We start from the raw sequence: 115,343 nt of genomic DNA on the forward strand, positions 1-115,343 counted from the left end.
ATCAGGATCAGTTTGGCACCTGGATTTCTGCCTTTTCACCTATTGTGGACTCTAAAGGAAATATTATTGCCATATTATGTATCGATATTGATGCTGCTGTGCTGAAATCGATTCAAAGAGATTTAGCCCTTTATTTATCAGGCTTATTTTTAATCATTATCTTTTTAGTATATTTTGTTTTGAAACGGGGTCTTAAAAAAGTATTAGAGCCAATTAATGATATTATTTCAGGTTTTAAAGAAGTCAGCAGCGGTAACTTTAACGTAAAGTTAAAGCCTTCTAATCAAGCAGATTTAGGCATTCTTTCAGAGAGATTTAACTTTATGACCACCCGGCTGGCTATCCTTTTTGAAAGACTGTCTGCCACTTCCGAGCAATTTGGGACAGTGCCAAGGAATACTCCCTCTTCACATCGCTTTGAAGAAGCAATAGGGGAAATGGAGCATATCATGGAAAGGACAAAGATTCTTAAAGAGCTGCAAAGAGCTGAAAAGATGAACGCAATTGGCCAGCTTGCTGCTTCGGTGGCACATGAAATCAGAAACCCAATGACGGTAGTAAAAGGATTTCTACAAATTTTTTTGGCTAAGGAAGAAATGACCGAAGAAGAAAAAATGTACATAAAGCTTATGATTGATGAGATGGATAGGGCGGAAACAATCATAAATGATTATTTATCCCTTGCCAAACCTGATATAGAACAAGTAGAGGCAATTAATGCCGGAGAACTTGCTGCCGGTGTAATTGATCTAATGAACTCTTATGCCATGATGTCAAAAAATATATCTGTTGCTTCCGAGATATCTGAAGGTATATGGATACAAGGGAATGCCAGTGAGTTAAAGCAGGTTTTGATCAATATTTATAAAAACGGCATTGAAGCCATGAAAAATGGGGGCTGTTTGTCACTTTCGGTATCCACTGAAGGTATATATGGTGTTTTTGAAATTTCTGATACCGGGATTGGTATGACAAGAGAAGAAATGGATAGATTGGGAACCGCTTTTTATTCTTTGAAAGAAAAGGGAACTGGGATGGGCCTGCTGGTATGCTACCAAATTGTCGACCGGATGAAGGGACGTATTGAGGTTAATAGTGAAAAAGGAAAAGGAACGGTATTCCGGATATTCATTCCGCTGGCAATTGATTAGATTTATAGAGCTTTATCCTGTAATTGAAAATATTTGCCATTCTTGTTTATCCCCCGAATAAAATGAATTATGGGGGTGTAGGGTTGAAGAAAAAAATGTCCTTTTATTCAGTGACTTTGGAATAGATGATTTTGTTGCGGTGATCTTTGCCTTTTTCTCAGAAGAAATCAATATCGTGGGGATTGTTGCTGATTATGGAAATGTATCAAGGGAAGATGCCATCCGAAATGCTGCATACCTGCAAGAAGTAACTGGACACAAGGAAATTCCTGTATTCAGCGGAGCTGTTTTGCCATTAACCGGGGAAGTTCCGGTGTATTATCCTGACGTCCACGGTATAGAGGGACTCGGCCCGATTGTGCCGAATCTGGAGAATTCCAATGACATATTTGAAAATTTTGATGATTTCAAAGACCTGATCCAGAAGTATGAAAATGATATAATTATAGTAAATGTAGGCAGGCTTTCATCACTGGCTGCGGCATTTATTCTTTACCCTGGACTCATGAGTAAAGTCAGTGACTTTTACATAATGGGAGGGGCATTTAATGTTCCTGGCAATGTGACTCCGGTAGCTGAAGCAAATTTTTATGGTGATCCATATGCGGCCAATGTCGTGTTTGCGAATGCACCGAAGAAAATTCATATTCTTCCTTTGGATGTAACGATGTCTGCAATCATTACACCAGCTGTTGTCGACGCCCTTGATGCTTATTATCAGTCTGTACAAAATAAAGTAGGCTTGCTTATTAAGCCTATGGTTGATTATTATTTTCATTTTTATAAAGGAACCTCCCCTGGCATAAGCGGCAGTCCCCTGCACGATTTGTTAACCTTTTGGGCAATGCTAGAAGAAGCTGAAATTCAATATATGGAAGTCCCGGTAAAAATAATTGTCAACAGAGGGGAGGCGTTCGGCCAGAGCATTGGAGATTTTAGGAATGCACCTCCTGAAGATAAGATGAAATACCGGATTCATCGGATTGCTGTACAATTTAATTATTCAAGTTTTATCAGGAAATTTTATGAGATAATGACCAATCATAAAACGAAAACACCCTAAAAGGAAAAATGTGTTTATGCGGATGCTTCCGGCTTATCCCGCTATTTCTTAAAAAAGAGGCAAAAGCTTCTATTCACAAGTTTGTCACAAGTACTTCTTTCTTCTTTCAAGAATATTTGCTAAAATTAGCATCGTAACTAATTAAAGCAGGTGAATGTATGAGAAAAAGAGTTTTTGCCATTATCGTTTCAGTTTTTATGCTTTTAGTCCTTTCAGCATGTGGACAGAGTGGCATAAAGGATGCGTTAAACTGGGAACTTGCAGATTTTAAGTATACAAATCAGGACAATCAGGAAATTGGTTTAAAGGATCTTGAAGGCAAGGTATGGGTTGCGGACTTTATTTTTACTAACTGTGAAGATGTATGTATGCCAATGACAGCTAATATGAAGAAGCTTCAGGATTTGGCTAAGAAGGAAGGCATTAAAAATATCGAATTTGTTTCTTTCAGTGTTGACCCCAAGGTTGATACACCGGAGGTATTAAAGGAATTTGCATCAACATACAATGCAGATTTCACCAATTGGCATTTTCTGACCGGCTATTCCCAGGAAGAAATTGAAAAGTATGCTATGGAATATTTCAAAGCCATTGTGAAAAAGCCGCAAACAGGCGATCAGGTTATCCATGGAACTGATTTTTACCTTGTTGACCAGAACGGCAATGTAATGAAATATTATACCGGTCTTAATGAAATTCCATTAGATGAAATAATGAATGATATTAAAGCCTTGCAATAGACCTTGGAAAAGGTCTATTTTTCTTTTCAGATAAGCCCGGGAACCTTCCGGGCAAAAGCTAATTCTTTTTAATAGTAAAGTACATGTTATAATATGATTGAATTATATAGGCAGGTGATAGTATGATAAAAAAATTCACCTTCATCTTTTTGATCATGCTTCTTCTCGCCTCCTGCAGTTCCTCAAACAACAGCGAAATCATTCATTCTGAAAAAGAATCTAAACTTGCACTTAAAGAGGAGATTCCCTTCGACTTTTTTCCAAGAAATATTACTGTTGCTGCAGTAGGGGACTCTTTAACCCAGGGGTTGGAGACAGTACTGAACGCGGAGGCTACGTGCCATATCTTGAAATGTCACTGGAAAAAGACAAAAGTGTGCAAGACGCTGTTTTTTATAATTTTGGAGTAAGAGGCAATCGTTCCGATCAATTATTGAAAAAGCTAGGGACTGAAGAAGTAAAAGATGTTGTGAAGAGTGCAGACGCGGTCATCATAACCATTGGCGGAAATGATGTGATGAAAGTAGTCCGCGAGAATTTTTCAAACCTAAAGCTGAGAGCTTTTGTTAAGGAAAAGAAAAAATATGAGCAGAATCTGATTGATGTTTTAGATGCGATTAAAGAGGTAAACCCTAATAGTAAAATCATTTTAATAGGATTATATAATCCCTTCTTAAAATGGTTTTCCGAAATAACGGAAATAAATGATATTCTTGAAGATTGGAATGTCACAAGCCAGACAATATTAAAAAAGTATCCGGGAACCTATTTTGTTGAAATAGATGATATTTTCGAAAATACCGATGATAATCTTTTATATACAGACTATTTTCACCCAAATGACAAAGGATATGAATTAATAGCTGACCGAGTTCATCAAATCCTCACAGAAGAAGTTCTGAAAGAAATTCCGTATAAAAGGAAAGCAGAAGGAAATGGAGAGAAGATTATTGAAAGATAGCAAATGGAAAAAGCTGTTTTTTGCGCTGCTGGTCATTAATGCACTCATCTTAATTGTGCTGTTTATTTTTATCAGCATGCCGGCAGATGATGAAGGCTATACAGCGATCACCGAGAATAGTGATAATTATGTTCCTTTTAACATAAAAGCCAATAAAGAAGACTTGAATAGAGTCATTAACCACTATCTTGAAAAAGAAGGACTGACAGGGGCAATAGATTATAAAGTTCTCTTGAATGATGAAGTTGATTTATATGGCACAATCCCTTTTTTCAGCCAGGATTTGCAAATGAAATTATCATTTGAACCAGAAGCCTTGGAGAATGGGGATGTTGTCCTCCAGCAAAAGTCCATATCTGTAGGGCAGCTGAATCTTCCTGTATCACATGTCCTAAAGCTGGTAAAAGACCGCTACAAGGTTCCAGAAGGGGTCACAATCCAGCCGCAGAAAGAACGAATTTATGTGTCGCTGCAGGAGATGAAGCTGAAAAGTGATGTGAAAGTAAAAGTGGATGAATTTAATTTAAAGCAGGATGATATTCGTTTTACCCTTCTTGTGCCGGTTAAATGAGAAAAGGGAATCCTTTCGCAAAGGATTCCTTTTTCTGTTAATGGGTATTTGAACCCATTAGTCTGGAATCAGAATTGCTTCAAGCACAGGCTCATTGGCAACAGAACCTACAGCCAATAGGGTGTAAGCCTGGTCTGCTTGAAATTGCATCCGAGGAATTGCCAGGGCTACATTGGGGGTGCCTGAAATCCTTGCTTCCAAGTCGACAGTCATTGGAGTTAAGGCCAGATATTTGCTTGCCTGCCTGAAAGCGATATTGGGAAAAACGACATCCCGGTTTTTTACGGCGATATCAACCGCAGGAGCATCAGCTGAAAGATGGGCAAATCTGACTTTTGTTTCTCCAGCAGGCACTTCATGGTGGTCTTCTAAAATAACAAGCTTTAATTTCGATGCAATTCCTGCGGCAGCAATTGTATAAGCCTTACCTGCGGCAGCAATGATTTTTCTGCTTAGAAGCGTGGACACCATATTGCCTGCTCGATATATGTCTATCTGATGCTTGCCGGCTGGCAGGGAAGCATAGCCGCTTGCTTCTTTATAGTGGAAGTCCTTCAAAATACGCGTACCGTCTACATAAATATCAACCTGACCGGCATCAGGTGAACCATGAAAGATCCGTACTTTTGCCTGCTGTCCCTCAGAAGGCTGCTGGTTTTGTGTCCGCATTATTTGAAAAGCCTGATTCAGGCAATGTAAATGTTTATAGTAATAAGCAATATGCTGTGCAGGATCAATATATTTAAAATACTGCGAAAGAAGATCATACTTAGCTGCTCTTTGGAAGTACCATTGCCGATTTCTCTCTGAAGCCATGCTTCTCCCTCCTAAATCTGCTCCAATAACATATGCTTCTGACTGGATGAATGCCACATGGGGAAAATGAAGTAGAGAAAAAAATAGGCTTTACTTCTGGTGCAATATTCCATATAATATAAACAAATAAACGAAAGCGGGTGATGTGCTATGAAAAGAGAAATTTATGCAAATACGTTCATTGTAAAAAATTCAGGCACAGCCCAAATGGAGATCGTTTAATCGAGCGGAACAGTTAGTTTTCCACTGCTTATTGAACCTTGCATTATTAAACCATGGGCTGATTGCCTATGGTTTTTTGTATGTAAATTAAATTTCTATAAGCATGGAGGAACAAACATTGACAATCAATAAATTTGGATTTAATAACTTTTTTAAAGAGGCTTTTTCAGTGTATGAAGATAAAGATTATCAAATTGGCCGTGTTGCACTAGAGCATAAAAGAATGTATCGCGTTTGGACAGATAACTCTGAAATGCTTTGCGAAGTATCAGGGAAGTTTTCTTTCAGTGCATCTTCAAGGGAAGATTATCCTGCTGTCGGTGACTGGGTTGTCATCAAAGAAAGGGCAGGAGAACAGCGAGGGACGATTCATGCTGTCCTTCCAAGAAAAAGCAAATTTTCACGGAAAACTGCAGGGATGAATACTGAAGAGCAAATTGTAGCAGCCAATGTAGACACTATTTTCCTTGTTAATTCTCTTAACGAGGATCTTAATTTAAGGAGATTGGAACGTTATTTGCTTTTATCATGGGAAAGCGGGGCAAATCCTGTTATAGTTCTTACCAAGGCTGATCTTTGTGAAAATCTGGAGGATCAGCTTGCTGATGTGGATAGTGTCGCCATGGGTGTTCCTGTTATCTCAATCAGCGTCATTGAAGAGAAGGGAATAGACCAGCTTAAGCCTTTTTTAGAGCCAGGAAAAACAATCGCCTTACTCGGCTCTTCAGGCGTAGGGAAATCCACTCTTACAAATTACCTTCTTGGCGAGGATAAGCAAAAAGTCCAGGATATTAGGATTAGTGATGATAAAGGAAAGCATACAACTACCCATCGGGAGCTCATCCTGCTGCCTGACGGTGCCATATTAATTGATACTCCAGGAATGAGAGAGCTTCAGCTGTGGGAAAGTGAAAATGGGCTTTCTGAAAGCTTCACAGATATTGAGCAAGCCGCTGAAAACTGCAGGTTCAGGGACTGTACACATGAAAATGAGCCAGGCTGTGCTGTGCATAGGTTGATAGAGGATGGAGACATATCAGGGGAACGTCTTAACAGCTATAAAAAGCTTCTCAAGGAACTCGCTTATCTGGACAGAAAGCAGGATAAGAGAGCCCAATCTGAAGAACGCAAACGCTGGAAAAAGTGAGTGCCGGAGCAAAGAACAAAAGAATGTGAAAATTCATAAACCTCAGAAACCTCTTCGCTAAAGAGGTTTCTTTTGCATATAAGGAATCTTTTCATTAATCTTATGTATATAGCTTTAAATTATCATTCTAAGGGAAAAAGTAAAAGATAGAAAAGTGCCGGAAAGAGGTGGAGTAAATGACAGAGAAACTATTTGAAAAGGCAACATTTGCAGGAGGCTGCTTTTGGTGTATGGTAAAACCTTTTGATGAACAGCCTGGAATTAAAGAAGTAATATCCGGATATACCGGAGGGAATGTAAAAAATCCTACTTACCAGCAAGTCTGTTCAGAAACGACTGGTCATTACGAAGCAGTTCAAATTACATTTGATCCTGTGGTTTTCCCATATGAAAAGCTTCTTGAACTATATTGGCAGCAGATTGACCCAACAGATGCAGGCGGGCAGTTCTATGATCGCGGCCAATCATATCAGACAGCGATTTTCTATCATAATGAAAAACAAAAGCAATCAGCAGTAGAATCCAAACAAAAGCTTGAAGAAACCGGACCATTTACGAAACCGATAGTTACCAGGATTCTGCCTGCTTCAGACTTTTATCCTGCAGAAGACTATCATCAGCATTATTACAAAAAAATCCGGATAGATACAGTTCCTATCAATCCGGCTCTGGAAGAAAGGCATTTATTAATAAGCATTGGGGTGAAAGATAATGGCAAAAAATAGAGAAGATTTAAAGCAGAAACTTGATCCAATGCAATATGAAGTCACTCAGAATAATGGCACGGAGCCGCCATTCCGCAATGAATATTGGAATGAATTTAAAGAGGGAATCTATGTCGATATTGTTTCCGGCAAGCCTCTCTTCAGCTCAAAAGACAAGTATGACGCAGGATGTGGCTGGCCAAGCTTCACAAAGCCCATACAGGATGAAGAAATTGTGGAAAAAGAAGATCGCAGCCACTTTATGGTTAGAACGGAAGTGAGAAGCAAATCAGCCGATTCTCATCTTGGTCATGTTTTTGATGATGGGCCGGGACCTGAGGGCCTCCGTTATTGCATTAATTCTGCTGCACTAAGGTTTATTCCTAAGGAAAAACTGGAGGAAGAAGGCTATAAAGAATTTCTGCAATTATTTAATGATGCAAACTAAGAAATGGAAGGTGTTTTTATGTTTAAGAAATTATTTGGCAAAAAGGAAGCAGTTAAAGCAATTGAGGTTAAGGCTGCTTTGACAGGCACGGCAGTTAATCTGGAAGACGTGCCTGATCCTGTATTTGCAGAAAGAATGATGGGGGACGGTATTGCAATCGAACCTGCAGAAGGGGTGGTTGTTTCCCCGGTAAATGGAGAAGTAGTTCAAGTGTTTCCTACCAAGCATGCAATTGGCATTCGTGCTGAGAATGGTGCAGAGATTTTAATTCATATAGGCCTTGAAACGGTTTCGATGAAAGGGGAAGGGTTTGAGACCCATATTTCCGAAGGATCAAAGGTCAGTGAAGGGGATAAGCTTGTCACTTTTGATTTAGCTCTAGTTAAAGAAAAGGCAAAGAGCACTATCACTCCGATCATTGTCACTAATGGCGACCAGGTCGCTTCTCTTGAGAAGAGTGTGGAGGGACCTGTGGCTAGAGGGACATCTACGATTATGACTGTTACTGCAAAATAATTAGAAAAAGCCGCCTAATTTTTAGGCGGCTTTTTCTGATTATTTCTTAAAAACTCCGGTCCTTTTCCGGAACTCCCTTCGAGGTCATTCCTCCAGATAGAATAAATTTCATTGCATTTTCCGGCTTAACATCTATGATCTCGATTTGATCCTTTGGTATTAAGAATGTGAAGCCGGCTACCTGGAAAGTCTGCGGAACATAGACAGCCGCATATTCCTTCAGCGGGTCATAAAATTCTTCCAATTCTTCTGAAGTAATAAACCCGAGACTCTTCATTTCGGTCCCAGGGATTGTAACCAATGCTACTTTTGAGAAAGATTTCTTTTCACCCAAGAAGGAATGGACAGTATCTTTAATGACTGTGTAAATCGTTTTAACAAGAGGAATTCTTTCCAGCATTCGATCCACAAGTTTAATAATGGAACCTGTAAGGAAATTGGTGGAAAGCCATCCTAATAAAGTAATCAGGATAAGTGTAGCTATTAGTCCGATTCCAGGGATATAATCATCTTTTAAATAAGGCTTTAAGAGATTCCCCAAAATGCTGTCTAAAAACAAAAAGGTTTTTACCACAACAAATATTGCTAAAATAATGGGCACAATTGTTAGAATCCCATTGATAAAATTCTTTAATAAACTTTTCATGAATTTCTCCTCAATCGAACGAAAAACCTTCCTATTCTGATCTGCTCAGGATGGAAGAAATTTGAATAACAGCATCGTTCGTGCTGTTGTTTACTGATTTTTCATCCGATACAATAAATTTCACATGGTGCGTTCCGTGATCAAGGCCGCTAATGATATACTGGTATCGCTCTTTAGTTAATGGCCACCAAGCGGATAAAGATGTGATATATGCATCATCTATAAAAACATCCATCTTTCCGCCTTTTTCACTTCGAATCATATTGACGCCTAGGAAGGGGCCGCTAAATTGATATTCAAGACTGTCACCCGCCTTGCTGCTCTCCCAAATGCCGTCTTTGTGAATAAATGAACCCGATATGTCCGTTACATGAGGAATCGATGCTATTTCAATATCCGCATTTTCATGAATGGGGGCAGAAAGTTCAGCAATTTCTGCATGACTGCCGGCTAATTCTCTTATTTTCTTTATTAGTGTATCTGCATATATTTTGTAGCCCTCATCATTTGGATGGACCATATCCTTTGTCAGTTCCTGAGCAGGCAATCCGGATTGTCCGAACGGCTTTCTCATATCCACATTTTTTGCGCCATAGTGATTAGAAATAACAGAAATGGCCTGGACAAATGCTTCATTATCAAGCGGATTTTCTGTAATGGTTATGATCTCGGTATCAGGGTAGAGCTGTTTGGTTTTCCGGATAAGCCCTTCGTAGAAATATGAAAATTGCTTTTCATCCATATATTTGCGGTCATTCTCCCCAAACACGATAAAAGTTAAATCAATTTTCCCTAAATGTTCGGATTGCTGAAGCTTATATAAGCCTTCAAAGGCAGTGGCACCGCTTTGGACTATAGAATGCCTTCTGGCTTTGATTTCAAATTCACTATGAAGATGCCGCTCAAGCCTTGTAAACCATGCAGATGATTTGGAGGTCGCACCTGACCCCCTGCCAATGCTATCCCCGATAATGAGGTAATTGATATTCTCTTTTGATGATAACTTTTGATACACGTTAGTTGGATTTGCCCCTTCAACTTTAGATAGGCTATCAAACAAATGATACAAACCATATATAAAAGTGATGATAAAAAAATATATGCCGATCTTCCTTTTCTTCATTGGTTTGAATCCCCGCTTCTTTTCTGAATCCTTAATGTTATCGTACCCTAATAATGGCTATGGGGGAAGATTTAAAATGGAGTTCAGCGTTTTTTTATAAAAATGGGCAAATGCACATGCGGGTCAAGTTCTCCGCACATACATTAATATTGAAAATGCCCAAGAAATCTTGTTGAGGAGTGATTATTAATGTATAAAGGTGCAGTTGCTGGTGCTGGCTACGACCAATGTTTTCCAGGATATGGATATCCTGTAGCGGGTGCTCAATATGGAGGATGCGGATATGGCGGTTTCGCATTGATCGTCGTATTGTTCATTCTATTGATCATTATCGGAGCATGCTGCTGTGGAAATTGGTAATATAAAATGAATCTTGTGGAGGCTGCTCTTTAGGAGCAGCCTTCAGTTTGTTAAGGGGCCAGCAATTGCGGTTTATTCGCGGAATTTTACATAAACTTTTGTAAAACCGAACAATATTGATTAATTTTATTAAATAGTTCGTAAAAAGATTGACCATTTATTCAGTGTTTGATATAGTTACCTAGGGTTGATGAAATTAACGAATAATGCGTCTGGGGGAATAGGACGATGAATGCAAATTATGATGTTATTGTTGTCGGTGCTGGACCGGCTGGAATATTTACTTGTTATGAACTAACACTAAAAATGCCTGAAGCAAATATTTTATTAATTGATAAAGGTCATGATATTTATCGGAGGAATTGTCCGATTTTACAGAAAAAGATTGAGAAATGCCCGCCGGCCGCGGAAGAAAAGAGTATGCAGGGTGTTTGCCGGCATGTTCAATCACCAATGGTTTTGGCGGAGCAGGGGCTTATTCAGATGGGAAATTCAATATTACAAGTGAATTCGGCGGCTGGATGACAGATTATCTCCCTGATTCCCAGGTTGTTGAATTGATCAAATATGTAGATGAAATTAATTTGAAACACGGTGCAACTGAAAGCATCACAGATCCAATGACGGCTGAAGTGAGAGATATTGAGCGCCGCGGTTATGCAGCGGGACTGAAACTTCTTCGTGCACAGGTTAGGCATTTAGGTACGGAGCAGAACCTTGAAATACTAAAAAGCATTTATGAATATTTGCGTGAAAAAATTGATATGTCTTATAAGACAGAGGTTGAAGATCTTATAACCGAAAAAACGCCTGATGGCCATCGCATTATGGGGGTTAAGCTTAAGTCCGGAAATGAAGTTCATGCTGATAAGGTGGTTGTAGCACCCGGGAGAGATGGATCTGTTTGGCTGGCAAACCTCCTGAAGTCCCGCCGCTTAAAGATGATCAATAATCAAGTCGACATTGGTGTCCGGGTCGAAACTTCCAATATTGTCATGGAAGAGATTAATAAACATCTTTACGAAGGAAAGTTCACATTTAATACATCTGTCGGTACAAGAGTTCGGACATTCTGCAGCAATCCTTCTGGCCATGTCGTAGTGGAAAACCACTCCGGAATCATGCTGGCGAATGGCCATGCTTATAAAGACCCTAAACTGGGAAGCCCGAATACAAACTTTGCTCTGCTTGTATCCCATACATTCTCAGAACCGTTTGATAAGCCAAATGAGTATGCACACGAAATCTCAAGGCTTGCCAACAGCCTTTCAAACGGCGGAATCATTGTTCAAAAGTATGGAGATATATTAAAAGGAAGAAGATCAACTGAGAAGAGGATTAAAGAAGGTTTCCTGGAGCCAACCTTAAAAGAGGCGGTACCTGGCGACCTAGGCCTTGTGCTTCCATATAATACAATGAAAAGCCTGATTGAAATGACTGAGGCTTTAAACCATGTATCTCCTGGTCTTGCATCAGAACATACACTTTTTTATGGCGTAGAGGCAAAATTCTACTCTGCGCGCCCAAGACTTAATAACCGTTTCGAAACGGAAATTAGCGGCCTTTATGTCGGCGGGGACGGTGCAGGCATCACTAGAGGTCTCGCACAAGCGGGAGCTTGCGGAGTCTGGATTGCAAGGGATATCGTAGAAAAGAAAAGCAATGCACCAAGAAGGGAAGCTGCAATAGTATAAAAGCAGAAAGGCCAAGCTGAAAAGCTGGCCTTTTTTCAATATGTAAAAACAGTCATTTCTTAACGAGATTGTATCTGATAAAATGTAAAAAAATAAACAAGGCTCAAAGGAGCAAAGGAGAGGACATAATGCTTGCAGAGCGTTTAAAGCCAGGAGATGAAATCCGGGTCATTGCACCGGCAAGAAGCATGGCCATCATAAAAGGCGAACAATTGCGAATTGCCCAGGAACGGCTGAATCAGCTTGGATTCACAATAACATACGGCAAAAATGCAGAATTGCATGATGAGTTTTTCAGTACTTCTATTGAAGAGAGAATTGAAGATTTGCATGATGCTTTTACTGATCCTAATGTAAAGGGGATCCTCACAGTGATTGGCGGCTATAACGCCAACCAGCTTTTGAATTACATAGACTTCGAGATAATAAAAAACAATCCGAAAATACTTTGCGGATTTAGTGATATCACGGCACTGCAGGGAGCAATTTATAAAAAAACAGGATTGATCACCTATTCAGGCCCGCATTTTTCAAGCTTCGGTGTGAAACATGGGTTTGAGTACACTCTTGATTCTTTTATTAATGCAGTAACCAATGACGCTCCCTATGAAATCCTCGCTTCGTCAGATTGGAGTGATGATCCATGGTATCTTGATCAGGAAGACAGGCATTTCATCAAAAATAATGGGTATACGGTAATCCAGGAAGGGGATGCAGAAGGGAGATTAATTGGAGGAAATTTATGCACACTTAATTTGCTGCAGGGGACAGAATTCATGCCATCATTAAAGGATTCAATCTTATTTATTGAAGATGATGAGGAATCACATGCTCTTACATTTGATCGGGATCTTCAATCACTCCTGCACCTGCCTGATGCTCAAGGCATCAAAGGAATCCTGATTGGCAGATTTCAGAAGAATTCCCAGGTTACCGAAGAGGCACTGAGAAAGATTATTGAGTCAAAAAAAGAGCTTCACGGCATTCCTGTGATAGCTGATGTGAATTTTGGCCATGTACAGCCTTATGCCACTATCCCGATTGGAGGAAGGGCAGCAATAAAAGCAAAAGGTTTTGAAAGTGAAATTTGGATTGAACAGAGATAATTAATCCCCGGATCATATGCCGGGGTATTTTTATGCAAAGAAAAAAATACAACCATTTCCTGTAGTAAATCTCTGTAAATGTTTGTATTATATTTCTATCATACCCAAATGAGGTGCACAATGGAAATTCTGGAAAATCTAAAAGGCCTGGCAGAAGACAGGCAGTTTTTAAAGGCGCTGAATGTTCTGGCTAATGAGTTGGAAGATATGAAAAAATCAAAATTCTCAATTATTAAGAATAAATTAGCAAAAATATCTTCAGTTGAAGATTTTAAGCTGCTCATTCGATTATTTGACCGTGGAGTGATGTACCAATATAGCGGGTTTCTTGCCCGCTATGCACACAGGCGTTTTAAAACACTTCAAACCGCCATTTGGTATTGCGATGAGTTAATTGACAGTGGAAGGTCACTGGAAGCAAATTATATTATAACGGAATATTTGAAAAAGATGCCGCATGAAGCAGAAACTGAGCTGAGGATAAGTGCTTTATTTACAGAAGTACATAGCCTTCTTGAGTTAAAAAGAACAAAAGAAGCAGTGAAAAAGCTCGTTGAAATGGAGGCGATCAGCGAAAAGCCAATCTGGGATAAACTTGGATTTTATTATCTGCAGATAGGAGACCGTGCAAAGGCAGAATCTCATTTAACTGCTGGCCTGAGAGATGAAGAACGGGGACTTGCTTGTTATCTTTTGTTATCAGATCTATACGCATCAAATGGAGGAGGGGGAAAGTCTCTTCAAACGATTAAAGAAGGCATGGAAGTCCACCCGCAGGCGCCTGCATTAAAATTGGAGCTTATTCGCAGATACAGAGATTTCGGCTTGCATGAGGACATGCTAGCAGAAATGAGTGAGCTCGATCGACTTGTTCCTTTTCACAGCTATGAGTGCTATTTTGAACATCTTAGAGCTCTTTCCTACTATCAAAAAGATGAACTTGAAAAATTACATCACTTTATCTCTCAGAAGAAAATGAAGGACGGTCCTTTCTCAGGAGATAAGGGGTTTTCTGAAACAGGTGATGCAGTAAAGCTCTCAATCAATCCAATTGTACAGAAAAGCAATTACTGTGTGCCTGCCAGCTTTGAAATGCTCTTTTCTTATTTTGGTAAAAAGGAAACTCAGGATGATATTGCTGAACATATTTTTGATGTGACTGGTTCAAAGCTGTCTGCATCTGCGGAATACCTTGAAAAAAAGGTTTCGCATACCGTTTCTTTACGGGTGAAAAGGAGCGTTATAAGGCATTATTGCAGCAGGGGATACCCATCATCCTTAGTGTGGACTTTGAGGCATCTTCACATGTGCAGGTTATGATTGGGATTGATGAACGATTTGGCTTTTATTTGGTACAAGATCCAAACTTTCTTGATACAATGTATGTTCCTTATGGGGAGTTCCAAAAGCTTGCTGTAAATACTAACTTTTTGTCGATTGCGGCAGTGCCAATAGAGAGAGAGGCGGAGCTTGAATTCCTGCCTATGGATGATCACCTGTATTATAAAAAACTTCACTCCCTTTCGGAAATGGTTGAAGAAGACATAATGAAAAGTGAACCTGCTATGGCAGACTTTTTATCTTCTTCAATGAATGAGCCTTATACGCTCATATATACATTAAAATTTTTTTCCGGGGATAAACATAAAGAATTCATTATTAAATGTTCCGAAAAGCTGCTGGCCATTTTTCCTGAGTCAGACTTTTTTAAGCTGTATGCAGCTCAGGCATATATACGTTTAAACGAAATCGATCGAGCGGAAAAGACTTTATCACTTGTCAATAGAAAAACCTTTAGCCCATTATACCAATATTTGAGTGGAAGGATCCAGATGTATAAGGACCAATACTATTCTGCGATTGGCTATTTCAGAAAATCCCTTCAGCTTGACCCAGACCAATACTATATTTGGAGTTATATTGCGCTGTGCTTCCTCTATAATTCTGAGACGGAAAATGCGAAAGAAATGTCAGACATTGCACTAAATATAAATGAGCAAGACCGCTTTATTAGAGTAAATCATGCCATAATTCTTACGGATCAGGAAAAGTACAATGAAGCACGCTCGATATTCAGCCAGCTTCTTCGTGAAGATCATGGTGATGCGCATGTATGGTATGAGAGAGCGAAGCTTGACCAGGCAGAAGGAAAAATCCGCAAAGCAGAAAGAGGCTACATAATTTCAGCCAGCCTTGATGCTGAAATTTCTTATCCATATCTGGCTCTTGCCGACTGCTATGAATATTTGTTTGAAGATAAAATGCGTGCTGAAGAGATTTTACTGAAAGGAGCGGGGGTATCAGGAAGTCCGCAGATTTTAATTCGCTTGGGTGATCTTTACAAAGATCATGAGGAATATGAAAAAGCAGAGAGTATTTACTTCTCCTGTATTGAAGAAAATCCTAATGAGGTTTTTGCCTATCTGGGTTATGCATTTGCTATCTCTGAAATGAAGAGGCCAGATGAAGCAGCAGAATTTATAAGACAACATGAAGAACGTTTCAGTGAGGATAGCGAATTTTTAATAAATGGGGGCAAACTGGTTACAGACTTTGCACAAGACCTGAAGGATTCCCACCTGCTGGAGGCAGGAATGTCTCTAATTGAAAGGGGATTTAACTACGTTGATCAAAATCTGAATGAAGCCCTGGAGCTATATGTAAATATAGCAGAAGAGTCGCCTTATGTGAATCGTGCAATCGCTTTTCTGGAAGCAAAGGCTGATGAAGACTCTCAAACTGACTATCTATGCTATACGGGCACTTTATATGAAAGTGCTGAGCGATATGCTGAAGCAATTAGCCTTTATAAAAGAGCCATCGGGGAAAATGAAACAGCTTTTCCATACTACAGGCTGGGGGAAACGTATTTTAGACTTGAAAAGTTTGAACCGGCGATTAAAGCATTTAGAAAATGTCTTGATCTTAATCCTGAAACAGAGGGGGCATATAGCCGCATTGCACAAATCTATGGGATTTTAGGAAATGAACTGAAGGAAGCAGAGTATATGCTGAAGCTGATTGATAAGGCTCCTCTAAGAGTTAATATTGAATATTTATCAAGCTTACTATCCATGGAAGAGCTTCGGGGGTTATTGAAAAATTAATTCGTATGCAGGGTGAAGTTCTGGAAACATGGAGATTGGATAGCCTTGCTTATGCTTATGGAGCTGCAGGTGACAGAATCAAGGAAGAGGAATGTCTTTTGCAGGCCCTGAATCTGGATTCTCAATTAGCTGAAATAAAACATCACTATTCAAAATTGCTTATAGAGAATAAGAAATATAAAGAGGCTAGGAAGCTTCTGGAGGAACTTATTAAAGAATATTGGGATGATGAAGACATATATGAAACTTTAATTGTGCTATTTGTCGAAACCAATAAAATTTTACACCTTCCGGCATTCCTCGGGAAAATTAGAACTGAAAAAACGGAAAAAAGCCAGGTATTCTTAAAGGCAGCTGATGCATTGGCCCAGCATGCAAGCGGTGTGGATTGGGAAGCTGATCAAAATTCCTCCTTCATTGGAAGGTTTGTTCAAAAGATGAGAGAGAAGACAAAGCAGATCACTTTGTTTGGAGTGATTATCGACTTATATGAATCCTCAATCAGACATAATCCGTTTAATAAAAATGCACCAATCGGTCTTGCGGGATTCTATGAATCTGTAAATCTTGAGGAGGATGCCAAAAAGGTTCTGAAATCTTCTCTTGAAAAAGGTTGGGATTTTATTACAGCCTATCAGCTTGTACAGATCCATATGGCGGGCGGGAATGATCCCATTGAGGAAGCGGCAGAGATGAACACAGCAATAAAACTGCTGGATGCCTGCCTAAAAGAAAAGCCGAACGATACACATCTCATGCTCTTAAAGGCAGTTGCATTTACACACAGGATGCGATTCACCCAGGCAGAAACAATCTTAAGAAAGGTGTTAACAGAAAATCCGTATGAAAAAGAAGCCCATTTTAGATACGGACAATTATTAAATAAAAGAAAACGGTATGAAGAAGCAATAGAGATTATGGAAGAAGGATTAAAGTTTCATACCGATGATACTTCCTTATATATTGAACTGGCTATTTCTTTTCATAAAATAAAGGATGTTGAAAAATCACTAAAACTAATGGAGGAAGCGCTTGAAATTGATCCTGATCTTTTGATAGCGAGATATAATAAAGCTTGCTATCTATCAATCTTAAATAAATTGAAAGAAGCTGAAGAAGAACTTGAGTATGTCTTTCATCATGATGAAGAAGGATATTTTCAAGAACTTGCAGAGGAAGACATTGATCTGATGAACCTGAAAAAAGCATTATTTAACCAAAAAAACAGCCGATTACACCGGCTGTTTTTTTAATTCCTGCAAATGGTTCATTTTAAAGATATGAATATTCTTTAAGAAAGATTTTGGAAGTCATTTCATATATTTTAATATATTGGCCCAGAAGATAGCGTCACACTTTACAATTCTGCTTCAACTTTAGAGCCCAAGACGCTTTTTTCCACGAATAACAATGGAGGGGTTTCTGAAATGGATCAATCAAACCTAATTAAGCCAATGCTTCATGCACATTATCCAGTTATTGATTATGGCATAGGCGTCTATTTATATGATACTGACGGAAAGGAATATTTGGATGCATCGTCTGGCGCGATAACGGCAAATATTGGCCATGGTGTTGAGGAAATCATTGAGGCAATGCATGAACAGGCTAAGAAAGTCTCTTTTGTGTATCGTTCGCAATTTACCAGCGGGGCAGCTGAAAAGCTGGCTCTTAAAATCGCGGAAGCGGCAATTGGCGACTTAAATTGGAGCTTTTTTGTGAACAGCGGCTCTGAGGCCACTGAAACAGCTATGAAAATTGCGATTCAATACTGGCAGGAAAAAGGCATTCAGACAAAAACAAAGGTGCTTTCAAGGTGGATGAGCTATCATGGCATAACTCTGGGTGCTTTATCAATGTCAGGTCATACGGGCAGAAGGGCGCGTTTCATACCGCTGCTTGAAGATTTTCCTGTCATTCATCCGCCATATTGCTATAGGTGTCCATACAAGCTGGAAGCGCCTGAATGCGGATATCTGTGTGCCCATGAACTTGAAACCGTCATTAAACGGATAGGGCAAGAGAATATTGCTGCATTTATCGCAGAGCCAGTCATTGGGGCTGCAGGGGGTGCTATAACCCCTCCAAAAGATTACTACAGGATAATAAAAGAAATTTGTGACCGGCATGACATTTTATTTATTGCTGATGAGGTTATGACCGGTTTTGGCAGAACGGGCACAATGCTTGCCTGCGAGCAATGGAATGTAAAACCTGATATTGTCGCACTTGGTAAAGGAATGGGGGCCGGGTATGCTCCGATTGCGGCTGCCCTTGTAAGCGATGAAATTATGAAGCCTATTTTGGCAGGGTCAAAGAGCATTATGAGCGGCCATACCTTAAGTGCCAATCCTCAGTCCTGCGCAGTTTCTCTCGCAGTGCTTGAGTATATTGAAAAAAACAACATCATCCCTGAAGTGGATAGCAAAGGTGTGTATTTGAAAAATAAGCTGACAAAACTGCAATCCAAATTTTCTTTTATTGGTGATGTAAGAGGAAAAGGACTAATGATCGGACTTGAATTTGTAAAAGATCATCTGTCCAGAGAGCCGTTTTCGAGAAGGTTTAATCTGACACAGAGATTAATACAGGAAGCGCAGGAACAGGGACTGCTTATTTACCCGGCGGGGGCAGGCAAAACCGGCATCGATGGAGATGCTGTATTGATTGCACCGCCGCTTACCATTACCAAAAGGGAAATTGATGATCTGGTGAAAAGGTTTGAAGGGACTTTGCAGATTTTCACAGAAAAACACTTGATCTTTGCTGAGGAAGAGGCTGAATAAATATGGAGAACACTTATAACAAAATCATTGAAATTGATGAGGCAATGAAGCATTTTCGGGATGGCATGATCATTATGTTTGGCGGATTTGGAGGAATTGGCACCCCTCCTGCCCTTATTGACGGAATTTTGGATAATGGATTCAAAGATTTAACGCTTATTGGCAATGATTCAGGGTTTCCCCATATTGGCATCGGGAAAGTGGTAAGCCAGGGAAGGGCGAAAAAAATGATTGCCTCCCATATCGGATCAAATCCCGTTGCTGGCCAATTAATGACAGATGGGAAAATGGAAGTGGAGTTTTCGCCACAGGGAATATTGGCAGAAAGAATCCGTGCAGGGGAGTCGGCATCCCTGCCATTCTTTCCGATATTGGACTTGATAATGACATTGTAACAAGCAATAAACAAACATGTAATTTGAGTGGAAAAAAATATCTTGTTGAAACGGCTCTAACAGCTGAAATATCCATTGTCTTTGCAAAAAAAGCGGATCCTTACGGAAACTTAATTTATGACAAAAGTGCGAGAAACACAAACCCGCTTGTTGCTATGGCGGGAGATATGACCATTGCAGAAGTGGAGGAAATTGTCCCCCTTGGCAGCCTGGATCCTGATGAAATTATAACACCAGGGGTTTTTGTGGATTATATTGTCCCTTCGAAAGGAGTGAATTGGAAATGGGCATGGGAGTAGAAATCAGAGATCGCATTGCAAAACGTGCGGCTGAAGAAATAAAGAACGGGATGATTGTAAACCTTGGCATTGGAATTCCTTCGCTTGTTCCCAATCATTTGCCAGCTGGGACAAATGTGATGTTTCATGCTGAAAATGGCATTACAGGTATGGGGCCAAGTCCGGAGAAAGGGAAGGAAGATGAAAATCTCTGTAATGCTGGCGGATTTCCGGTTTCCGTTGTAAAAGGTGCTTCGTATTGTGACAGTACTATTGCCTTTGGGATGATACGCAGAGGAAGAGTTGATATGACGATCCTTGGCTCCCTGCAGGTGAGTGAAAGGGGAGATCTGGCCAATTGGATTGTCCCTGGTAAAAAAGTTCCTGGCATGGGCGGGGCAATGGAACTTGCCCAAAAAGCCAGAAAAGTAATTGTCCTTATGAACCAGACAGATAAGTATGGAAATTCAAAAATTGTGAACGAGTGCAGTCTGCCTCTTACATCTGCCCGCTGTGTAGACATGATTATTACGGAGATGGCTGTCTTTCAAATAACAAATCATGGTCTGACACTGACAGAATTGTTTGCACCGCACTCGATTCATGCAGTAAGGGCGAAAACCGGCTGCGGCTTTACCATTGCTGGGAATGTGAGAGTGATTAATTGATAGATAGTATCCTATGTTTGGCTGTGGTCTCAGAAAAGGAGTGGGAATATGAATGCTCATGCAAAGATTAAACAGTGGCTGGAAGAAAATAGGCAAAGGGGAACAAGACTTCTTCAGCAGCTTGTCCAGGAAGGAAGCATCCGTGGGAAAGAAAGCAGTGCACAGGCTGTCATCATTGAAAAATGCCGCAAACTTGGACTAACCCTGGATATTTGGGAGATTGGCAAGGAGCAATTGACCAAACATCCTGCTTTTTGTTCGGATAGAAAGGATTTTTCCGGAAATCCCAATGTAGTGGCTGTTTTGAAAGGAACAGGCGGAGGAAGGTCCCTTATCCTCAATGGCCATATTGATGTTGTTCCAGAGGGAGACCGAAATGATTGGGATCATGACCCATTTAGCGGCAGAATCGAAGATGGAAAACTATATGGCCGGGGTTCGACGGATATGAAAGGGGGAACAGTCTCACTCCTGCTTGCAATGGAAGCCATCATAACGCTTGGAATTAAGCTTAAAGGTGATGTGATATTCCAAAGTGTCATAGAAGAAGAAAGCGGAGGGGCGGGTACTCTGGCTGCTGTCCTCCGGGGATATACAGCCGACGGGGCAATCATTCCCGAACCGACAAATATGAAGCTCTTCCCAAAACAGCAGGGTTCGATGTGGTTTCGGATAACGGTAAAAGGGCGTTCTGCTCATGGAGGAACCAGATATGAAGGCATCAATGCAATCGAAAAAGCCATGACAGTTATGACAAAGCTTCAGGAACTTGAAAAATTAAGAAACATTAGAATTGAGGATCCGCTATATTCCAAGATTCCTATACCAATCCCTATAAATATCGGAAAAATAAATAGCGGAGAATGGCCTTCTTCAGTGCCGGATATTGCCATCATAGAGGGAAGGATGGGGGTGGCGCCAGATGAGGAAATGAAATCTGCGGAAAAAGAGCTGGAACAGTGCCTGAAGGAAGCAGCACAAAATGATGCGTGGCTTAAAAAAATCCTCCTCAAGTTGAATGGTTCGGCGGACGCTGGCTGCCTGGTGATTTGGAACAGGATCACCCTCTAATGACCGTAATATCGGAGTCTTTTGAAGAAGTAAAAGGCATGCAGCCGGCAGTTGAAGCATCACCCTGGGGCACGGATGGAGGCATATTATCCAAAGTGGGGAATACACCTGTTGTTGTCTTTGGCCCCGGTGTAACTGAAGCGGCCCATGATGTTAACGAGTATATCTCCTTGCAGGAAGTTTTTGAAGCTGCTGAAATCATTGCTCTGGCCATGATGGAATGGTGCGGCACTAATCAGTGAGAGGGGAAATGATGATGGGATCAATAAAAATAAGAACGGAGATACCGGGGCCGAGAGCGAAGGAATTATTGGCTAAAAAAGAGCAGAATGTGCCAAAGGGGCCGTTTAACACGATTCAGACATTTGCTGATAAGGGAAATGGAGTACTTCTGACAGATATAGACGGAAATACTTTTCTTGATTTTGCCGGGGCAATCGGCACATTAAATGTTGGCCATTGCCCGCCAAGGGTAGTGGAAGCCCTGCATGCCCAAATTGACCAATATCTTCATCCGTGCTTCCATGTCATGATGTATGAGCCTTATATTAAACTGGCAGAAAAGCTCAACAGCATTACACCTGGAAACCACAGCAAAAAAACATTCTTTTTAAGCACCGGCGCAGAGGCAGTGGAAAATGCCGTAAAGATAGCAAGGAAATATACCGGCCGAAAAGGGATCATATCATTTGAGCGGGGGTTTCATGGCCGGACCTATATGTCCATGAGTTTAACAAGTAAGGTTAAACCATATAAATATGAATTCGGGCCATTTGCGCCTGAAACATATAAATGGCCTTACCCTTATTATTACCGCAGCGAAGGTCTGAAGGAAAAAGAACATGATCTTGCCTTACTTAAAAGATTCGAAACTTTTTTCTCAGCGAGGTGCCTCCTGAAGAAATTGCTGCTGTCATTATGGAGCCTGTACAGGGTGAGGGCGGTTTTGTTATGCCGTCTTCCCGTTTTGTAAAAGGTGTAAAACAGCTTTGTGAAAAACATGGAATCCTCTTTATCGCTGATGAGGTTCAGACGGGATTTGGCAGGACTGGCAAAATGTTTGCTATGGAGCATTATGATGTTGTGCCGGATTTAATTACGATGTCAAAATCAATCGGTGCCGGATTGCCTATCAGTGCTGTAACTGGAAGGGCTGACATAATGGATTCACCGAATATCGGTGAAATTGGCGGAACTTATGGAGGCAGTCCGCTCGGGTGTACAGCCGCATTAGAAGTGATTCGAACAATTGAGGAAGAAGGATTATTAGGAAGGGCAAATGAAATCGGAAGCCTTTTTACTGAAAAATTTTCAGATCTTCCTTTAAAATATAAGCAAGTGGGTGAAGTTCGTTCTTTAGGGGCAATGTGTGCCATTGAATTTGTTAAAGATCAGGATACAAAGGAACCGAATAAGGAAATCGTTCAGGAGATCCTGTCAAAAGCGCACAAGCGCGGTCTCATTATTATGAGTGCTGGCCTCTATGGCAATATTATTCGCCTGCTTTCTCCGCTTATTACAACCGATGAACAGCTCAATGAAGGTTTAACCGTACTGGAAGAAGTAATAGGTGAATGCTGCACATAAGGAGGAATACAATGAAACAACATTTATGGATCGGCGGAAAGTTCAAGGAAACAGAGAACTACAAAGCATTGAAAAGCCCCTATAGCGGGGAAGGTATTGCAGAAGTTGCCATGGCTTCTCCTACCGATGTGAAGTCAGCGATTGATGCGGCAGATCATGCCAGAAAAATAATGGCTGAAATGCCTGCTCATAAAAGGGCAGAAATACTGGAAAATGCAGTTGCCATTATGAAGGAAGAAAAAGAAGAGTGCTCAATGATCATTGCGCGTGAAGCATCTAAACCTCTAAAGGCTGCAAGAGGAGAAGTGGACCGCACCATCATGACATATACCTTCGCTGCCCAGGAAGCGCGCAAGCTTTATGGAGAGACAATCCCAATGGATGCTGCTCCTGGAGGCGAAGGCAGGGTTGCCTATACAGTAAAGGAGCCGCTTGGAATTATCGGCGCCATCACTCCATTCAATTTTCCTATGAACCTTGTTGCCCATAAAGTGGGTCCTGCAATTGCTGCCGGAAACACGGTTGTATTAAAGCCTGCATCCCAAACGCCAATGTCGGCATATAAAATAGCTGATATTTTTCACAGAGCCGGACTTCCTGATGGAGCTCTGAATGTAATTACAGGGAGCGGCGGAACGGTAGGGGATGTGCTTGTTGCAGACGACCGCATATCGATGATTACTTTTACAGGGAGCCCTGCAGTAGGAAAGCAGATTCGGGAAAATGCAGGCTTAAAGAGAGTAACACTTGAATTGGGTTCCAATTCGGCAGTTGTAGTGGATGAGAATGCAGACGTGGAGAAAATTGTTCCGCGAATTGCAGCTGGGGCATTTGCCTTCCAGGGGCAGGTATGTATTTCCGTTCAGCGCATTTATGTCCATGAATCCCTGTACCAGACATTTGCCGAACGCTTTGTTGAGGAAGCCAAAAAGCTAAAAATCGGCGATCCGCTTAATGAAGAAACAGATATTTCTGCAATGATCTCCAAAAGCGACACCGACCGCGCGCAAAGCTGGATCGAGAGTGCCGTTAAGAGCGGAGCAGAACTTGCTCTTGGCGGAAAGGCAGCAGATAATACCCTGTATCCAACCGTCCTGCTGAACGTTGATAAATCAGAAAAAATTTCTTGTGAGGAAGCATTTGCACCTGTTGTCCATATTAATTCATTCAGCAGCTTTGAAGAGGCGCTTGCGCTTGTGAATGATTCAGATTATGGCCTGCAGGCTGGTGTTTTCACCAATGATGTGAATAAAGCCTTCAAAGCAGCAAGGGAGCTTCATGTCGGCGGTGTGATGGTTAACGATTTCCCAACCTTCCGCGTAGACCATATGCCATATGGTGGTGTAAAAATGAGCGGAATGGGACGTGAAGGCATAAAATATGCTGTTGAAGAAATGACAGAGATGAAGCTGATCAGCTTTAAAATTGACTAAGATGAAGGACAGGAACAGTAAGACCTCCACTTCGAGGATCTGGAAAAATCGTTGAGGGATAAGTGGGGGTCAAACTGCCCGTGAAGGCCCGAAAGAGAAACAAAGGAAATGCCACCTCCTGTGGCAACGTCTTTGTGACCCACTTCCTGTGGGCCTCAACTAGCAATCAGTGGCGAAAATTGAAGTTCACTATATTTGGCCGGTATTTTAATCGGCTTGGCCGGTAAAAGCGCTGATTCGGCCGAAAAAAGGCGGAATTGGCCCGTATATCCTTCATCATCTATAATGCCTGGCCGTTTGGCCGGGCAGTTTTTTAATAGAAGGGGTCTGAGCAATGAATAAAAAAGCTTCTGTAAAAACAATAAAAAAGAAAACGTTCTTGCCGAATTATACCTTGATCCATTCAATAAACGCTTAAGAGTAGACGATTATGCAGGGAAATTGGAAGATGCTGTCCATGAAGCAGAGAAAACGGCAAAAGAACACCAGTGTGAGAAATTAATTTTTAGAGGAAGAGTGGAAAATTATACGGAACTGCTTGCTATGGGTTTTCAGTGCGAAGCTGTTATTGACGGATATTTCCGGGGATCTGATCAATACTTTTTCTGCAAATATTTCTCGGACGAAAGAAGAATCAATCCACATTGGATTTCAGAAGACAGCATTATTACAAATGTAGCTGCCCTTTCAAGAAACCCGGATGTCATCATGCCTCCATCCGAATATCAGCTTATGAAAATATCAGAGCAAAATGCTGAAAAACTTGCTGCACTTTATCGGGAAGTATTTCAAATTTATCCAACACCTCTCCATGATCCCTCATATATTAAAAAGACAATCCAGGAAGGTACCATCTATTACGCATTTCAGTATAATGATGACCTTGTCAGTGCAGCTTCAGCGGAGGTCAATCTTTTTTATAAAAACGCAGAACTGACAGATTGTGCAACACTTCCGTCCCACCGTAAACATGGTTTAATGAAAATACTCCTTGAAAAATTGGAAAAAGATTTAAAATCGCAGGGTGTATTCTGTGCCTACTCCATTGCCAGAGCGCTGTCGTTCGGAATGAATGCCGTTCTGCATCAGCTGGGGTATTCCTATCGGGGCCGGCTTCTTAACAACTGTTATATTTTCGATAAACTTGAAAATATGAATGTCTGGGTAAAGAATTTGGCTGCTGAAGATTCCTGGAGCCATAAAAAATAGTGCCAGTTTTTCGGCACCATCCTGACAAATTTTCGGCACCCTTTCATATACATAAATATGGGAGGGGATTTTGATGACTGAAACTCAAAGCATTTCAAAAGAAGTTCTGGCAGCCATACTAAAGGGCATTGATGAAGGAATTCATGTTGTGGATTTGGATGGAAATACCATTTTTTATAATGAAATTGCTGCAAGGCACGATGGCCTGGAGGTTTCTGAGGTTATCGGAAGACCTGTTCTGAAAGTTTTTCCTTCATTGGATAAAGAGACAAGCACCTTACTAAAAGTAATGAAAACAAAAAAACCGATCTATAATCAGACGCAATCCTATGTTAACCTTCATGGCGCGCAAATAGAAACCATTAATACAACTCTCCCTATTACTGTAGATGGCAAAGTAGCAGGAGCTGTTGAGATTGCTAAGGACTATTCCAGATTAAAGCTTCTATCAGAAAGCCTTCTGGATTTGCGAAAAAAATAAAACAGCCTGTCAAAAAAAAGACTCCTGTTCAGAATGTACAGTACACACTGGATAGTCTTCTTACTGTAAATCAGGAAATGCAAAAAATTAAGAAGGAAGCAGCCAAACTGGCAAAGTCTGATTCCTCCATTCTGGTGTTTGGCGAAAGCGGGTGCGGAAAGGAGCTTTTTGTTCAGGGACTCCACCATGCTTCCTCAAGAGCAGCCGGGCCATTTATTGCCCAGAACTGTGCAGCTATACCTGAATCCTTGCTTGAAAGCATTCTATTCGGAACGGCTAAAGGAAGCTATACAGGAGCTGTAGACAGACCAGGGCTATTTGAATTAGCCGATGGGGGAACACTCTTCCTTGATGAAATACATGCCATGCCAATTGAGCTCCAGGCAAAACTTCTTAGAGTGCTGGAGGATGGGATTGTCAGAAGAGTGGGAAGCCCGAAGAGCACCCATGTAGATGTAAGAGTGATTGCAGCCATGAATATCCATCCAGTGGAAGCACTGGAGAGAAATCAAATCAGAACAGACTTATTTTACCGCTTAAATGTTCTTACTTTCGGGCTCCTTCCTCTAAGGGATAGGAAAGAAGATATTGAATTTCTTGCACATCATTTTATGAGGGGATTTAATCAGGTTTTAGACAAAAACCTTTCAGGAGTCGGGGAGGATGTGCTTGCCTTTTTCAGACAATATCATTGGCCCGGGAATGTCAGGGAATTAAAGCATACAATCGAATACATGATGAATGTCTGTGAAGATCATTTTCTTAAAGCAGAGGATTTGCCTGTGATAATGAAACAGCAGCTGCAAAAGGATGAACAGGCTGTTTCACTAAAGGTTCAGCCATTAAAGGCGAGCATGGAAGAACAGGAAAAAGCATTAATTAAAAAAGCCCTTCTAGAGACCAATGGAAATATAAAAAGAGCCGCAAAGCTATTGGAGGTTCCGCGGCAAACGCTGCAATATAAACTGGCAAAGTATAATATTGATATAAATAACGGGAGTCTTGTCTGCAGCAATTATGAAAGTGCCGAATAATCGGCATTTTTTTGTTTCAAAGTCACCAGTTTAATAAAAATATCCCCTCAGCTGCTAACAATCGCCACTCAGTCAGGGTTTTCATATGATAATACGAAAGCTTCAGAATTGGCATGATTCTTGCAGTATATATTTTTAAAGAAATCCATATAGGGGGAATTTAAATGAAGAACTTTTTATATAAACCGGATCGGTACTGGAAAGATATTGAGCTGTGGAAGGATGTCACAGAAGAACAATGGAATGATTGGCTTTGGCAGCTGACAAATACGATTCGCACTGTTGATGATCTGAAGAAAGTCATCAATCTCACTCCGGATGAGGAAGAAGGAGTAAGGATCTCGACCAAGACGATTCCGCTGAACATTACACCTTATTATGCTTCACTAATGAATCCGGATGATCCGCGATGCCCGATCAGAATGCAATCGGTACCAATTTCAAAAGAAATATATAAAACAAAATATGATCTTGAAGATCCTTTGCATGAAGATGAAGATTCACCTGTCCCTGGCCTGACGCACCGTTATCCTGATCGTGTCTTATTTCTGGTGACAAATCAATGCTCCATGTATTGCCGCTATTGTACACGCAGGAGATTTTCCGGTCAAATTGGCATGGGAGTGCCGAAAAAACAGCTTGATGCAGCGATCAGCTATATCAGGAGTGCCCCTCAGGTTAGGGATGTTCTCATATCTGGCGGGGATGGACTTTTGATCAATGATAATATCCTTGAGTACATTTTGAAGAATTTGAGGGAAATCGATCATGTTGAAATCATCAGAATCGGCACGCGGGCACCAGTTGTTTTTCCGCAGCGGATTACCGAAAATTTATGCAATATCCTGAAAAAGTATCATCCGGTATGGCTGAATACACATTTTAATACTTCCATTGAAATTACCGAAGATTCTAAGAGAGCGTGTGAGATGCTGGCAAATGCCGGTGTTCCAGTAGGCAACCAATCCGTGATTTTGGCTGGTATAAACGATAGCGTTCCAATAATGAAAAAATTAATGCATGATCTTGTTAAAATCCGGGTCCGGCCTTATTACATCTATCAATGTGACTTATCTGAAGGCATTGGCCATTTCCGTGCACCAGTTTCAAAGGGGCTTGAGATCATTGAAGGATTAAGAGGACATACTTCCGGTTATGCGGTTCCAACATTTGTTGTAGACGCCCCTGGCGGAGGCGGAAAAATCTCCTTGCAGCCAAATTACCTGATCTCACAAAGTGCCGATAAAGTGGTCCTTCGTAATTTTGAAGGAGTTATAACCACTTATCCGGAGCCGGAAAACTATGTTCCGGGCCGTGCTGAAGGGTATTTTAAAGAAGTTTACCCGGAAATGGATGAAAAACGGTCCAATATCGGAATAGCAGCGCTGATGAATGATCAGCAGTTTAATCTTGTACCTGAAGGGCTCGCAAGACTTGACCGCCGCGAAAAATATGAAAGCGATCCGTCCCACAGTTCATTGAAGGATAAGCGTGACAAACGCGATGAACTAAAGGAAAAGAAATTCAATGCCCAGCAGACGAAACAGAAACCAGCGGCTGAAACGAATGCAGAGACCGCATCGGCAAAGGAATAGGAGGTTCATAATGCAAAGTAAATGTGCATGGTGTGAAAGCCAGAATATAAATGAAAGCAGGGAAACCGTTTATTGGGAGCTGCCTGATGGAACAAGGGCCATCCAAATTAATGAGACACCTTCCATTTCCTGCAGGGATTGTGAAATGGTTTACCAGTCAGAAGATCTCGTTAAGGAGATTGAGGACCAACTATTTTTGATTGATGTGAAAAAGATTGGAAAAGAGATTAGTTTCGAAAAGCTGATGGAGCAGCCAAGGCTGCTGAAGCGAAATTATTTCGATTTCTCTTCCTATGATAAGTAAGTGATAAGGGCAGCCCGTAAAGCTATGCGGGCTGCTTTTTCTATGTAATAGTAGACGAACTGAGCACAATTCGATTATAGTAGAAAATAAATTAATGAACGACAGAATAAAGGGGAAGGCGTTATTATGTCCAAAACTTTCTATCACTTTTTAATGAAATACAGACACCCTGTACCAAAGGACGACATCAGCCGTTTTGCAAATGAGGCATATGAGGATCACAGCTTTCCGAAAACAGCCTATGAGTATGATGAGGTCAGCTCTTACCTCGAATTGAATGGAAGTTATCCTGAGAGCATGTCTGTATTTGATGAAGTCTGGCAATTGTATATACTTTCTGAAAGCTAAATGAACACTTTGAAACACTCCGGCACAGGAGTGTTTTTTTATTTGGCTGTTTTCGTAAAGGTTGTTGCTTTTGGGCAGGTAACTAATTTATGAGTTGATTGGAGCGGAAGGCACTTGATCCTCGAAAATGCTGACGCATTTCCTTCGTGCTGTGCCCATCCGAGGAAGCTTATTCAATGTCCTGCGGGAGGAGAGGGAAGTGTGAGACCCCGCAGGCGAAGCCGAGGAGGCTCGCATTCCTCCCCGCGGAAAGCAAGTGCCTGGAAATCAACGGGCAGTATTCAAAAATAAAAATCATCAATCATTGAAAAAGAGCCATTTTTTTTGAGAATGGCTTTTGATTGATTGTGATGAACGTACGGACGATTTTCATAAAAAGTGCATATACTATTGTATTCAATACTCACGACTCAGTCATTGAGAGGATGGAGGAAATGAGCAAAAAGAAGAAACCAAAGTACAAAATCGGTGATACAGTCGTGATCACTATTTATGGTACAGTCGGAAAAGTAACAGATGTGAAATGGCTAGATGATATGTACGTCTATGAAGTCAATAAAAGTGAAGGTCTATATATGGAATCCAGCCTTCAAATGCTTTCTGAGTATGAAGGTGAGATTATGGAAAAGGAGCATATTGACATCGAATATAAATACTTTTTTGGTGACCTTGTCCAAGTCAAGGGGTATGGTTCGGATCTCTTCAAAATAGTAGGCTTCAGGACGGAAATTTGGAGATACAAAGAAGATGCATGGGAAGATGTTATTTATGAGCTTTCGAGAATTAATGACGGGGAATGGCTGGAGGCTGGAGAGGAAGAGCTGACACTCGTTGCGGATGCTGAAAGTGCAGATGCTTTTATTCAGAAGCTGGGACTCCTTTATATGATCAACAAAAAAGAAAAGCTGCCTGAATTAAAGGATTCTGCTCATTCATTCCGAAAGGCAGAAAAGGAATTGCTTGAAGGCATTAAAGAAAGAAAAGTGCTTATTGATGGTTTGCTTGATATATATAATGATTATCGTATACTTTATGAAATGTTTCAGGATGATGAGTATAAGCATATCATGCGGGTTATACTCAGAAAACTGAAGCATATTGCCAATAATGATGATAAGAGCACTGTGTAAAGCAGCTCAGGGGTCTCAGCTCTTCTTAGAGCCATGTGATTAGGAGATACAGTAAAAATGGTATGCAAAACCATATGACCAGCTTATACCAGACATTTAATAGATTGCTATAAAAATTGATAATGGAGCTTTCTTCACGATTGACATCTTCTTTAATGATTAGGGCCAGTCTGGATATACTTGACATGTCGCTGCCTCCTCAATTTCTGAATAAAATGGATCGTTGTTAGATGCTTATCCTATATGTATGTCCTAATTGAAGAAAAATGCACTTTAAGACAAAATAAAGAATATGACTTTTCTGAAAGTTGTTTTGCATGAATCCAGGTAGTGCTTCATACATTTTGTACAAAGGGGGCGTTGCTGTGAAGGAAATAGAGGTCGTAATAGATACGGAAGAAATTGCTGAGTTTTTCTTTCATGAGCTGGCAAAAAGAGGTTATGTGCCTACTGAAGGAGAATTGGATGAGCTTGCAGATATCACATTTGAATACCTGCTGCAAAAGTGCATCATTGATGAAGAAATTGAAGATGATTAATATAGAAAAATGACGAGGAAAGGTGCTCGTCATTTTTTTGCGGAGCAGCAGGAACACCATGCGCATACATATTCTGAAAATTCGAATTGCAAGCATACATCATTTTTCAAGAAAACGCTGAGAAATATAAAGCGATTTCCGCAAATATAAAAAATTTATGGCAGCACATTTGAAAAATGAAACTTTTCTTGTTATAAGCTCGTATATCTAAATGAAGCTAGTGCTTTGTGTTATTTATAAATAAAGACCGCCGGAAATGTTTAAAAAGTTGGCCGGATGGAAGGTAAACCTTCTATTGGAAAGGAAAAAATAAAAAAAGAACTAGGGAGAGAAGCATATGTCATTTTTTAATAAAGTCCTGGCAAGTGTTGGAATTGGATCGGCAAAAGTCGATACGAAACTTGAGAAGGATTCAGCAGCTCCAGGAGAAGCTCTCAGAGGCGTTGTTGAGATTACAGGGGAAGCACCGAACAGAAAATCGATGATATTTATCTTTCATTGAATACTACTTACATTAAAGAATCAGATGATAAAAAATATACAGTCTCAGGTTTGATTGACCGTTTCAGGCTCGCTCACTCCTTCACCCTGGCGGCGAATGAACGAAAGGAAATTCCATTTACCTTTAATCTTCCAACTGACACACCTTTGTCTTTTGGGAAGACAAAAATTTGGGTGGCGACAGGACTGGATATAAAAAACGCGGTGGATCCTGCTGATAAGGATTATATTCGAGTCGTGGCAAACCCGCTAATGGATTCTGTATTGAACGCTGTATCGAGTATGGGATTCCGTTTGCGGGAAGCAGAATGCGAACAGGCTCCGCATCGCCTCCGCAGCAGGCTGCCGTTTATCCAAGAGTTTGAATTTGTTCCAGTCTCCGGTCCTTACAGAGGAAAGCTGGATGAACTGGAAGTTGTATTTTTTCCACAGGCAAATGGAGAGACTGAGATCATGATTCAAGTAGACCGCAAAGCGAGAGGGTTGGGAGGATTCCTGGCAGAGGCACTGGAAATGGATGAAACCTTTGTCCGTTTCACTGTTACAAATGCAGATATTCCTTATATGCAGCAAAAGCTTCAGTCTGTCATTGCAAAATATGCTTAAAATTTATGCTGACGAAAACGATGGGTGACGCCCATCGTTTTTACATGCTCAGACTCAGACTGCAGCATGGGACTGCATATAGCTATGCAAGAAGTGTTTTGAAAAAATCCTGACCTTTTAAAAAGGGGTTATTAACACGTAAATGATTGAGTCGGGAATTCTCTTCTCATCATCGGAAATAATTCCGTGAACACCAAGCCGCTGCATGTCTGCAAACTGGTATTGTTTGCTAATGGTCCACGAGTATATCTCATAACCGAATAACTCAGCTTGATTAATGAAGGACTTGGAAAGTAAGAGATGATGAACAGATAAGAAAGAGGCAAATTCGCGGTAGGATGCCAAATGAAACAAATCCAGGTGCTTGCTCAGCAGCAGGCCTGCAGGAATTTCGGGAGCAAGCTGGTGAAACTTTTTTATCTCATTAATATGGAAAGATTGGACCTTAATCTCATTGTCAGGTTTAAAAGAATGTAACATATTTGCCAGAATTTCTGTCATGCCAGGCTGATTTTCAGGTGATTTCATTTCAATTATGATTCCTGTTTTTCCGCTGACTTCTTTTAAAACTTCATTTAATAAAGGGATCCTTTCCCCGGCATACGCAGGAGAAAACCAGGATCCTGCATCCAGCTTTTTTATTTCCTTAACCGTCAAATCCTCAATCAGCCCCTCTCCGTCGGTAGTGCGCATAACATTAGCGTCATGAATTACGACAAGCTGTTTATCCTTGCTCAGCCTCACATCTAATTCGATATAGTCAAAGCCCAGTTCAATAGCTTTTTCAAAGGATGCCAGCGTATTTTCCGGTGCAAGAGCGGATGCACCTCTGTGTGCGATAGACTGAAAAGGCATGAGTGGCTGAAAAAAATAAGAAATAGTCATTAGTAACAATCCGATGAGGATTGAATATAAAACAGGCTTTTTAGATACCCGCAATTCTTCACCCCCTTAAAAGACTTTTATACATAATATGCAGATTAAACACTTTTGAAAGCGTTTTCTCTGTGAAAAAAACCTTAAATCGACAAAAGTAGTATTTTTTTGATGGAGGAAACGACAAGAAAAATGGCTAATTAAACAGTAATACAAAATTGTTTTTAGAAATTTGGCGGGCAAGTAAAAAAATGTCATTAAAAATGCTTATGAAGACCTTATTTGTCAAAACAGCTGAATTTGTCTGATAGGTAAATCAGACAAAAAAGCGGATGCATAGAATGTGAGGGGGATGCAAATGCTGAAGGAACTAACAAGAATCAAAAGAAAAGAATATGATGTGACAATCTTTCAAACACCGAAATTTAGGGACAAAAAAGGCTTTCAGCAAGTATATCGCCTAAATGTCGAAGCTTTAACCCATGTGGAATGTCTTGATTCAGTTTTTAGGAAGTTTAATGTGCTTGACAGGATTCCCGGGGATTTTGATGGCCGATTTATTTCCACAGGGGATATACTCTATATTGATGAAGGCAGAAGAGGGCAATTTTATTATCAGCTAAAGCCGGGCGGCTGGGAAGAAGTTAATCGAATACATATACGCTAAAGAACAAAAGCGGAAGTGCCTTGATCAGATGAACTCTAACTAAAACCGCCACTTCCTGTGGCGCACACCCTGTGCAGGTCCGACAGGCATAAGTCGAATCACCCAAAGCTACTTTGGTCGGAGCGATGTATCGCTGCCGAAGCATTCCTTGGCCCGATTTCTGGAGTAATTTGGCTTATGACCCGAGGTGCTGGGCGGTGGAGCTGATGCAGATATCTTTTTCTAAAAGTTATTCACATCGTTATTTTTTATAAATTCCCTTAACAATGAAATAGCAGGAGGGCACTATAGCTCTCCTGCTTATTTTATTAAATATTTTATTCCGTAATGTTTGATCCTGGACTATTTTTGCGTTTATTGGCAGTGTATTCCTTGCCGTGGGCTTCTTGCTCTGCAATAATGGCTTCAGCAGGAATATGATTATTTTTCTTTGGAGAATTTATACGGTTGCGGTGCTTTTTTCCCATCCTAATCCCTCCGATTATCGATTGCTTTTTGTTTTGACTGTTTTGGATGTATGGGGCTCGGTATTAGCCCTCGAAGATGGATTTGTCTCGTTGGCATGCTGTACGGCCTGCCTGAGTTTTTTGCTCATTCCTTTTTGCGGCATGATTACAACCTCCTTTGGAAAAGCTAAAAATAGCTTTCCCGTACAGTGAAAAAACATGCCTTATGTAATTTGTTTCTAAGTGATGGCACATATGGTATAGTTTGACTTGGAAGCATTTACAGTGGCTTCAGAATTAATTTGGAGGTTTTGATTATGAGCATACATATCGGTGCTAAAGAAAACGAAATTGCGGAAACGGTCCTGCTCCCTGGAGACCCTCTGCGTGCAAAATATATTGCAGAAACATTTTTGGAAAATGCAGAATGCTACAATGAAGTCCGCAACATGTTTGGCTATACAGGAACGTATAAAGGGAAACGCATATCAGTTCAGGGCACAGGCATGGGAGTGCCATCCATTTCCATTTATATTAATGAACTTATGCAGAGCTACAATGTTCAAAACTTAATTAGAGTAGGCACATGCGGTGCAATTCAAAAAGATGTGAAAGTTAGGGATGTAATCCTGGCAATGAGCTCTTCTACAGATTCCCAAATGAACAGGCTTACATTTGGAGGGGTAGACTTTGCGCCGACAGCTAACTTCGACCTTCTGAAAAAAGCCTATGATGCAGGTGTTGAAAAAGGATTAAACCTCAAAGTCGGAAATGTATTCACAGCAGATATGTTCTATAATGATAATGCTGAACACGAAAAATGGGCACAATATCAGATTTTGGCGATTGAGATGGAAACGGCTGCGCTTTATACACTTGCAGCGAAGTTTGGCCGTAAGGCGCTTTCTGTCTTAACAGTCAGCGATCATATCCTTACAGGTGAGGAAACAACTTCTGAAGAAAGACAAACCACCTTCAATGAAATGATTGAAGTTGCACTTGAGGCGGCTGTTAAAGAATAAAGGAAATGGAAACTGGTTCATTGTGAGCCAGTTTTATTTTTTTTGAGTTTAAATAAAAAAATCTGCCAAAAGCAATTTGTGCCGTTTGTCCTGTTTTTCACACAATTATGGACTAGTTGACTTGTAGTGTTAAAATAGTAATGTTGCAAAGAAAAAGAAAAGCAGCAGCGCCTAGCCCGAGGGGCAGGGTGCTTGCGCTAGACAAAAAAGTCAGGTGAAAATGAATGAAGAAAATCATAATTATGGCAGGGACCCTTAGCCTCCTGCTCTCCGGCTGCAGCAAGCTCGATCCTTATATGGAGAAGGTTCAGCCGCTTATTGAAAAAATTCCATTTCTGGGAGGAGAAAAAAGTCTTGAGGAACCTCCTCTAGAAGATGAATCCTCAAAAGAAGAAGAAAACAGTGCTGAGGAAGCAGGCAATGAAGGCAAAGAAGAAATTCAAAATGATCCTCTTTCATTGGAAGCGGCATATTTTAATGATGTTAAAGTTGTCGATGGAAGAAATATAATTCAGAATCCTGAAAATGTGATGGCCCTCGTGAATAAACAGTTCAGTCTTCCGGATGGCTATGAACCTTCCAAGTTAATGATTCCTGATGTCGCATTTTCTTATGGGAAATTAGATTTGGAAAAAAGCTATTTGCGGCAGGACGCTGCCCAGGCTTTGGAAAAGCTATTTACCGGAGCGCTAAATGAAGGTGTTGAATTGTTTGCAGTTTCCGGATACCGTTCATTTACCAGGCAATCACAGGTTTTTGAAGCAGAGGTAAGCAAAGTAGGAAAAGAAAAAGCAGTTCAGGCAGTTGCCATTCCGGGCAGCAGTGAACATCAGACAGGCCTTTCAATGGATATCTCAAGCAGAAGTGCAAATCTTGAACTTTCAGAAGAATTCGGGGAAACCAGGGAAGGAAAGTGGCTTGCTGAAAATGCACATCGCTACGGATTTATCCTCCGCTACCCTAAAGGAAAAGAAGGCATCACAGGTTATAAATATGAGCCTTGGCATTTCCGCTATGTTGGGACTGAAGCAGCAACAGTCATTTACGAAAAGAAATGGACTTTGGAAGAATACTTCGATATTGTTAAAAAGATCTAAGAGGCCACAAAGGCCTCTTTTATTTTCCTTTTTGCTTGGGGCTGCTTTTCCCTGATTGAAAATAAAATATAACTGCTAAAATGAAGGGAACAGCGGGAAGTGCAGACAGGATGCGGAGAGCGTTTTCTGCCCCAGTTAAATAATAGCCTAAGGGCAGAAGTAGAAAAAAGCTTGATAGAGCAAGTTTCCATGACTGATTCATGATTCCTGCAATAAGGCAGATCAATGAAACTGCGAAACTTAACCATAATACTGCGATTATCATTATAATTCACTCCTTAAAAAAGTGATGGGAGGCTCGAGGGAAGGCTGGTGTATAGGATTAGGCGGATGCTTGTGGATTTTTAAAATGAGACTATATAATAAAATATGGTCTATGCCGGCTAAACATTAATCTTTTATTTTTCTCGATGTTTATATTGAGGGGAAGTATGAATCCTGTGTTGGCATACATCAAGCCGCCGACTGTTGACTCGATGTTTATTAACACCCTTAAATGAGGTAATAATAAACTAAGGTTTTACAGGTGAAAAGGAGGTTCATACATTGGAAAAAGTTTCACTTAAAGTTGCGGGCATGACCTGCAGCCACTGTGAAGAGGCGGTCAAAAATGCCCTTCTCTCCATTGATGGTGTGGCAAGCGTCGCCATTGCCTTTCACGACGAACATGCAGAAATCGAGTATGACCCGAAAAAAGCTGATAAGGAAAACTTAATAAAAGCGATAGAAGATCAAGGCTATGGGGTAGCCTAACATAAGAAGGAGCGCTTTAGCATTTTTCGCTGGCGCTCTTTCAATTTTTACACATATGCATTTTTCTTTGTTATTTTTTCGATAAAAATGTTATTCTAATCATTAAGGATTCTACATAGTTATTTTACGGTAATGAAAGTGGTGAAGAGTTTGCAAAATGAAGATCTAAACAAAGAAACTTCCGAAACACCCGATAATAACCATTCAGGTTTTATCCGCATGAAAAAGTTTCATTTTGTAATGCTGCTGTTTTTTATTGTTTTCCTTTCAGCTGGAATTACTACCTTTGCACTGGCTTTTGGAGATGAAAAAGCAGTAGATGTTGGAACTGGCGATAGAAGGGAATTTGATAAGTTTTATACAGCTTATGATACCCTTAAAACAAACTACTTCCAGGAAGTTGACCAGGATAACCTTATAAATGGCGCTATTAACGGTATGCTTGAAGCGCTGGATGATCCATACTCAGACTATATGAATGAGGAAGAAGCCAAAAGCTTCCATCAGAGTATTTCATCCTCATTTGAAGGAATCGGAGCTGAAATCCAGGAACAGGAAGGCTACATTGTAATTGTTTCACCATTAAAAGGTTCACCTGCTGAAAAAGCCGGGCTTAAACCGAATGACAAGGTCCTGTCCGTTGATGGAAAAAGTCTTCAGGGGATGAGTTCGACTGAGGCCGTTATGCTGATCAGAGGTGAAAAGGGCACTAAGGTAGAACTTTCAGTTCAGCGCCCTGGTTCAGATGAGCCTATGAATATTTCCATTACTCGTGATACTATTCCCCTTGAAACCGTCTATGGGGAAATGCTTGAAGATGGTATTGCAAAAGTGCAGATTACTACTTTCTCGGAAAATACTTCTAAAGAGCTGGTGGAAACTCTGAATGATCTGCAGAAGCAGGGCATGAAAGGGTTAATTCTTGATCTTCGCCAGAATCCTGGGGGTCTTTTGGATCAGGCGGTGGAAATTTCCAGCCTGTTTGTCCCGGATGGCGAGATTTTATTCCAAATTGAAGACCGCAATGGAAACAGGGAAGAAGTTAAATCAACGAAAGAGGAAAACCCGAATATTCCTTTAGTAGTTGTAATTGATAAAGGAAGCGCAAGTGCATCAGAAATTTTGGCCGCCGCAGTACACGAGTCTGCAGATGTGCCGCTTGTCGGTGAAAAGTCGTTTGGAAAGGGCACAGTCCAGCGTGCACAGGACTTCTCCGATGGATCAAACATGAAATTCACTACTGAAAAATGGCTCACACCGGATGGGAATTGGATTCATAAAAGGGAATAACACCGGATCACAAAGTGGCCTTGCCGGATTATGCTACACTGCCATTTATTAATCCTGACACTGAATTAAAGCTTTCTGTTTCTTCAGCTCAGGTTAAAGCAGGACAGCAAATGCTAAAAGCACTTGGATATGATCCTGGAAGAGAAGACGGTTTCTTTGATGAAAAAACAGAACAGGCTGTCAAAGAATTTCAGGCCGCCGAAAAGCTTGAGCAAAATGGAGTATTATCAGGGCAGTCTACCCTTAGACTGATGGAAAAACTCCGTGAAAAAATTGATCAAAATGATACGCAAATTCAAAAAGCAGCCGAAGTGCTGAAAGAACAAATAGAATCTTAAGGCAAAAGCTCTCCATTTTTGGAGAGCTTTTTTCTGTTGATACATGTATTCCTGTTATAGAAAATGGGTATATAAAGCATTCATCTTTCCCACAATGATAGTAAACTTTACTATAAGCAGTGCAGGGGTGATTCGCTTGAAGAATATAATAATTGTCTTTTTATTGGCTGCAGCCATCCTGTCCGGCTGTACTTCCTATCAGCAAAAAGAAGATCCAAATGAGGTAAGGCAGGATTCTGGAGCTGATGGGGTTGAAAAGGAAGGTAAAAAGCCATCCGCTATTGGAAATGAAACGAAAAACTTTTTGCTCATTGGTGTTGACAGCAGGGGAGAAGAGGATTCACGTTCAGATGCTATTCTTCTGGCCAGTTATATACCTTCTGGAGAATCGATTAAATTGGTCTCTTTAATGAGGGACAGCTATGTAAAAATTCCTGATTATGAATATATGTACAGCAAACTGAATCATGCTTATTATATAGGCGGCAAGGACTTATTAAAGGATACAATAGAGCAAAACTTCGGAGTCCAAATCGATCATACAGCAATTATCGATTTTAAGGGATTTACAAAAATGCTTGATGCCATTGCTCCGGATGGAATTGAAGTGGAAGTCAGTTCTGCAATGATTGACGATATGGGATTGGAATTGGATCCTGGCAAGCAAAAACTTAAGGGGAGCGACCTATTATCGTATGTCAGATTTCGCCATGATGGACAAAGTGATTTTGGGAGAGTGGACAGGCAGCAGGAGATTTTGATAGAGCTTAAAGATGAAGTGATGAATCAATTCTCTTCACCTGCCGGTTTGGCAAGATTTCCGGAAGTGATCAGCCAGGCATTGAAATACGTTGAAACTGACTTAAAGATTGAGGAAGCAATAGCCTTAGGTGTTTCATTTTTAATGGATCCTGTTACTGATATTGAAACACTGAGGGTGCCGATTACAGACAGTTTTGAAAATAAAACCTATGAGCATGCCGGATCGGTTCTCCAGCTGGATTTTGAAGAAAACTCAGAAGCACTGAAGCAGTTTCTGAAGGCTGAAAAAGAATAGTTCCGAAAAAAGAGCCGAAGAGCTCTAAAAAAGTAAATGAGGAGCCAGTGGGGCTCCTCATTTACTTTTTCTGCAGACCGCAATCCCAAAAGGGTAGTGTTTGCCTTCTCTTTTCGGTTCAATAAGAACACTTCTCTGATAATAAAATTCCGTCTCTCCGTATGCCTTAAACAGATCAGTGAATTCATTTTCAGTCAGCTGATGATAATGGAATGGCTCTCTTGTTGGTTTTCCCCTTCCAGCGCCGAATGGAGTGGATAAAATGAGAGTCCCTCCAGGCTTTAGCATTTTATAAAGGCTGTTAAGAAATATTTCTTCTGATTCCAGGTGTTCAAGCGTTTCAAAGCTCGTTATCACATCAAAGAATCCCAATTGATCTGGGAGGATTTCATCTTCTGCATTGGCCTGTACATATTGCACAAGAGGATGATAATGGTGCTGCCTGGCATATTTCAGTGTATCTCCATCAACGTCTACTGCGATTATTTCATTGATTTCTTTTTCTTGGCTTTTGCCATGATTTTTGAGCCGTACCCCGTTCCGCAGGCAATATCGAGGACTCTTCCTCTTGCATAATAAAGGGCAAAATAGTAACGCGCCAAATGTTCCAGAAGCATTCCGTTTGTAATCGGCATTTCCTCCGGTATGATTCTTTCCCCGGTATTTTCGAGCATATTAACTCCACCATCCTTATTAGAGATTATAGCAAATATGACTTAAGGTTTGTATGGACTGAGAAAATCATATACAATGTGTCATTAGACAGGATAGCTATAAAGAGGTGATCCTTTGAAGCAGATAGTGGAACTTAATGAGCAGACCCGTAATCAAATATCAGCTATAGAACAAAAATGCGAAAAGCTTGCAGAAAAACTTCTTAATAACTATAAAACAGACTTTCAAACCGGCGGGGAAAATCTGGTAGTAGACCTGATCAGAACCATTAAAGGCCGCAGTGCTTCAGAAAATGATGTATTTAAAGTTGACTATGAGTCCATTTTGGAATTGGGAATTGAAACGGAAGATGATTTTTATCCAAATGCATATATTCCCATCTGGAAATGCAAACAGGAAATGTTTCATTCCGTTGGTTACTTAACAAATCTGGATATTGATTCAATAGAGAAGAAAATGATGATTATGATTGAAGAAATGCTTGCAGACCGTGAAGAAGGGGAAAAATATGAATAAAACAGAAATATATATATTATCAGGCTTTCTTGGGAGCGGGAAGACTACACTTCTTAAGCAGCTGCTCCAGGAGGAAAAAAGCAAGGCAGGAAAGTGGCAGTCATGATGAACGAGCTTGGAAAAGTATCAATTGACTCGGACGTGGTCGATGAGGATGTACCATTAAAGGAGCTGCTTGATGGATGCATATGCTGTACAATCTCAGATAAGCTGGAAGCTCAGCTTCAGGAATTATTGATGGTTGATAAGCCGGAAGCGATCTATATTGAAACAACAGGCGCAGCTCATCCCATTGAAGTTCTGGATAGTATCCTTTCCCCCTCTTTGCAGATCGAATGCTGGTAAAAGGGATTCTTTCAGTTGTTGATGGTCCAAGATGGCTTAGTCGAAAGCTGTTAAGCCCTCAGATTCAGCAGCTATTAATTGAGCAGGTGAGGCATGCGGATTTAATTATTTTAAATAAAGCAGATGACCTTACTGAAGCGGAACAGGCCAGGCTTACAATGGAGGTACAGGGTCTAAACAGCCAGGCTTTCAGCATCTTAACATCGTACTCAAAGATTGCTGTGAAGCAGGTAAGAGGTATGACTTCCGGGAAAAAGAGCCCGGCTTCCAGTTCACATGTTTTTTCTGATCTAAGCTTGAGCACTTTTGTTTATCAGTTTCAAAAACCTGTTAACCAGACTGAATTTGAGGAGTTTCTAAGAGGCCTCCCTGATACTGTTTACAGAATAAAAGGATATTTGAAACTGCATTCATCACAGTATCCGTTGCTGTTTCAGTATTCTTATGGAATGCCGCTGTATATGCAGGAAAACATGAATTTGCCCTTGAATATGGTTTTTATAGGAGAAAATCTTGACTGGGGAGAAATGGAGAAAAGATTAAAAACCCTTGAAGGTATTCATTAAAGAAAAGAAAAATCGCACTCAACTTGTGCGATTTTTTTATTCCTTCATATGAATGAAAAAAACCTGTTTTTGGGAAACTCAATATATAATGCTGAACCGAAAAAACATAAAAAATGAGTGGAACTTATGAAAACAATACACGCAATCGTTATCTTCATTGTTCTTTTTGCTGCAGGAGCCACACACACTACTGCAGCGGAAGAGGGGATAAGCTGGAAAATTGAGATGATCCCTTGGGAAAAAGTGAATGGGATCTTGCCTAAATACAGTAAATTTACTGTTCTGGATGTTGAAACAGGCAAGAAGTTTAAAGTTCAAAGACGAGCCGGCAGCCATCATGCAGATGTACAGCCATTAGACGCAGAAGAAACAAAAATAATGAAAAGCATTTATGGAGGAAAATGGAGCTGGAAGAGGCGAGCAATCATTATTATTAATGGAAATCAGTGGATTGCCGCTTCCATGCATGGAATGCCCCATGGAGGCGGTGCACTGAAAAACAACTTTCCCGGCCACTTCTGTATTCATTTTTATGGCAGTACCACCCACCGTACCAATTACATGGATTTATCGCACAAGCTGATGATATTAAAAGCAGCAGGAAAACTTGATGGATATCTCTATAAAGCAAATCCATATGAAGTAATCAGTGCATTCATGGCTGGATTAAAACAGCAGGATTCCAAGATCGTACAGCCCATTTCCCTGCAGCCTTTGCCATGGAATAAAATCCTGCCCATCATAGAAAATGTAAGGCTGAGTGCGATGCCTGTGCTTCCTGCTGAGGATTTGACAGGCGAGCTGAGCCTGGAAGTGCCGGTGGAAGTTGACTGGTTTATAAAGAACCGCGGCAGAATGCATTTTAGAGGCAGCATCTATCTTGTGCGCTATTCACAAGCCGACGCATGGAAAGTGGACAATAAAAGATTCTTTAAGGAAAATAAGTTAGTGAACGAATAAAAGCTTGAGAATAAAATCTCAAGCTTTTATTCGTTTTCAGCAATACTACTGTTTTTCGCCAAATTTGATGAATGTGCGTTCGTCTTCCACTAGTCCGCAAGCAGCACACTGCACTCTCTTATCAGGGCCTTTATAAGGCATATGAAAAGGGGACAGCTGTTCACTGCTGTACTCTTCCAATACATTCCCTGTCTGTGGATCCATTTTAATGGATTGAGGCACCTGCTGAATAATATTGAATCGGCTTCTGTTGGTTTTACAGTTTGGGCACCGATAAGGTGAATTCATTAATCATTCTCCTTTCTGGCATATTAGCTATATTTTTTGCATTTATAAAATTATTTATGTAAAAATACATTTAGGGATATATAATGGTTCCTGTTTTGGAAGGGATGTGGCAGTAATGAGTCCAGACTATGAAAAGCTTCTGAATGAATACCGGAAGCTTTGGAATAACCGGAAACTCGAAGAGGATCATAATGCTGAAATGATATTGAAGGAAGCAATCTCCAGGGAGCTAAAGGATGAAAATTCCCATCCTAGAGTCCGTAAGACTATCTATGAAAAATTCTACCTTGCGGTTAAGAGAATTACACAGTCAGACTTGGATGAAACATCAAAAAACGCACTTATCCAAATGCATATCAATGAATGTGAATGTTTGAAATAGGAAGGGTTAAGCTTCCTATTTTTTTTGAATTCAGCAGGTATTCTTTAGGTTTCAAGATCCTTTCACATTTATCTCACAATATTAAGGTAAGATGAAGGTAAGATAGTCATAAGGAGAAATGGTATGTCAAAAAATAAATATTGGTTTTTCTTATTATTGATAATAGCAGCCTTTCTTACTTCCTGCTCAGAAAAGAGACAGCCTGCAATTCCAGAAGATATAACTTTTGCTGCTACAGTCAATATCAAGGATATGACCATATCTTATGTAGACTTGGCTAAGAAGGAGATGGCGGCAGAGTGGATTATGGAGAAACCTTATACAGGGGCTTTGATTCTCCCGGACAATGACTCCATACTTCTTTATGGAAAACAGCTGGAGACGGCTGATCAATATTCCTTAAAGGAAGGAAAACTGATTGATAGCTGGGAGACAGGAGAAGGAATTGTCAACGGCATCCTGCTTGATACTAATGAAATAGCTTTTGCAGATCAAAACTTGAACAAAATAAGGTTCTTTAATTTAAATGGAGAGGAGGAAAAACAGGTCGAGACAGAAAGAGATCCGCTTACCCTCCTTGAATCCTCTGCAGAGAAAAAGCTATTTGTCCTAAGCTTCAACCATGAGAAATTGGGAATTATCGATCTTGAGTCAAAAGCAAAAAGCGGGGAATTTACAATTCATCCTTCAGCAGCCGGTGCCTGGCTTAATGAGAAAAGCGGTGAAATCTGGATTGGCGGACATGGAGAAGGTGTTGAGATTGAACAGAATATCCATGTGTATAATACCGAAACAGGGGAGTTAAAAAAGAGGATTAAGGCTGCTTCGATGCCGATTAATTTTCTTGGACAAGAAAATCATGTATATGTCTTAAGCCATGGATCAAATATGTTATATAAAATTAATGAATCAGGGAAGAAACTGCCTCTGTATCGGTTGCAGCAAATCCCTTTGAAATGGCTTTTGCAAAAGATATACTTTTGGTCGCCGGTTATGACAGCAATGATTTACATATACTAGAGCCAAAAAATTTAAAAACGCTTAAAAATATTAAGGTTGGAGAGGGCCCTTTTAAAATAGTCATTAGGGAGAGTGTGAAATGACATGCTGAATATCCTGATTATAGATGATGAAGCAGATATGAGGCATTTGATTGAAATGTACCTGGGGAATTCAGGATTTACATGCTTTTCAGCAGAAAGCGGCTTTGAAGCATATGGCATACTTGAAAATAATGTGATGGACTTAGTTATTCTAGATATTATGATGCCGGGTGAAGATGGATTTGAAGTATGTTCTCGAATCAGGGGAAAATCAAATGTACCAATTATATTTCTCTCTGCCAAGGGAGAGGAATGGGATAAAGTGAAAGCCCTGCAGTTAGGAGGGGATGACTATATTGTCAAACCCTTCAGTCCTGGAGAACTTATTGCCAGAATGAATGCAGTTCTCCGAAGAACGGGCGGATTAAAAAGTGACATGGATTCTATTCAAATTGGAAAAATCACAATTGACAAAAAAGCAAGGAAGGTCACGGTTGCGGGGATACAGGTCACGCTTACTCTTAAAGAATATGAATTGCTTCTATTTTTTATCGAACATAAAAACCAGGCATTAAGCAGGGAACAGCTGCTTGAATATATATGGGGCATTGATTATACAGGAAGTTTAAGAACCGTGGATACTCATATAAAAACGCTGAGAATGAAGCTGGGGGTTGGTGACTATATCCAAACAGTCTGGGGAGTAGGCTATAAATTCGAGGTGCCAAGTGAATGAAATTCCTGACCAATAGCCTGGCGAAAAAAATGTGGCTGACCGTGACTGCGGCGATTATCATTACGATCTTATATTCCTACTTTCTATCTTATTTATTTTATGAAAAAATTTATGTGGAAAATGTAAGGGAATCTCTGCTTACTGAAGGGAGGAGCCTTTCTTCAGAATACATGGGGGGCCTTTGACAGAGGATCTCAGGGAAAAAATCGATTGGTATAATTCAAAATCAGAAACAGAGGTTTTTATTGTCAGTAATCCTAGAGAGCTTAGTGCCTGTCTGCCTTTTGAAATTGACTATCAGACACTAATTGGTGAAGAAGAACGTGAAGAGCTGCTAAAAGGCAGCGCAGTTGAAAAAATGGGATATGAAAAAAGGTTTGACCGAAAGATTATGGGTGTCATTATTCCGCTTCTCGATGATAATCGGCTGCAGGGCATAATATATTTATATGTTCCCCTGGCAAAAATTTCAGAGATTACCCAGGATTTTGCGTATCTTTGGTTTGCTGCCGCGATGATTTTTACAGTTATCAGCATCATTTTAGGTACCATGCTGGTTAAAAAACTGACAAAGCCCCTATTGGATATGAAGGATGCAGCTGACCATGTTTCAAAGGGGTACTATGATATTCATTTAAACATTGATTCGAAGGACGAAATTGGCCAGCTGGCAAATGCATTTAATCATATGTCCTCATCTATACAGAAAGAAGACGAAAAGAAAAAGGATTTTCTGGCAAACGTATCGCATGAATTAAGAACTCCCATCAGCTATGTAAAAGGCTACAGTGAAGCACTCATTTCCGAGATGGCAGAATCTGAGGAGGACAGGCAAAAATATTTGCAGCTGATACTTAGAGAGTCAAAAAGGATGGAACGTTTGGTGGGAGACCTGCTTGATTTATCTAAACTTGAATCAGATGAATACAAACTCGAAAAAATGCCGCTGCCTTTGGGACAGCTTATAGAGGATGCTATTGAAAAATACAAGCCTATCCTCCGTGAAAAAATTTGGATTTACAATACCGCCTGGATCCTGAAGTAATCATCAACGGGGATGAAGGCAGGATTGAGCAGATCATCCAAAATATTATGGATAATTCAATTCGGTATACAGCAGAAGGCAGAATCAGCATCCGTTTATCTCAAGAGAAAGATAAATGCGTGATTCAAATAGAGGATACAGGGATTGGGATTTCTGAAGAACATTTAAGCAAAATTAAACAAAGGTTTTATAGAGTGAATAAAGGCAGAACGAGATCAGATGGCGGTACAGGTCTTGGTCTTGCGATTGCAGAAAAGCTAGTTAAGCTCCATCAAGGTGAGCTGACTGTTTTAAGTGAATTAAATAAAGGTACGACGGTTAGAATCGTGCTGCCGCTGTTCGAAATAAGGTAAGATTAAGGAGATTTATGATGAAGAAGCTACTAAATATTTGGCTCCCGGTAATGTTCATGGTAAGCCTGACAGCCTGCAGCAATCACAATGCAGCTGAGGAAGAACCGCAATTCCTGGAAGTCGAATTATCGATTAATCCTGAAAAAGCAAAAGCAAATGAGCCGGTAGTTTTTGAAGCAAAAGTTACATATGGGGAAGAAGAGGTCACGGATGCAGATGAAGTAAAGTTTGAAATCTGGAGAGCAAATGCGGAAGAACACGAAAAAATTCTTGTTGAACATGCTGAAAACGGGATTTATCGCCTCGACAAAACATTCGAAGAAGAAGGAACCTACTATATATATTCACACGTAACGGCACGAAGGATGCATAATATGCCTAAAAAAGAATTTGTGATCGGCCAGCCTAGTGAACCTGAAAAAGAATCAGCCAGCCCGGAAATAGAAAATATGGAAGAGAATGATGATAGCGGCCATTAAAAAGCAGCGATGGCTGCTTTTTGTTTTGGATCCGGTAATTCTCCAAAAACTTTTCCTTTAGGGGCATAAATACCCAAATTCGGGTACATATACCTATAACATTTGTTACAATGGTGTAATAAAAGTAAAGAATATTGTCAGCCTAAAAACCTGTCAATAGTGATGTTTTAGTATATAAATGGTATTTGTTCAGAGCGGCTTCCACTAAAGAGAAAAAATCCAATCATTCAATTACCCATTTATGAATAACCCTAAACCTATTAATATAAGGATTTATGAAAAGGTGCAGCCCTGATTTTACTAGTTTAAAAGTCTCTTAGGTGTCCTGAAATCAGGGAGTTGTAAAATCTGTCCAAAAATATTACGAAAAACCCTGTGATATGATGATTGTGCAAGTCACACAGCACCATACAACAAAGAAAACAAACACAGGGAGGATTTAAATACATGAATAAGAAAGTTATTTACTCAGTAGCAGCGGCAGCAGCATTACTAGTATCAGCACCAGGAGCTAACCAAGCGGACGCAGCTTCAAATTGTCCTACTCCTGAACAAGCTAAAAAAATGGTAGTTTCTCAATCTGGTAACCTAAGCCAGGAACAGATCAATAGCATTCTTCAAAAATACCTTAAAAACTACAATATTAATTGGGGAAATGTTCAAGTAAATAAACAGGAAGCTCAAAAGCCGGCAGCTCCAGCAGCGCAGCCTGCAAAAGCACAAGAAACAGCAAAAGCTCCAGCAGCGCAGCCTGCAAAAGCACAGGAAACAGCAAAGGCTCCTGCACAGCAGCAAGCACCTGCTGAGCAGACAAAAGAAGCGGCACCTGCAACTTCTGAAGTAAGTGCTTATGAGAAAAAAGTACTTGAATTAACTAACCAGGAACGTGCAAAAGCAGGAGTGCCTGCGCTTAAATTGGATGTAGAATTAAGCAAAGTTGCTCGTGAAAAATCACGTGATATGCAGTCTAAAGGATATTTTGACCATAACAGCCCAACTTACGGTTCACCATTTGATATGATGAAGCAATTCGGCATCTCATACACTACAGCAGGCGAAAACATTGCTATGGGCCAACAGTCTCCTGAAGAAGTTGTACAAGCTTGGATGAATAGTGAAGGCCACCGTAAAAACATCATGAATGCAAACTTCACGCATCTTGGTGTAGGCCATGTTGCTGACGGTAACTACTGGACTCAAATGTTCATTGGCAAATAATATGTGATCGAGTGAAAGGCAGCCTCTTTAGGCTGCCTTTTTTTGTTGCACTGTCACCTGAATACTGTCGTTTACGTTATGAGTAGTATTTACTTGGACTCTATGTATGTATTCAAGCCTTCAAAGGAACATTAGTAAAAGACACTAAAATCAGAAGCAACAGGTGATTTGAATGGATATTAGAAAAGGAACAAAAGAAGATTTGAAAAAAATTATGGACATCGTCCAGCAGACTGTTAGCATTATGGAATCCGAGGGAAATGACCAATGGAACCGGACTTATCCCCAGGATCAGGACTTTTTAGCTGATATTGAAGCAGGCAATTTGTACACGGCCATCTTTGATGGAAAAGTTGCAGGTTCCATTACTGTCGATCAAACTCAGGCTAAGGAATATAAAAATGCCTCGTGGAGAAAAGATGAGCCGTGTTTTGTATTTCACCGTCTGGCAGTAGATCCAGAGATCAGAGGTGAGGGAATTGCGAGCAAGTTAATTTTATTTGCTGAAGAACATGCAGTCAGTAAAGGGATACCGTATATGAGAACCGATACATACTCGCTGAATACAAAGGCTCAAAGATTATTTGAAAAAAACGGATATGTCATTGCAGGTACAATCTTCATGGATCGGGTCAACCCTTTTTATTGTTATGATAAACTGCTTGATTAAAGCGTTTCTTCACCCTTTACAAAAATGGGTATTGCTTCTTCCTCTTGGATTAAGATGGGGAGAGAAATGGAAAGTATCCCATGTTCGAATGACGTTTCTATTGAATATTTATCAACAGGCATGGGGAGGGTAAGCACTTTTTCAAAGGATCTGCTATGTCTTTCTTTCAGAAAATAGCGCAAGTGCTGATGAAATGAAGAACATTTTCCTTTAATAATTAGTTCATTTCCTACGAGAGATACTTTAATGTCATTTTTGCAAACTCCGGGGAGCTCTGCTTCAATTTTGATATCCCCATTGCACTCATACATGTCACATCGCGGATAAATATCCTGATTAGATAGGAAACGATTGATTTTATCCTGCTCCAGTCCTGAAAAGGAATGTTTTTTATTGTGACTGGAATTCTCAGGCGATAAGGTGTCCCAAAAATCCTGGTTCTGATATTGAGCGGACATTTTTATTAAATCTTTCCATTTTTTCAGTTCCATAAAGATGCCCCCTTTATAATATTTCCGTTACATCAATTTCAGAAAATTGCATATCGACGTTTTTAGGTATTTTTATCTCCATATACCCCTCTTTGCAGCTTGCTGATGATCCTTTTTTCTGACAATAGCAGGGAGGGTTAGGATATGCTTATCGTCTTTCTCAGGAATATGTTCAATAATCATTTGGTTGGATGTGTGGTAAAGTTTCATTTCTTTTAACCAGTCCTCGTTTTTAATAGGGAATCTCACAAAAACATAATCATGTGTTTCAAAGACGGATGCATTCAGCGGTGCAGAATATGGCTGGTGATTAGTTCCAGGGGCTGCTGTATTAAAACCTTTCATAAAATCTGGTGTTCCGCTCATTTCCTGCATATTTTGAGGAAACATTTGCCCCATGATATTTCGAACATATTTATCAATATCCTCCGGTTTCATTTGATGGGGAGGATTTTTCATATCTTTATTAAATGGAAAAAAGTTCCATGGAAACATCCTTCTCATCCTTTCCATGCTAAACTGCCGGCAAGGCTAATGATTCTTCACTATGTCATATATTCTATGCGGAAAAATGCCTATCCGTTAATAATGGATCAATAAGATTTGCACAGCCCCTGCAGCCAAGGTGAAAAAAATTTCTTATTATTTGCATTAATACACTGTAATTACTAGTATATTGGTATTGATGTATATAAAATTTATTAAATACTGAGGGGTAATTTTGTGAGAAATAAAGCAGCTTTAATAACGGGAGGAGCAACAGGGATCGGGAAAAGAACGGCGTATGTGCTTGCCGCAAAAGGCATCGATCTGGTGATCAATTACCGTAGCAGTCAAAAGGAAGCTGTCTCATTATGCCGGGAACTGACCAAAAAATATGGAACTAAAAATATTGCTTTGCAGGGAGATATTTCAATACCGGCAGAATGTGTAAAGATGTCAGAATCTGCTTTAAATGATTTCCCAGTCATCGATATAGTCATTCATAATGCAGGCCCTTACGTGCATGAAAGAAAAGAGATGATGGAATATACCTTCGAACAATGGAATTATCTGATTAATGGTAATTTAAATGCGGTATTTTATTTATCCAAGCTGTTTATCCCGAAAATGCGTGAAGCTGGATGGGGAAGGATTATTACGATTGGCTTTGATCGTGTAGAGTCAGCTTCCGGCTGGATATACCGTTCCGCTTTTGCGGCTGCGAAAACGGGTGCTGCGTCTTTGACGAAATCCATCGCACTTGAAGAGGCCGGGAATGGAATTACCGCAAATATGGTTTGTCCGGGAGATATCGTCGGTGAATGGAAGGAAAAAAATTGAAGAAGCCGCAGAGGTTCAGGAAAATGCCTCACCAGTCGGAAGACCGGGAACAGGTGAGGATATTGCCCGAGTAATTAGCTTTCTGACCGATGAAAAATCCGATTTTATTACAGGCAGCATTATCCCGGTTACAGGGGGCAAAGATGTCCTTGGAAAAATTTATCAGGAATAAACTTATAAAAAAGGCAGAAGAACGGAATTCTTCTGCCTTTTTTAAACTTTCATGGATGCTGGGTATTTTTTGTTCTGAAGATAAATCAGCCTGCCTGTTAAAGTAATGGCGCCAGCTGCAAGTCCTGTAATTAAGCCTATCCAATAACCATATGCCCCCCAGTTTGAATGATTGGCTAGATAATAGCCAAAGGGCAGTCCGATAATCCAATAAGAAATAAGTGACATAATAAAGGTGACGTTTACGTCCTTATACCCCCTTAACGCTCCCTGGACAGGTGCCTGAATGGCATCTGAAAGCTGAAAGAACATGGCATAGATTAAAAAATTGGCCGTTAATTTTAATACATCGCTGTCTTTTGTATAAATAGATGCAACTTCTCTTGGAAAAGCCAAAAGGATGGCTGCACAAATTAATGCCATAATTACGGCAATGCCTACCCCGATCCAGCTGTACTCTTTAGCATCCTTAAATCGTGAAGCCCCTGCTTCAAATCCTACCACTATTGTTAATGCCATTGAGATGCTGAGCGGTATCATATAAAGAAGTGATGCAAAATTGAGGGCAATCTGATGAGCGGCGATAACGGCTGTTTCGAATGTGCTCATTAATAATGTAACTGCTGAGAAAATGCTTGTTTCGAAAAAAATCGATAAGCCAATTGGGATGCCGATCATAAGAATTTCTTTCCATTTGCCGATTGAAACAGCATGCAAATTCCTGAAAACTCCATAATTCGAGAATGGGGAATTTTTATGAATAATAAAAAATGAAATAAGCATGATCAGCCAGTAAGTAATAGAAGAAGCATAACCTGCACCTGCTCCTCCGAGTTCCGGAAATCCCCATTTGCCATATATAAGCATATAGTTAAACACAGCATTGATCGGCAGTGAAAGAAGTGTAATAATCATACTCACCCTAGTCTTGCCAAGAGCGTCAATAAACGACCTTAATACATTGTAGACAAAAAGGGGAATCAATCCTGTGCTTAAGGCTGCAAGGTAGTTGAAAGCTGTGTCATGGACCCTGTTTTCGAGATTCATTCCACTTAAGATTGGATTTAAGGAGAGTGCTCCTCCGGCAAATACAAGGACGGCCATAATGACGGATAGATAAACACCCTGAATGACAGAAAAGGCAACTTCCTCACTCTGTTTCTTTGCTCCCACCAAGTGGGACACGATCGGTGTAACAGCAAGGAGTATGCCGCTTAGACCGGTGAACACTGGAACCCAAAGTGAGGATCCAATCGCTACACCTGCCAGGTCCTGAGAATTATAGCGGCCGGTCATTAAGGTATCAATAAATGTCATGGAGTACATCGCCAGCTGGGTTACTAGTATTGGAACTAAAATCACCAGCAGCTGATGCAGCTTTTGTTTTTTGCTGTATGTCTGATTCATGATTCTTTCCTCTTTCTTTAAAGTGACTAGAGAATTATATCATACTAAACAGAGGACGGTGCAAAGCAGGCCTTTATTCTGGGAAAAACAGCTATCGTAATCTGAACAAATCGATTAAAAGAAGTGTTTCAATTATGTGAACTTTTGAATAACGAGAATAAAAATCCTTCCAACGGCGAGTATAAATATTAAAAGCAGCCATTTCCAAAACTCGACTTGAAGGAGGCAGAATGATGAGCTTCAATATAAATAGGATTAATCCAAATCAGACTCAAGTTTCATTCGTGGACGGGCGTTTTGAGACACTTACAAATGAAGAGCTGGAAGAATTGCTGACCCAGTACGGAATAAGAGAAAAAACAGATGAACCGGAATCCAATATTATCAATTGAAAGAATAATAAAAAGCACTTGCCTGTATGCAAGTGCTTTCTTCCGCTTTTCAATTAAGCCTCCAGTAATTGGGACGATTCTTGGACTGCTGCTCCATGACGCATTACATGAAGAGTATATAGATCTTTTGGGATCTCATATAAATTGTAAATATCTTCATTGGCATTCAGCTGATCATAAACAGACTTTCTCGTTTCATTTGCAAGAATGACATAAGGAAGCTTTTCTGCAGCTTTTTGCGAGCGGATATTTTCCTTGCGGATCCGCATAAAGATTGTTTCAATGCCGGTTTCAAAAAGAGTTCCTCAAAGAAAGCATCTTTTGCTAATTTGTTATAGCCTTTGCCATGGTAGGGCTTGCCGAGCCATGTGCCTAGGAAGCCGGCATTGTCCTGGATGTCATACAAATTGATTGTCCCAATCGGAGTGCCCCATTCATCAAGAATTGTGCGTGAAATCAATTCACCGCGTTCTTCTGCTTCGATTGTCTGCTTTGTAATAAACATAAACTCATCATAACAATTGGCTTTTTGGCGAACAAAAGGGAAGACATCAGGGTGCGTCATTAAATCGAATAAAGCATGGCACTCGTGAAGATCACGTTTCTTGAGCATAGGATATCCCTCCAATTGAGGGCAGTCCTACTCCATGCCAAATAGAGCCATCGGTCCACCCTCGAAATTTTTTATTATGCTGCTAAAAAATTTCGGGGTGGGAATCGAACCCACTAGAACCAGAAAACTGGTGGCGCACCATTTGCCTTCCCTATTACTATCGTTTCCGATATTAGATTGTCTGTCATAAAGAAGCAAAATTTTCACTTCACTTTAGGTATAATACTAAAAAAAATCAAAAAGGAAATAGGTTTTTTGATTATTTTTTTTGCGATTTTATGTCAAATTACACCAGCGATATTCGACACGTTTTCACGATTCCCTGTACACAAAATTTCCGCCTATCATTGTCCATTTCGGCTTGGAAAGAAAGTGAAATGGGTGATGGTTCCACAAAACTAAATCGGCATCTTTTCCTTCCTCGATGCTCCCTAGCCGGTTATCGATCCTGAGGTTTTTTGCCGGCAGAATGGTGATTCCTTCTAAGGCCTTTTGTTCGGAAAGGCCTTCCCGGACTGCAATAGCTGCACACATATTTAAATACTGTACAGGTGTGTAGGGATGATCTGTAGTGATGGAAACTTCAACACCATGCTCTGTCAGCTGCTGATACGTTTTCCAGGTTTTGTTTTTCAGCTCCACTTTAGACCTTCTTGTTAAAGTGGGCCCGACTGATACCTTTAAATTCAGCCCTTCCAATTCGTCCGCAATTAAATGGCCTTCTGTACAATGTTCGATCCGAAGATCCAGATTGAATTCTTCTGCAAAGCGGATAGCAGAAATAATATCATCTGCCCTATGCGCGTGGATTCTGACGGGAATTTCTCTTTTAAGTGCTTTTACAAGCGGTGCGAACCTTAAAGAGTCAGGGTTATCGCACTGTAAGGCCTCATAAAAGGCTTCCCTCAGCATGCCCATTATCCCCATTCTTGTAATGGAATCCTTGTTCCCATGGCTGTGAATCCGTTTTGGATTCTCTCCAAGGGCAATCTTAAGTCCGGCTGTTTCCTGGATAATCATTTTGCTGATATTTTTTCCTGCAGTCTTAATAACAGAAGTAGTTCCCCCAATTACATTGGCGCTGCCCGGCATGATATGGGCAGTTGTGATGCCATATTTCACAGCATCCGCAAAAGCCGGATCAAGAGGATATACTCCATCCATCGCTCGAATGTGCGGGCTTAGCGGTTCAATTGTTTCGTTGGCATCATTGCCTGCCCATCCCGTGCCTTCATCATACAGGCCCAAATGAGTATGAACATCTATGAAGCCCGGAAGCAAGTGGTGTCTATGGCAGTCAATAATTTTTACATTTGAATCAGACTTTAGGTTCTTGCCTGTCTTTAATATCTTTCCGTTTTCTACTAAGACATCCCCATGAAAAGCAGGGGAAGCAACAGGGTAAATGAATGCGTTTTTTAATAAAATTTTCATCACATGGTCTCGTCCTTTGATCCTGTAGTATTTGCTTTATTTTACAAAAATGAAAAGAAAGGGTGAACATTTTCTGATTGAACAAATAAAAAAGTGTAAAATAATCAATTCTACACTTTTGAGTAATAAGCTGATTTAGGTTATGTTAACTTTTTCGCGTTTTGTAAAAAATAGAATACCCCCGAACCCAACGCGATGACTATGATAGGCAATATAAATGGTTTTGCGTATTCTTTAATGTCTCTCCAATGGTCACCAAGTTCCATTCCCAATAATAAAAAGAGAACCGTCCATGGCACCATGGCTGCTATTGTATATACTGTAAAGACCGATAATGGCATTTTGGCAATTCCGGCAGGGATGGATATGGCATGCCGTATGACAGGAATAAATCTGGCCGTAAAGATCACTCCAGTTCCATACTTTTCAAACCATTTCTCTGAAGCATCCAAATGTTTTTTTTGAATCAGTAAATATTTTCCATACTTATCAAGAACAGGCCTTCCTCCATACGCGCCAAGCCAGTAAAGAAACAGCTGAGCTAATGTTCCGCCTGCAATCCCCGCAAGCAGGGCACCTGTAAAATGGATGTCTCCGGTGCTGACTAAAAAGCCGCCATAGCTCAGGACAATTTCGCTTGGTATCACCTCAACCATTAATCCAAGTGCAATGCCGGCATAACCCAGCTGGGAAAGTATTTCAAAAATGCTGGCAATAATTTCTTCCATTCTGATACCTCCCCATTAGAAATTTAAAAATCCCGGTCATTTGCAGGAGTATAATGGTGAACCCTAATATCCAAACGTATACAGCAAATATCTTCAAGGATTTTCGTTTTAGAAAATTAATCATCCAAACGACTGCTGCATAGCCAAAGAGTGCTGAAGACAAAGTTGCCATCAACATACTTCCAAGGGTTATGGCTTCTGTGTGACCGGACATCAATTCCCCAAATTGCATAACAATGCCGCCTGCGATGGCAGGAATGGATAGCAGAAATGAAAAATAAGCCGCTGTTTCCCTGTCGAGCTTTCTAAAGAGGCCTGCTGCAATGGTTAATCCGGATCTGGAGACTGCCGGAAAGATGGCGGCTGCCTGAAAGGTGCCGATAAACAGGGCATCTCCATATGTGATGCTGTCCATCTTTTTGGCACCTTTCTTAACACCGTCAGCAATCCAGAGTATGAACCCCGTAAATAGAAATTCCCAGCCGATTGTAACCCCGGATTTTGAAATTGAATCAAACATGTCACTCAGCAGCAGCCCAACGATTACGGCTGGAATCGTACCGACAATCAGAAGGATAGATAGCTTGCCGAATGGCTTCTTTACGATTTGAAGCAATTCATTTTTGTATACGACAAGGACTGCCAGTAAAGTTCCTATATGCAGCATTGTATCAAGGAAGAGGCCTGCCTCATCAAGCCCAAATAGATGTCTCCCCAAATATAAATGTCCTGTACTGGATATAGGCAGGAACTCTGTGAGCCCCTGTATGATTCCCAGAATGAAAGCCTCCAGCTTTGACATCATCTATATATCACCTTCCTAAGCAGGTAAAAAATTTGGCAAAGTCATGACGCAATGCCTGTCTTTAACATTTGTATTCAAGTTGTCCTAATCAAGAACTTGAAATTAAGGTTTTACGGATTTTATGGATGGGTGCAAAAATTAAAAAATACATGAAACCTTTTAAAATGAATAACGTAAATAATATAGAAGAAATCATAATATAGATTGAGGATTATTAGGAGGAAACAGAATGAATGATTATAAAATGCCTTCCAATGATGAAAGGCTTTTAGCAGCAGCCATCTATGTAACCAGTTTTTTTACAACTTTTATCGGACCGCTGATCATTTGGCTCTTAAAAAAGAATGACTCGGAGTTTGTAGATTATCATGGCAAGGAATATTTAAATTTTTTAATTTCCTATACGATTTACAGCGTCATCAGCGTAGTGCTTATGATCATCTTAATTGGGGTGATTACTATTTGGATCGTGGGAATTCTTGCTTTCGTCTTCACAATAGTAGCTGCTGTCAAAGCGTATGAAGGCAAGGAGTACAGAATACCTTTAGTTTTCAGGATTTTAAAGTAATTAAACAGAGTCCAGGGCCGTTGCCACTGGGCTTTTTTTAATGGATAATTAATTCTGCAGAGCTTTTAGTTATACAGTACACGGGGTGATGTAATGAATAGACTCGATAACAAACAAAGGATGCTCAAGCTTATGGAGATTCTAAGAGAGCAAACTGATGAAGAAAATGAATATACACTGGACGATATAACTGAATGCTTTAAAAAGGAATATGGACCTGATGTGAAATTAAACAAAAACTCACTGAGGGACGATATTGAGCATCTGATTGAAGCGAAATTCGATATTACCATCAACCAGGAAAAAGAGGGGATGCCGAAGTTCTACAGCCATCAATACCGTCTATTCGAGCTTTATGAATTGCGTATGCTGATTGATGCTGTTGCTTCTGCACGCTTTATTACGAAAGATGAGACGAAACAGCTGATCCGGAAAATTAAGAAGCTGACAAGCCTTCATCATGCCAAAAAGCTGCATAATGAAATTTTGATCGATTCCTCTGTAAAAAGTGAAAGCAAACTGGTTCGGCTGGCTATCAATGATTTGCATGAAGCCATTTCCGAGCGGAGAATCGTCACATTTCAATATGGAAGATATAATCTTAACAAGTAATTTGTTTTAAGCCACAATGGAGGGCAATACAGGGTCAAGCCGCTGGCGCTCACCTGGGTAAATGATTTTTATTATTTAATAGCCTATTACTTTGCTAAAGAAGAAATCCGCCATTATCGGATCGACCGTCTGCGCAATGTGAATATAACGGAAGAACAGTTTGCATATGAACCCTTTGATGTATCCAGGTATGTGAGCTCAACCTTTCATATGTATGCCGGCTCTGAAGAGTGGATAAAAATCCGGTTCCATAACGATCTGATCAACGTGATAATTGATAAATTCGGGCGGGATGCAGACATAAGAAAGCTTGATGAAAACTATTTCGTTTTAACAGCAAAAGCCATTGTGAGTGATGGTCTTGTCAAATGGCTCCTCAACTGGGGTAACCAGGCGAAGGTACTCTCGCCGTCCTCACTCATTGATCAAGTAACAAACGAAATCCGCAATATGATGTCTGTTTATGAAAAAGAAACGGATTAACCCTTCTTTATCTATTAAACTTTGAAGCGCTCCAGGATTGGGGCGTTTTTTTTGTTTAAAAACAATTGAATTACCAGTGAACGTTTTAGGAACTTGCACGTCATATGAATGACATAACAAATAAGGGAGGACAACATAATGGAATTTTTAGAAAGCATTAACTGGGCAATTCTTGCACCTATAGTCATCATTCAGCTTATATTAATCGCCATTGCCATTATTGATCTGGTAAAAATAGAAAAAGCAAATGGGCCTAAATGGGTATGGGCTCTTATTATTTTATTTATAAACCTGCTGGGGCCAATTATTTACTTTATTTTTGGAAGGAGAAGCTGATAATGCCAGTTGTAAACATAATAAACCTAAAAAAGCGGTTCCAGGACCAGGAAGTAATAAAAGGTCTGGACTTCCAATTATCTGAAAGAAAATGTATTGCCCTTCTGGGAGCAAATGGGGCAGGAAAAACAACTACATTAAAAATGCTTGCCGGCCTGGTGAAGCCAGATTCAGGTTCGATCGTGTTTGAAGGGTCAGAAAAAGCGGATTTCCGAAGATTAATAGGCTATCTTCCTCAATTTCCTGTTTTTTATGAATGGATGACAGGCAACGAGTTTCTCGAATATGCTGGCCAGCTTGCAGGTCTTTCTAAATCAGAAGCCAAAGACAGAGCAAAAGAACTTCTTGAACTTACCGGTATAGCTGAAGCTAAGAATCGGCGGATTGGAAAATATTCAGGAGGCATGAAGCAGCGGCTTGGCATTGCACAGGCTATAATCCATCGTCCGAAGCTCGTCATGCTTGATGAGCCGGTTTCTGCACTCGACCCATTTGGACGCAGAGAAGTGCTGGAGCTGATGGATAAGCTGAAAAAAGAATCAGCTATCCTATTTTCAACTCATATACTAAATGATGCAGAAGAGATTTGTGATGAAATTTTATTTCTCCATAATGGTGAACTAGTTGAATCAGGGACATTAGCAGGCCTGAGAACTAAACATCAGCAGGCAAAAATTGACTTGGCTTTTAAAGAGAATACACTGCAATATGCAGAAGAATTATCTCTGCTTCAGCCTGTTTCTTCAATGAAATTGGATGGAGAGTATGCGAGCTTTTTGGTAGAGGATATAGAATATGCTAGAGAACTATTCTTAACTGAGATTATGAAACGGAACCTGCCGCTGGTTAAGTTTGAAATCAGCAGAACCAGGCTGGAGGATGTCTTCATGAAGGTGGTGCAAAAATGAATCAATGGATGACTTTATTTAAAAAGGAAATGCTTGAAATGTCCAGAAATTTCAAATGGATATGGGTGCCGCTTACTTTTATTATGATAGCTGTAAAAGAGCCGCTGACATTATATTATATGCCTCAGATTATTGATTCTCTTGGCGGGCTGCCGGAAGGAGCAGTCATCGAGCTTCCTGTCCCATCTGCAGGTGAAGCGCTTGCTGCAAGTCTTAGCCAATTCAATACGTTTGGTGTGCTTATTATTGTATTAATTACAATGGGGACTATTGCTGGAGAAAGGAAAAGCGGTGTGGCGGGGCTTATACTGGTAAAACCTGTTTCTTATGCCTGGTTTGTAACGGCGAAGTGGGCTAGCTCTATGATTCTCATTTGGTTTTCATATTTTTTGAGTTATTTCCTCTCCTGGTACTATGTAGGCGTATTGTTTGAATTTATTTCTTTTGCGGATTTTCTCCAGTCCTTCTTTGTTAACGGTATCTGGCTTACTCTTATAGTAACTGTAGTAATACTGTTCAATACGTTTATGAAATCGCCTGGAGCAGTCGGATTTATCTCTATTGGCATCATTGTCATATTAAGCCTATTGAGCAGTTCACTCCCTCATTTGCTGGAATGGAGTCCGGCGCTGCTGTCTGCTTATTCGAATGCTTTTATCATGGGCAGTAATCCCCCGGATGAATTGCTGCCGAGCATCATTGTTTCTGTAGTCATGATCACGCTTTCCCTGCTTGCATCAATTGCTATCTTTAAAAGAAGGGAACTTGCCTGAATTCATGGCATGGTCTATCTTTGTGGGCATATATGTATATGGGAGGTTAATATTTTGGTAGTATAGCTTTAAAAGACTGAAAGGAAGATGAGCGGTGATCAGTGAAGCGGGTCTGGTACTTGAAGGCGGAGGGATGCGAGGAGTATACACAGCGGGGGTTCTCGAATATTTTCTTGAACAGGACCTCTGCTTTCCTTATGTCATTGGGGTTTCTGCAGGGGCTTGCAATGCAGCTTCTTACTTATCCAAGCAAAGGGGCAGGAATAGAATTGTGAATGTGGATTATGTTACAGATCCCCGATATATCTCATGGCGGAATTACTTTAAATCCCGCCAGTTTTTCGGGATGGATTTTATTTTTGATGAAATACCGAATAAGCTTGTCCCATATCACTATGATGAGTTTTATAAAAATGAGTCTGAATTTGTTATTGGAACAACTGATTGCCATACAGGTAAACCGGTGTATTACGGTAAAAAAGATTATGGCAAAGATATGCTTAAGGTTTTAAAAGCATCCAGTTCCTTGCCTTTTATTGCTCCGGAGGTAGAATTTAATAGCCGGGTCCTCCTCGATGGCGGAATCAGCGACCCTATACCAATCAAAAAAGCCCAGCAGGATGGATTGAAAAAATATAGTAATCTTGACAAGAAACAGGGGATATACCAAAAAGCCATCTAAATTTACTTTTATGGTCAAAAGAAAATATCCGCATTACACTGGGCTTCAGAAAGCATTGACGGAACGCTGCCGGACCTATAATGAGACCCTCTGCTATGTAGAACAGGAAGAGAAGAATGGGACAGTTCTTGTCATCCAGCCTCAGGAGCCATTAACAGTGGGCCGGATGGAGCGGAATCCTCAAAAACTGGAAAAGTTATATCTGCAAGGATATGAAGATGCAAGAAAATCCATTGAAAGAATCAATCAATTTTAGCCAAACCGTATCTAATAAGATGCGGTTTTTTCTTAAGGAAATAGTCTTATCTTTTCGACAGGGCTGACAGGGAGCAAGCAAAGTTTTTGATTGAGAATCAAGCAAATAGACCCGGGAAAACTTAAAATATGTAAAGAAGTAATGGGTTTTAAGTAGTGTTTTTTGCGAAATGACGGAGAGGCATGTCGACATACAAAGATTGTTGATATCTTTATTTCGAATATAATGAAAATTAGAAAATATAAGGGGGTCTCAATAAAAAATGAATATCAAGAAGGGTATCGTAACGGGTACATTAAGTTTGGCATTATGTGCCTCAGCTGTTTTTGCGGGTTCTGTCAGCACTGGACAAGCCCAAACGGTTGAAAAGAGTTACTTAGTCGTTTTTAAAGATGAAGGAAAGCTTCCTGCAGGCTATACAGACCTATTGAGAAAATTTGGAGGACAAATAGAGAATAAGCTCGAAAAATTAGGAGCTGTTGAGGTTTCATCAGCAAATCCTAATTTTCTTAATGAAATCAGGAAATCTTCCTTGGTATTGTCTGCTGGCGCTGAAAATGTTATTTATCCCGAAGCTCCTGCAGTAGATGCAGATCTTCCATTAGATAATGCTGATTTATATAACAGTCTGCAGTGGGATATCAAACAAGTAACAAATAATGGTGCATCATGGAATCTTCCAGGAGGAACTGGAAAGACAGCTGACGGTAAAGATATCGTTGTTGGTGTAATTGACACAGGGATTGACTATACTCATCCAGATTTAAAAGAAAATTATGCATACGGTAAATCCTTTGTTCCAGGCTACCCGGATCCAATGGATGAAAACAGCCATGGAACCCATGTTGCAGGATCCATTGCAGCGAAAGGAAGAACCATGGGTGTCGGACCTGACTTGAAGGTAGCAGCATACCGTGTATTTGGCCCTGATGGCGGTGCAGCGACTTCCCATATCGCCGAAGCCTTAATAACAGCTGCGGACGACAATGTGGATGTTGTCAACATGTCTCTTGGCGGGTATGACTGGTTCCAGAATCCCGAGTATACAACGAAGGAAACCGTAGCGGACGTGCAGATGTTTAACAGAGCCATCAAATATGCGATTCAAAAAGGTGTTACTGTAGTTGGTTCTGCAGGCAATAACGCTGTTGATTTAAAGAGCCCGGGACAGCTGTCAGGTTCTGATAACGGTGCAACACACAGAAGCCCAAGCAGTCAATTGATGATTCGTGTATCTGCTGGAGGAGCTTTAAAGAATCTTGCTTTCTATTCCAATTACGGTGTCGGCAAAATTGATGTCATGGCGCCTGGCGGAGACTTGGGACCAAACTATGATCCAAATACTGGAGCTGGCAGAGACAATTCTTATTTGGCATTAGCAACAATCCCTGGCGGCGGATATGGGTATAAAGGCGGTACTTCTATGGCCGCTCCGAAAGTTGCGGCCCTGGCTGGTGTTATTATCGCAAAACATGGGAAAGACCAAATCTCTCCTGCACAAGTAAAGCAGATCATTCAATCTTCATCAGAAGATATCTTCAAGCCTGGATACGACGAACAATCTGGCCATGGGCTAATTAATGCGGTTAATGCTTTAAAGTAATTCCATCAAACGAGCTGGCGGAAAGTTTCCGTCAGCTTTTTTATTGAAGGAAAATCAGCGAATAAAGATGGTAACGAATAACTCAAACAGACTATTTGCAGATGCGGCAATATGTACCCTCCAAAAATCCTCCCAAAAATTCATTTTTTTGGAACTATTTAATAGAATATAGAGAAATACATATAGCGGGGGAGACATACTGATGAATATCCAGCAATATTACCGGAAAACAGCTGACATCTCAATAAATGCGAGCCTGGCCGCACTTGTACCTCCATTTTTCTTTCTATTGATTTTCATAAAAGAATCTCAACGGACGAATTTAATCCTTTTTCTAATCCCTTTCATCATATATAGTTTTCTGTGCCATCAAATTCACTTGCTGAATAAGCAAAGGGCGGCCGAGATAGTGGAGAGAAATTCCAATAATAGCAGACAAGCCCTTCTCTCATTGTTATGCCAGTCAAATTTGATGATCGCTTTTATGCCGGCTCCTTCCCTTAGAATGGTGCTTTTTGATCCGGAAGGAAGGCAGGTTGGTGAAATCAGGGATATGAAAATGTGGAAGTTTAGATGGTTCTTGCCTTATTTTTTGGACCGTCTTTTTCCAAGAAGGCTGGGTATCTATGATTATAACAATAATCTGGAGGCATCAATCCTAATCGATAGAAACGGCGTTGATATTTCGTTTGTGAAAGACTCCTGCAAAGAAACAATCATAAATAAAAAAGATGGATCCAAACTGGTATATGAGAATGGCTGTGATCGATATTCCATTCCTAAAACCTTTTTCCATACGGATTTTCAAGTTCTTGATGAGAAATCAAATAGGATAGCGCGCCTTCGCAAAGGATGGATGCCGCTAGAATGGGGGCAGCAGTTCAGGGATCCCAATACACCTGTACTTTCTTTTGAGGAGGGTCTGACAGCAAAAGAAAAGCTTAGAATATATGCCATTCTTGCGACGCTTTTTCTTTACCGCAATCACTAAAACAGAGTGCACATTTATAGATTCTATATTCCCCATATAGTATGATAAGTTCAGTTTAAATATAGGGATATCAGTATAGAGGTGTTGGAATGAAAAAGTTTCTATTCGCAGCCGCAGTTATTGTCGTTTTGCTGTTTATTGTTGACAAAACAATTCTCAAGGAAAAAGGGGTAGTAGAGCAAGCCGGACAAATGCAGAAATACGATAAAATGGAAGACCCTGAAGATTTGCCTGTTGGTTTGGAGAAAGGAAACCTTGCTCCTGATTTTGAACTGACAGATATGGAAGGAAACCCAGTAAAACTCTCCGATTATAGAGGCAAGGCAGTTTTGTTAAATTTCTGGGCAAGCTGGTGTCCTCCTTGCCGTGCAGAAATGCCGCATATGGAGAAGCTGTATAATAAGTATAAAGATGAAAATTTCGATATTCTTGCAGTCAATCTTACAAACACTGAAAAAAATAGCGGTGACGCAGAGAAATTCGTAAAAGAGCTGGGGCTGACTTTTACAATTCCTATGGATGTAAAAGGCGAGGCAGGTTCTGACTATAATATAATGGCCTATCCTACAAGCTATTTTATTGATTCCGATGGTGTTATTAGAGAGAAAGTTTTGGGAGCTTTAAATGAAGAGTATATGGAGAAGGAAATCAAAAAGCTTCCATAAATAAAACCGGAGAGCCATTGTCAGCTCTCCGGTTTTATTTCTGTAATCATATTCTGGTGCAGACGATTAACGATTACTCTTTTTCGGTATAGCATAATGCCTGCTTCGGCAATATCATTTACGGCTGAGCGATTTATGAAAGCCCCAAACAGCAGTCCGGCTATCGGGATCATTTGAAAAAGTTTTTTCCAGCCAATTTGGTCCCTGTAAGAAAACACAACTTCTCTCCACCCCTGAAGCTCGGAAACGACTTCCCTTTTTGCTCCTGCTTCTTTAGAACCAAACATGGAAAGCTGCTGCAGAATGGCTTTTTTCCTACAATGTCACTGGAAACAAATTGCAGAATTTTTACGATGAACATTCTTTCATTCTTATCAGCTGGATCAAAGCCATAGCAAATCGCGATATCCTGAAGGGTTTTTAGCTGAATGCCAAGTAGAAGAGGGATATCAATCGTCAGGGTGAAAATCCCTCCAACCCCAGTACTGGCACCTTGCAATGCAGCGGTTCTTTTACGGTTTGAGCTTAGCTTTCCAGCGGCTTCATCCATCTTTGATATGGGCAGGCTTTCTACATCCTCTAAGGTATGAATATTTTGTTCAGGATAATAGTTCTTTAACGCCGAAGCTGAACTTAAATATCTTCCTCCTGATTGAATATATGTGCCAAGCTCATCAAGAATCACTCCAACCTTTTTTTGTATGAACTCCGGTGTGAATCTATCAATTAACTTAAAAGGGAGTCTTCCCAGCTTCTCCCAAAACCATAAATCACCTTGGTCTTTTTCCCATTCTTCACATTTTTTTAGTTCATTTATAAGAAGTTCCCTCGGTTCAATCATATTTAAATTCCTCTCCTTCTTCTATAATTACCTATACGTCAGTTTAAAGCAAAAGTTTCAATTCTTTATAAACAATTCTCTTTGTATATTCCGACTATTCATGGTAAGATTCTTATAATAGAATAGGATTTCCTTCGGGGCAGGGTGAAATTCCCAACCGGCGGTGATGAGGGTACGCCCTCTTAGTCCGTGACCCGGTTTTATTAGCAGAGATGCAGGAACATGCGCTTTTCTAATGATTGTCTAGCTCCAGCGCCTACCCCCTCGAGGTCACAAGCCAATCCTCCCAAAAAGGCAAAAGACGCCTTTTCTGCGAGGCTCGTCTTGTGCTTGTCGGGGGTGAACAAGGCGCTTGCGCTTTTCTAATGAAAACGGTGGATTTGGTGAAACTCCAAAGCCGACAGTGAAAGTCTGGATGGGAGAAGGAATGATTATAGTGCTGCGTTCAAAAAAATCTTTTTTAAACGCTTATTTCGTCATGTGATTTTGCCCCGTTTCACCTTGCTGGTGTACGGGGTTTTGCCGTTTCAAACTTAATTTGGAGAAACTGTAAGGGAAGGAGGAACCAGATAATTTGAACCATCAGGAATATATGAAGTTAGCCATCAGCCTGGCAGCGGCCACTAAAGGCCAAACCAGTCCTAACCCGCAGGTGGGTGCGGTTGTTGTTAAAAATGGTGAAATTCTGGGGATGGGTGCTCACCTGAAAGCAGGAACTCCCCATGCTGAAGTCCATGCGATTGCTGCAGCTGGCGATAAGGCTAAAGGTGCTGATATTTATGTCACGCTTGAGCCATGCAGCCATTTTGGCAGGACTCCGCCATGCGCAGACTTAATAATTAATTCAGGAATTAATAGGGTTTTTATTGCTTCTGCCGATCCGAATCCTTTAGTTTCCGGCAAAGGAATTGAAAGAATGCAGGATGCCGGGATTGAAGTGGTGACCGGCTTATTGAAGGAGGAAGCAGATGCCCTAAACGAACCATTTTTCCATTTTATAAAAACAAAGACACCATATGTAACCATTAAAGCAGCTTCATCGTTTGATGGAAAAACAGCTGCAAAAACCGGTGACAGCAAATGGATTACTTCTCCAGAATCCAGGCAGGATGTGCATCGGCTACGGCATGAACATGACGCAATACTTACAGGTGTAAATACGATCATTCACGATAATCCCCTTTTAACCGCCAGGCTGCCCCAAGGCGGAAAAAATCCCATTCGAGTTGTATTAGATACAAATCTGAGAATTCCCGCTGACGCAAATGTCATCCGGGATCAGTCTGTAAAGACCATAATCTTTACCGGCTGCGAAATAGATCGGTCAAAGGCAGAAGAGCTAAAGAAGTATAATACTGAAGTTTTTTCTTTTTCTGCTAATGAGGTGCCGATTAAAGAAGTATTAAGAAATTTAGGTGAAAGAAACATCATGACTTTATTTGTTGAAGGCGGATCAGAGATCCATGCTTCATTTATAAATAGCGGTTTCTTTCAGCAGATAATCCTTTATATGGCTCCTAAAATTATCGGGGGCAATAAGGCGATTCCATTTATTGGCGGGGATGGTGCCAGCTATGTAAAAGATGCCCCTGCACTGGAATTCACAGAAATTGAAAAGATTGGCGGAGACCTTAGAATTACCGCAAAACCGCTGAGGGAGGCCAAGGAGTAATGTTTACTGGAATTATTGAGGAACTGGGAACAGTAAAAAAAGTAGTTCAGCAAGGCAAGGCCATGAAACTGACAATTCAGGCATCCACAGTTTTAACAGATGTTCAACTGGGGGACAGCATTTCGGTAAACGGCGTGTGCCTTACAGTTACGGAATTTGCGAAAAATGAATTTTCAGCAGATGTCATGCCCGAAACATTCAAAAGTACTTCGCTTTCTGCCATTAAAGAACGAACAAAAGTCAATCTGGAGAGGGCGATGTCGGCAAATGGCCGCTTTGGAGGACATTTTGTGACAGGGCATATTGATGGAACTGGTCAGATTCTAAAAAAAACAGCGAGTGAAAACGCCATTTATATACAAATATCTGTGCCTCCTGCATTAAGCCATTTGCTTATCATGAAGGGATCAATTGCCGTGGATGGGATTTCCCTGACTGTTTTCGGCAATGAAGACAATACTGTTACTGTCTCGATCATTCCCCACACAGCAAGTGAAACGGTACTCGGCTTCAAAGCAGCGGGAGACATTGTTAACCTCGAGTTCGATATGCTGGCTAAATATCTATATTCCTTCATGAACAGGCAGCAGGAAACCTCATCGCCTAAAGAAGGAGTTTCAGAGCGATTCCTTAAGGAGAACGGCTTCTTATAATTAGCAAAAGGAGGGTCAATCAAACATGTTCAGTGATATAAATGAGGCATTAGAAGATTTAAAAGCAGGAAAAGTCATCATTGTCTGTGATGATGAAGACAGGGAAAATGAAGGGGATTTCCTTGCAATCGCGGAATATGCGAAACCGGACACGATCAACTTTATGGCCAAAGAAGGCAGAGGCCTGATTTGTACACCTATCACTGAGGAACTGGCTGAAAAATTGGAACTGAATCCAATGGCAGAAGTGAATACTGACAGTCATGGAACAGCTTTCACAATCAGTGTTGACCATGTAAAAACCACTACAGGCATCAGTGCATTTGAGCGTGCATTCACGATAAAAGAAATGCTTGAGGACGACGCTAAACCTGCAGACTTTTCACGGCCGGGACATGTTTTTCCGCTAGTGGCCAAAAAAGGAGGAGTCTTAAGGCGTGCAGGCCATACTGAGGCCGCGGTCGATCTGGCACGTCTTGCAGGTGCTGAACCAGCCGGGATAATCTGTGAAATAATGAAAGACGATGGAACGATGGCTCGAGTGGATGATCTGGAAAAAGTGGCTGAAAAGTTTGATTTAAAAATGATTACGATTCAGCAATTGATAGAGTATCGATTGAAGCATGACTCCATTGTCAAAAGGGAAGTGGAGATACAGCTTCCAACAGAATTTGGAGACTTTAAAGCAGTAGGCTATACAAACACTGTCGATGGAAAAGACCATGTAGCTCTTGTAAAGGGAGAAATCGATGAACGTGAACCAGTATTGCTTCGTGTGCATTCGGAGTGTCTGACTGGAGATGTATTTGGATCCAACCGCTGTGACTGCGGGCCGCAGCTTGAAGCAGCGCTGGCACAGATTGAAGAGGCAGGCCGGGGAATCCTTTTATATATGAGACAGGAAGGGCGCGGCATCGGACTGATCAATAAAATGAAAGCCTATAAGCTGCAGGAAGAGGGCTACGATACAGTTGAAGCAAATCATAAGCTCGGATTTAAGGACGATCTACGCGACTATGGGGTAGGTGCACAAATCCTTAGGGATCTGGGAGTAAAAAATGCGTCTGCTAACCAATAATCCCCGCAAAATTGCTGGATTGGGCGGTTACGGGCTGGAGGTATCCGAACGGGTTCCTCTTCAAATGCCTGCAAAATCTGAAAATGAAAATTACTTAAAAACAAAGAAAACAAAACTTGGGCATTTATTACAATTTTAAGGGAGCGATTAGAGATGAAAAAGGTAATCGAAGGACATTTAGTAGGAACAGGATTAAAAATGGCCATTGTAGTATCGCGTTTTAATGAATTCATTACGGGCAAGCTTTTAAGCGGAGCGGAAGATGCACTCAAGCGCCACGGAGTAAGCGAAGAAGATGTGACAGTTGTGTGGGTTCCTGGAGCATTCGAAATCCCTCTGGCAGCTAAAAAGCTGTCCCAATCCGGAAAATATGATGCAGTCATCACCCTTGGCACAGTGATCCGCGGAGCAACTCCGCATTTTGATTATGTCAGCGGCGAAGTGGCTAAAGGGGTCTCAAGCACAGCATTGCAAAGCGGTGTTCCTGTTATCTTCGGTGTTCTTACAACTGACACGATTGAACAGGCAATTGAGCGGGCAGGCACCAAAGCTGGAAACAAAGGATGGGAAGCGGCTGTCGGAGCTATTGAAATGGGCAACCTTTACAGACAATTATCCGAAGGTGAATAATGTTCCGGATTTTTTGCCGGCATGAGAATAAGAGTGTGCTTCCAGGTGCAATTGTCTTGCCCGGTTGCAATATCTACCAAAATCGGCGGGGGATTTCCGCCGGTTTTTTTAAAAATTTATGGGCAGACGTCTGACCTTTCTATTGGCAGAATGAGTTTTTTTGATAAAATACTGCTTGTGGCTCACCCGTACTTATTAGTGATCACTCTTAACTGAGGGAGATGTATACGGGGAGAGCGGGTAGGGAGAGGGCTAATTGAATAGATAGGTAGTATATATGAATAAGTGGTTTAACCAGCTTTTTCAGCTTGATTCAAATGGAACAACTGTAAAAAGGGAGGTTATGGCTGGGGCAATCGGCTTTTTTACGATTGTTTATATTATCGCAGTTAACTCTCTAATTCTCTCTGAAGCAGGAATTCCGCTGGAGGCAGCCATTTTTGCAACCATTATAACATCGGTTGTCGGCTGTTTGATTATGGGGTTTTGGGCAAATGTACCGATTCTCCTTGTGCCTGGAATGGGAATTAACGCTTTGTTTTCCTATACAATGGTCCAATCGATGGGCTTATCCTGGCAGGAAGCATTGGCTGTTGTCTTTATATCTGGTCTGATCTTTGTATTCGTGGCTTTTTCGCGATTCGCAAAGACATTAAGCGAATCGATTCCACATTCACTTAAAGAAGCAATAACAGTGGGACTCGGACTTTTCTTGATGCTGATCGGACTTGAAAAGGGCGGAATCGTTGAAAAAGGGACAAACTCCATTATTGCTATGGGTGAGCTTGGAGACCCGCAAGTGCTTGCAACCATCTTAACGTTCCTGCTTGCCATTATTTTATTTATGCGCAATGTGCCTGGCAACTTTTTGATTACTGTTGTAGCAGGAACATTGATAGCATGGGCTTTTGGGCTGATTAATGTGCAAAGTACCGAGGAAAAGCCGTTTGCTCTTTCCGATTATATGGAAGTATTTGGATCGATGTCATTCGATAACTTACTTTCCGTCACTTTTTGGATTGCCATTTTTTCATTGACAATGGTTCTTGTCTTTGAAAATATCGGATTAGTTCACGGTCATGTTGGTTTTATTAATAGGCCGGAACAGTTTAAGCGTGCTTTTCAGGCAACTTCGGTTTCTGCATTATTGTCAGGAATTTTTGGGACAAGCCCGACTGTAGCAACGGTTGAAAGTGCAGCGAGTATGGCTGCCGGCGGACGTACAGGATTGACAGCAGTCACAACTGGATTCCTGTTTATGCTATCCGCATTCTTTATCCCTGTTATTAAATTGATTCCCAACAGTGCAATTGCGCCTATTCTTATCATTATTGGCGGACTGATGCTTCAAAACATCCGTAATCTTGACTTAAAGGATATGAGCGAAAGCTTTCCAGCTATCTTTATCATTGCCATGATCCCGTTCACGTATAGTATTGCGGACGGCATTGCCATTGGATTTATTCTTTATCCAATCTTAAAGATTTCGATTGGCAAAGCAAAGGAAGTTTCATTTGCATTGTATGTCATAGCTGCTTTATTTTTATTCAACTTTGTTTTTCATGTCATTAGTTAATATAGATATATTGGGATGCCCTATTTGGGGCATCCTTTTTCTTTTTCTTAACAAAGAAAACTGGTGAATTTTGTATAAAAATATAAAAATTCTTTTTGTTCAACAAGTTTCGATACACGAGTTAATATAGGTCTATAGTAATATGGGGTTTTCGGAGGTATGTCAATGGAAGTGTTTGTAGCAAGGCAGCCGATTTTCTCCTAAAAAATATACCGGCAAACCGGGCTAATATGTTAGCCGCTGTGCTATTATAGATATTTTTTCTGCGGCTTAATATATCTTTTCATTTCTGCGGCCATATTCCTTTTAGCAGATACCGGAATGTCTGCCTGGGAAAGGTCCTCGGGGAAGGGAAAAATCCCATAGTCATTAAAACGGACCCGGATAATCCCTTCATATACAATTGTATTATTAAAAAATGCCGTTGTTTCTACAAAGGCATTTTTTTCATTAATAACGCTGCCAAACTCTTCGATCCGCTGGATGAAAAATTTAAATGTATAAAGATCAGTATTAATATCGGCCACTTCCCTAAATGACGGAATTTATCAATTTTCTAATTAGTTAATAATATAATAGGGAAAACAATTATTGAATAATAAATGCTTTTATGGCACTCTTATTTATAAGTTAGGCTACAAATGGTTTGGAGGTATTACTATGAACATTGAATTGCTGAAATGTCATGGATCAGGAAATGATTTCTTTATAATAGATGAAATTTCCCATACGTATAATTTTACAGAAGAGAATCGTGCTGAGCTTGCCAAAGCAATATGTGACCGCAGCACTGAACTTGGTGCAGATGGAATTCTTTTCGTATTAAAAAGCGAAAAAGCAGATGCAAGGATGCGTGTTTTTAATCCGGATGGATCAGAAGCATCAATGTGCGGAAATGGATTAAGATGCGTTGCCCGTTATGTATGTGAACTTCTTGGTCTAAAAGAAGCCATCATTGAAACCATGAAAGCGGATTTGCAGGTAAAAAAGCAAGAGGACATCTTTGAGGACATTCCAACTTATCTTGTTGAAATATCACCTGTTTCATTCGATTTGAAGGATCTTCCTTTAGTTCTCGATAAAGATACTATAATTAATGAAAAAGTCAGCGGGATCTCAGAGGAATTAGCTTTTACGGCCTTAGCAGTCCCTAATCCCCATTTTGTTTCCATTGTGGAGAAAGAGCAAATTACATCTGACCTGCAAAAAAAGATCAGTGAATATTTGAACGGGCCGAATGATTTCTTTCCTGATGGAGTAAATGTCAGCTTTGTAAAGCCGCTAAAAAAAGGGCATATTTATGTAAGGACATTTGAGCGGGGAGTAGGATTCACCAATGCCTGCGGTACAGCCATGTCCGCTTCAACACTTGTCACTTGCATGAATGGGCTGAATAAAATCGAAGAGCCTGTTGAAGTATACAATAATGGCGGAAAAGTGCGCTGTGTAGTTCATGAGAAGAATGGCAGGCAGTCCATTGATTTAATTGGGAATGCCAGCTATGTTTACCGCTGTGAAGCGGAAATCAATATGGAAAAACCGCAAGAGTTCACCCTATCCCAGAAAGAAGAACATACTGGAGAAATTAAGCAATATGCTAAACTTCAGGAATATGCCCAAGCGGTACTTAAAGAATGGATGTAGGATAAGGCATTGGCCTTATCCTTTTTTGTTTTCCTGTTTTAAAAAATCGAGCACTGGAGAAAAGGGCTGATTTTCCTTTGTCTGAAAATAAGAACTGAATGGATCGCCATCGCTGTTTACCCTTTTTATAAGATTGGTTATCTGAAACCGCTCCATTGTGAGTTTCTCATTGACTTCCTCCCAAAACAGAGGAGCAGCAACAGTTGCTGCTTTATTTCCTCTTGCTGAATAAGGGGCAATGATTGTCTTGCCTTCTGCATGCTGGATATAATCCACATAAAGCCGGCCTCCGCGATTTTTCTTTAATCTTTCTATTGTAAAAGAATCGGGATCTTTGGAAATTAGATACTGGGCAATAAATTCGGTGAACAGCCGAGTATCATCAAAGCTATAGGTATTTTCCTGCAGCGGGATATAGATTTGCAGACCTTTATTCCCGGATGTTTTGACAAAGCTGATTAATTTCAGTTGATCAAGCACCTCTTTAATCAATATAGCAGCTTTAATGGCAAGATGAAAAGCGTCCCTCGAAGGAGGATCTAAATCAAACACTATTTCGCTGGGACCATTGCTGTAAATGGTCTTAAATGGGATATGATATTCAAATGCAAGCTGGTTGCCAAGCCAGAGCAGTGTTTGAAGATTATTGCAGACAATATAATTGATGCCTTCAGACATTTCAGTTTCTACAAAATCCGGTGCGTAATCCGGGCAATTTTTCTGGTAGAAAGGCTCAGCAAAGATCCCATGCGGGTAGCGGATTACAGTTAAAAGCCTTTTCTTTAAAAATGGCAGCATATATGGAGCAATCTCTCTTAAAAAGTGAATGTAATCAATCTTTTGAATAGCTGGTGTTTCCCATAATGGCTTATCTGGATGGGTGATTTCTATTTCGGGAGGCAGGTTTTTCTGCTGTTGTATAAATTTCTCATAAGTGCAGGCATCAGGCTTCAAATCGAAACGAAACTGGTGAAAATGCGGTTCGCGCATTTGATCCTCATAAATCTCCAGATATTTAACTTCCACACATATTGCTGGTTCTACATATATGAATTGGCTGTTTTCATCTGTTTTATTATCTTTGATGATTTGGAATAAGGCTTGTTTTTCATCGGGCTTCAACCCAAAAAGAAACTGTCCGATTGCTATGACAGCATCCCCTGGAATACACCAGCATAAAAATAGCCATTTGATTTTTCATATGCGGTGATAAAGCAGTTAACGTATTTCCAATTCTTGAATTTTAGCCATAAAGATGATCTCTTTCCTTCTTCCCATTTATTCTTCAACTGCTTTGCCACGATTCCTTCACCATCATGCAGGACAATTTTTTCCCAAAGTTCATTAAAGCTGCGGTATGGAGGGATTAATTGTATCAATCTCGGATCCTTCTCATCAGGTTTTAAGGGCATATTACAATCCTTAAACAAAGCTTCCAGTTCTGCTTTTCTGGTAAAGTACTCTTTATCGGTCATTTTTTTGCCTTTTACCATCAAAATGTCAAAAATAAGAAGACGGCATGGCGCAGTTTTTGCCTTCTCTTGAATTTTCTTTTCAGACCTCATCCTGCCCCTGACCTGGATGGACCCAAAATGGGCTTTATAGGCATTCTCCAGAAAGACTAATTCTCCATCTAGTGTAAGTGGAAGGTATGATTCGAATTTATCTTTGTTTTGCTCTAAAAAATCCTTAATTTCCGGGAAAATATGTAATAAAGGCTTATCATTCCTGCTTGTCAGTCTGGGTTCCTTGTCCAAGTGCAGGATTGCTCTAAAACCATCATACTTCGCTTCAAAGAGCCATTCCTTCTCTTCCGGAACATCAAAAGTTAAGGTTGGAAGCATTGGTCTCATTCAATTTGGCCTCCTTTACAATCGTTACTATAGTTTTGGCCATTGCCGCTAAAACTACTCAGTTTCCAAATGTTTTAGCGTATTTCCCTTTTTGTTAATACACAAGTTATGAGTACTACATCTAATAAGAATGGGAGTTTGACTATGCACACAATGTGGAAAGGAAGCATCAGTTTTGGGCTGGTGAATATACCAATTAAGCTGCACTCGGCTACAGAAGATAAGGATATAAAGCTGAGAAATCTTCATAAAGAATGTCATTCGCCAATTAAATATGAGAAAACATGTCCTGTTTGTGAAGTAGAAATTAAAAACGAAGATATTGTAAAAGCTTATGAATACACAAAAGGAAAGTTTGTCGTTTTAGAGGATGAGGATTTAGAAAAGCTTAAACAGGAAAATGAGGATAAAGCTGTCGAGATTGTGGACTTTGTAAAAATACAGGAGATTGATCCGATTTATTATAATCGCACATATTATATGTCTCCAGGGGACGGAGGAGGAAAAGCCTATTCCCTTTTAAGAAAAGCGCTGGAGACGTCAGAAAAGGTAGGTTTGGCAAAAATCATTATTCGATCCAAAGAACAGCTGGCTGTGGTCCGGGTATATGAAAACACTCTTGTAATGGAGACGATTCATTACCCTGATGAAGTGCGTAAGGCTGCGGATGTGCCAAATGTACCTGCAGAAGACAAAGTGACTGATAAGGAAATCGATACTGCCATTATGCTGATTGATCAATTAACCACTGAATTTAAACCCGAGAAATATAATGATGACTACCGGACAGCTCTTTTGGAGCTTATCGAAGCAAAACGTACTGGCAAAGATATAGTCACACCGGTCGAAAAAGAACCTGCAGCCAATGTAACCGACCTTATGGCTGCCCTGCAGGCATCAATTGATAAAACCAAGCCTGCTGATGCAGAAACAAAGAAAAAACCGGCAGCTAAAAAGAAACGTGCTCCTGCAAAAACAAAAGCAAAAAAGCAGGCTTAATAGAAATAAAACCGACTTTGCTTTTGCAAAATCGGTTTTTTACTGGAGCTATTTTTTTGAAGAAAAGTCTTCAAAAAATGTTCTGTTTATCAAAGTTAGTGGTAATCCTATAAATAAAAAGGATTTGTTTAAATGAACAGGAAGAATTTAACATCAAAAAATATCATCTACTTAACGTTGGCAGCTGCAATTATTGGCGGATTTGTGCTGCTTTTTATTGAAATAGTGGACGAATTGAAGGAAAATGAGCTAATTCGATTCGATGAAGCTGTGATTCAGTATGTACAGGCCTTTATTTCTCCCCGGCTCACGGAGTATATGAGCGTGATTACTTTTTTGGGGTCGGTAAAATGGCTGGCTTTTTCTGTAATTATGGCGGTCGTACTTTTGTTTATATTTAAAAAGAGTTCACTTGCATGGTTCATGGTTCTTTCATCCGGTCTTGGAGCACTTTTCAACTTGCTGCTGAAATGGATTTTCAAAAGAGAACGACCGGATATCAGACCTCTGATTGAGGAGCAGGGATTCAGTTTTCCGAGTGGCCATTCAATGGGATCTTTTATTTTTTATGGCTCGCTGGCCTATATGATCATCCATTTGGCAAAAAGAAAACGATGGAAGACTGCATGGACAGTGATGCTAGGCTGTTTTATCATCATGATTGGGTTAAGCCGCATCTATTTAGGCGTTCATTTTCCAAGTGATGTAATAGCTGGATTTGCAGCCGGAGGTGCCTGGCTGACAATAATGATAATTGGATTCCGCTATTATGAGTACCGCAAAAATGTATAATGGGTATTGAGAAATGCGCAGTTTCTTTATAACATAGGGAAATAACAGATACAGGAGTGGGAACAATGAATCAAAAAATTTTGCCGGCATCTTCAAACATGAAAGAATTTGAAAAGTTCCTGAAAAGCCCCTATGACATTGGTGTATTTCTCGATATGCACATTTCGCAGCTGAAGAATGTTTCGCAGATGGCAAAAGCACATAACAAAAAAATGATTTATCATGTTGATCTGATTCATGGCTTGAAAAGCGATGATTATGCCGCAGAATATATATGCCAGGAATTTAAGCCTTACGGGTTAATTTCTACTAAATCCAGCGTCATCCTAAAAGCAAAGCAAAAAGGAGTGATCGCTGTCCAGAGGATTTTCCTCATCGATTCTCACGCGCTTGAAAAAAGTTATAAATTAATCGAGAAAACCAGGCCGGACTACATAGAAGTTTTGCCGGGAGCCATGCCATGGATGATAAAAGAAGTAAATGAACGTCTGAACACCCCCATATTTGCTGGAGGACTCATCCGATCAGAAGAAGAAGTGAAGAATGCGCTTGGTGCAGGAGCAGCTGCCATTACAACTTCGAAAATAGAATTATGGGAAAGGTTTTCATAAAAATGTTCAAGGAAAGTTTGACAACGTTTTCATAGACTTGTATACTCGGTTTAACAAGTTAATTTATGTGTCGGAGATTAGGAGATTCACACAGTTTAGCCATTAATGGCTTAATCTGTCGTGAATCTCCTTTTTTGTTTCCGATCACCCAAAACGGAAAGGGGATTTTCAGATGTCTGCTTTTATGGGAGAAATAATTGGAACGATGATCTTGATTGTTTTTGGAGGAGGCGTTGTTGCCGGAGCGAATTTAAAAAAGACTTTCTCTTTCAATGGAGGGTGGATTGTTATCACCATCGCCTGGGGACTAGCTGTAACGATGGGGATTTTTGCTGTAGGATCGATTAGCGGGGCACACTTGAATCCTGCTGTAACAATCGGGTTTGCGCTTAGCGGGGATTTCCCTTGGGCAGACGTGCCTGGCTATATTCTGGCTCAAGTCCTGGGAGGTTTTTTGGGAGGGGTTATTGTATTCCTTCACTATCTCCCGCATTGGAAAGAAACAGAAGACCAGGGTGCTAAACTTGCTGTTTTCTCAACCAGTCCTGCGATTCCCCATACATTTTCAAATTTATTAAGTGAAATGATTGGGACGTTTATTCTTGTACTGGGATTGATGTTTATTGGGGCAAATCAATTTACAGAAGGCTTAAATCCGATAGCTGCAGGCCTTCTGATTGTTGTAATCGGAATGTCGCTCGGAGGGACAACTGGCTATGCGATTAATCCGGCTCGAGACCTGGGACCGCGAATTGCTCATTTTCTTCTTCCGATTGCAGGAAAAGGGAAATCGAACTGGGGGTATGCATGGATACCGGTAGCTGGTCCAATCCTGGGGGGATTAATGGGTTCCGCATTCTATCAAGTGATGTTCGATGACAAAGCTTCAGGCATGTTATGGGCAGTGCTCGGTGTTAATATAATAGTATTAATTCTTTCATATATTTTTGGCAAAAAACAGCCAGGGGAAGTTGATTCTTCTAAAGTGGCTGCATAAATAAAATAATGAACAAGATTGGGAGGAGTCATTTGTGGACAAATATATTTTATCATTAGACCAGGGGACTACTAGTTCGCGTGCTATCCTATTTAATAAAAAAGGGGAAATTGTGCACACGGCGCAAAAAGAGTTCACACAGCATTTTCCAAAGCCTGGCTGGGTAGAGCATAATGCAAATGAAATATGGGGTTCAATTTTATCGGTGATTGCAGGTGTTTTTTCGGAATCCGGGATTAAACCAGAGCAAATTGCGGGCATTGGCATAACAAATCAGAGGGAAACAACTGTTGTTTGGGATAAAGAAACGGGAGTCCCGATTTATAATGCGATTGTCTGGCAGTCAAGGCAGACAAGCGAAATTTGCGATGAATTGAAGGAAAAAGGCTATAACGATCTATTCAGAGAAAAAACCGGTCTCTTAATAGATGCCTATTTCTCAGGAACAAAAGTTAAGTGGATACTGGATCATGTGGAAGGGGCAAGGGAAAAAGCCCAACAGGGCAAATTATTATTTGGAACCATCGATACATGGCTAATCTGGAAGCTATCGGGAGGAAAAGCGCATGTGACCGATTACTCCAATGCGTCCCGCACTCTAATGTTTAATATCCACGAACTTAAATGGGATGAAGAGCTGCTGAACATACTCGGAGTCCCGAAAGCGATGCTGCCTGAAGTGAAGCCATCTTCCGAAGTGTATGCTAAGACAATTGACTATCACTTTTTCGGCAAGGAAGTACCCATTTCCGGAGCAGCGGGTGATCAGCAGGCAGCGCTATTTGGACAGGCATGCTTCGAGAAAGGAATGGCTAAGAATACTTACGGAACCGGCTGTTTCATGCTAATGAATACAGGTGAAAAAGCGGTACAATCTGAACATGGACTTCTAACCACCATTGCCTGGGGACTTGAGGGGAAAATTGAATATGCATTGGAGGGCAGCATTTTTGTTGCGGGCTCTGCCATTCAATGGCTCCGCGATGGAATGAGGATGTTAAAGGATGCAAAGGACAGCGAAAGCTATGCAAAAAAAGTGGACTCGACAGATGGAGTGTATGTGGTTCCGGCTTTTGTAGGTCTAGGGACACCATATTGGGACAGTGATGTAAGGGGTGCAGTATTCGGAGTCACAAGGGGAACGTCCAAAGAGCATTTTATCCGTGCGACACTTGAGTCACTTGCGTATCAGACAAAAGATGTTCTATCTGCCATGGAAGCGGACTCAGGCATTAAGCTTAAGACGCTTAGGGTTGACGGAGGTGCCGTGAAAAATAACTTCTTGATGAAGTTCCAGTCAGATATTTTAGAGGTGCCGGTAGAAAGACCGACAATTAATGAAACTACTGCGCTTGGTGCAGCTTACCTTGCTGGATTGGCTGTCGGGTTCTGGAAATCCCAGGAGGAAATTGCTGAGCAGTGGGCAATTGATCAATCATTTCATCCATCGATGGAAGAAAAAGTCCGTGCAGGTCTTTATCAAGGCTGGAAAAAAGCAGTCAAGGCAGCAATTGCATTTAAATAGTCAGAAGAAAGTTTTATACACAAATCATATCTTTTTATGTTATAATAAGATTAAGTTAATAGTTCGGCAGGAGATGCGGAGAGACCACAAAATCATTATCGGGTAAGCGATAATGTATTTTGTGGTCTCTTTTTTATTCCCTGCTTTTAAAGGGTAGTTATAACTACTAGCCTTTTCGACAAGGAGGAGACAACAATGATATTTTCTAATTTAAATCGTACTGAAATGATAAAAACACTGACAAAGGAAGAATTTGATGTTCTGATTATTGGCGGCGGCATAACGGGAGCGGGAATAGCTCTGGATGCAGCAGCACGGGGAATGAAAACAGCACTCGTCGAAATGCAGGATTTTGCAGCCGGAACTTCCAGCCGTTCAACAAAACTGGTTCACGGCGGATTAAGATATCTTAAACAATTTGAAGTTAAGATGGTAGCGGAAGTCGGCAAGGAGCGGGCAATCGTATATGAAAATGGGCCACATGTGACTACACCGGAGTGGATGCTGCTTCCGATGCATAAAGGAGGCACATTTGGAAAGTTCTCAACTTCTATCGGACTTAGAGTTTACGACTATCTTGCAGGCGTCAGAAAGTCTGAACGCAGAAGTATGCTCAATGCCCAGGAAACATTATCAAAAGAGCCGCTTGTAAAAAAAGATGGACTTAAAGGCGGCGGTTATTATGTAGAATACCGCACAGATGATGCCCGTCTTACAATAGAGGTAATGAAAGCTGCGGCAGAAAAAGGCGCTATGCCTGTTAACTATTTGAAGGTCGAAAAACTTTTATATGATGAACAAGGAAATGTATGCGGAGCTGCAGCTGCAGATCAGCTGACAGGCAGGGTTCATGAAGTTAGAGCAAAAAAGTCATCAACGCAGCAGGTCCCTGGGTTGATTCCATCCGCGAGAAAGACGGATCAAAGAAAGGAAAGACCCTGCGTTTGACTAAAGGTGTTCATTTGGTAATAGACCAATCCAAGTTTCCGTTAAAACAGGCTGTATACTTTGATACACCTGACAAACGGATGGTATTTGCCATACCGAGAGATGGTAAGACCTATGTAGGAACAACAGATACATTCTATAATTCTAATCCTGTAAATCCCAAAATGACTGCAGATGACAGAACATACATCATTAATGCCATTAACTTTATGTTTCCTTCTGTGAAGATAGTGGAGGATGACATTGAATCCAGCTGGGCTGGTGTTCGTCCGCTTATTTGGGAAGAAGGAAAAGATCCTTCCGAAATATCACGCAAAGATGAAATTTGGGAGTCGGATACTGGTTTGCTGACAATTGCAGGGGGAAACTGACCGGGTACCGGAAAATGGCCGAAACCATTGTTGATTTGCTTGCTGAAAAATTCAAGCAGGAATCAAATAGAACATTTAGCGGAAGTATTACAAAAACATTGCCTATTTCAGGAGGAAATGTAGGAGGATCATCCAAATTTCAGGAATTCGTCAGGTTTCAGACTGAAAAAGGAACAAGTATTGGTTTATCAGCGGAACAGTCCAGGCACCTTGTTAAAATGTATGGATCTAACGTCGGTATCATTTTTAATATGATTGAGACGAAAAGGAGTGAAGCTGAGAATTTTGGCTTGCCGATTGTATTATGGGCAAAGCTGAAATATGCAATTGAACATGAAATGGCTGCCACCCCTGTAGATTTTTTTAACCGCCGAACAGGAGCGCTGCTTTTTGATATTGAAACGGTAAGAAACTATCAAAAGCAGGTAATTTCATATATGGCTGATGCATTTAAGTGGGATATAGCTGCAGGAAATAATTTTGAAAACCAGCTGAACCAGGAACTCAGTTTTGCGGTAAAGCCGGCAGATCAGGACTAAAACTCCCCACTTGGGGAGTTTTCATTTTTTAGGAGTATTTTCTTTAACAAAAGGGACATTCCATTGGCATATTATAGACTAGATAGGTAGCGGAGGTGGCTTATGTACAATGTTCTCATGTTTGTTGACTCGGGGGTTGATGATTCACTTGCCCTAATGTATGCCCTTCAGCATCCCGAGATTAATCTAGTAGGTGTAGTCAGCGCTTATGGCAACATAACCAAAGAAGAATCCATCAATAATACTGCATATTTACTGAAACTTGCAGGCAGAGAGGACATTCCCATTATAGCAGGGGCGAGCGGGCCATTATCCGGTGAGACCGCTGTCTTTTATCCTGAAATACACGGGGAGGAAGGCCTCGGGCCCATTCAGCCTCCGGAGAATTTCATCAGCAAAATAAAGGTATATGACATAAACAAAATTATAGAAATTGTAAATGAATACAAAAATGACCTTGTGATCGTTGGAGTTGGAAGGCAGACAGATTTGGCATTGCCGCTCATTCTGTATGGAAAGGATGCATATAAAGATGTAAATGCATTCTATTTAATGGGCGGTGCGTTTTTAGTTCCGGGAAATGTAACACCAGAGGCTGAGGCGAATTTTTACGCTGACCCCATTGCAGCGGATTCAGTGCTTGAAAAAGCAAAAAACATCTATATATTTCCCCTAAATGTAACAAATAAAGCGATTATCAGGCCTGAAACGATTGATTTTATTGCAGATAATACTCAATCGCCTTTTAAAGATCTAATTAAACCTGCTTATGATTATTATTATGAGGCTTATCAAAAGCTTGTCCCGGGAATTAAGGGTGCACCTCTTCATGATGTTCTTGTATTAAGTGTTCTCACAAATCCTGATCTTGCCAAATATGTAAAACGAAGAGTGAGAATAGAACAGTTTGGAAAGGCAAAGGGTAAAAGCATAGCTGACTTTAGGCCGGTGCCCGAAGTTGATCCGCCCGAAACACTTGATAATATAGCGATGGAGTTTGATCTGGAACGTTTTGTTATTGATTTTATCGAGGTTTTCCTTGCTCAGAAAAATCAGAAATAGCTTTTGACACTCAGTGTTAAAAGCTTTTTTATTTGGTGTTGAAGGGGAAAGGAAAGTTGGCATAGAATGTATTAACATGGAAAACATTTGCAGTCAGGGAAGGTTTCTTCAGACAAGGAAGAATGGCAATAATTCCATTTAGTTTCAGCATACATTATCAAAATCAAATGGAGGCTTTCAAATTGCTAAAAAACAAGAAATTAAACAGGTTTCTTTCAATTCTGGGAATGGTCATAGCTATTGCCATAGCATATAGTGTACTTGTCTTTTTAAATAAGGATGAATCAAAGGTTCAAAAAACCTCAGCAAATGCGGAGACATCTGAACAGGGATTAATGTACGATGATTTAGGGGACTTCATTGCCTCCAATCATACTTTTTATAATGAAACACTTGGATGGGGAAGAGATCGTAAAGTCAGCTGGCCAAAACAAAGAGATCAGGCTGAATTAATCGTAAATTCGCTTAAAAAAATATCAGCTGAGAATGAGGATTTGCAGGCTGACCTGGGCACAATAACACGGCTGGCAGAAACTGTGCAGTCGGGCACTAAGGATAAGGAAGTTTTAATTAAATTGCACCGATATTTTCATGATCTGGATATTGGATTTAATGGCTATAAAGACACAACCGATTATTTTGATGTAACAGAGTATAAAGGAGAAGGCTAATAAGCGGGTGACAAGTTATTTTCTTGACACTTTACCGTAAATAAGATAACATAGTGATTGAAGTATTTGAGGTATATTGTTGAAGTCGTTAATTCACTTGGATTGTTCGGCAGCCGAACCTTCTTTTTTGTGAAACTGCGGCTTTTTATTATGTTTCATGCTCTTTAGGATTTTGAAAGAGTAAGCATGTGTTTGTAATTAAGAATAATTTGTGTGGACAGCTTAATGCTGAATTTTCTTCTTAATCATCTTCTATAAACCAGACACTTCTCCGTATTTTTACTTCAGTAAGTTTCTTACCATTTAATATTAAAATCTCAGAGAGCATCTAAGTCGGAAAGAATTCCGACCAACCTGATTCCCACTGGCGCGGTCTAGGAGCCGCAAGGATGGAAGAGAGGCAGGGCTTTCATTGTTTTAGGTATAACTAATTAACTCAAATATATCATTTATAAGGACAGTATTTGCTGTCCTTTTTTATATATCTCGCAAAAAAACACGAACGTTTGAATAAGTTTCAGTTTAATTATTTGTGTTTTTGTGGTATGATGTATTCATTAGAATAGCTTTTCAAAATCGCAGTGACTGACGACAATGCGGAATGAACCGCTGGGGAGCTGCGTCTATGTATAGCCGGTCGTCTGGGCAGAGATAAGGGATACCCTTGTCTCTTTTTTTCATAACAAAATGGAAAAGCCCGTCAGCCGAATAGGTGCTTTTCCTATAGGAGGAATATGCATGGAAAAAAGATTATTCTTGATGGAATTGTTGTGGCAAAACATGTGAAAGACCAATTAAAGGATCGAATTGAAGAATTGAAGGGGAAGGATATCGTCCCTTGCTTAGCCACAATTTTGGTGGGAGATGACCCTTCCTCTGAAACGTATGTACGGATGAAGGGGAATGCTTGTGAAAAACTTGGCATATTATCAAAACGTATTCATATGTCAAAGGATACAACAACACAAGAACTATTAGAGAAGATTGCAGAATTAAACAATGATCCTTCTGTACATGGAATCCTTCTACAGCATCCCGTACCAGGACATATAGATGAACGAAAAGCTTTCGAAGCTATTGCTATTGAAAAAGACGTAGACGGTGTTACAAGCCTTGGATATGGACAGACCGCATTCGGTTTTGGTGAATATCCGTCCTGTACACCTGCAGCTATTTTGGAAATTATGGATTTCTATAAATTGAGTGCTGAAGGTATGCATGCTGTAGTCGTAGGCAGAAGCCCAATCCTTGGCAAGCCGGTCTCTGCCCTTTTACTCAATCGAAACGCAACAGTCACTACGTGCCATTCATATACCAAAAATCTGCCCCAAATTGTAAAGCAAGCTGATATTGTAGTAGCAGCTGTAGGGAAACCTAACTTTATCAAGGGTGAATGGATTAAAGAAGGAGCTATTGTCCTTGATGCCGGATATAATGAAGGAAATATTGGGGATGCAGAGTATGAAAGCTGTGCTGAAAAGGCGTTTGCCATTACCCCCGTACCTGGAGGAGTTGGACCTGTTACGATTTCCATGCTTTTGAAACATACTGTTCATGCTGCAGAAAAAATCGCTGAAATACAAGGGAAGCATAAATAGTTCATTTATCCCTAAATAAAAATTGATCTTTAAAAGGATTGACTTATAACTGGGTGTCGTTTATTATTAGGTTAACGCTGTAAAGTTCGTTATATACTTTTTGGATAAGTAGTCGTAGCTGCAAAGAAATGTAGGCGATCGTTCATCCTCATTTCTGCAAGCTGCGACTTTTTTATGTTTAAGTTTATATGGTACATTATAGTGAAAAACAATTTATTGGGAGGCAACACAAATGAACACAGGTAAAGTTAAATGGTTTAATGCAGAAAAAGGTTTCGGATTCATCGAATCTTCAGAAGGTCAAGATGTATTCGTACACTTCTCCGCTATCCAAACTGAAGGTTTCAAAACTTTAGAAGAAGGTCAAGACGTAACTTTCGAAATCGTTGAAGGTAACCGTGGACCTCAAGCTGCTAACGTAACAAAAGCATAATTTTGCTTAAAATGAGGTGATGCATGTCTAATCATGCATCACCTTTTTATGTTTGCTTATCCACTTTGTAGCCTTCAGCATTCCTCAAAACAGATCTTCTGTAATAACTGCTTTTAGGAATATGTATTTTTCATTTCACCCAATTAAAATACTTCACTTTCAAAAAGTTTAAAAATAGTGCAAACGGAAATGTAAAAAAGAGATACAAACTGGAAAGCCTAGTAAAGTGTCCATGTCTTTATACAAAAAACAATCTTTCAGTACCTAATAAGATTTGCAATTCAAGGAGGAAATTATATTTTGACAACTTTTTCAGATTTTGGCTTAAGTAATGAAATAGTAAAAGCCCTTTCCAATATGGGCTTCGAGGAACCAACACCAATTCAGGCACAGGCAATTCCAATCGGAATGAAGGGGAAGGACATGATTGGCCAGGCGCAGACTGGAACTGGAAAAACCACTGCTTTTGGTGTGCCGCTGTTAGAGCAGATTGATTTAAACGAAGGTATTCAAGGTCTAGTCCTTGCGCCAACACGGGAGCTTGCTGTACAGGTGGCAGAAGAATTAAACCGTATAGGACAGGTAAAAGGAGTCCGGACACTTCCTGTTTACGGTGGTCAGGATATCACCCGCCAAATTCGTGCGCTTAAAAAGCACCCGCATATTATTGCTGCTACACCGGGAAGGTTAATTGATCACATTGAAAGAAAAACAATCCGTTTAAGCAACATCAAGATGGTAGTTCTGGATGAAGCGGATGAAATGCTTAATATGGGCTTCATCGAGGACATTGAAAGAATTTTAAGTGAAATTAAAGGTGAGCGCCAAACCCTTCTTTTCTCAGCAACAATGCCAAAAAGAATTCAGTCTCTTGCTGAAAAATTCATGCAGGAACCAGAAATGGTTAAAGTCAAAGCGAAAGAAATGACTGTTAAAAATATTGAGCAGTACTATATGGAAGTGCATGAAAAACAAAAATTTGATGTGCTTTGCAATCTGTTGGATATTCAGTCACCTGAACTGGCTATTGTGTTTGGAAGGACTAAAAAGCGTGTAGATGAAGTGGTGGAAGGTCTTATCAAGAGAGGCTATTCGGCTGAAGGAATTCATGGTGATATCCCCCAGGCGAAAAGAGATCAGGTTATCCGCCGTTTTAAAGAGCAGACAATCGACATAATGGTAGCCACTGACGTTGCTGCACGAGGTCTGGATATTTCAGGTGTTTCCCATGTTTATAACTTCGATATCCCGCAGGATCCTGAAAGCTACGTTCACCGGATTGGACGTACTGGGCGTGCCGGAAATAAAGGGCTGGCAATTACGTTCGTTTCTCCAAGAGAAATTGACCACCTAAAAATAATTGAAAGTGTTACAAAAAGCAAAATGGCGAAAAAGCCTGTTCCTTCCTTTAAGGATGTTGTTGCAGGCAATCAGCAGGCGACTATTAATAAACTTATGGAAGTTATTGAAAAAGAAGAACATGCAGACTTCAAGAGAGTGGCGGAAAGCCTTCTTGAAGATACAGATTCTGTTACTTTGCTTGCTGCAGCCATCAAATTGCTGACTAAAGGTCCTGATGTAACACCGGTTAAATTAACTGCGGTGGAACCTATCCGTGTCAGAAAACCTAAAGGTGATCGCGGCGGAAGAAGATTCAACGACAGGTCCAGAGGCGGCAGCCGTGATAGAAGAGATTTTAAAGGCGGCCGGGACAGACGCACTAAAAACCGCAGCAGCAATAAGGGATAATACGGTTTAAAATCCAAGAGAAAATGGATATATTGATTTTTTTCGGTACTTTTTGAACATTTTATTATAAAATTAGAGGAATTTACCCATATTAGTAAATGCAGGGTAAAAAATCACTCTGTGAGTTATAGATATTAGGAGGAAATTTACATGGCAACAGGCAAAGTAAAATGGTTTAACTCAGAAAAAGGTTTTGGTTTTATCGAAGTTGAAGGCGGAGAAGATGTATTTGTTCATTACTCTGCAATCCAGACAGAAGGTTTCAAAACCCTTGATGAAGGCCAGGAAGTTAACTTTGACATAGAGCAGGGCCAGCGTGGACCTCAAGCTGTAAATGTAACAAAGTTATAATTAATTGATAAGAGGGTCCCTATTAAGGGGCTCTTTTATTTTTGGGGTAAAATAGGGTATAAAAGTAAGAAGGAAGGAATGATAGTGATTAAAATCCTTATTCTGTCTGATACCCACATGCCAAAGAAGTCAAAACAGCTCCCTGATATACTTCTGAATGAACTTCTCAGCTGTGAATTAATTATTCATGCAGGTGATTGGCAGAGCGTCGAACTGTATTATGAATTAAAACAATATGCACCTGTTGAGGGGGTATATGGAAATACCGACAGTGATGAAATTTGCTCCATTCTTAAGAAAAGAGTACTGCTTAAAATAGAAGGTTTTAAAATTGGGGTTGTCCATGGACATGGAAAGGGAAAAACAACTGAAAAAAGAAGTATAGAAGCATTTGATAAGGAAAATGTTGATGCTATTATATTTGGGCATTCACATATACCGATAAAGAAACTCCATAATGGAATAATACTGTTTAATCCCGGGTCTCCGACAGATAAGCGCAGGCAGCCGAACTATTCGTTCGGCACCCTGGAAATTTCAGATGAGATGACATTCAATCATGTTTATTTTGATTCAAAGGAATAAAACGTGTTTCAAACCTTGAGTGTGTTCAGATCATATTCGTAATAATCTTGTGTGCCGTATGGTACAAAGCCGCATGATTTGTACAATGAAAGTGCATGGTCATTTTCTGCAGCTACTTCTAGATGCACCCAGCTAACTCCCTTGCTGTGCTGCAGATTAACAACATTTGTAAGAGCGCCCCTGCCGATTCCTTTCCCCTGAAAAGAAGGATCGACAGCAAAGCCGTAAATCCACGCAGCATCTTTTTCTGTTTGAATTCTGATTTTGCCGGCTTTTTGGCGTTTGTATTCAATGATAAAAGTCCTCTCATTTTTGCAGGCAAAGATTTTTTTATTAAAAACCTCTGCTTCGTCTTTGGGGATATCAAAGCATGCAGTATCCAGATGATTAATGAATGCAAGGTCACTGCTCACTGCTTGCCGCATAGTTACTTCAGAATTTGCTGTTCCGATTTTTTTGCTTTTATGGCGCTTCATTTGATACTCGGAGAATGAATAGGTGCAAGGTAATGATTTAATATAACCTTCTGCTGATTGGGAAGAGGCTGGAGCATTAATAAGTAATTTGCGTGCTTGGGCCAATTGTTTTACTGCCTCATTGAACAAGCTGGAAAAGATGCCTTTTCGTCTATGATTAGGATGAACCATTCCGCATAATTCAACCGGACCTCCGAAATTATATAGAGCAAGGTAACCTAATAAATTCCCGCTATTATCATAATGGAAATAGTCATTTTCCTCGTCGGCCCTTGACTTCAAGGTATCCCAATTTAATTTTAATTTGATATTGCCCGTTTCTTCGCAAATTTGCTGTAGAGAATGAATATCGTTTAATTGTTTTTTTGTCAGCACTCAGGCGGCCTCCTAGATAAAAGAAATAATAAACCAATATTATAAGAAAACGGTTCATACGAATAGTCCTAAATTTCAATCTATTAGCTTTGGATTGAAATTATGTAAATAAATATAGCAATATGTTAGGATTGTATGGAAAAAGGGGGAGAATCAATGAAGAATTTCACAGTGATGTTCCATAAGGAAGATAATATACAGCCGATGGCTGTTCAAAAATTAAATGAAAATGACTTTGAATTATACACAGAAGGCGGCACAAGGCATTTATTTGAATTGAACTCTAATGTTGGCTATTTTATATTTTTTGATGCTATTGATAAGGAAGGTAAGGAGTCTTACCTGGTTCTTCAATATGAAGGGGAGTCGGAAGAACCCAGTGCATGCTTTGCTTTTGAATTAAAAGATTTCTATCAATTCACCGCTCTTTATCTGAATGACCTTGATTTTAATGAAGGAAATAATGTGGATAGGGAAGAAGAAGCTTATACACCGATACAGCATTTGGCACATTTAATGTATCACATTATTGAAGAGGGTAAAAAAATTCAGTGATAAAATAAAAGAGCAGGTTCTCCTGCTCTTACTCTTGTGCTTGAGAAAGGTTCTCTCTGCAGAAAGCAGAAACTTTCTTTTCTTCCACTTCATCCAAAGCGAAATCCAATATGTTTCCTGAATGACTTTCGACAAAATGATAATTAAGAATCCTCTCATCTTCTCCATTTTTATAATAAAGGACCCTTAACTTAATGCCATTCTCTGAATATAATTCATCGTCTTCATCTACATCGATATCTAAAAAGTATTCGTAGCGGTCACCCGTTAAAATGCCGGTAGGATCCTGTATGTACTCAACAGTATAACTTGTAATATCCATGGTCTTCACCCTTTCTTTCGCTGCTGTACATGTCATTATACACTTTTCCCAGATTGGTTTAATAGTATTTATCAATTTTTTGCCGTGTTTCTAAGGCTGCTGTGTAAGTTTAGAACTTTTTGACAGCGCCCTTTAAATATGTTATACTAATTTTAGTTAAAAGAATATAATATTGCCCATAAACACTTGTTATATAGAGCCAGTGGTTCGTCACTTTATATAGCAAGTGATTTTTATTTTGGGTAAGGGTCTTACTCTTTGGGAGGTGCCTGATTATGGCAATGGGATTTGGCAGAAAAAATTTGGAAGAAATCAAGGTTGAAGAAGTGAAAATCTGGGAGTGTACATCTGAGTCTTGCAACTGCTGGGTAAGGGACAATTTCAAAAGCAGCCAGGTACCTATTTGTCCGATTTGCAAAAGTGAAATGGCAGAAACGACTAAAGAATTGCAAGTCGTTAACAATAACAGCATCTTTTCTAAATAATTGTAAGGGCGATGACATCGCCCTTTATTTTTTTGCTGATTTTTTCTATTACGCTTGCAAGCTCATCAGATCTTAGAAATTCAATAGTGGAAAGCTTTTTTAAACTTAATACTTCCAGATTCAATAAGCAGTACATAACGTCCGTTTACTTTGGCTATAGGAATCGTTTCCCTGAAATCTGAATGAGCCCGATCACGGATACGTTGTCCATCCTTTAACTTAAGCTCAATCTATGGAGAATGTTTGATAATTTATATGGAAGCTTCAATTACGTGGTCTGTTGAATCTCCCTTTTTGGACTGGCTGCCCAAATTTCCATGCTGCTTTCCGATTGATCTCTCTTCTTCGCTATCAGACTGGAATGCTCTTCTATATGTTCTTGTACCACCGAGTCGTTTGCAATTTTAACAATTTCCGGCAGAGCTCTTTGCAAGCTCACCATCCTAAAAATCCTTTATTGCACTATTCTCATATTTCTCTGAATCGGGAGTCTGAAAGTGTTTAGAGTACTTCTCGGCATTTTCCCCTTTCCCTCGACCTGTACAACAAAAAATGACAAATAACTAATTTCAAAATCCATACATTTCCCCTTTTTCTTCATCTTTAACTTTATAATAAATCTTACATCTAATTGCCCTTCGTTCAATGTTGAGTATATGTTTTTCCATGATGAACAAAATAATGGAAACGCGCTAAACTGGATGTGGAAGAATGTCAAATTTGCTTTGGTTTCTTGGATTAGTGCTTATCAGCATAGGTCTTATTTATATAACTTATATTAGAACTGAATTTCGGCATAATCTGGCGGTTTATTTCTTTGTTATGGGACTTTCTTTTTTAATGGAATACATTGTATTAATTTTAGGTGACGCATACTCCTATTACCCGAAATTATTTTCTATCCAGTGGTATGATGATGTTTTTGGCTCCAGTATATCTCAGGCTTTTTTTATTCCTAGTGTACTAATGGCAATAGCTGCTTTTAGAATTCGCTTCAGATGGATTGCTTTCATAATCGCCGCGATATATGGAATAGAAGAGCTGTTTCTCTGGCTGGGCATCTATCAGCACAATTGGTGGAAATCTTGGTTTACCACGATTATCTTGTTTGCTTCAGTTTTTATTATAAAATGGTGGAGGAATAGAGTTGAAGATCCCACTTTTTTTATACAGTTTATAACCGTTTATATGGCCATCACCACAATTTTTCAGGGTATATCTTTTGGTTTGACGTCTATCCTGGGAACCCATCAGTATAACATTGGGTGGTTTGTATCACCTTATCAGGACCATATAGCTTTCAGTGTTCTGGTTTGGATTATCTATGCACTGCTGCTGACCATTATCATAATAAAATATTTTCGATTTAAATGGATGGCCTTGATATTTTTTGCCGATTTAGCTTTTCAGTGCTTTATGGTGAAAATGGACATTCTAGAAATAAGCACTTTTTGGAATCCTATTTACTTCAGTATGATACTTATGCTATTGCTGATGCTAATCAGGAAATTAAATAACTATATGTTTCCGTCAATCTGAAATCCATACTTTAAGAATTGTTATCTGATGATCCAAAGAAAAAACTGGAATAAAATACCACGAATAAAGCGTTGACCTGAAGCACTGGCGGTGCTATTATTTAAGAACAGCTTTCACAAAATAACTGATTGAAATTTTTTAAAAATGTTGTTGACGATGAAGGTTGTAAGTGATATGATATAAAAGTTGCTTTAAGAGATGGCAACTTGAAAGATTGATCTTTGAAAACTGAACGAACAAAAACGTCAACGTTAATTCTTTAGTCTTTTTGAAAAGACAACTTATGAGCTTAATCAACTCTTATATGGAGAGTTTGATCCTGGCTCAGGACGAACGCTGGCGGCGTGCCTAATACATGCAAGTCGAGCGGACAGATGGGAGCTTGCTCCCTGAAGTCAGCGGCGGACGGGTGAGTAACACGTGGGCAACCTGCCTGTAAGACTGGGATAACTCCGGGAAACCGGGGCTAATACCGGATAATTCTTTCCCTCACATGAGGGAAAGCTGAAAGATGGTTTCGGCTATCACTTACAGATGGGCCCGCGGCGCATTAGCTAGTTGGTGAGGTAACGGCTCACCAAGGCAACGATGCGTAGCCGACCTGAGAGGGTGATCGGCCACACTGGGACTGAGACACGGCCCAGACTCCTACGGGAGGCAGCAGTAGGGAATCTTCCGCAATGGACGAAAGTCTGACGGAGCAACGCCGCGTGAGTGATGAAGGTTTTCGGATCGTAAAACTCTGTTGTTAGGGAAGAACAAGTACCGGAGTAACTGCCGGTACCTTGACGGTACCTAACCAGAAAGCCACGGCTAACTACGTGCCAGCAGCCGCGGTAATACGTAGGTGGCAAGCGTTGTCCGGAATTATTGGGCGTAAAGCGCGCGCAGGCGGTTCCTTAAGTCTGATGTGAAAGCCCCCGGCTCAACCGGGGAGGGTCATTGGAAACTGGGGAACTTGAGTGCAGAAGAGAAGAGTGGAATTCCACGTGTAGCGGTGAAATGCGTAGAGATGTGGAGGAACACCAGTGGCGAAGGCGACTCTTTGGTCTGTAACTGACGCTGAGGCGCGAAAGCGTGGGGAGCAAACAGGATTAGATACCCTGGTAGTCCACGCCGTAAACGATGAGTGCTAAGTGTTAGAGGGTTTCCGCCCTTTAGTGCTGCAGCAAACGCATTAAGCACTCCGCCTGGGGAGTACGGCCGCAAGGCTGAAACTCAAAGGAATTGACGGGGGCCCGCACAAGCGGTGGAGCATGTGGTTTAATTCGAAGCAACGCGAAGAACCTTACCAGGTCTTGACATCTCCTGACAACCCTAGAGATAGGGCGTTCCCCTTCGGGGGACAGGATGACAGGTGGTGCATGGTTGTCGTCAGCTCGTGTCGTGAGATGTTGGGTTAAGTCCCGCAACGAGCGCAACCCTTGATCTTAGTTGCCAGCATTCAGTTGGGCACTCTAAGGTGACTGCCGGTGACAAACCGGAGGAAGGTGGGGATGACGTCAAATCATCATGCCCCTTATGACCTGGGCTACACACGTGCTACAATGGATGGTACAAAGGGCTGCGAGACCGCGAGGTTAAGCGAATCCCATAAAACCATTCTCAGTTCGGATTGCAGGCTGCAACTCGCCTGCATGAAGCCGGAATCGCTAGTAATCGCGGATCAGCATGCCGCGGTGAATACGTTCCCGGGCCTTGTACACACCGCCCGTCACACCACGAGAGTTTGTAACACCCGAAGTCGGTGGGGTAACCTTTTGGAGCCAGCCGCCTAAGGTGGGACAGATGATTGGGGTGAAGTCGTAACAAGGTAGCCGTATCGGAAGGTGCGGCTGGATCACCTCCTTTCTAAGGATATTTACATGAAACGTGACGCGTTTTGTTCGTTTAGTTTTGAGAGTTCAATCTCTCAATGAAAGATTCGTTCTTTGAAAACTAGATAATGATAATGAAGAAGCAATAACCGAGTAATCGCCATCTTAGTTTTTTCTCTTATTTTTGTTTTAAAACGAAGTAAGAGCACAAACCATGAGGGCAATGAGAAGCAAGAAGATCAAGGAAGCGACCGAACGAGCACCGGAGCGTACGAGAGTACGTGAGGAGCACAGTGACGGAGCTGACGCAGAGATTCGCCGCTTATCATTGGCCGAAGTAGGTTAAGTTAGAAAGGGCGCACGGTGAATGCCTTGGCACTAGGAGCCGATGAAGGACGGTACTAACACCGATATGCTTCGGGGAGCTGTAAGTAAGCTTTGATCCGGAGATTTCCGAATGGGGAAACCCCTATCCGTAATGGGATAGGATCTTTACCTGAATACATAGGGTATAGAAGGCAGACCCGGGGAACTGAAACATCTAAGTACCCGGAGGAAGAGAAAGCAAACGCGATTCCCTGAGTAGCGGCGAGCGAAACGGGATTAGCCCAAACCAAGAGGCTTGCCTCTTGGGGTTGTAGGACACTCTACACGGAGTTACAAAGGAACGAGGTAAATGAACAGGTCTGGAAAGGCCGGCCAGAGAAGGTAAAAGCCCTGTAGTTGAAACTTCGTTCCCTCCAGAGTGGATCCTGAGTACGGCGGGACACGAGAAATCCCGTCGGAAGCAGGGAGGACCATCTCCCAAGGCTAAATACTCCCTAGTGACCGATAGTGAACCAGTACCGTGAGGGAAAGGTGAAAAGCACCCCGGAAGGGGAGTGAAAGAGATCCTGAAACCGTGTGCCTACAAGTAGTTAGAGCCCGTTAATGGGTGATAGCGTGCCTTTTGTAGAATGAACCGGCGAGTTACGATTACATGCGAGGTTAAGTTGATGAGACGGAGCCGCAGCGAAAGCGAGTCTGAATAGGGCGAATGAGTATGTGGTCGTAGACCCGAAACCAGGTGATCTACCCATGTCCAGGGTGAAGTCCAGGTAACACTGGATGGAGGCCCGAACCCACGCACGTTGAAAAGTGCGGGGATGAGGTGTGGGTAGCGGAGAAATTCCAATCGAACTTGGAGATAGCTGGTTCTCTCCGAAATAGCTTTAGGGCTAGCCTCATGTAGTAAGAGTCTTGGAGGTAGAGCACTGTTTGGACTAGGGGCCCCCATCGGGTTACCGAATTCAGACAAACTCCGAATGCCAAAGACTTATCCATGGGAGTCAGACTGCGAGTGATAAGATCCGTAGTCAAGAGGGAAACAGCCCAGACCACCAGCTAAGGTCCCAAAGTATACGTTAAGTGGAAAAGGATGTGGAGTTGCTTAGACAACCAGGATGTTGGCTTAGAAGCAGCCACCATTTAAAGAGTGCGTAATAGCTCACTGGTCGAGTGACTCCGCGCCGAAAATGTACCGGGGCTAAACGTATCACCGAAGCTGTGGATTGACATCTTACGATGTCAGTGGTAGGAGAGCGTTCTAAGGGCGTTGAAGCGGGATCGCAAGGACCCGTGGAGCGCTTAGAAGTGAGAATGCCGGTATGAGTAGCGAAAGATGGGTGAGAATCCCATCCACCGAATGCCTAAGGTTTCCTGAGGAAGGCTCGTCCGCTCAGGGTTAGTCGGGACCTAAGCCGAGGCTGAAAAGCGTAGGCGATGGACAACAGGTTGATATTCCTGTACCACCTCTTTACCGTTTGAGCAATGGGGGGACGCAGGAGGATAGGGTAAGCGCGCTGCTGGATTAGCGCGTCCAAGCAGTTAGGCCGGTAACGAGGCAAATCCCGTTACCACACAGGCTGAGCTGTGACGGCGAGGGAAATTTAGTACCGAAGTTCCTGATTCCACACTGCCAAGAAAAGCCTCTAGCGAGGGAAAAGGTGCCCGTACCGCAAACCGACACAGGTAGGCGAGGAGAGAATCCTAAGGTGAGCGAGAGAACTCTCGTTAAGGAACTCGGCAAAATGACCCCGTAACTTCGGGAGAAGGGGTGCTCATTAGGGTGAATAGCCCTGATGAGCCGCAGTGAATAGGCCCAGGCGACTGTTTAGCAAAAACACAGGTCTCTGCGAAGCCGCAAGGCGAAGTATAGGGGCTGACGCCTGCCCGGTGCTGGAAGGTTAAGAGGAGAGGTTAGCGCAAGCGAAGCTTTGAATCGAAGCCCCAGTAAACGGCGGCCGTAACTATAACGGTCCTAAGGTAGCGAAATTCCTTGTCGGGTAAGTTCCGACCCGCACGAAAGGCGTAACGATCTGGGCACTGTCTCAACGAGAGACTCGGTGAAATTATAGTACCTGTGAAGATGCAGGTTACCCGCGACAGGACGGAAAGACCCCGTGGAGCTTTACTGTAGCCTGATATTGAATTTTGGTACAGCTTGTACAGGATAGGTAGGAGCCTGAGAAGCCGGAGCGCCAGCTTCGGTGGAGGCGTCGGTGGGATACTACCCTGGCTGTATTGAAATTCTAACCCGCGCCCCTTATCGGGGCGGGAGACAGTGTCAGGTGGGCAGTTTGACTGGGGCGGTCGCCTCCTAAAAAGTAACGGAGGCGCCCAAAGGTTCCCTCAGAATGGTTGGAAATCATTCGCAGAGTGTAAAGGCACAAGGGAGCTTGACTGCGAGACCTACAAGTCGAGCAGGGACGAAAGTCGGGCTTAGTGATCCGGTGGTTCCGCATGGAAGGGCCATCGCTCAACGGATAAAAGCTACCCCGGGGATAACAGGCTTATCTCCCCCAAGAGTCCACATCGACGGGGAGGTTTGGCACCTCGATGTCGGCTCATCGCATCCTGGGGCTGTAGTCGGTCCCAAGGGTTGGGCTGTTCGCCCATTAAAGCGGTACGCGAGCTGGGTTCAGAACGTCGTGAGACAGTTCGGTCCCTATCCGTCGTGGGCGCAGGAAATTTGAGAGGAGCTGTCCTTAGTACGAGAGGACCGGGATGGACGCACCGCTGGTGTACCAGTTGTCTTGCCAAAGGCATCGCTGGGTAGCTATGTGCGGAAGGGATAAGTGCTGAAAGCATCTAAGCATGAAGCCCCCTCGAGATGAGATTTCCCATAGCGTCAAGCTAGTAAGATCCCTGAAAGATGATCAGGTTGATAGGTCAGAGGTGGAAGCGTGGCGACATGTGGAGCTGACTGATACTAATCGATCGAGGACTTAACCAAAACGAAAAGCGGAGGCGACTGTCAACTTCGAGAGAAGTTAGGAGCCGAAGCTAGACAAGTCATTGGTGAATACTCGGCAAATGCTTCTTCATACATTATCTAGTTTTGAGGGAACGAAGTTTCTTCAATTACATAGTCCGGTGGCGATAGCGAGAAGGTCACACCCGTTCCCATACCGAACACGGAAGTTAAGCTTCTCAGCGCCGATGGTAGTTGGGGGCTGTCCCCCTGTGAGAGTAGGACGCTGCCGGGCATATGAAAGAGCACCTGATGGGTGCTCTTTTTTTGTATGTTTGGATGATTTTCAGTTTATGCTTCACTTTGGCACATATATGCGTCACTTTCATTCGTATAAGCGCCAGAAATGAATTATATATGCTTCACTCCTATTTAACTTCCTGTTTTATGTGTTAAATTTGTTCTCAGCAAAGAAGTATTGTGCCAAATGTGAGATAAACACCAAAACATGTAAGATAAAAATGAAAACCAGTTAGGTCAACTCTTAGACATGCTAAATAAAACTTAATTCATGTCAGATAAATCCCCAAACTTGACAGACAACCATATTAACTGTAATGCAGCTTCAAAGAATTCATACCTTTGGCCATCCTGCAGCTCAGATTGATATTTCAGCACGTAATTATCTGTTTTTCGCCCCCTTGTCTGAATGGATGGAATATGTATTACAACAAAAGTTTATAAGCCTGTATCCCAAAATAAATCCCAAAGCCAATCAGCGATAAGCCAGATAATATGGAAATTAAAGCGAGAATTTTTCCGGTTAAAAATCTTCTAAAGCTGCTGGCGACGGCAGCCATCGTTATGTCCCAGAGGAGAAGCCCAGTGAAAATTGCACCGCTGTATAAAATGACATGAGCCTTGTCATACTCGGCTGCTGTTTTGGCCAGAATGGAACCATAGATGCCAAGCCAAAACAGTATAGTTAAAGGATTTGACAAAGACATGAGAAAACCCGACATAAAGGATTTAATTTTAGATTCATCTTTGGTTCTATAGCTTGAAACGACTTTGCCGGCACTTGTCAGGGTTTCAACTCCTGTGTATACAAGGACGAAAAATCCAAAGCACCATAAGAATGCTTTCATGAATGGTATCTCAAGAAAGTGTACAACCCCCAAATAAACAGCCCCCATATATATGGCATCTGCTGTCATAGCTCCCAGCCCCACCAGCCAGGCATGGAAAAACCCATTTTTTATTCCTTTATCCAACTGTGCAGCATTGATTGGACCGATTGGCGCTGCAAGCGACAGACCCAAGAAAACATAGCTTAGAAAAATGCTCATAAGTGTACAGCTCCTAACTCCAAAACCTATTTGTACAAAGTGTATTCAGTGTATTGGAAGGATAGGACAACTTTTAATCCAGAGCAAGTTATGAACAGCAGATTTTAATCAGATGCCATAGTCCATATAGACCTTGATCAAAAATCGAAGGCTTACTCACTTCACTTTTTGACAAAGTAAAGCATAAATTTCTCGACCATGCAAAAAATAAAATGAAAAATGCAGAGGAGAGTGTTACTTATGGATGCAAAACGTGTGAAGCAAATTCTTTCATCATCAGCAGATATCGAAGTAAAATACAATGGTGCTTCTGTGTGGATCGATAAGCTGAATGAGGATGGAAGAACAGCTACGGTACATTTGCGCGGTCCACTTGAAGAAAGATCCGAGGTAGAAATTGGAGAACTGACAGAATTGTAAAGATGATCTTAAGCCGCCATGTTGGCGGCTTTTAACTCTATATTTCCTGATTGGACTCAGTTTGTGTACGTTCATTTAAATATTGATTCTCAGCAGAAGCAAAATTTACTGACTGCAGGCTGATATCTTTATCGATCCCATATAAATCTTTGCCCGTGTCTTCTGGATTTTTATGCTTTCTTTCCACATTAGCTGCCTCCTTTAATAAAGTGTTTCCGTTAGTATAAACAGAGATTTTAAATATCATGAAAGGGAAATTGTACATAAAAATCCGTAATTTATTTCATTTTGAGCACAGGCCTTTACATAGGATACCGGGGTATAATATAATAAATATAAAGGAGGCTGATCAAATGGCTTTTGAACTGGAAAATGAGGATTTATTGTCTGAAAGCTGCTGTTCGATCGAATCGGAACGAAAAAGTCATCACTCAGAAAAAGTTAAAAGAATTTGACAACCCGTTTAAATCGGATTGAAGGTCAAATACGCGGAATAAAAGGACTAATTGACAGAGACGTGTATTGTGACGATATAATAACACAAATTTCTGCAACCCAGTCCGCTTTGAATAGCGTAGCGAAGCTTTTGCTCGAAGGCCATTTGAAAAGCTGTGTAGTTGAAAGAATCCATGAAGGCGATCAAGAAGTGCTTGATGAATTTTTAGTCACTATTCAAAAACTAATGAAAAAATAATTGGAGGTTTAAATATTATGGAAAATATCACTTTAAAAGTTAGCGGAATGTCATGCGGACATTGTGTAAAAGCGGTAGAAGGCAGTGTCGGCAAACTAAATGGTGTTGATAAAGTAGCAGTTGACCTTGATAATGGCCAGGTGCAGGTTCAATTTGACTCATCAGCAGTTACACTTGGGCAAATCAAAGAAACAATTGATGATCAAGGCTATGATGTAGAGTAATAGGATCGGGAAAGAACGTGTGAACAAAATACACGTTCTCTTTTTTTAGTAAATAAAATGAGTAATTTGTCTGGATTTATTTGGTTGACATATAGGGTAGATGGGTATAGTATACAAATTGTGAGGAACATCGTTTAATAAAGGAGTGGGAGTTATGGTTGATGCAGCCCTTAAAGAGGTTCACCTTCCAATATCAGGCATGACATGTGCTGCCTGTTCGTCTCGAATTGAGAAAGGATTAAATAAGCTGGATGGCGTCCAAGAAGCAAGTGTCAATCTTGCTTTAGAGAAAGCAGCAATTAAATATAATCCTGAAGTAACTTCTGTCGAAGCTTTTGAGAAAAAAATTGAGGATTTAGGTTATTCGGTCGTATCTGAGAAAGCAGAGTTCGAATTGCTGGGCATGACTTGCGCTGCTTGCTCTGGAAGGATTGAAAAGGGACTTAATAAGCTTCCAGGCGTCAAACAAGCTGTAGTCAATCTGGCTCTTGAAACGGGCACTGTGGAATATAATCCTGAACAAATCTCCATTCAGGACATGATAAAGAAAGTGGAGAATCTAGGGTATCAGGCGAAAGTGAAAATGGATAAAGACCAGGATATCGAGGGATATCGGGAAAAGGAAATTGAGAAACAAAAAGGCAAGTTTATTTTTTCTTTAATTCTTTCCATCCCTTTATTCTGGTCCATGGTTGGACATTTCGAGTTTACATCATTTATTTATGTTCCCGATATGTTTATGAATCCGTGGGTACAGCTGGCTCTTGCAGCACCGATACAATTTTTCATAGGAAAGCAATTTTATGTCGGGGCATATAAGGCATTAAAAAATAAGAGCGCCAATATGGATGTGCTGGTTGCACTCGGAACTTCTGCTGCTTTTTTCTATAGCTTATACCAATCAATTTTATCAATTGGCAGCAATGCACATATGGTGGAACTTTATTACGAAACAAGTGCTATCCTTATAACATTAATAATCTTAGGCAAGCTGTTTGAAGCCCGGGCTAAGGGACGTTCTTCTGAAGCAATCAAAAAGCTTATGGGGCTGCAGGCAAAAACAGCAACTGTCTTAAGGGAAGGGGAAGAAATTGAAATTTCCCTTGAAGAAGTCATTGCTGGGGAAATCATATATGTAAAGCCAGGTGAAAAAGTTCCAGTTGATGGTGAGATTATCGAAGGACAGTCTGCTTTAGATGAATCCATGCTGACAGGGGAAAGTGTACCTGTTGATAAAACAGCAGGAGATACAGTTATTGGGTCCACCATTAATAAAAATGGCTTCCTGAAAATTAAAGCCACTAAAGTCGGCAAAGATACAGCATTGTCACAGATTATTAAAGTGGTTGAAGAAGCGCAAGGTTCAAAAGCCCCTATACAGCGAATGGCAGACAGAATCTCTGGGATATTCGTTCCCATTGTAGTGGCCATAGCAGTGGTTACATTCCTGGTGTGGTATATATGGGTAAGTCCTGGAAATTTTGCAGAAGCACTCGAAAAATTGATTGCTGTCCTGGTAATTGCATGTCCATGTGCTCTAGTCTGGCGACGCCAACCTCTATAATGGCCGGCTCAGGCCGGGCAGCGGAATATGGGGTTCTCTTCAAAGGCGGAGAGCACCTGGAGCTCACGCACGAAATCACTGCAGTCGTTCTTGATAAAACTGGAACAGTTACACATGGCAAACCGGTATTAACAGATGTGATTATAGAACACAACGTTGAAGAAAAAACATTTCTCCAGCTTGTAGGGTCAGCGGAGAAACAGTCTGAGCATCCATTGGCTGAAGCGATAGTAAAGGGAATAAAGGATAAAGGAATCATGCTATTTAATCCAGTTGAATTTGAAGCTATTCCGGGGTATGGAATAAAAGCGAGAGTGGATGGAAAAGATCTCCTGATAGGTACAAGAAGATTAATGGACAAATACGACGTTAATGTCCAGTCAGCCAAACTTGATATGGAAACACTGGAGGAAAATGGAAAAACGGCAATGCTTGTCGCGGTTGATGGCAAATATGCAGGTATCGTGGCAGTTGCGGATACAATAAAGGAAACATCCAGAGATGCAATCAAACGCTTAAGGAAACTGGGCATTGAAGTCATTATGATTACGGGAGATAACAAACGTACGGCTCAGGCAATAGCTGATGAAGTGGGCATAGACTCTGCAATTGCAGAGGTTCTACCTGAAGGCAAGGCAGAAGAAGTAAAAAAACTTCAGAACCAGGGAAAAAAGTAGCTATGGTCGGCGATGGCATAAACGATGCACCTGCACTTGCTGTAGCTGATATTGGTATGGCGATCGGAACCGGTACAGACGTTGCGATGGAAGCAGCTGATATTACGCTAATGAGAGGGGATTTAAATAGTATTGCAGACGCCATCCTAATGAGCAAAAAAACCATTAGGAATATAAAACAAAATCTTTTCTGGGCATTTGCATACAATACCCTTGGCATCCCAGTAGCTGCATTAGGGTTCCTTGCACCTTGGCTTGCCGGCGCCGCAATGGCGTTCAGCTCCGTATCTGTCGTTTTAAACGCACTTCGTTTACAAAGAGTAAAAATAAAGTGAAACTTCAATCAGCGGGAATTCTTTTTCTCTGCTGATTGTTAGTTGAACAAATCGGGCCTCAATGGGCAGTTGACCCACTCATCCTCCATGGACTCCTCTGAGCCCTGTAGTGGGGTCATACTGTCCGTTAGACTGCGATAAATGAAAAAACGTTTTATTAAAAGGAGCAGATAAAATGAAAAAATGGGCAGGTGCAGCGATTGCGTATCTCGTTCTTGTAATGGCAGGGTATGCTGTATATGATTCATTTTGGGCTACCCCTGAGCCGGTATCTCATGATATTGAAATGGAAAATCATGAGTGAGAAATAAAGAACAGAGGGAATATCCCCCCTGTTCTTTTTCGTCCATTAACGATTAAAAATTTGTAATCTATTTCTCTATATGATAGAATCATCTACAATATATAGTATATATTAAAAAGAATAAAAACTACATATAGATCGTGATTGGTGTCCTATGAGGACTTAATAGGGAATTCGGTGTAAAACCGAAGCTGTCCCCGCAACTGTAAGTGCAGACGAAAAGAGCATGCCACTGTACAAAACGCTTTATGGCGTTTGTATGGGAAGGGCTTTAAGTAGAGTGAAGCACAAGCCAGGAGACCTGCCAGGGCGATCGAAAGTTTCATATCTTCGGGGATTGAGATGATGAAACGATCGCGTAATGGCCGTTTATTCATCTTCTTCCAGCTATTATACTATCGTTTGATCCGCTCATTTTCCGGGCGGATTTTTATTTTGCCTTTAGGAGGAAGTAAGATGGTCCAAACCATACAACCGATAGAAATTTTAGAAGAACTTAAGACAGAATTTCCACAGCTCGGCATAGAGCACCTATTAAAAAGGTATGAAGAAATGAGCCAGCTGGGAGCGGAAACAATGTATGACCAGTTTATACTGGATTGTTTATCTTTTATCAGTATTGATGAGCCTGATTGGACTTTTGCCGCGTCACGTCTGCTTCTTAAGAAGCTCTATACTGAGTCAGGAAAAAATAGAGAATGCCAGCCGGATGATTGCTACAAACATTTTTATACGTTAATTGAACGGCTGACGGCTTTAGGAATTTATGACCAGGATTTATTAGATGTGTATTCAAAGGATGAGATAAATGAACTTGCCCAATTCATAAAGAAAGAAAATGACCGCTTATTTACATATTTGGGGTTGAAAATGCTGGCTGACCGATATCTTGCCAGGGACAAACAGAAAAATCTTTATGAGCTTCCACAGGAACGGTTCATGATCATCAGCATGGTGCTGATGAAAAGGGAGCCGAAGGGTAAGCGGCTTGAACTCATTAAAGAAGCTTACTGGGCAATGAGTGGTTTGTATATGACTGTTGCCACGCCAACACTCGCTAATGCAGGGAAAAACTGGGGACAGCTTTCAAGCTGTTTCATTGAGACCGTTGATGACAGTCTTGATTCTATATATGACAGCAATACCGATATTGCATCACTGTCTAAAAATGGCGGGGGAATCGGAGTATATTTAGGGAAGATCCGCAGCAGAGGAAGTGATATTAAAGGATTTAAGGGTGCATCTTCAGGTGTGATTCCCTGGATGAAGCAGCTGAATAACACAGCAGTCAGTGTTGATCAGCTTGGACAGAGGCAGGGTGCTATAAGCGTCTATCTGGATGTCTGGCATAAAGATATCTTCTCGTTTCTTGATGCAAAGCTTAATAATGGAGATGAACGGCAACGGACACATGATTTATTCACAGGTGTCTGCATTCCGGATTTGTTTATGGAAAAAGTGGAAAGCCGGGGATATTGGTATTTATTTGATCCCCATGAAGTCCGCAAGGTAATGGGCTTTTCACTGGAGGATTTTTATGATGAAGGTGAAGGCGAAGGTTCATTCCGCCAGAAATATAAAGAGTGTATAGATAACCCGAATCTATCAAGGGAAAAAGTGCCTGCCATCGATATAATGAAATCCATCATGAGAAGCCAGCTTGAAACAGGGACACCATTTATGTTTTACCGGGATGAAGTAAATCGGAAAAATGCCAATTCACATTGCGGAATGATTTATTGTACAAACCTGTGCACTGAGATTGTACAAAACCAAAGTGTTACAAAGAGGGTTGAAGAATATACAAGGGATGGGAGAATTATTATCGAAAAACATCCAGGAGACTTCGTTGTCTGCAATCTTTCATCCATCAATCTTGCAAGGGCCATAAGTGAGGGAGTACTTGAAAGGCTTGTGCCAATTCAGGTGCGAATGCTTGATAATGTCATTGATATTAATAGTATTCCGGTGCCTCAGGGCCAGATCACAAACCAGAAGTACCGTGCGATTGGACTGGGGACTTTTGGATGGCACCACCTTCTTGCACTGAAAAAAATCACATGGGAAAGCGAAGAAGCAGAAAAATTCGCTGACATTCTATATGAGCAAATTGCTTTTTTAGCGATAAAAAGTTCTATGGATCTGGCTAAAGAAAAAGGAAGCTATTCAGCCTTTAAAGGTTCTGATTGGGAAACGGGTGCTTACTTTGAAAAGAGGGGATATCTGGAGGCAGAGTCAGACATGGACTGGGCTGCATTGAGCAAAGAGGTAAGTGAAAACGGTGTTCGAAATGCCTATTTGCTGGCGGTTGCACCTAATGCATCAACTGCTTTAATTGCAGGAAGCACTCCAAGTATTGATCCTATATTCAACAAGCAGTACTCCGAAGAGAAAAGGATTATCGGATCCCTGTGACAGCTCCCGATATTAACAGTGAGACCATTTGGTATTACAAATCTGCCTATCATATTAACCAGGAGTGGAGCATCAGGCAGAATGCAAACAGACAAAAACATATAGATCAAGCTATTTCATTTAATTTCTATATACCGAACCATATTAAAGCAATCGATCTTTTAAATCTGCATCTTTCAGCATGGAAGAAAAAATTAAAAACAACGTATTATATCCGATCAACTTCATCTGAGATTGAAGACTGTGAATCTTGCTCAAGCTAAAGGAGGACGTTATGAATACTCTAGAAAAACGGCCAATTATTAATCAATCGGCGCCAAACAAATCAACATCAATCATCAATGGGGAATGCTCCAATATTCTTAATTGGGATGATGTACGCTTCTCCTGGGCCTATCCAAAGTATAAAAAAATGCTCGCTAACTTTTGGACGCCTTTTGAAATAAACATGTCACAGGACATTAAGCAATTTCCGGAATTAACGAAAAGTGAACAAGAGGCATTTTTGAAAATTATTGGCCTGCTTGCATTGCTCGACAGTATCCAGACGGATTATGCCGGAAAAGTTGCTGATTATATTACCGACTCAAGCATATCGGCACTCATGATCATACTTGCACAGCAGGAGGTGATTCATAATCACTCATATTCGTATGTTCTATCAAGCCTTGTTCCCAAACAAAAACAGGATGAGGTTTTTGAATTCTGGCGTACAGAACCTATATTAGCTGAAAGAAATGAATTTGTTGTGAACGGATATAAAGATTTTGCTGAGAATCCAAGTACAGAGAACCTGCTTAAATCTATTGTGTTTGATGTCGTTCTGGAGGGGCTTTTCTTTTATTCAGGCTTTGCATTCTTTTATCACCTGGCCAGAAATCAGAAAATGGTAGCCACCTCAACGATGATTAATTACATCAACCGGGATGAACAAATTCATGTAGATTTGTTTGTTAAAATTTTTAAAGAAATTCTGCAGGAAAATCCGGAACTTAATACTAATGAATTAAGTAAATTCGTCCAGGAGACTTTTAAAAGAGCTGCTGAACTGGAGATTGAATGGGCCCGCGATGTGATCGGCAGCAAAACAGAAGGCATCCTGCTGTCTGACGTTGAAGCTTATATCAAATTTTATGCCAATATCCGCTGCAATCAGCTGGGATATGAACGGCCGTTTGAAGGCTACCGGACCAATCCGCTCCGCTGGATAGTAGCTTATGAGCAGGTTGACCATGGGAAGTCCGATTTCTTTGAACAAAAATCGCGGCAATATACAAAAGTTCAAATTGATAATGGCTTTGATGAATTATAAACCTTATCCGGATATAAAAAAAGATTCTGCTGTTGCGCAGAATCTTTTTTTCATGAGAATACTGGTTCCCCAGATACAAAATCAATCTCAAAACCCAGATCCTTCAGCATTTGGTGATCCGCTGTGCTTTCCTGACCTGCTGTGGTTAAGTAATCTCCTACGAAAATAGAATTAGCAGGATAAAGCCCGAGCGGCTGAAGGCTCCTAAGATTCACCTCTCTGCCTCCGGATATTCTGATTTCCTTTGATGGATTGATAAAACGCATCAGGCAAAGCACCTTCAGACAATAGCGGGGATTCAAATCATCTGTCCCTTCTAAGGGCGTCCCATCAATTGCATGCAAAAAGTTAACCGGGATTGAGTCGGCATCCAGGGCTTTTAGGCTTTTGGCCATCGCTACGACGTCTTCCCTGGTTTCTTTCATGCCAATAATTACCCCGGAACACGGTGAAATACCTGCGTCCTTTATTAATTGGACCGTATTGACTCTGTCACGGTATGTATGGGAGGTAGTGATGCTCTCATGATGATTTTCAGAAGTGTTAATATTGTGATTATAGCGGTCGACCCCAGCCTCCTTGAGCTTATCAGCCTGATCAGGCTTTAGAAGCCCGAGACAGGCGCAGACCTTCATGTTATAGTTATCCTTAATTTCTTTAACCGCTGAAATTACTTCATTTAGCTCCCTATTGCTCGGACCTCTTCCGCTTGCAACGATGCAATAGGTTCCAACATTTAGCTGATGTGCCTGTTTTGCACCCTGGATGATAGATTCCTTATCCATCATCCTGTATTTTTCAATAGGTGCTGTTGAGATGCTGGATTGTGAGCAATAGCCGCAGTTTTCAGGACATAGGCCTGATTTGGTATTAATAATCATATTTAATTTAACATGATTCCCATAATGATGATGGCGGATTTTATAGGCGCTGTGCAATAGATTCAGCAGCTCTTCATCTGGACAATTTAAAACATCCATTGCCTCCGAGTCTGTAAGTTCATGTCCTTCCAGTACGTCAAGTGCTAACTGTTGGAAATTCATATGTATCCTCCTTAGTAAAATTGTTTATGCTGCTCGGTTCATTTTTCTGAACTGACTGCTTGCAAATACTCTATGCTCCAGACGATGGGCCATTAACCCGGCAAAAACAGAGAGAATTATGTCTTTTGGAAGGGGGACCGCCATCCACAGCCATGCCAAATGATAGGTAAATCCCTCAGGTGCTGTAAACCAAAGTTTATAGGCCATATACATCCAATTCGTCCCAAAAACATAATTGATCACCATTCCGATTAAAGCTGCAGTAATATACACCGGAACAGATTTTTTCTTTTCTATCAATTTGCCGGTGACATAGGCTGTTACTATAAACGATAAGATAAAACCGAAAGTGGGGCTTAATAAGGAAGCAAAACCGCCGCCGAATTTTGAAAATACAGGGGCGCCTGCAAGCCCGGCAAAAGCATAGACAGCCATAGTAATAGCCCCTAATCGGCTACCTAAAATAGCCCCTGCCAGAATGGCAAAAAAGTCTGCAAAGTAATAGGCACTCCCCCAATAACTAAAAATGGGACAAATGAAGTGATATTTGCTCCAACCGCCATTAGGCCAACAAACATGCCAGCCAATGTTAAATCAATCGTTCTTAAACCTGTCTTCATAAAATGCCTCCTGATAGATTTGTATTTATACAATTTAGAATAATAGCAGCAAACGTTTATTGTCAACTTAATTTTATAATAGGTTAACATATATATTTGGTTAAGGTGTGTAAACGTATGGTATGGCATATTGAATGGAGGTTAGGAGAGAAGAAATCGGGGTTAGGCATGGAGTTTCTTTTTGCTAATAAACCAGCCGCCGGCAATTGGCCAGCGGCTGGATAAAAGCATTAATTATTGCCTTGTGTTTTTTTCGGACAACATCAAAAAGTCCGGAACCGATGATATCAAGTGCTGATTGCATTCTTTCTGCAGAGATATTATCTTCGATAGTATCCTGCGGTGTATGATAGACTTTTTCAATATGGTAAACAAGCGGATCCCAGCTGTCTATGCCCATCCAGATAAAAAGGGCCGCAGGAATGCCGGCATTATGGAAAGGAACATGGTCACTCGATCCGAATTTGCCTGGGAGAATATCCGAATTGCCCAAGCGTGCCCCAGCTTGACCAGTTGAAGAAGTTACAATGTTTTGGCTGCCGTCTGGTGTCATGGCATATAGGTTTGTAGCCTTTTCATAATTTGTAGCAACCATATCAGGAACAAAAACAGCTTCTATTTGATCTTTTTGTGTCTCTGTTAACTGATCTACATAATATCTTGCTCCTAAAAGTCCGCGTTCCTCAGATCCAAATGCAATGAATTTAAGGGTTTTGTCTGTATTGTATCCTTTATAAACTCTGGCAAGTTCAAGCATTAACCCTACACCGGAAGCATTATCATTCGCACCTGGAGCACCCACCACACTATCATGATGGGCACCTAGTATAACCTCTTTTGTATCTTCATCTTTTGATTTAGCTTCCTTGGTTGCAATTACATTTACCGATTTTAGATCCTTATAATGTTTTGCTGACAGGGAGAGCTCAACTGCACCTTGCTCCATTTGTTCCTTGAGCCATTCTCCATGAATATAGGAAGCCCCAAAAACCGGGATATCATATTCCGATGTAAGGTTAGGATTAAAAGTTTGTCCGTAATTGCCGCGGCTTCCAACAAGGCTTTGGAGAATCACACCAGCTGCCCCTGCCTCAACTGCTTTGGCTACCTGCTCTCGGTATCCGGCTGTAGTATCTGCTCGAGCCAGAAGAACTATTTTACCTTCGGCTCCCTGGAAATTCTCATTTTCCACAAAGATGACTTCTGCATGAACTGGCGTATCGCTGATTGCTCCGTTTGGTGCAGCGCCCATTTCCCATACCGTCCCATCTTCAAATGCTGCACTGCCTATGAATTGATCTGCTACTGGAAAGTATTGAAATTCAACATCATAGCCATAACTTTTGAGTGTATTGGCAATATACTCTGCCGATTTTTTTTCATTTTCTAATCCGCCGGGTCTTGTCCCGATTTCTTCCGATAGATACCTCACGTGTTCGATAGCACGTTCAGCATTTACTCTGGCAATAATCTTCTGATCTTGCGAGTGGGATGAATTTCCATTTTCATTACTTAGCGGGGCAGCATACCCGATTGTGCCAAAAGCTAAAGAAGCTGCTAGAGCCGCTGCTAATATCTTGGGAGATTTTCGACTATTTCTTGACATAATACCCTCCTGAAATTTAGTGGTTTTTCGATTCCCTAACGATTCCTAGTTTAGTAGAAAATGGTATTTTTTGAATAGAGTACTAATTCCTATGGGGTAAGCCTATTTTTGCGACACTATGTGTCAAATTTATATAATAAAAGACAAAATCTATTGGGAAATTATTACTGTTTATGGCGAGAGACTTTGTGTTTTTTTACTCCCTAAAAGGGTAAAGTGATAGTACTCATCGATAGATGAAAGTTCATTTATATAAAGGAGGTATAAACATGGCAAATCGTAAAAGCAACATTCACAGTGATGAACAGGAACAATATTTTAAGGACAGAGCAGGTACAGATGAAGCAAGATTCCATGTAGTACCGCACGATGAGGAAGGATGGGCAGTCAAAAAGGAAGGGCAAAACGAGCCTGAGTATACTGCAGAGTCACAGTCAGAAGCGGTGGAGAAAGCGAAGAGCATGGCAGAAGAAGCGGGGACAATGGCAATACTGCATAATGAAGATGGAAAAATAGATGATCTCGTAAATTATGAAGATAAATAATCGGTCTTATAGAAGGGCACTGCCATTGAGCAGTGCTCTTTTCCTGTTCTGGAAGGCTAATGGAAAGAGATTCTATTTCCAAAACAAAAAAATTCCGCTTTCAAAAAGAAAGCGGATCAAAAAAGAGACCTTGGAACGAGTTAATTCTTAAATTAAAACAATATATAGTATCTGTGGTTGAACAAGAAACTATATATTGTTATTTTTGATTCTAGCATAATCAGACGGATAGAGCAAACTATTATTTTAATATATTTAAAATATTCTACTATTTTAATAATTATTGAGTTAATAATCGTAAAACAATCAAAAACGTTCGATATTTGAACGCTTTTGATTGTTTTTGAATGAAAATGATTGATTTTTGCAATCGGTTTCAGTATGATGTAATCAAGAGGAGCAACACATTCCAGGGGGTGATGTTTTGTTAACACCAGAGCGCCACAAATTGATTCTGCAGCTTTTAAAAGAAAAAGGTGTAGTGAAAATTCAGGATCTCGTTGATATGACAGAAACATCGGAATCAACAATCAGAAGGGACCTGACTCAGCTTGAGGAAGGAAAATACTTAAAAAGGATACATGGAGGGGCTGCCAGGCTTCAGGGAAAGCTCCAGGAACCCAGCATGTCTGAAAAATCCGCCAGAAACCTTCAGCAAAAGCGCCAAATCGCCCAATATGCTGCAAGTCTTGTTGAAGAAGGTGATTCCATCTATCTGGATGCAGGCTCGACAGTTACTGAAATGATTCCTTTCTTGCCTGCAAAAGAAATTGTAGTTGTAACGAACGGATTAATGCATATCAACGCATTGCTGGAACGAAATATAAAAACGTTTTTAATTGGCGGTTTTGCCAAGAGCCAGACAAAAGCCATCATTGGCAGGGGGCATTGGAAAGCCTCGAAAATTATCGATTTGATAAATGTTTTATGGGGGTTAATGGCATCCATCCTCAATTCGGATACACCACACCGGATCAGGATGAGGCCATGATTAAGCAAATGGCCATTTCGCTTTCAAGGGAGGCATTCGTGCTTGCCGATGATACGAAGTTTTCAGAAATCGCATTTGCCAAGATTGCCGATTTGCATACAGCAGCAATTATTACTAATGAACTGAATGAGGATCAGCAAGAGCCTTATATCAGCAAAACTACAATAAAGGTCGTGACAGCATGATACACACATTGACGCTAAATCCGTCAGTGGACTACATCTTAGAATTGGATGAGATAATAGTCGGCGGTCTTAACCGCATGCAGCATGATACAAAGTTCCCTGGAGGAAAAGGGATAAATGTTTCCAGAGTGCTGAACAGAATGGATGTTAAAAGCAAGGCCCTTGGCTTTGCAGGCGGATTTACAGGAGAGTATATTGTTGATTGCTTAAACAAGGAGAATATTCAAACTGACTTTGTCCAAGTTGCTGGTGACACAAGAATCAATGTAAAGATCAAGACAAAGACGGAAACAGAAATCAATGCCAAAGGGCCGGCCATTTCAGGAAGGAATTTCGAGGATCTGAAAAATAAGATCCGCAGCCTATCAGAAGAAGATTTGCTTGTTCTGGCTGGCAGCATTCCATCTACATTGCCGGAATCAACTTATGAAGAGCTGGTAAGAATTTGTTTAGAAAACGGGACGGCTTTTGTGGTGGATGCAGAGGGAGAATTACTGAAAAAGGTCCTTCCATACAAACCGTTTTTAATAAAGCCTAATCACCATGAATTAGGTGATTTATTCAAGACAGAATTTACTTCCGCAAAAGAAGTTATCCCATATGGACAGAAACTTGTAGAAATGGGCGCACAGAATGTAATTGTTTCATTAGCCGGCAAGGGAGCAGTCTTGATTTCTGATGAAGCAGCGTATATTTCAAGCGTTCCAAATGGGGAAGTGAAAAGTTCTGTAGGTGCAGGAGATTCCATGGTAGCCGGATTTCTTGCAGCTTATGAAAAAAACAAAAATATAGAAAAGGCTTTTCAATACAGTGTTGCTTCCGGAAGCGCTACGGCTTTTTCACTTGGTCTTTGCACAAAGGAAAAAGCAGAGGAATTGCTTTCTCAGGTTTCGATTGAAAAGGTCAGCCTAAAAGGGGAGATTTAGGATGAGAATAACAGAATTACTGACAAGAGATACGATTCTGCTCTCATTGAGCGGAATAGGCAAAATGGATGCCATAAATGGATTGGTAAACCAGCTTGATCAAGCAGGAAAGCTTCATGACAGTTCTGCCTTTAAGAATGCAATTATAAAAAGGGAAGAACAAAGCACAACAGGTATCGGTGACGGAATAGCCATTCCGCATGCAAAAACTGGTGCGGTCAAGGAGCCTGCTATTGCATTCGGCAAATCAGAAGCAGGAGTGGATTATGAATCACTTGACGGTCAGCCCGCACATCTATTCTTTATGATTGCAGCCCCGGAAGGAGCAAACAATACACATCTGGAAGCTCTATCCAGGCTTTCATCAATACTAATGAACGAGGAAGCACGCAAAAAACTCCAAAATGCTGCTTCTGCAGACGAAGTTATTGGAATTATAGACAGCTATGACGAGACAGAAGAAGAGGAAGTCCAAAATATTGCAGACAGTAAACGATTTGTTGTTGCTGTAACAGCCTGCCCAACAGGAATTGCCCATACTTATATGGCGGCTGATTCCCTAAAAGCCAAGGCAGCTGAAATGGGCGTTGATATTAAAGTTGAAACAAATGGCTCCAGCGGTGCTAAAAATGTTCTGACACCAGAAGAAATCGCGAATGCGGCAGCAGTTATAGTCGCAGCAGATACAAAGGTTGAGATGGAGCGATTCAGCGGGAAGCATGTCCTTGAAACGGCAGTTGCTGATGGCATCCGAAAACCTCAGGAACTAATCGAAAAAGCGCTAAAGCAGGATGCGCCGGTATACAAGGGCGGAAGCGCGGACAGCAGCGGAAAAGCAGATAATAAAAAAGAACAAAAAGCAGGAATTTATAAGCATTTGATGAATGGGGTTTCCAACATGCTTCCATTTGTTGTTGGCGGCGGAATACTCATTGCCATTTCCTTTATGTTCGGATATAAAGCAGCAGATCCTAATGATCCGTCGTATCATCCTATCGCAGAAGCACTGATGACCATTGGGGGAGGAAATGCATTTGGATTGATTGTTCCAATACTTGCAGCGTTCATTGCCATGAGTATTGCTGACCGTCCCGGCTTTGCTGCAGGCGCAGTCGGCGGAATGATGGCAGCATCTGGAGGCGCTGGATTCCTTGGCGGCATCATAGCCGGCTTCCTTGCAGGTTATGTAGTAGTTGGGTTGAAAAAGTCTTTGCTGGTCTGCCTTCATCACTTGAAGGAATTAAAACGATTTTGCTCTATCCGCTCTTTGGAATTGCGTTCACGGGATTGCTGATGCTTTATGTTGTCAACAAACCAGTTGGCGCATTAAATACTGCTATCACCGAGTGGCTTTCAGGTCTTGGTACTGGAAATGCTGTATTGCTTGGAGTAGTCCTTGGGCTGATGATGGCATTTGATATGGGCGGCCCGGTTAATAAATCGGCTTACGTATTTGGTACAGGGCTGCTTGCAAATGGAGTATATGAACCAATGGCAGCCATTATGGCGGCGGGGATGGTTCCGCCTCTTGCCATCGCGCTTGCTACTACTTTATTCAAAAATAGATTTTCAAAACAGGAACAGGATGCAGGAAAAGCAAATTACATCATGGGATTTTCGTTTATCACAGAAGGCGCAATCCCGTTCGCAGCAGCAGATCCATTGCGTGTCATCCCGTCCATCATGGCAGGATCAGCCGTGGCAGGTGCCATCTCAATGATGGCTGGAGTCGGATTAAGGGCACCGCACGGCGGAGTCTTTGTCGTCCCTCTCGTCGATGGCCCATGGGGAATTTACCTTGCAGGAATAATAGCAGGTGCTCTTTTGTCTGCGATCCTTATCGGGTTTCTGAAAAAACCTTTAAATAAATAATGAATAACTAAAGCCGGTACTTAATGTATCGGCTTTTTTTAGAAAATTCCTTTTAGAAAAGATTGAAAAAACTGAAAATAAATGATTAAATTAAAATAAACTAATCAGTCTATTTTATTTTATGAATAAATAAACTATCCAGTCTGTATAATTGGAGGTGTGAAACCATGGCCATTATCATTGTTATTAGAAGAGGGAACAAACATAAATAACCAGCCATTAGATGCACACCAAGTAAAACATCAGAAAACACATGAAGGAGAGCGTTTATGAAAATAAAAAAACTTTCTCAAGTTACCCTGGAGGAGGCGCTGACTGCCTGGAATAAAGGCTTTGAAGGTTATATAGTTCCAATAAAAATGGATATCCAGGCCTTTGTTAATCGAATCGCATCTGAGGGACTTTCGCCTGAAAAATCCATTGTCGTTTTTATGCACGGCGAACCTTGCGGAATCATATTGAATGGGTTCCGTGAGATTAACGGCAGGAAAATTGCCTGGAACGGAGGCACCGGGATCGCACCACAATACAGGGGAAAAGGTCTTTCTGCAGCCATGATGTCAGAGGTGCTTAGCATATATAAAGCTGAAAATGTACACACTGCTGTTCTTGAAGCAATTGAAGAAAATGAGAGAGCGATTAAGCTGTACAAAAAAGCCGGCTATGCAATTACTGATCAATTGCTTTATCTAAACAAGAAGCTAACACATAAAGAAATAGGCCCATTGACGGAAAGCCATTTAGCAATAAAAAAGATATATCCTGAACAGCTTCAGTCAATCAGCTTTTATGACAGCGATGCTGCCTGGCAGTGCCAGTGGCAAAGTGCGAAACAAGGGGAAGCTGCTGTGCTTATGAGTGAAGATGGGAAAGAGGAAGGCTATATTTTATACAAAAGAGTGCTGGAAGCAGCAGGACGTACAGAACGCATTATTATTTATCAGCTAAATTTTACGGATGGCAGTGCATATGAGGCAATGACTGAAAGTATTCTGGGCCAGCTGTTCCTTGATCAGGATGATTCGATTGATTTCACTGCAGTTAATATTTCTGTTTCCAATCCCGCATCGAAAGCTTTGCTTAATATGGGATTTGAAAAAAGATTGGCCAGGTAATGATGAAAAAAACACTATAGGATGCATGATTCCTAGTTAAGATTCCCCCTTTCTGCAAAAAAATAAGTTACCAATTAATTTTTGAGATTCGTGCTTATAGGCATAATTTCTAATGGTTACTGATATGTTTTTATGAGTAAGATGGAAAGGGGAGATATTTTGGCTGCTGGATTTGAAAATGCTGCAAAATTTGAACATGGATTTTGGCTTCAGATTTTGGGTGATCATGCACGCTTCATACATGATTCACTATCACCAAAGGAAAAAGACAGCATTGAAAGAGCAAATTACTTTATACAAACCTTCGATCAGCTATTAGGAAGGGTTAAAGTGGATAACCTGGAGCAATTGAGCCGGAGGGCAGAACAGGAAGCTAAAAAGCTCAGGGAATTTAAATTGAACCTACTTGAACGTCATCTGATAGGGAAAATTTCCATTCATCTTGGTCCTGTTTTTATAAACCATATGGTCAATGAACTTGAAGAATATATGCTTGTCCTTCAATATTTAAAAAAAGGGAAGTCCCGCCTGTATTTCATGAGCTTCACCACCATTTAATCTGGCTTCTGGATGCAGCTGGCCATGCTGGAGCCATATCAGATAATATGGAAAGTGTTGAGAAGAAAATAAAAAAATCAGTGATGGCTATACAAGGGATTTTGAAGCATTCTATTTAAAGGCGGTTGAAATGTCCGGCTTCCTTCGGACGAATGTTGAGTCATTCCCGGCACTTCAAAAGTTCAACAGCGATGTTGCACTTGAAA

Annotated in this window: 99 protein-coding genes, 3 rRNA genes, 26 pseudogenes and 2 riboswitches (2 of these 130 cut by a window edge); of the genes and pseudogenes, 99 read left to right on the forward strand and 29 right to left on the reverse strand. The window is 40.9% G+C overall.

Going from position 1 to position 115,343, the window contains the following annotated elements; genetic code table 11:
* From M5V91_RS02235 to M5V91_RS02255, 5 genes are all read left to right on the forward strand, one after another.
* Nucleotides 1-1,151, forward strand: the 3' portion of a protein-coding gene (locus M5V91_RS02235) for a sensor histidine kinase (RefSeq protein ID WP_026041551.1). 466 nt of this gene lie to the left of the window's left edge; 1,151 of the gene's 1,617 nt are visible here — the last part of the coding sequence; its start codon lies beyond the left edge, outside the window; it ends in the stop codon at nt 1,149-1,151.
* 139 nt (nt 1,152-1,290) lie between these two features.
* Nucleotides 1,291-2,214, forward strand: coding sequence for a nucleoside hydrolase (locus M5V91_RS02240; protein ID WP_284521693.1), 924 nt, complete (start codon nt 1,291-1,293; stop codon nt 2,212-2,214).
* A 158-nt stretch (nt 2,215-2,372) separates the two neighbouring features.
* A complete protein-coding gene (locus tag M5V91_RS02245) occupies nt 2,373-2,954 on the forward strand; it encodes an SCO family protein (RefSeq protein WP_009332611.1) in 582 nt (193 codons plus the stop codon).
* A 337-nt stretch (nt 2,955-3,291) separates the two neighbouring features.
* Entirely contained in the window at nt 3,292-3,915 is a 624-nt protein-coding gene (locus tag M5V91_RS02250; RefSeq protein ID WP_284521694.1) for a GDSL-type esterase/lipase family protein, read from the forward strand.
* Nucleotides 3,905-4,486, forward strand: coding sequence for a YpmS family protein (locus tag M5V91_RS02255; RefSeq protein WP_009332609.1), 582 nt, complete (start codon nt 3,905-3,907; stop codon nt 4,484-4,486). Before M5V91_RS02250 ends, M5V91_RS02255 begins: the two co-directional genes overlap by 11 nt.
* A 57-nt stretch (nt 4,487-4,543) precedes the next feature.
* Here the strand turns inward: M5V91_RS02255 and M5V91_RS02260 are convergent, their stop codons facing one another.
* The gene (locus M5V91_RS02260) at nt 4,544-5,302 is read right to left on the reverse strand and encodes a DUF4397 domain-containing protein (RefSeq protein WP_284521695.1); all 759 of its coding nucleotides are present in this window, start codon (nt 5,300-5,302) and stop codon (nt 4,544-4,546) included.
* A gap of 340 nt (nt 5,303-5,642) precedes the next feature.
* Between M5V91_RS02260 and rsgA the strand changes: the two genes are divergently transcribed.
* From rsgA to M5V91_RS02280, 4 genes and pseudogenes are all read left to right on the forward strand, one after another.
* Nucleotides 5,643-6,671: a ribosome small subunit-dependent GTPase A gene (gene rsgA / locus M5V91_RS02265; RefSeq protein WP_284521696.1), complete on the forward strand. Its 1,029-nt coding sequence runs from the start codon at nt 5,643-5,645 to the stop codon at nt 6,669-6,671.
* Nucleotides 6,672-6,847: 176 nt separating this feature from the next.
* Nucleotides 6,848-7,383 (forward strand): annotated as a pseudogene (msrA, locus tag M5V91_RS02270) (peptide-methionine (S)-S-oxide reductase MsrA).
* Nucleotides 7,383-7,823 carry a peptide-methionine (R)-S-oxide reductase MsrB gene (msrB, locus tag M5V91_RS02275; protein ID WP_251175465.1) on the forward strand — a complete coding sequence of 147 codons (441 nt, stop codon included), beginning with the start codon at nt 7,383-7,385 and terminating at the stop codon, nt 7,821-7,823. Before msrA ends, msrB begins: the two are co-directional and overlap by 1 nt.
* Before the next feature lie 18 nt (nt 7,824-7,841).
* The gene (locus M5V91_RS02280) at nt 7,842-8,339 is read left to right on the forward strand and encodes a PTS sugar transporter subunit IIA (RefSeq protein WP_019379710.1); all 498 of its coding nucleotides are present in this window, start codon (nt 7,842-7,844) and stop codon (nt 8,337-8,339) included.
* A 46-nt stretch (nt 8,340-8,385) separates the two neighbouring features.
* Here M5V91_RS02280 and M5V91_RS02285 read toward each other — a convergent pair whose 3' ends face one another.
* Complete coding sequence (locus tag M5V91_RS02285; RefSeq protein WP_009332601.1) at nt 8,386-8,985, reverse strand: DUF502 domain-containing protein; 600 nt, start codon at nt 8,983-8,985, stop codon at nt 8,386-8,388.
* Between the two features lie 31 nt (nt 8,986-9,016).
* Nucleotides 9,017-10,108 carry an SGNH/GDSL hydrolase family protein gene (locus M5V91_RS02290; RefSeq protein ID WP_019379708.1) on the reverse strand — a complete coding sequence of 364 codons (1,092 nt, stop codon included), beginning with the start codon at nt 10,106-10,108 and terminating at the stop codon, nt 9,017-9,019.
* Nucleotides 10,109-10,297: 189 nt separating this feature from the next.
* Here M5V91_RS02290 and M5V91_RS02295 point away from each other — a divergent pair, with 189 nt between their 5' ends.
* The 18 genes and pseudogenes from M5V91_RS02295 (at nt 10,298) to yodN (ending at nt 30,694) form a co-directional block, all read left to right on the forward strand.
* The gene (locus M5V91_RS02295; RefSeq protein WP_009332599.1) at nt 10,298-10,468 is read left to right on the forward strand and encodes a YjcZ family sporulation protein; all 171 of its coding nucleotides are present in this window, start codon (nt 10,298-10,300) and stop codon (nt 10,466-10,468) included.
* Between the two features lie 228 nt (nt 10,469-10,696).
* Nucleotides 10,697-12,162: pseudogene (locus M5V91_RS02300) on the forward strand (NAD(P)/FAD-dependent oxidoreductase).
* Between the two features lie 128 nt (nt 12,163-12,290).
* Entirely contained in the window at nt 12,291-13,268 is a 978-nt protein-coding gene (locus M5V91_RS02305) for a S66 family peptidase (protein ID WP_019379706.1), read from the forward strand.
* Nucleotides 13,269-13,388: 120 nt separating this feature from the next.
* A complete protein-coding gene (locus tag M5V91_RS02310) occupies nt 13,389-14,588 on the forward strand; it encodes a C39 family peptidase (protein ID WP_284521697.1) in 1,200 nt (399 codons plus the stop codon).
* Complete coding sequence (locus M5V91_RS02315; protein WP_284521698.1) at nt 14,522-16,375, forward strand: tetratricopeptide repeat protein; 1,854 nt, start codon at nt 14,522-14,524, stop codon at nt 16,373-16,375. The genes M5V91_RS02310 and M5V91_RS02315 overlap by 67 nt, the downstream gene beginning before the upstream one ends.
* 35 nt (nt 16,376-16,410) lie before the next feature.
* Nucleotides 16,411-17,628, forward strand: a complete 1,218-nt coding sequence (locus tag M5V91_RS02320) for a tetratricopeptide repeat protein (protein ID WP_284521699.1) — start codon at nt 16,411-16,413, stop codon at nt 17,626-17,628.
* A 174-nt stretch (nt 17,629-17,802) separates the two neighbouring features.
* Entirely contained in the window at nt 17,803-19,161 is a 1,359-nt protein-coding gene (locus tag M5V91_RS02325) for an aspartate aminotransferase family protein (protein WP_251175756.1), read from the forward strand.
* A 65-nt stretch (nt 19,162-19,226) separates the two neighbouring features.
* Nucleotides 19,227-19,855 (forward strand): annotated as a pseudogene (locus tag M5V91_RS02330) (CoA transferase subunit A).
* A complete protein-coding gene (locus M5V91_RS02335; protein WP_019379703.1) occupies nt 19,840-20,502 on the forward strand; it encodes a 3-oxoacid CoA-transferase subunit B in 663 nt (220 codons plus the stop codon). The pseudogene M5V91_RS02330 and the gene M5V91_RS02335 overlap by 16 nt, the downstream one beginning before the upstream one ends.
* A 48-nt stretch (nt 20,503-20,550) precedes the next feature.
* Nucleotides 20,551-21,815: pseudogene (locus M5V91_RS02340) on the forward strand (peptidase).
* An 11-nt stretch (nt 21,816-21,826) separates the two neighbouring features.
* Nucleotides 21,827-23,160 (forward strand): annotated as a pseudogene (gene gabT, locus M5V91_RS02345) (4-aminobutyrate--2-oxoglutarate transaminase).
* Between the two features lie 11 nt (nt 23,161-23,171).
* The gene (locus tag M5V91_RS02350) at nt 23,172-24,593 is read left to right on the forward strand and encodes an aldehyde dehydrogenase family protein (protein WP_071157288.1); all 1,422 of its coding nucleotides are present in this window, start codon (nt 23,172-23,174) and stop codon (nt 24,591-24,593) included.
* 441 nt (nt 24,594-25,034) lie between these two features.
* A complete protein-coding gene (gene ablB / locus M5V91_RS02355; protein WP_284521700.1) occupies nt 25,035-25,802 on the forward strand; it encodes a putative beta-lysine N-acetyltransferase in 768 nt (255 codons plus the stop codon).
* Between the two features lie 73 nt (nt 25,803-25,875).
* Nucleotides 25,876-27,317: pseudogene (locus M5V91_RS02360) on the forward strand (sigma-54 interaction domain-containing protein).
* 164 nt (nt 27,318-27,481) lie between these two features.
* A complete protein-coding gene (kamA, locus tag M5V91_RS02365) occupies nt 27,482-28,912 on the forward strand; it encodes a lysine 2,3-aminomutase (protein ID WP_009332586.1) in 1,431 nt (476 codons plus the stop codon).
* 10 nt (nt 28,913-28,922) lie between these two features.
* Nucleotides 28,923-29,216: a YokU family protein gene (locus M5V91_RS02370; protein WP_071157292.1), complete on the forward strand. Its 294-nt coding sequence runs from the start codon at nt 28,923-28,925 to the stop codon at nt 29,214-29,216.
* A gap of 126 nt (nt 29,217-29,342) precedes the next feature.
* Nucleotides 29,343-29,564, forward strand: a complete 222-nt coding sequence (locus M5V91_RS02375; RefSeq protein ID WP_251175754.1) for a YozE family protein — start codon at nt 29,343-29,345, stop codon at nt 29,562-29,564.
* 434 nt (nt 29,565-29,998) lie between these two features.
* A complete protein-coding gene (yodN, locus tag M5V91_RS02380; RefSeq protein ID WP_019379695.1) occupies nt 29,999-30,694 on the forward strand; it encodes a germination protein YodN in 696 nt (231 codons plus the stop codon).
* A gap of 25 nt (nt 30,695-30,719) precedes the next feature.
* On the opposite strand, the gene M5V91_RS02385 is transcribed toward yodN, so the two are convergent.
* Nucleotides 30,720-30,881: a hypothetical protein gene (locus tag M5V91_RS02385; RefSeq protein WP_251175753.1), complete on the reverse strand. Its 162-nt coding sequence runs from the start codon at nt 30,879-30,881 to the stop codon at nt 30,720-30,722.
* 178 nt (nt 30,882-31,059) lie between these two features.
* Here M5V91_RS02385 and M5V91_RS02390 point away from each other — a divergent pair, with 178 nt between their 5' ends.
* Together M5V91_RS02390 and M5V91_RS02395 are read left to right on the forward strand one after the other, a co-directional pair.
* The gene (locus M5V91_RS02390; protein WP_009332582.1) at nt 31,060-31,233 is read left to right on the forward strand and encodes a YozD family protein; all 174 of its coding nucleotides are present in this window, start codon (nt 31,060-31,062) and stop codon (nt 31,231-31,233) included.
* Nucleotides 31,234-31,570: 337 nt separating this feature from the next.
* Nucleotides 31,571-32,340, forward strand: a pseudogene (locus M5V91_RS02395) (sporulation protein).
* A gap of 117 nt (nt 32,341-32,457) precedes the next feature.
* Here the strand turns inward: M5V91_RS02395 and M5V91_RS02400 are convergent.
* A complete protein-coding gene (locus M5V91_RS02400) occupies nt 32,458-33,279 on the reverse strand; it encodes a glycerophosphodiester phosphodiesterase (protein WP_284521701.1) in 822 nt (273 codons plus the stop codon).
* A 295-nt stretch (nt 33,280-33,574) separates the two neighbouring features.
* Between M5V91_RS02400 and M5V91_RS02405 the strand changes: the two genes are divergently transcribed.
* Complete coding sequence (locus M5V91_RS02405; protein WP_009332579.1) at nt 33,575-33,883, forward strand: YodL domain-containing protein; 309 nt, start codon at nt 33,575-33,577, stop codon at nt 33,881-33,883.
* Between the two features lie 317 nt (nt 33,884-34,200).
* Here M5V91_RS02405 and yoyE read toward each other — a convergent pair whose 3' ends face one another.
* Both yoyE and M5V91_RS02415 read right to left on the reverse strand, forming a co-directional pair.
* On the reverse strand, nt 34,201-34,350 hold the full coding sequence (yoyE, locus tag M5V91_RS02410; protein ID WP_009332577.1) for a protein YoyE: 150 nt from the start codon (nt 34,348-34,350) through the stop codon (nt 34,201-34,203).
* Between the two features lie 14 nt (nt 34,351-34,364).
* A complete protein-coding gene (locus M5V91_RS02415) occupies nt 34,365-34,493 on the reverse strand; it encodes a hypothetical protein (RefSeq protein WP_009332576.1) in 129 nt (42 codons plus the stop codon).
* Nucleotides 34,494-34,646: 153 nt separating this feature from the next.
* On the opposite strand from M5V91_RS02415, the gene deoD reads away from it, so the two are divergent.
* Both deoD and M5V91_RS02425 read left to right on the forward strand, forming a co-directional pair.
* Nucleotides 34,647-35,351, forward strand: a complete 705-nt coding sequence (gene deoD / locus M5V91_RS02420; RefSeq protein WP_009332575.1) for a purine-nucleoside phosphorylase — start codon at nt 34,647-34,649, stop codon at nt 35,349-35,351.
* Between the two features lie 224 nt (nt 35,352-35,575).
* Nucleotides 35,576-36,448 (forward strand): M15 family metallopeptidase, encoded by an 873-nt coding sequence (locus tag M5V91_RS02425; protein WP_251175751.1) that lies wholly within the window; start codon nt 35,576-35,578, stop codon nt 36,446-36,448.
* Between the two features lie 19 nt (nt 36,449-36,467).
* On the opposite strand, the gene M5V91_RS02430 is transcribed toward M5V91_RS02425, so the two are convergent.
* A complete protein-coding gene (locus tag M5V91_RS02430; protein WP_251175750.1) occupies nt 36,468-36,713 on the reverse strand; it encodes a hypothetical protein in 246 nt (81 codons plus the stop codon).
* A gap of 281 nt (nt 36,714-36,994) precedes the next feature.
* Here M5V91_RS02430 and M5V91_RS02435 point away from each other — a divergent pair, with 281 nt between their 5' ends.
* From M5V91_RS02435 to M5V91_RS02445, 3 genes and pseudogenes are all read left to right on the forward strand, one after another.
* Nucleotides 36,995-37,201: a heavy-metal-associated domain-containing protein gene (locus M5V91_RS02435; protein ID WP_009332572.1), complete on the forward strand. Its 207-nt coding sequence runs from the start codon at nt 36,995-36,997 to the stop codon at nt 37,199-37,201.
* 132 nt (nt 37,202-37,333) lie between these two features.
* Nucleotides 37,334-38,829 (forward strand): annotated as a pseudogene (locus tag M5V91_RS02440) (lmo1851 family serine protease).
* Between the two features lie 127 nt (nt 38,830-38,956).
* Entirely contained in the window at nt 38,957-39,886 is a 930-nt protein-coding gene (locus M5V91_RS02445) for an LCP family protein (protein ID WP_254786579.1), read from the forward strand.
* A gap of 57 nt (nt 39,887-39,943) precedes the next feature.
* On the opposite strand, the pseudogene M5V91_RS02450 reads toward M5V91_RS02445, so the two are convergent.
* A pseudogene (locus M5V91_RS02450) lies at nt 39,944-40,560 on the reverse strand (class I SAM-dependent methyltransferase).
* A 115-nt stretch (nt 40,561-40,675) separates the two neighbouring features.
* Between M5V91_RS02450 and M5V91_RS02455 the strand changes: the two are divergent.
* The 3 genes and pseudogenes from M5V91_RS02455 (at nt 40,676) to M5V91_RS02465 (ending at nt 42,948) form a co-directional block, all read left to right on the forward strand.
* The gene (locus tag M5V91_RS02455) at nt 40,676-41,077 is read left to right on the forward strand and encodes a hypothetical protein (RefSeq protein WP_217026248.1); all 402 of its coding nucleotides are present in this window, start codon (nt 40,676-40,678) and stop codon (nt 41,075-41,077) included.
* Nucleotides 41,070-41,988, forward strand: a pseudogene (locus tag M5V91_RS02460) (CobW family GTP-binding protein). The gene M5V91_RS02455 and the pseudogene M5V91_RS02460 overlap by 8 nt, the downstream one beginning before the upstream one ends.
* A 126-nt stretch (nt 41,989-42,114) precedes the next feature.
* Nucleotides 42,115-42,948 (forward strand): hypothetical protein, encoded by an 834-nt coding sequence (locus M5V91_RS02465; RefSeq protein ID WP_009332566.1) that lies wholly within the window; start codon nt 42,115-42,117, stop codon nt 42,946-42,948.
* A gap of 45 nt (nt 42,949-42,993) precedes the next feature.
* On the opposite strand, the gene M5V91_RS02470 is transcribed toward M5V91_RS02465, so the two are convergent.
* The gene (locus M5V91_RS02470) at nt 42,994-43,236 is read right to left on the reverse strand and encodes a hypothetical protein (protein WP_009332565.1); all 243 of its coding nucleotides are present in this window, start codon (nt 43,234-43,236) and stop codon (nt 42,994-42,996) included.
* 115 nt (nt 43,237-43,351) lie between these two features.
* Between M5V91_RS02470 and yoyC the strand changes: the two genes are divergently transcribed.
* From yoyC to M5V91_RS02505, 9 genes are all read left to right on the forward strand, one after another.
* The gene (gene yoyC / locus M5V91_RS02475; RefSeq protein ID WP_009332564.1) at nt 43,352-43,618 is read left to right on the forward strand and encodes a protein YoyC; all 267 of its coding nucleotides are present in this window, start codon (nt 43,352-43,354) and stop codon (nt 43,616-43,618) included.
* Nucleotides 43,619-43,741: 123 nt separating this feature from the next.
* Nucleotides 43,742-44,638 (forward strand): YncE family protein, encoded by an 897-nt coding sequence (locus M5V91_RS02480; protein WP_284521702.1) that lies wholly within the window; start codon nt 43,742-43,744, stop codon nt 44,636-44,638.
* Between the two features lie 84 nt (nt 44,639-44,722).
* Nucleotides 44,723-45,397 (forward strand): response regulator transcription factor, encoded by a 675-nt coding sequence (locus M5V91_RS02485; RefSeq protein ID WP_009332562.1) that lies wholly within the window; start codon nt 44,723-44,725, stop codon nt 45,395-45,397.
* Nucleotides 45,394-45,582 (forward strand): hypothetical protein, encoded by a 189-nt coding sequence (locus M5V91_RS30860; protein ID WP_439649954.1) that lies wholly within the window; start codon nt 45,394-45,396, stop codon nt 45,580-45,582. Before M5V91_RS02485 ends, M5V91_RS30860 begins: the two co-directional genes overlap by 4 nt.
* On the forward strand, nt 45,579-46,442 hold the full coding sequence (locus tag M5V91_RS30865; protein ID WP_439649955.1) for a sensor histidine kinase: 864 nt from the start codon (nt 45,579-45,581) through the stop codon (nt 46,440-46,442). The genes M5V91_RS30860 and M5V91_RS30865 overlap by 4 nt, the downstream gene beginning before the upstream one ends.
* Nucleotides 46,409-46,795: a sensor histidine kinase gene (locus M5V91_RS30870; protein WP_439649956.1), complete on the forward strand. Its 387-nt coding sequence runs from the start codon at nt 46,409-46,411 to the stop codon at nt 46,793-46,795. Before M5V91_RS30865 ends, M5V91_RS30870 begins: the two co-directional genes overlap by 34 nt.
* 17 nt (nt 46,796-46,812) lie before the next feature.
* Complete coding sequence (locus tag M5V91_RS02495; RefSeq protein ID WP_019379681.1) at nt 46,813-47,274, forward strand: FixH family protein; 462 nt, start codon at nt 46,813-46,815, stop codon at nt 47,272-47,274.
* A gap of 447 nt (nt 47,275-47,721) precedes the next feature.
* Entirely contained in the window at nt 47,722-48,492 is a 771-nt protein-coding gene (locus M5V91_RS02500) for a CAP domain-containing protein (RefSeq protein WP_009332559.1), read from the forward strand.
* Nucleotides 48,493-48,664: 172 nt separating this feature from the next.
* Nucleotides 48,665-49,162: a GNAT family N-acetyltransferase gene (locus M5V91_RS02505; protein WP_251175770.1), complete on the forward strand. Its 498-nt coding sequence runs from the start codon at nt 48,665-48,667 to the stop codon at nt 49,160-49,162.
* Here the strand turns inward: M5V91_RS02505 and M5V91_RS02510 are convergent.
* Nucleotides 49,159-49,653, reverse strand: a complete 495-nt coding sequence (locus tag M5V91_RS02510; RefSeq protein ID WP_251175769.1) for an Hsp20/alpha crystallin family protein — start codon at nt 49,651-49,653, stop codon at nt 49,159-49,161. The two genes, M5V91_RS02505 and M5V91_RS02510, sit on opposite strands and share 4 nt — an antisense overlap.
* 13 nt (nt 49,654-49,666) lie before the next feature.
* Nucleotides 49,667-50,148, reverse strand: a pseudogene (locus tag M5V91_RS02515) (Hsp20/alpha crystallin family protein).
* Nucleotides 50,149-50,376: 228 nt separating this feature from the next.
* Between M5V91_RS02515 and M5V91_RS02520 the strand changes: the two are divergent.
* Nucleotides 50,377-51,148: pseudogene (locus M5V91_RS02520) on the forward strand (SDR family oxidoreductase).
* A gap of 41 nt (nt 51,149-51,189) precedes the next feature.
* On the opposite strand, the gene M5V91_RS02525 reads toward M5V91_RS02520, so the two are convergent.
* Entirely contained in the window at nt 51,190-52,554 is a 1,365-nt protein-coding gene (locus M5V91_RS02525; protein WP_009332551.1) for an MATE family efflux transporter, read from the reverse strand.
* A 230-nt stretch (nt 52,555-52,784) separates the two neighbouring features.
* Between M5V91_RS02525 and M5V91_RS02530 the strand changes: the two genes are divergently transcribed.
* The gene (locus tag M5V91_RS02530) at nt 52,785-52,946 is read left to right on the forward strand and encodes a hypothetical protein (protein WP_009332549.1); all 162 of its coding nucleotides are present in this window, start codon (nt 52,785-52,787) and stop codon (nt 52,944-52,946) included.
* A 53-nt stretch (nt 52,947-52,999) separates the two neighbouring features.
* Here the strand turns inward: M5V91_RS02530 and M5V91_RS02535 are convergent.
* The 4 genes and pseudogenes from M5V91_RS02535 to M5V91_RS02550 all read right to left on the reverse strand — a co-directional run bounded on the left by M5V91_RS02535 (nt 53,000) and on the right by M5V91_RS02550 (nt 56,523).
* A pseudogene (locus M5V91_RS02535) lies at nt 53,000-53,559 on the reverse strand (GNAT family N-acetyltransferase).
* Nucleotides 53,560-53,871: 312 nt separating this feature from the next.
* Complete coding sequence (locus M5V91_RS02540) at nt 53,872-54,996, reverse strand: amidohydrolase (protein WP_026041550.1); 1,125 nt, start codon at nt 54,994-54,996, stop codon at nt 53,872-53,874.
* A gap of 137 nt (nt 54,997-55,133) precedes the next feature.
* On the reverse strand, nt 55,134-55,721 hold the full coding sequence (uptA, locus tag M5V91_RS02545; protein ID WP_284521703.1) for an undecaprenyl phosphate transporter UptA: 588 nt from the start codon (nt 55,719-55,721) through the stop codon (nt 55,134-55,136).
* Nucleotides 55,693-56,523, reverse strand: a complete 831-nt coding sequence (locus tag M5V91_RS02550) for an undecaprenyl-diphosphate phosphatase (RefSeq protein ID WP_284522238.1) — start codon at nt 56,521-56,523, stop codon at nt 55,693-55,695. The genes uptA and M5V91_RS02550 overlap by 29 nt, the downstream gene beginning before the upstream one ends.
* A 232-nt stretch (nt 56,524-56,755) precedes the next feature.
* Here M5V91_RS02550 and M5V91_RS02555 point away from each other — a divergent pair, with 232 nt between their 5' ends.
* From M5V91_RS02555 to M5V91_RS02600, 11 genes and pseudogenes are all read left to right on the forward strand, one after another.
* Nucleotides 56,756-57,094 carry a DUF4870 domain-containing protein gene (locus tag M5V91_RS02555; protein ID WP_009332537.1) on the forward strand — a complete coding sequence of 113 codons (339 nt, stop codon included), beginning with the start codon at nt 56,756-56,758 and terminating at the stop codon, nt 57,092-57,094.
* 93 nt (nt 57,095-57,187) lie between these two features.
* Nucleotides 57,188-57,706: a hypothetical protein gene (locus tag M5V91_RS02560; protein ID WP_284521704.1), complete on the forward strand. Its 519-nt coding sequence runs from the start codon at nt 57,188-57,190 to the stop codon at nt 57,704-57,706.
* Between the two features lie 36 nt (nt 57,707-57,742).
* Nucleotides 57,743-57,838, forward strand: a pseudogene (locus M5V91_RS31070) (WYL domain-containing protein); the annotation flags it as partial.
* 6 nt (nt 57,839-57,844) lie between these two features.
* Entirely contained in the window at nt 57,845-58,189 is a 345-nt protein-coding gene (locus M5V91_RS02565) for a WYL domain-containing protein (protein WP_500797315.1), read from the forward strand.
* Nucleotides 58,190-58,327: 138 nt separating this feature from the next.
* Nucleotides 58,328-58,525 carry a PLD nuclease N-terminal domain-containing protein gene (locus tag M5V91_RS02570; protein WP_009332533.1) on the forward strand — a complete coding sequence of 66 codons (198 nt, stop codon included), beginning with the start codon at nt 58,328-58,330 and terminating at the stop codon, nt 58,523-58,525.
* A gap of 2 nt (nt 58,526-58,527) precedes the next feature.
* Nucleotides 58,528-59,433: an ABC transporter ATP-binding protein gene (locus M5V91_RS02575; RefSeq protein ID WP_251175702.1), complete on the forward strand. Its 906-nt coding sequence runs from the start codon at nt 58,528-58,530 to the stop codon at nt 59,431-59,433.
* Entirely contained in the window at nt 59,430-60,206 is a 777-nt protein-coding gene (locus M5V91_RS02580) for an ABC transporter permease (RefSeq protein ID WP_009332531.1), read from the forward strand. Before M5V91_RS02575 ends, M5V91_RS02580 begins: the two co-directional genes overlap by 4 nt.
* Nucleotides 60,207-60,303: 97 nt before the next feature.
* Nucleotides 60,304-61,144 (forward strand): annotated as a pseudogene (locus M5V91_RS02585) (patatin-like phospholipase family protein).
* A 262-nt stretch (nt 61,145-61,406) separates the two neighbouring features.
* A complete protein-coding gene (locus tag M5V91_RS02590) occupies nt 61,407-62,747 on the forward strand; it encodes a S8 family peptidase (protein WP_217034129.1) in 1,341 nt (446 codons plus the stop codon).
* Between the two features lie 202 nt (nt 62,748-62,949).
* Nucleotides 62,950-63,738, forward strand: coding sequence for a hypothetical protein (locus M5V91_RS02595; RefSeq protein WP_019379668.1), 789 nt, complete (start codon nt 62,950-62,952; stop codon nt 63,736-63,738).
* 89 nt (nt 63,739-63,827) lie between these two features.
* Nucleotides 63,828-64,403 (forward strand): TlpA disulfide reductase family protein, encoded by a 576-nt coding sequence (locus M5V91_RS02600; protein ID WP_071157309.1) that lies wholly within the window; start codon nt 63,828-63,830, stop codon nt 64,401-64,403.
* A 20-nt stretch (nt 64,404-64,423) separates the two neighbouring features.
* On the opposite strand, the pseudogene M5V91_RS02605 reads toward M5V91_RS02600, so the two are convergent.
* Nucleotides 64,424-65,244, reverse strand: a pseudogene (locus tag M5V91_RS02605) (EcsC family protein).
* Nucleotides 65,245-65,818: 574 nt separating this feature from the next.
* Here M5V91_RS02605 and ribD point away from each other — a divergent pair.
* The 5 genes and pseudogenes from ribD (at nt 65,819) to M5V91_RS02630 (ending at nt 70,853) form a co-directional block, all read left to right on the forward strand.
* Entirely contained in the window at nt 65,819-66,916 is a 1,098-nt protein-coding gene (gene ribD / locus M5V91_RS02610; RefSeq protein WP_019379664.1) for a bifunctional diaminohydroxyphosphoribosylaminopyrimidine deaminase/5-amino-6-(5-phosphoribosylamino)uracil reductase RibD, read from the forward strand.
* Nucleotides 66,916-67,569: a riboflavin synthase gene (ribE, locus tag M5V91_RS02615; RefSeq protein ID WP_009332524.1), complete on the forward strand. Its 654-nt coding sequence runs from the start codon at nt 66,916-66,918 to the stop codon at nt 67,567-67,569. Before ribD ends, ribE begins: the two co-directional genes overlap by 1 nt.
* Nucleotides 67,570-67,594: 25 nt before the next feature.
* A pseudogene (locus M5V91_RS02620) lies at nt 67,595-68,786 on the forward strand (bifunctional 3,4-dihydroxy-2-butanone-4-phosphate synthase/GTP cyclohydrolase II).
* A 14-nt stretch (nt 68,787-68,800) separates the two neighbouring features.
* The gene (gene ribH, locus M5V91_RS02625; RefSeq protein WP_019379663.1) at nt 68,801-69,277 is read left to right on the forward strand and encodes a 6,7-dimethyl-8-ribityllumazine synthase; all 477 of its coding nucleotides are present in this window, start codon (nt 68,801-68,803) and stop codon (nt 69,275-69,277) included.
* 277 nt (nt 69,278-69,554) lie between these two features.
* Nucleotides 69,555-70,853 (forward strand): NCS2 family permease, encoded by a 1,299-nt coding sequence (locus M5V91_RS02630; protein WP_009332521.1) that lies wholly within the window; start codon nt 69,555-69,557, stop codon nt 70,851-70,853.
* A gap of 248 nt (nt 70,854-71,101) precedes the next feature.
* On the opposite strand, the gene M5V91_RS02635 is transcribed toward M5V91_RS02630, so the two are convergent.
* Nucleotides 71,102-71,380 carry a hypothetical protein gene (locus M5V91_RS02635; protein WP_251175700.1) on the reverse strand — a complete coding sequence of 93 codons (279 nt, stop codon included), beginning with the start codon at nt 71,378-71,380 and terminating at the stop codon, nt 71,102-71,104.
* Nucleotides 71,381-71,513: 133 nt separating this feature from the next.
* Here M5V91_RS02635 and dapF point away from each other — a divergent pair, with 133 nt between their 5' ends.
* A complete protein-coding gene (gene dapF / locus M5V91_RS02640; protein ID WP_009332519.1) occupies nt 71,514-72,497 on the forward strand; it encodes a diaminopimelate epimerase in 984 nt (327 codons plus the stop codon).
* 15 nt (nt 72,498-72,512) lie between these two features.
* On the opposite strand, the pseudogene M5V91_RS02645 reads toward dapF, so the two are convergent.
* Nucleotides 72,513-74,350: pseudogene (locus tag M5V91_RS02645) on the reverse strand (DNA ligase D).
* Between the two features lie 144 nt (nt 74,351-74,494).
* Here M5V91_RS02645 and ku point away from each other — a divergent pair.
* From ku to M5V91_RS02710, 13 genes and pseudogenes are all read left to right on the forward strand, one after another.
* Complete coding sequence (gene ku, locus M5V91_RS02650; protein WP_009332517.1) at nt 74,495-75,349, forward strand: non-homologous end joining protein Ku; 855 nt, start codon at nt 74,495-74,497, stop codon at nt 75,347-75,349.
* A 132-nt stretch (nt 75,350-75,481) separates the two neighbouring features.
* A complete protein-coding gene (locus tag M5V91_RS02655) occupies nt 75,482-76,141 on the forward strand; it encodes a phosphatase PAP2 family protein (RefSeq protein ID WP_251175699.1) in 660 nt (219 codons plus the stop codon).
* Nucleotides 76,142-76,206: 65 nt separating this feature from the next.
* Entirely contained in the window at nt 76,207-76,752 is a 546-nt protein-coding gene (locus M5V91_RS02660) for a glycerol-3-phosphate responsive antiterminator (protein ID WP_019379659.1), read from the forward strand.
* Nucleotides 76,753-76,924: 172 nt separating this feature from the next.
* Entirely contained in the window at nt 76,925-77,749 is an 825-nt protein-coding gene (locus M5V91_RS02665) for an MIP/aquaporin family protein (RefSeq protein WP_019379658.1), read from the forward strand.
* 34 nt (nt 77,750-77,783) lie between these two features.
* A complete protein-coding gene (gene glpK, locus M5V91_RS02670) occupies nt 77,784-79,274 on the forward strand; it encodes a glycerol kinase GlpK (RefSeq protein WP_251175698.1) in 1,491 nt (496 codons plus the stop codon).
* Nucleotides 79,275-79,469: 195 nt separating this feature from the next.
* Nucleotides 79,470-81,132, forward strand: a pseudogene (locus M5V91_RS02675) (glycerol-3-phosphate dehydrogenase/oxidase).
* Nucleotides 81,133-81,234: 102 nt separating this feature from the next.
* A complete protein-coding gene (locus M5V91_RS02680) occupies nt 81,235-82,194 on the forward strand; it encodes a nucleoside hydrolase (RefSeq protein WP_217026258.1) in 960 nt (319 codons plus the stop codon).
* Nucleotides 82,195-82,376: 182 nt separating this feature from the next.
* Nucleotides 82,377-82,865 (forward strand): hypothetical protein, encoded by a 489-nt coding sequence (locus M5V91_RS02685; protein ID WP_251175696.1) that lies wholly within the window; start codon nt 82,377-82,379, stop codon nt 82,863-82,865.
* A 571-nt stretch (nt 82,866-83,436) separates the two neighbouring features.
* Nucleotides 83,437-83,519: riboswitch (ZMP/ZTP riboswitch) on the forward strand.
* Between the two features lie 80 nt (nt 83,520-83,599).
* Nucleotides 83,600-84,463, forward strand: coding sequence for a bifunctional 5,10-methylenetetrahydrofolate dehydrogenase/5,10-methenyltetrahydrofolate cyclohydrolase (locus tag M5V91_RS02690; RefSeq protein ID WP_284521705.1), 864 nt, complete (start codon nt 83,600-83,602; stop codon nt 84,461-84,463).
* A 232-nt stretch (nt 84,464-84,695) separates the two neighbouring features.
* The gene (locus M5V91_RS02695) at nt 84,696-84,896 is read left to right on the forward strand and encodes a cold-shock protein (RefSeq protein ID WP_009332508.1); all 201 of its coding nucleotides are present in this window, start codon (nt 84,696-84,698) and stop codon (nt 84,894-84,896) included.
* Nucleotides 84,897-85,196: 300 nt separating this feature from the next.
* Complete coding sequence (gene cshA, locus M5V91_RS02700; protein ID WP_019379653.1) at nt 85,197-86,645, forward strand: degradosome RNA helicase CshA; 1,449 nt, start codon at nt 85,197-85,199, stop codon at nt 86,643-86,645.
* Between the two features lie 150 nt (nt 86,646-86,795).
* Complete coding sequence (locus M5V91_RS02705; protein ID WP_009332506.1) at nt 86,796-86,996, forward strand: cold-shock protein; 201 nt, start codon at nt 86,796-86,798, stop codon at nt 86,994-86,996.
* A gap of 78 nt (nt 86,997-87,074) precedes the next feature.
* On the forward strand, nt 87,075-87,581 hold the full coding sequence (locus M5V91_RS02710; protein ID WP_009332505.1) for a metallophosphoesterase family protein: 507 nt from the start codon (nt 87,075-87,077) through the stop codon (nt 87,579-87,581).
* An 8-nt stretch (nt 87,582-87,589) separates the two neighbouring features.
* On the opposite strand, the gene M5V91_RS02715 is transcribed toward M5V91_RS02710, so the two are convergent.
* Nucleotides 87,590-88,432, reverse strand: coding sequence for a GNAT family N-acetyltransferase (locus tag M5V91_RS02715; protein ID WP_251175694.1), 843 nt, complete (start codon nt 88,430-88,432; stop codon nt 87,590-87,592).
* A gap of 156 nt (nt 88,433-88,588) precedes the next feature.
* Here M5V91_RS02715 and M5V91_RS02720 point away from each other — a divergent pair, with 156 nt between their 5' ends.
* Nucleotides 88,589-88,987, forward strand: a complete 399-nt coding sequence (locus tag M5V91_RS02720; protein ID WP_251175693.1) for a cytosolic protein — start codon at nt 88,589-88,591, stop codon at nt 88,985-88,987.
* Nucleotides 88,988-89,015: 28 nt separating this feature from the next.
* On the opposite strand, the gene M5V91_RS02725 is transcribed toward M5V91_RS02720, so the two are convergent.
* On the reverse strand, nt 89,016-89,345 hold the full coding sequence (locus tag M5V91_RS02725) for a DUF6509 family protein (protein WP_019379650.1): 330 nt from the start codon (nt 89,343-89,345) through the stop codon (nt 89,016-89,018).
* Between the two features lie 239 nt (nt 89,346-89,584).
* Here M5V91_RS02725 and M5V91_RS02730 point away from each other — a divergent pair, with 239 nt between their 5' ends.
* Nucleotides 89,585-89,794 (forward strand): cold-shock protein, encoded by a 210-nt coding sequence (locus M5V91_RS02730; protein ID WP_009332501.1) that lies wholly within the window; start codon nt 89,585-89,587, stop codon nt 89,792-89,794.
* A gap of 80 nt (nt 89,795-89,874) precedes the next feature.
* On the opposite strand, the gene M5V91_RS30250 is transcribed toward M5V91_RS02730, so the two are convergent.
* Nucleotides 89,875-90,024, reverse strand: a complete 150-nt coding sequence (locus tag M5V91_RS30250) for a DUF3900 domain-containing protein (protein ID WP_369425970.1) — start codon at nt 90,022-90,024, stop codon at nt 89,875-89,877.
* Between the two features lie 38 nt (nt 90,025-90,062).
* Nucleotides 90,063-90,227: a DUF3900 domain-containing protein gene (locus tag M5V91_RS02735; RefSeq protein ID WP_251175691.1), complete on the reverse strand. Its 165-nt coding sequence runs from the start codon at nt 90,225-90,227 to the stop codon at nt 90,063-90,065.
* A 278-nt stretch (nt 90,228-90,505) separates the two neighbouring features.
* On the opposite strand from M5V91_RS02735, the gene M5V91_RS02740 reads away from it, so the two are divergent.
* From M5V91_RS02740 to rrf, 5 genes are all read left to right on the forward strand, one after another.
* Nucleotides 90,506-91,333 carry a hypothetical protein gene (locus M5V91_RS02740; RefSeq protein WP_009332498.1) on the forward strand — a complete coding sequence of 276 codons (828 nt, stop codon included), beginning with the start codon at nt 90,506-90,508 and terminating at the stop codon, nt 91,331-91,333.
* 301 nt (nt 91,334-91,634) lie between these two features.
* Nucleotides 91,635-93,184 (forward strand): 16S ribosomal RNA (locus M5V91_RS02745).
* 180 nt (nt 93,185-93,364) lie between these two features.
* A complete protein-coding gene (locus M5V91_RS02750) occupies nt 93,365-93,496 on the forward strand; it encodes a hypothetical protein (protein ID WP_258760818.1) in 132 nt (43 codons plus the stop codon).
* Nucleotides 93,491-96,424, forward strand: a 23S ribosomal RNA gene (locus tag M5V91_RS02755). The genes M5V91_RS02750 and M5V91_RS02755 overlap by 6 nt, the downstream gene beginning before the upstream one ends.
* A 136-nt stretch (nt 96,425-96,560) precedes the next feature.
* A 5S ribosomal RNA gene (gene rrf / locus M5V91_RS02760) occupies nt 96,561-96,677 on the forward strand.
* Together the 16S, 23S and 5S rRNA genes form the textbook arrangement of a ribosomal RNA operon.
* A gap of 430 nt (nt 96,678-97,107) precedes the next feature.
* Here rrf and M5V91_RS02765 read toward each other — a convergent pair.
* On the reverse strand, nt 97,108-97,731 hold the full coding sequence (locus tag M5V91_RS02765) for a LysE family transporter (RefSeq protein ID WP_009336787.1): 624 nt from the start codon (nt 97,729-97,731) through the stop codon (nt 97,108-97,110).
* A gap of 240 nt (nt 97,732-97,971) precedes the next feature.
* On the opposite strand from M5V91_RS02765, the gene M5V91_RS02770 reads away from it, so the two are divergent.
* Complete coding sequence (locus M5V91_RS02770; RefSeq protein WP_009336786.1) at nt 97,972-98,151, forward strand: H-type small acid-soluble spore protein; 180 nt, start codon at nt 97,972-97,974, stop codon at nt 98,149-98,151.
* A gap of 37 nt (nt 98,152-98,188) precedes the next feature.
* On the opposite strand, the gene M5V91_RS02775 is transcribed toward M5V91_RS02770, so the two are convergent.
* Complete coding sequence (locus tag M5V91_RS02775) at nt 98,189-98,338, reverse strand: hypothetical protein (protein ID WP_009336785.1); 150 nt, start codon at nt 98,336-98,338, stop codon at nt 98,189-98,191.
* 166 nt (nt 98,339-98,504) lie between these two features.
* Between M5V91_RS02775 and M5V91_RS02780 the strand changes: the two are divergent.
* The 6 genes and pseudogenes from M5V91_RS02780 (at nt 98,505) to M5V91_RS02805 (ending at nt 105,676) form a co-directional block, all read left to right on the forward strand.
* Nucleotides 98,505-98,845: pseudogene (locus tag M5V91_RS02780) on the forward strand (metal-sensitive transcriptional regulator).
* Between the two features lie 17 nt (nt 98,846-98,862).
* The gene (gene copZ / locus M5V91_RS02785; protein WP_251175011.1) at nt 98,863-99,069 is read left to right on the forward strand and encodes a copper chaperone CopZ; all 207 of its coding nucleotides are present in this window, start codon (nt 98,863-98,865) and stop codon (nt 99,067-99,069) included.
* Nucleotides 99,070-99,223: 154 nt separating this feature from the next.
* A pseudogene (locus M5V91_RS02790) lies at nt 99,224-101,645 on the forward strand (heavy metal translocating P-type ATPase).
* A 175-nt stretch (nt 101,646-101,820) separates the two neighbouring features.
* The gene (locus tag M5V91_RS02795; protein WP_256815313.1) at nt 101,821-101,949 is read left to right on the forward strand and encodes a hypothetical protein; all 129 of its coding nucleotides are present in this window, start codon (nt 101,821-101,823) and stop codon (nt 101,947-101,949) included.
* 128 nt (nt 101,950-102,077) lie between these two features.
* Nucleotides 102,078-102,271, forward strand: a riboswitch (cobalamin riboswitch).
* 134 nt (nt 102,272-102,405) lie between these two features.
* Nucleotides 102,406-104,627: pseudogene (locus tag M5V91_RS02800) on the forward strand (ribonucleoside-diphosphate reductase subunit alpha).
* A gap of 11 nt (nt 104,628-104,638) precedes the next feature.
* Nucleotides 104,639-105,676 (forward strand): ribonucleotide-diphosphate reductase subunit beta, encoded by a 1,038-nt coding sequence (locus M5V91_RS02805; protein ID WP_284521706.1) that lies wholly within the window; start codon nt 104,639-104,641, stop codon nt 105,674-105,676.
* Nucleotides 105,677-105,726: 50 nt separating this feature from the next.
* Here the strand turns inward: M5V91_RS02805 and bioB are convergent, their stop codons facing one another.
* The 3 genes and pseudogenes from bioB to M5V91_RS02820 all read right to left on the reverse strand — a co-directional run bounded on the left by bioB (nt 105,727) and on the right by M5V91_RS02820 (nt 108,945).
* Complete coding sequence (gene bioB, locus M5V91_RS02810; protein WP_009333451.1) at nt 105,727-106,719, reverse strand: biotin synthase BioB; 993 nt, start codon at nt 106,717-106,719, stop codon at nt 105,727-105,729.
* 24 nt (nt 106,720-106,743) lie between these two features.
* Nucleotides 106,744-107,468, reverse strand: a pseudogene (locus M5V91_RS02815) (biotin transporter BioY).
* Between the two features lie 55 nt (nt 107,469-107,523).
* Nucleotides 107,524-108,945 (reverse strand): M28 family metallopeptidase, encoded by a 1,422-nt coding sequence (locus M5V91_RS02820; RefSeq protein WP_284521707.1) that lies wholly within the window; start codon nt 108,943-108,945, stop codon nt 107,524-107,526.
* Nucleotides 108,946-109,214: 269 nt separating this feature from the next.
* Between M5V91_RS02820 and M5V91_RS02825 the strand changes: the two genes are divergently transcribed.
* The 6 genes and pseudogenes from M5V91_RS02825 to M5V91_RS02850 form a co-directional block, all read left to right on the forward strand.
* On the forward strand, nt 109,215-109,490 hold the full coding sequence (locus M5V91_RS02825; protein ID WP_019380466.1) for a DUF2188 domain-containing protein: 276 nt from the start codon (nt 109,215-109,217) through the stop codon (nt 109,488-109,490).
* A gap of 424 nt (nt 109,491-109,914) precedes the next feature.
* A pseudogene (locus M5V91_RS02830) lies at nt 109,915-110,666 on the forward strand (DeoR/GlpR family DNA-binding transcription regulator).
* The gene (gene pfkB / locus M5V91_RS02835; protein WP_019380464.1) at nt 110,663-111,592 is read left to right on the forward strand and encodes a 1-phosphofructokinase; all 930 of its coding nucleotides are present in this window, start codon (nt 110,663-110,665) and stop codon (nt 111,590-111,592) included. The pseudogene M5V91_RS02830 and the gene pfkB overlap by 4 nt, the downstream one beginning before the upstream one ends.
* A 1-nt stretch (nt 111,593) precedes the next feature.
* Nucleotides 111,594-113,464, forward strand: a pseudogene (locus M5V91_RS02840) (PTS fructose transporter subunit IIABC).
* A 269-nt stretch (nt 113,465-113,733) separates the two neighbouring features.
* Nucleotides 113,734-114,579 (forward strand): GNAT family N-acetyltransferase, encoded by an 846-nt coding sequence (locus M5V91_RS02845; protein ID WP_284521708.1) that lies wholly within the window; start codon nt 113,734-113,736, stop codon nt 114,577-114,579.
* 141 nt (nt 114,580-114,720) lie between these two features.
* Nucleotides 114,721-115,343: pseudogene (locus M5V91_RS02850) on the forward strand (DUF2935 domain-containing protein) (it continues 191 nt past the right edge of the window).

Origin of the sequence: Cytobacillus pseudoceanisediminis (assembly GCF_023516215.1) — a bacterium.
GTDB classification, from domain to species: Bacteria; Bacillota; Bacilli; order Bacillales; family Cytobacillaceae; genus Cytobacillus; species Cytobacillus pseudoceanisediminis.

Bases quoted from the DNA above. Each gene is read 5' to 3' on its own strand.
- M5V91_RS02680 (WP_217026258.1), top strand. From the start codon at position 81,235: ATGTACAATGTTCTCATGTTTGTTGACTCGGGGGTTGATGATTCACTT.
- M5V91_RS02350 (WP_071157288.1), top strand. From the start codon at position 23,172: ATGAAACAACATTTATGGATCGGCGGAAAGTTCAAGGAAACAGAGAAC.
- M5V91_RS02655 (WP_251175699.1), top strand. From the start codon at position 75,482: ATGAACAGGAAGAATTTAACATCAAAAAATATCATCTACTTAACGTTG.
- M5V91_RS02825 (WP_019380466.1), top strand. From the start codon at position 109,215: ATGGCAAATCGTAAAAGCAACATTCACAGTGATGAACAGGAACAATAT.
- M5V91_RS02530 (WP_009332549.1), top strand. From the start codon at position 52,785: ATGATGAGCTTCAATATAAATAGGATTAATCCAAATCAGACTCAAGTT.
- M5V91_RS02375 (WP_251175754.1), top strand. From the start codon at position 29,343: ATGTCCAAAACTTTCTATCACTTTTTAATGAAATACAGACACCCTGTA.
- M5V91_RS02485 (WP_009332562.1), top strand. From the start codon at position 44,723: ATGCTGAATATCCTGATTATAGATGATGAAGCAGATATGAGGCATTTG.
- M5V91_RS02725 (WP_019379650.1), bottom strand. From the start codon at position 89,345: ATGACATGTACAGCAGCGAAAGAAAGGGTGAAGACCATGGATATTACA.
- M5V91_RS02310 (WP_284521697.1), top strand. From the start codon at position 13,389: ATGGAAATTCTGGAAAATCTAAAAGGCCTGGCAGAAGACAGGCAGTTT.
- M5V91_RS02305 (WP_019379706.1), top strand. From the start codon at position 12,291: ATGCTTGCAGAGCGTTTAAAGCCAGGAGATGAAATCCGGGTCATTGCA.
- M5V91_RS02285 (WP_009332601.1), bottom strand. From the start codon at position 8,985: ATGAAAAGTTTATTAAAGAATTTTATCAATGGGATTCTAACAATTGTG.
- dapF (WP_009332519.1), top strand. From the start codon at position 71,514: ATGAACATTGAATTGCTGAAATGTCATGGATCAGGAAATGATTTCTTT.
- M5V91_RS02325 (WP_251175756.1), top strand. From the start codon at position 17,803: ATGGATCAATCAAACCTAATTAAGCCAATGCTTCATGCACATTATCCA.
- M5V91_RS02525 (WP_009332551.1), bottom strand. From the start codon at position 52,554: ATGAATCAGACATACAGCAAAAAACAAAAGCTGCATCAGCTGCTGGTG.
- M5V91_RS02385 (WP_251175753.1), bottom strand. From the start codon at position 30,881: ATGTCAAGTATATCCAGACTGGCCCTAATCATTAAAGAAGATGTCAAT.
- yoyE (WP_009332577.1), bottom strand. From the start codon at position 34,350: ATGGGAAAAAAGCACCGCAACCGTATAAATTCTCCAAAGAAAAATAAT.
- uptA (WP_284521703.1), bottom strand. From the start codon at position 55,721: ATGGAAGAAATTATTGCCAGCATTTTTGAAATACTTTCCCAGCTGGGT.
- M5V91_RS02580 (WP_009332531.1), top strand. From the start codon at position 59,430: ATGAATCAATGGATGACTTTATTTAAAAAGGAAATGCTTGAAATGTCC.
- M5V91_RS02555 (WP_009332537.1), top strand. From the start codon at position 56,756: ATGAATGATTATAAAATGCCTTCCAATGATGAAAGGCTTTTAGCAGCA.
- M5V91_RS02595 (WP_019379668.1), top strand. From the start codon at position 62,950: ATGAATATCCAGCAATATTACCGGAAAACAGCTGACATCTCAATAAAT.
- M5V91_RS02335 (WP_019379703.1), top strand. From the start codon at position 19,840: ATGGGCATGGGAGTAGAAATCAGAGATCGCATTGCAAAACGTGCGGCT.
- M5V91_RS02560 (WP_284521704.1), top strand. From the start codon at position 57,188: ATGAATAGACTCGATAACAAACAAAGGATGCTCAAGCTTATGGAGATT.
- M5V91_RS02425 (WP_251175751.1), top strand. From the start codon at position 35,576: ATGAAGAAAATCATAATTATGGCAGGGACCCTTAGCCTCCTGCTCTCC.
- ribE (WP_009332524.1), top strand. From the start codon at position 66,916: ATGTTTACTGGAATTATTGAGGAACTGGGAACAGTAAAAAAAGTAGTT.
- M5V91_RS02665 (WP_019379658.1), top strand. From the start codon at position 76,925: ATGTCTGCTTTTATGGGAGAAATAATTGGAACGATGATCTTGATTGTT.
- ku (WP_009332517.1), top strand. From the start codon at position 74,495: ATGCACACAATGTGGAAAGGAAGCATCAGTTTTGGGCTGGTGAATATA.
- M5V91_RS02550 (WP_284522238.1), bottom strand. From the start codon at position 56,523: ATGTCAAAGCTGGAGGCTTTCATTCTGGGAATCATACAGGGGCTCACA.
- M5V91_RS02765 (WP_009336787.1), bottom strand. From the start codon at position 97,731: ATGAGCATTTTTCTAAGCTATGTTTTCTTGGGTCTGTCGCTTGCAGCG.
- M5V91_RS02510 (WP_251175769.1), bottom strand. From the start codon at position 49,653: ATGGAACTGAAAAAATGGAAAGATTTAATAAAAATGTCCGCTCAATAT.
- M5V91_RS02280 (WP_019379710.1), top strand. From the start codon at position 7,842: ATGTTTAAGAAATTATTTGGCAAAAAGGAAGCAGTTAAAGCAATTGAG.
- M5V91_RS02845 (WP_284521708.1), top strand. From the start codon at position 113,734: ATGAAAATAAAAAAACTTTCTCAAGTTACCCTGGAGGAGGCGCTGACT.
- yoyC (WP_009332564.1), top strand. From the start codon at position 43,352: ATGAGTCCAGACTATGAAAAGCTTCTGAATGAATACCGGAAGCTTTGG.
- M5V91_RS02770 (WP_009336786.1), top strand. From the start codon at position 97,972: ATGGATGCAAAACGTGTGAAGCAAATTCTTTCATCATCAGCAGATATC.
- kamA (WP_009332586.1), top strand. From the start codon at position 27,482: ATGAAGAACTTTTTATATAAACCGGATCGGTACTGGAAAGATATTGAG.
- yodN (WP_019379695.1), top strand. From the start codon at position 29,999: ATGAGCAAAAAGAAGAAACCAAAGTACAAAATCGGTGATACAGTCGTG.
- M5V91_RS02630 (WP_009332521.1), top strand. From the start codon at position 69,555: ATGAATAAGTGGTTTAACCAGCTTTTTCAGCTTGATTCAAATGGAACA.
- pfkB (WP_019380464.1), top strand. From the start codon at position 110,663: ATGATACACACATTGACGCTAAATCCGTCAGTGGACTACATCTTAGAA.
- M5V91_RS30860 (WP_439649954.1), top strand. From the start codon at position 45,394: ATGAAATTCCTGACCAATAGCCTGGCGAAAAAAATGTGGCTGACCGTG.
- M5V91_RS02480 (WP_284521702.1), top strand. From the start codon at position 43,742: ATGTCAAAAAATAAATATTGGTTTTTCTTATTATTGATAATAGCAGCC.
- M5V91_RS02730 (WP_009332501.1), top strand. From the start codon at position 89,585: ATGGCAATGGGATTTGGCAGAAAAAATTTGGAAGAAATCAAGGTTGAA.
- M5V91_RS02500 (WP_009332559.1), top strand. From the start codon at position 47,722: ATGAATAAGAAAGTTATTTACTCAGTAGCAGCGGCAGCAGCATTACTA.
- M5V91_RS02805 (WP_284521706.1), top strand. From the start codon at position 104,639: ATGAATACTCTAGAAAAACGGCCAATTATTAATCAATCGGCGCCAAAC.
- M5V91_RS02405 (WP_009332579.1), top strand. From the start codon at position 33,575: ATGCTGAAGGAACTAACAAGAATCAAAAGAAAAGAATATGATGTGACA.
- copZ (WP_251175011.1), top strand. From the start codon at position 98,863: ATGGAAAATATCACTTTAAAAGTTAGCGGAATGTCATGCGGACATTGT.
- M5V91_RS02415 (WP_009332576.1), bottom strand. From the start codon at position 34,493: ATGCCGCAAAAAGGAATGAGCAAAAAACTCAGGCAGGCCGTACAGCAT.
- M5V91_RS02750 (WP_258760818.1), top strand. From the start codon at position 93,365: ATGAGGGCAATGAGAAGCAAGAAGATCAAGGAAGCGACCGAACGAGCA.
- M5V91_RS02495 (WP_019379681.1), top strand. From the start codon at position 46,813: ATGAAGAAGCTACTAAATATTTGGCTCCCGGTAATGTTCATGGTAAGC.
- M5V91_RS02260 (WP_284521695.1), bottom strand. From the start codon at position 5,302: ATGGCTTCAGAGAGAAATCGGCAATGGTACTTCCAAAGAGCAGCTAAG.
- bioB (WP_009333451.1), bottom strand. From the start codon at position 106,719: ATGAATTTCCAACAGTTAGCACTTGACGTACTGGAAGGACATGAACTT.
- M5V91_RS02795 (WP_256815313.1), top strand. From the start codon at position 101,821: ATGAAAAAATGGGCAGGTGCAGCGATTGCGTATCTCGTTCTTGTAATG.
- M5V91_RS02295 (WP_009332599.1), top strand. From the start codon at position 10,298: ATGTATAAAGGTGCAGTTGCTGGTGCTGGCTACGACCAATGTTTTCCA.
- M5V91_RS02370 (WP_071157292.1), top strand. From the start codon at position 28,923: ATGCAAAGTAAATGTGCATGGTGTGAAAGCCAGAATATAAATGAAAGC.
- deoD (WP_009332575.1), top strand. From the start codon at position 34,647: ATGAGCATACATATCGGTGCTAAAGAAAACGAAATTGCGGAAACGGTC.
- M5V91_RS02690 (WP_284521705.1), top strand. From the start codon at position 83,600: ATGCATGGAAAAAAGATTATTCTTGATGGAATTGTTGTGGCAAAACAT.
- M5V91_RS02600 (WP_071157309.1), top strand. From the start codon at position 63,828: ATGAAAAAGTTTCTATTCGCAGCCGCAGTTATTGTCGTTTTGCTGTTT.
- M5V91_RS02710 (WP_009332505.1), top strand. From the start codon at position 87,075: ATGATAGTGATTAAAATCCTTATTCTGTCTGATACCCACATGCCAAAG.
- M5V91_RS02470 (WP_009332565.1), bottom strand. From the start codon at position 43,236: ATGAATTCACCTTATCGGTGCCCAAACTGTAAAACCAACAGAAGCCGA.
- M5V91_RS02660 (WP_019379659.1), top strand. From the start codon at position 76,207: ATGAATCAAAAAATTTTGCCGGCATCTTCAAACATGAAAGAATTTGAA.
- ribH (WP_019379663.1), top strand. From the start codon at position 68,801: ATGAAAAAGGTAATCGAAGGACATTTAGTAGGAACAGGATTAAAAATG.
- M5V91_RS02245 (WP_009332611.1), top strand. From the start codon at position 2,373: ATGAGAAAAAGAGTTTTTGCCATTATCGTTTCAGTTTTTATGCTTTTA.
- M5V91_RS02720 (WP_251175693.1), top strand. From the start codon at position 88,589: ATGAAGAATTTCACAGTGATGTTCCATAAGGAAGATAATATACAGCCG.
- M5V91_RS02505 (WP_251175770.1), top strand. From the start codon at position 48,665: ATGGATATTAGAAAAGGAACAAAAGAAGATTTGAAAAAAATTATGGAC.
- M5V91_RS02465 (WP_009332566.1), top strand. From the start codon at position 42,115: ATGAAAACAATACACGCAATCGTTATCTTCATTGTTCTTTTTGCTGCA.
- M5V91_RS02570 (WP_009332533.1), top strand. From the start codon at position 58,328: ATGGAATTTTTAGAAAGCATTAACTGGGCAATTCTTGCACCTATAGTC.
- M5V91_RS02575 (WP_251175702.1), top strand. From the start codon at position 58,528: ATGCCAGTTGTAAACATAATAAACCTAAAAAAGCGGTTCCAGGACCAG.
- M5V91_RS02430 (WP_251175750.1), bottom strand. From the start codon at position 36,713: ATGATAATCGCAGTATTATGGTTAAGTTTCGCAGTTTCATTGATCTGC.
- M5V91_RS02820 (WP_284521707.1), bottom strand. From the start codon at position 108,945: ATGTCAAGAAATAGTCGAAAATCTCCCAAGATATTAGCAGCGGCTCTA.
- M5V91_RS02705 (WP_009332506.1), top strand. From the start codon at position 86,796: ATGGCAACAGGCAAAGTAAAATGGTTTAACTCAGAAAAAGGTTTTGGT.
- M5V91_RS02590 (WP_217034129.1), top strand. From the start codon at position 61,407: ATGAATATCAAGAAGGGTATCGTAACGGGTACATTAAGTTTGGCATTA.
- M5V91_RS02290 (WP_019379708.1), bottom strand. From the start codon at position 10,108: ATGAAGAAAAGGAAGATCGGCATATATTTTTTTATCATCACTTTTATA.
- M5V91_RS02740 (WP_009332498.1), top strand. From the start codon at position 90,506: ATGTCAAATTTGCTTTGGTTTCTTGGATTAGTGCTTATCAGCATAGGT.
- M5V91_RS02695 (WP_009332508.1), top strand. From the start codon at position 84,696: ATGAACACAGGTAAAGTTAAATGGTTTAATGCAGAAAAAGGTTTCGGA.
- msrB (WP_251175465.1), top strand. From the start codon at position 7,383: ATGGCAAAAAATAGAGAAGATTTAAAGCAGAAACTTGATCCAATGCAA.